We start from the raw sequence: 115,343 nt of genomic DNA, 5'->3' as shown, positions 1-115,343 counted from the left end.
TGTTACGCTGGTCGCTACAATTGTGATATTAATTATCGTTTTCGCGATACAAATTATCGGCGATTCCGTTGCAAAAGCGATCGATAAACGATAACTAAATATAAATATTTTTAAGGAGATATGCAAATGAAAAGAATTTTATTCTTACTTACTTTTGTTTCAGTACTTGTTCTATCGGCGTGTGGCAATAATGAAGATAAGTTAACAGTTGTTGCGACACCAGTCCCTCACGCAGAAATATTAGAGGAGGCTAAACCACTTCTTGAAGAACGCGGTATTAAACTCGATGTTAAAGTGGTAAACGACTATGTTACACCGAATAAATTGCTTGAATCTGAAGATGCGGATGCGACTTTCTTTGCACACATTCCATACTTCAATAACTTAGTAGAGAACGAAGGATTTGACTTCGTTAACCTTGGTGCAGTTCATTTAGAACCAATTGGAGCATACTCTAATGATTATGACTCATTTGATGCTCTACCTGATGGTGCAAAAATCTTCTTATCAAATAACGTCGCAGACGAAGGTCGTATCCTTAAATTCTTTACAGATCGTGATTTAATCACACTTAAAGAAGGCGTAGACCCAATCACAGCACGTGTTGAAGATATTGATGAAAACCCACATAACTTCGATTTCAATAACACAACAGCACCAGAAATCATGGCAAAAGCATATGAAAACAACGAAGCAGATGTATTCTTCATTAACGCTAACTTTGCGATTGATGCAGGTATCACTCCTGCAGAGGACGCAATCGAACTTGAAAGCGCAGACTCAGAGTACGTAAACATCGTTATTGCTCGCACTGCTGATGAAAATAATGAACAACTCAAAGAATTACTAGAAGTGTTACGTAGTGAAGAAATTCAGAAATTCATTGAAGAAAATTACAACGGAGCAGTAATTCCGGCAGAATAATAGTATAGAATAACCAATGATTATGTTCATTCTAAATGGGGTATCATATAATATATATCTATTTGGAGGCAGAATCATGGATTACAATAAAGAAGAATTTGAACCTGTTAATCACTCACGTTTTGATAATCAGATTGTTATGATTTCATACCTATCGACGCTTGTAACTACATTTATTATTCCAATTATTTTATGGGTAATGAAAAAAGATGAGGATCCTGAAACAGGTCAAGCACTTGCTGACGTATTGAACTTCTCGATTTCTTATACGATTTATTTAGTCGCAGCGAGTATTTCAATGATTATTTTAGTTGGCTTTGTGTTAGCACCACTTGTGTCATTACTCGTCATCATCTTTTCAATCGTTGGTGCAGTGAAATCATACAATGGTGAACGTTACACAGCACCATTGACAATTAAATTTATTAAGTAAAAAAATAAGTCCAAATGATTTTCATAATCATTTAGGACTTATTTTTTTACGCTTTTTCCATTAGGTGAAAAGGTGAAGAAAGAGGGAGTATCCTTTTAAATACATAGGAAATACGGTATAATATGAAGAGTTAAAGGATACTCTATTATTTTGACTATTATTTAGAATTATTATAAACTGATAGGGTATGAACTATAAAATCTATTGGAGGATTTAAAGAATGACATCTGTTCTAGAAATTAAAGACTTACATGTCGAAATCGAAGGCAAAGAAATACTTAAAGGTGTAAACCTTACAATAAAACAAGGTGAAATTCACGCTGTAATGGGACCTAACGGTACAGGTAAATCAACACTTGCACAAGCGATTATGGGTCACCCTTCGTATGAAGTTACTAAAGGTGAAGTACTTTTAGATGGTGAAAACGTTCTTGAATTAGAAGTAGATGAGCGTGCGCATGCGGGTCTATTCTTAGCAATGCAATACCCATCTGAAATTTCAGGTGTAACAAACTCTGACTTCCTACGCTCAGCAATCAACGCGAGCCGTGAAGAAGGCGACGAAATTAACTTAATGCAATTCATTAAGAAATTAGATAAAAACATGGACCACCTAGAAATGGACCAAGATATGGCAACGCGTTACTTAAACGAAGGTTTCTCTGGTGGGGAAAAGAAACGTAACGAAATCTTACAGCTTATGATGCTAGAGCCAAAATTCGCTATCTTAGACGAAATTGACTCAGGATTAGACATCGACGCATTAAAGGTTGTTTCTAAAGGAATCAACGCACTTCGTGGACCAGACTTTGGATCACTTATTATTACACACTACCAACGTCTACTGAACTACATCGAACCAGACTTCGTACACGTTATGATGCAAGGTAAAGTTGTAAAATCAGGTGGAAAAGAACTTGCAGAGCGTCTTGAGAACGAAGGTTACGACTGGATTAAAGATGAGTTAGGTATCGAAGACGTAACAGTAGAAGCAGAATAATACAGGAGGATCACAATGGAAAACGAATTTGTTATTAATAAGAATGAAATTCTTGAAGCGAGTAAGTCTCGTGGTGAGAGTGCGTTCTTAACTGAAAAGAGAACAGAAGCACTTGACAAATTAAACAGTCTTGACATGATTAAACCAGACAAGACACGCGTATCTAAGTGGGACTTCTTCACTGTAACAGATCAATTTGTAGAATCAGATGTTTTTGGTTCACTAGAAGAATTACCAGAAGCTGTACGTGAAGTTATCGATATTGAAACTGTTGAAAACGTAATTATTCAACATAACAATACGACTGCGTTCACTAAAGTTAGCGACGACTTAAAGTCACAAGGTGTGATCGTTGAAAGTATCTTTGATGCTGCACATAACCACCCAGAACTTTTAGAAAAATACTTCATGACTGATGCAGTTAAAATTGATGAAAACAAACTTACTGCTTACCATGCAGCACTATTAAACGGTGGGGTATTCATTTATGTTCCTAAGAATGTTCAAGTGAAATCTCCGATCCAAATGGTTGTTTTGCATGATGACGAAAAAGCATCACTCTTCAATCACGTCATTGTAGTAGCTGATACTGGTGCTGAAGTCACATACGTTGAAAACTATGTGACAACTTTAGAATCAGCTCAAGGTAAATTAAACATCGTATCTGAAGTCATTGCGAACGATAACGCAAGAATCAAGTACGGTGCAGTAGACTTCTTAGCAAAAGAAGTCGTTGGATATGTTGTTCGCCGTGGTGTAACTGGAAACGATGCTGTTATAGATTGGGCACTCGGACTCATGAACGATTCTGATGTGATTTATGACAACACAACTTACTTAATGGGCCACGGGTCTTCATCAGACGTAAAAATCGTACACGTTGGACGTGGCAACCAAAAGTCTAACTTCACTACTGAAGTAATCCACTATGGAAAAGAAACAACGGGTAATATCTTAAAACACGGTGTTATGAAAGACAGTGCGTCAAGCGTATTTAACGGAATTGGTTACATTAAGCATGGTGCGACGAATGCAGATGCACAACAAGAATCACGTGTACTCATGCTTTCACCGAACGCGCGTGGAGATGCGAACCCAATCCTATTAATTGACGAAGACGAAGTAGTAGCAGGACATGCAGCTTCTGCTGGTCAAGTAGATGAGATCCAGCTCTTCTACCTAATGAGCCGTGGTTTAAAACGTGAAGAAGCTGAAAGACTTGTGATTCATGGATTCTTAGCACCTGTTGTCGAGAGTATCCCAATTGAATCAGTTAAGAATTTACTTGTATCAGTAATTGAAGAAAAAATTGTGAATTAAAAAAGGAGGCGCCCAATTGGACATTCAAAAAATCCGAAGTGATTTCGATATTCTAAACGAGAAAGTCAATGGGAAAGACCTCAACTATCTAGACACTTCAGCTACGAGTTTAACTCCGAATGTTGTTGTCAATAAACAAGTTGAATATTATAAAAAATACAATGCAAACGTGCACCGAGGCGTTCATACGCTCGGTTCACTTGCTACAGATCACTACGAACAAGCCCGCATGAAGGTCCGTAAGTTTATCGGTGCAAAACGATTTGAAGAAATCGTGTTTACACGTGGTACGACAGCCTCATTAAATATGATTGCGCGCGCTCTAGGCGACCTTGTTATAAATGAAGGCGATGAGATTGTGGTGACGGAGATGGAACACCATGCAAACATCGTTCCATGGCAAGAAGTTGCAAAAAGAAAGAATGCGAAACTCGTCTTTGTTCCGATTGAAGAAGACGGTACGATTGCTGAAGAGAGTGTTCAGTCTGTTATGTCTGAGAAGACGAAAATCTTAGCAATCACTCATGTGTCTAACGTTTTAGGCACGATTAATGACATCAAGACATTTGCAAAAATTGCACACGATCATGGCGCATACATTGTTGTTGATGGTGCGCAGGCTGTGCCACATATGAAAGTGGATGTTGTTGATTTAGATGTAGACTTCTATGCGTTCAGTGCGCATAAGATGCTTGGACCTACAGGTATTGGTGTGTTATACGGTAAGGTGGAACTCTTAGAACAAATGGAACCAACGGAATACGGTGGGGACATGATTGATTATGTGTATAAAGAGACGTCTACTTGGACAGACCTACCTGTCAAGTTTGAAGCAGGGACACCAATGATTGCTGAAGCAATTGCACTTGGTGCAGCAATCGATTATCTTGAAGAAATCGGCATGGATAATATTCATGATTACGAAGAGGAACTTGTAAAATATGCATATAACCGCATGTCCGAGGTTGAAGGTATTCAGATTTATGGTCCATCAAGCGATAAGCGTGCAGGTCTAATCACGTTCAATATGGATGGCGTTCATCCACATGATTTAGCGACAGCTTTAGACTCAGAAGGTATCGCTGTTCGTGCAGGGCATCACTGTGCTCAACCACTCATGAAATGGCTCGGTACAAATTCAACAGCACGTGCAAGTTTCTATATCTATAACACTAAAGAAGACATCGACTCATTAATTAAAGGACTCGAACGCACAAAGGAGTTTTTCTCGTATGAATTTTAATAACTTAGAGAGCCTTTATCGTTCAGTAATTATGGATCACTATAAGCATCCGAGAAATAAAGGCGCATTAGAATCTGGAACACTGACAATCGATATGAATAATCCGACTTGTGGGGACGAGATTCAGTTAAATCTAGAAGTTGAGGAAGGCATCATTAAAGATGTGAAATTTAATGGCCATGGTTGCTCGATTTCTATGGCGAGTGCATCTATGATGACTGAAGCAGTTAAAGGACAAACCGTTGAACGCGCACTCGAGATGGGCGATGAATTTAGTAAGATGATGCTTGGGGAAGACTATGAAATCGCGGAAGACATGGGTGATGCGGAAGCATTATCTGGTGTCAGTCAATTCCCAGCACGTATCAAATGTGCAACTCTATCATGGAAAGCTCTTGAAAAAGGCTTCCCAGAAGCGCACGAATAATTAGGAGTGAACAAAATGGCAGTTAGAAAAGCACCCGATATCGGTGAATATAAATATGGTTTCCGTGACGAAGACGTGTCAATTTTCCGTTCAGAACGCGGACTAACTGAAGAAATCGTAAGAGAAATTTCTAAGATGAAAGAAGAGCCAGAGTGGATGTTAGACTTCCGATTGAAGTCACTTAAACATTTCTACTCTAAGCCTATGCCACTTTGGGGTGGAGATCTTTCAGAGTTAAACTTCGACGAAATTCGATACTACGTGAAACCTTCAGAAGCAACGGAACGTTCATGGGATGAGGTACCTGAAGAAATCAAACGTACGTTTGACCGTCTAGGTATCCCTGAAGCAGAGCAGAAATACCTTGCTGGTGTATCTGCACAATACGAATCAGAAGTTGTGTATCACAACATGGAGAAGGACCTTGAAGACAAGGGCGTAATCTTCAAAGATACAGACACTGCATTAAAAGAAAACGAAGAATTATTCAAGGAATACTTTGGTAAGGTCATTCCTCCAACAGATAATAAATTCGCAGCACTGAACTCGGCAGTATGGTCAGGTGGATCATTTATATACGTACCACCACACGTAAAATTAGACTCACCATTACAAGCATACTTCCGTATTAACTCAGAAAATATGGGTCAGTTCGAACGTACGTTAATCATCTGTGACGAAGGTTCATGGTTACATTACGTTGAAGGGTGTACTGCACCTGTTTATACAACAAACTCACTGCACGCTGCAGTTGTTGAAATCATTGTTAAAGAGAACGCGTATTGTCGTTACACGACAATCCAAAACTGGGCAAACAACGTATACAACTTAGTTACTAAGCGTACATTCGTTGAAGCGAACGGTACAATGGAATGGGTTGACGGAAACATCGGTTCTAAACTTACAATGAAATACCCAGCTATATTCCTAAGAGGAGAAGGCGCTCGTGGTATGACAATGTCGATTGCGTTAGCAGGAAAAGGGCAAGTACAAGATGCTGGAGCGAAGATGATGCACTTAGCACCAAACACGTCATCTTCAATTGTATCTAAGTCGATTGCACAACACGGTGGTAAAGTAACTTACCGTGGTATCGTACACTTCGGTAGAAAAGCAGATGGAGCAAAATCTACAATCGAATGTGATACGTTAATAATGGACAAACAGTCTACTTCAGATACAATTCCATATAACGAAGTGTTCAACTCAAATATCTCACTAGAGCACGAAGCACGTGTATCTAAGGTATCTGAAGAACAATTATTCTACTTAATGAGTAGAGGTATCGGTGAAATCGAAGCGACAGAAATGATCGTAATGGGCTTCATTGAGCCATTTACAAAAGAATTACCAATGGAATACGCAGTAGAAATGAACCGTCTTATCAGCTATGAGATGGAAGGTTCTATCGGTTAATAATTCTAAAATCCTAGGATATAAATTCCTGGGATTTTTTGTTGTATTTTGTAAATTAACCATACTTTCGAATGATTTTGTATATTTATGAGGTAAAACGCTTACAATACCATTTCATAAAGTGCATAATGGTAAGTAGAAGTAGTTGTTAATCGGGATGAAAAAAAGGAGTGGTAGTTATGGGACCAACTTGGATTAAAATTGGTATACTGTATTTAATCTTTGGGTTAGGTGTCGGACACTTTATGTCATACACAATTCAACTCAACTGGGCTTCAGCACATGCGCACACAAACTTACTGGGAATGGTCGTCACGTCGGTGATTGGTCTAGTACTCTGTGTTTATCCACATCTTGCGAAAAATGGACTAGGAAAAGCAACATTTTGGTTGTACCACATCGGTGTACCAATTTTCTTATTTAGTACTTATTGGGTACAAATTGACCCAGCATTCGCACATATTTTTACATTCATTGGTGGACCAATGCTTGCACTTGGAATCATTCTTTTCACAGTCAATTTATTTATGAATTTACCGGCAAACTTCGAACGTGTAAACCATCATCGAGAAATTTAGCACAAATTAATAATATCGTTGACAGGTGTATTTTACGAAGTGTTTTATGTCAAAAAGGTAAAGCATAGCTTAACCTGTAGAACAATTATTAATGATAACGAAATGAACATAAAAAACCAGTGTTGGGTAGACTTCTTAGATGAGTCTCCATGACACTGGTTTTTATATGCTACTTCGTCTGTCCTAATTGTGCAGTAACAACTGTTCGACTATTCGTAGAGCGGTATGCTTTGTATTTTTTGTACAAGAAGTTTTGTACAGGTACTTCTATATATTTTACAATGAGCACGGATAAAGCAATGGATAGACCGAGTGGGATAAGAATCCATAATTCATGGGTCATACCAAATTTCTCCATCTCCTTGATCATTGCGTACCCTATATTTTGGTGAACGAGATATAGCGGATATGAAATGCTTCCTAAAAATAGTAAGATTTTGTTGTTCAGCCACTTCATCTTTTCAGCGAGTACTAAACCAAATATTGCGACGAATAAAATCGTAAACATACCGTTCGATATTCCTTCAAATAAAAAATCGTAGATGATCGAGACAATTAAGAGAGTCATGTATTTTATCTTGGGACCGTGTTGCCATATACAGTAAAACATGATTCCAATTACAAATAATTGTACATAATTAGCGGTTGAGAACCGTTCGATGGTACGCCAAAACTCTCCACCAACCCATCCGTTCATCACTTGAACCAGTAATCCACTGATGAGCATTGTTATTGATACGAGTACCACGTGAGACTTTGCTCCGATATAGAGCACTACTGCCATCATCAGATAGAATGTCATTTCGACGCGTAAGCTCCAATAGACGCCATCAATATTACGGACGCCAAAGAATTCTTGGAACATCGTAAAGTTAATGATTGCTTCAATAAATGTTCGATTAATATCTATTTCACTTTTTCCAAGGACTAAAAATGTTAGTGCAACCGCGACGATGTATGCAGGATACAGCCGAAACGTCCGTTTAATCATAAAGTCTCCAGCACTCTTACCACGAGATACGGACATAAAAATAACGAACCCGCTGATGATAAAAAACAGCTGGACGCCGTAATGTCCAAAATCGAAAAGTGTTGTGTTGTAGTCTGGCTTTACATGCCCAAATCTTTCATTGTAATGAAATGTGTAATGATAGATCACAACGATGACTGCTGCTATACCTCTCAGTGCATCGATCTCAGTGATGCGTTTCCTGTCCATAAAATACCATCCTTTAAGTAATGAAAATAAAGTCTATCGCAGATTTTCCCGAACTTAAAGTTAATCAAACCTATTTAACCAGACTGTAAACTAGTGTAATTCGATTGTTTTCTGATGTAATATTTATTTTGGGAATTTTCTAAAGAAAAAACGTCCACCCAGGAGGATAGACGCTCAAATCTCATCTAATTCAATTTTTTCTTCCCGCGCTTACCGCTCGAGAGAGTGTTAAATATTGTGATAGCTAGGACCATTACTATTCCTACGAACTGATATAACCCTAATACAACGCCAAGCACCAACACCGATGTGATGATTGCTGATACTGGTTCGAGTAATCCTAATATTCCGGCTTCTTTTGATGAAATGTACTTCAAGCTTCCGATATATAAATAGAATGCAAGTGCTGTTCCAAATAATATACTGAATGCGAGTATCGATAGGTCAAACCCTTCCCATTGGTAGCTGAAGTCAAACGACCAAATCGGTGTAAAGAAGTTCAAGAGAATTCCACCAACTAACATCGACCCTCCAACGAGCTGCAACGGATGCAGTCTGACAAGTAAGTACCCAGCATGAATCGTATAGTACGCAAGTGCGATCCCTGATAATAACCCCCAAAATATCGCCAGCGGCGGTACTGCAAACACTGTGAAATCGCCGTTAGTCGCAATCAAACCAACACCGACAATCATTACGACAATGACGAGAGCCTCACGATATGTCCACTGAATATATTTTTTAAACGCATAATATAGAATGATATAAATCGGCCCAGTACACTGAAGTACAGTCGCAATCGCCGCGTTCCCATGACTAATTGCTACAGTATATGTATACTGCACAGCCGTCATACCAAAAATTGAGTAGATTAAAAACATGGTAATGATGTATTTATCCCAAACCATTGCGTGTTTTTTCCTGAAAAAAATAATATAAATTAAAGTCAGAATAACACCACTAATGAGAAGGCGTGTTGTAACGTACCAGTCGACAGTCACTGGTGTGTTTTTAAATATGTAATCAGTCGCAGTACCGCCAACGCCCCAAAGAATTGCCCCGATACACACGAATACGAGACCGCGAATATGTGACTCACTATTTGGCACAAGACCACCTCTTTCGTTTCATCTATTTTATAGGAGTAAAGCATAAAAGACAATATTTGTTTATTTAAATGCAAAATGTGGAATAATAAAGGTAACAATTTAGAGAGTGGGGATAAATAGTGACAAACTTATCAAAATGGTACGACAAAGCATTATCGCCAGAACAATATCGCGCGACACTTACTGATCTAAAAGTAGGATTTGACAAAATTTATGATGAATTTAGTGTATCACGTGATGATGATATTGAAATGTTAAAGGACAAAGATATGAAAGTTTTAGTCATTACGGAACCATGGTGTAGTCATTGCATGTTGAACTTGCCTATCTTGCTTAGAATTTCTGAAGCAGTTGGATTCGATGTACGTTTTTCACTACGCGATGAAAACATGGACTTAATGGAAATGTATCAGACAAATGGTAAAAACGTTATTCCACGAGTGCTCTTGTTAGATTTAGATGGAAATGAAGTTGCAGCTTGGGGACCAATTGCACCGTATACAAAAGAAGTACAAGACAAAGAAAAACACCACTTACCAAAAACAGACTCACCAGACTATGATGAGAAGGTAAAAGATATGCGTTCGAAATTGAAAGACATCTTCAGCACAGACGAAAAAATTTGGATGGGCGTATACGAAGACCTTAAGAAAAGTTTATTAGAAGTTTAATATAAAAAAGCACTCATATGAGTGCTTTTTTATATCTTCGTCATTTCGCATCTTCTCTGATTCCTATAAATTGCATACGTGCGTTGAAGAGGTGTCTGTAAGAGAGATATCCAACAAGGACACTCGCTACTGCTGCTGTATTTAATATTAAGAACAGAATTAATAATTGATACATGACTGCTTCTAATGGGTCACCGCCGCCAATGATCAGACCACTCATCATTCCTGGGAGCTGCACTAGTCCCATAGTTTTCTGTGCTTCTATCGTTGGTATCATACTTGTTTTAATTGCCGATTTTAAGCTATGTTTAATCGCATCCTCTGGAGTTCCACCAAATGACAGGATGAGTTCAATTATTTCATCGTTTTGGTTTACTTCAGACTTAAACTTATTTAAGAATAAAAGTGATAAAACCATCGTATTACCGATGATCATTCCTGAAATTGGAATCACATATTGTGGTGTGAATGGGATAATATTACACACAACGAGTGTCGTCATTGAAAATACCTCAACAACGACAAGCGCTAAGATAATGATCCAAGTGATGTATGGAATACCTTTTCCTTTTTTCACGATATTTTGGCTCGCAGCGCCAATCATAAGCATGATCATCAATATAATATATATTGCGTTTTGACCTTCAAATACAAAGGTCAAGATATACCCAACCGCAATCAACTGGATAATAGATCGGACGGTTGCGATTAAAATATCTTTGGTTAGCCCAAGCTTCAAATATGCAGTTAAAATAAGCGGGATTATAACGAAGACTAATGATAACGCAAGACTTGTAATACTCAATAGTCATCACTCCTTAAGAAAGCGCGTAGCGCTTCAGTTTTTGGGTTTTCTAAGATATCTACTTCTCCTGATTCAATTAATTCACCATCAGATAAAAACCAAATATCATCAGAGACTCGTTTCGCCTGTTCCAAATTGTGCGTCACCCACACAATCGTTAAGTTGTGCCGGTCTTGCAGTTTTACAATCAATCGTTCGATTTCCCTAGATAATCGATAATCTAGGCTTGCCGTGATTTCATCGAGTAATAGAACGTCTGGTTTATTAACGAGTGTACGCGCAAGTGCTACTCGTGAGCGTTCTCCCCCAGAAAGCTTTTTGACCGGATGATCAAGAAATGACTGATTTAAATCGACGTCGGAGAGGAGCGTTACAGCTTCTTCTTTGCTGAGTGATTCATTAAATAAAGCGCGTGGAAGTTTCAAGTTGTCATAAACAGTGCCTTCAATCATTGGGCTTGATTGAAAGGCCATACCGATACCTCGGCGGAGCGTGACGACATCAAAATCGTTTATATTTTTACCTTTAAAATAGATATCACCGGAATCCGCCGACACTAAACCATTGATGTGTTTCAGTGTAGTAGATTTCCCTGCACCGGACGGCCCGACGAGTGCCGTAATTTTATTCTGTTTAAAATCACCACTAATGTGGTTTAAAATATCGTTGTGAGATACATTCTTAAATTCTATGAGAGACACATGAATCCTCCTAAGTGTTGATATATTAATATACCCATTTTCTTATGGTAAAATACATATAGGTGATTATTATGATATATGTTGGGCTCACTGGGTGGGGAGACCATGATTCGATCTATACAGATACAACGAATAAAAATGATAAACTCAAAAAATACGCTTCTTATTTCCCGCTCGTTGAAGTGGATTCAACATATTATGCTATTCTGAGACAGTCTACCATAAAGAAATGGTGCAATGAAACACCGGATACGTTTAAATTTGTTGTAAAAACGCACAGATTTATGACTGGACATGGTGATTTCAGGGAAAATTACAATTCAATACGAGATGTATTTAATGAATTTAAAGAAATGTTAGTGCCAATGGTCGCGTGCGGCAAACTCGCATACGTGTTAATGCAGTTTCCGCCGTGGTACGAATTAAATGAGCGCAACATTAAATATATTCGCATGGCGAAAGAGATGCTCGCACCATTAAAGGTTGCAATCGAATTCAGAAATGAATCCTGGTATAAAGATAAATACAAGGAACAGACTATAGAATTCCTGCATAGTGAAGGGTTGATTCACACAATTGTGGATGAGCCACAAGCAGGTGTTGGATCTGTCCCCTTCGTAAACCGTATCTCTGATCCGACCGCGTTTATTCGACTGCATGGTAGGAACGTACATGGTTGGACACAGAAAGACCGCACGAGTGAAGAGTGGCGCGATGTGCGTTACCTATACGATTATAATAAAGACGAACTCGAGTGGCTAAAAAAACAAGTTCAGATTTTGAAGTTTAAGACAAAAGATGTATTTATCATCTTTAACAACAACTCAGGTGGTCACGCAGCGCCGAATGCTTTAGAGCTCATTGATGCCCTTGGAATTGAGTATCGAGATCTCGCACCGAAGCAACTCAAGTTGTTCTAGAGGAGTGTAAGTTATGATATTGACGATTATCATTCTCATTTTAATAGGTCTTGGCTCTTCCGTATTGGGTGCTTTAGTGGGCATCGGAGGCGGAATTATTATCGTGCCTGCGCTTGTCTTTATAGGTATTAACCTCGGGTTGATTGAGGGGATGACGCCACAGATTGCGATTGGTACGTCGTCTATGATACTCGTTATCACTGGACTCTCTGGGATGATCGCATACGGGAAGAGTAACCAAGTCGACCGTTATAATGGGAGTATCTTTTTAATTGGGCTCGTACCTGGTGCGTTCGTTGGTTCTTATGCCAGCAGTTATTTAACGATTGATAGTTTTAATTTATATTTCGGGATATTTCTTATTTTTATTAGTATATTATTAACGGTTAGAGATAAAATCAAGCCAATAAAGATGTTTCAGAATCCTAAATACATGCGACCACACGTGGATAAGGATGGTAACGTGCACAGCTATGGTGTGCAGCCATCGATTGCGATAATGTTGACGTTTATTGTTGGCTTTATTACAGGACTGTTCGGAATTGGTGGTGGCGCGCTAATGACACCGCTGATGCTGATTGTATTTAGAATGCCAGCGTCTATTGCGATTGGGACGTCAATGATGTTGATTTTCTACTCTAGTTTATCGAGTGCCATAGGGCACGCGTTCCAAGCGCATATTTCTTACTGGAGTTTGCTGTTACTGGCACCAGCTGCATTTTATGGTGCACGATGGGGTGCAAATATTTCGCACAAATTTTCGAACGACAGTTTAGTGAGTTTACTGCGTGGCGCTCTGTTTTTAATCGGAGTGTATTTAATTGTTCAAACCGTTATCTAGGAGGACATTATGGACATTCATATCTTTCACACAAATGACGTTCATAGTCATCTACACAATTATAAAAAGCAAATGCAATACGTAAAAGGCAAGCGAGCGGAGTATGGGCATCGCATGATTTATGTGGATATCGGCGATCACGTGGACCGCGCGCATCCTTACACAGAATCGACGCTTGGGAAAGCGAATGTGGCGCTCCTCGATGAAGCGGGATGTGACGTTGCGACGATTGGTAACAATGAAGGGATTACTTTGCCTAAAGAGACGCTCATTCATCTCTATGATGACGCGGATTTTGATGTCGTATGTGTGAATTTGAGAGATGTCGATACGGGTGAACTCGTCTTTAAGCCATATACGGTTAAGGAAATTGACGGTGTGCGCATTGGTTTTATTGCAGCAACCGTTGAATTTACGCCGTTTTATTTGGCAGAAGGGTTTCTTGTTGAAGGTGCATTTCAGTATTTGGAACACTATCTTGCCGAGCTTGAAAAGATTACGGATTGTATCGTAGTGATGTCGCATCTCGGTATGTATGACGAAGAAAGAATTGCTGAGACGTTCCCGTGTGTAGATGTCATTTTAGGTGCGCACACGCACCACCATTATCTAGATGGCTACGAATATGCGGACACCCTTATTTCGGCTGCGGGTCGTTATGGCGAATACACGGGTCACGTGACTTTATCTTTTGAAGATAAAACCATAAATGCCAAACGTGCGACTCTTATAGAGACGGACATGCTTGTGGGCGTAGAGGAAAACTACTATCAAATTGGTAAGTCGATGCTCGAGAAAACGATAGTAGTGGAAAGAGCGAATCCCATCGTGCGCAATTTATATCGTATTTCGGAGTTTACGTATGTGCTCATGCAAATGTTGAAGCAATTCACGGAGACAGATGTTGCGCTAATAAATTCAGGACTTGTGGCGGATGCGTTTGAAGGTGGTACGTTGACACAGTTTGATTTGCACAGAATTTTGCCGCACTCGATTAATGCGGTATCCGTTGAGATTACGGGACGGGAGTTGAAGGAAATATATAGCGTCGCAAATCAGCATGAGTATAAAGATAGAATTATTAATGGACTTGGATTCCGTGGTGATATATTTGGATGCTTCTTGATGGACGGTCTTGATGTCGTTGAATCTGAACGGAAGTTCTTTGTTGGTGGAGAATTAGTTGAAGACAGTAAAATGTACACGATTGGTACATTAGATATGTATACCTTTGGTCGCATTTTCCCGCAATTCAAAAACGCAAAAAAAGAATATATGATGCCTGAATTCTTGAGAGACATTGTATATAAATATAAGGAAATGCTTTGAAGCGTTATTATTTTTAGCTCAAATGGGGACACCCTTTCTCTACACTTTGACTTCGAAGAATTTTTTACGTATAATAATATGAAATTGAATACAAGTAGAGGTTGCACACAACAATAGTAGTTACCAGTAGCAGACATGCGTGGATCGGTAATGAAAGGGGAGTGTGCCGAAGGGCAGCATCGGTAGAATGCTTCTCTGGGACCTGTCTTAATAGGGCAGGTACTGTCAGTTTTACTGATGCGCTACACGCCAATAACACACAAGTGCGTCGTAACGTACTTGTGTTTTTTTATTATTATTTATTAGGAGTGTCTGATTACTATGGAACAATTTTTAAACTGGGCATACATGCCACTGATTCCACCGTTACTCACGTTACTTCTCGTGCTTCTTACTAAACGGGTGGACCTAAGTCTTGGCATAGGTATTTTAACAAGTGCATTCGTCATCACGAACGGAGATGTTTTAGGGACAATCCAAAAAATCTGGGACGCATTCATTGGTCTCATGATTGAAGGGAATTGGTTAAACACGTGGAGTGCGTATATCTTAATATTCTTAGCACTTCTCGGAATCATGAGTGCATTCATGAGCATGTCGGGTGGTGCGCGCGCGTTCACGAACTGGGCACTCACTAAAATTACGACACGTCGCGGTGCGACATTCCTAACTGGAGTTCTCGGGGTTGTTGTGTTTATCGACGATTACTTCAGTGCAATCATATCAGGTCAAGTTGCAAAGCCGTTAACAGATAAATACAAGGTGTCTCGCGCGAAACTCGCGTACCTTGTAGATACTACAGCGTCACCAGTATCCGTAATCTTCCCGATTTCATCATGGGGAGCGACAATCATGGGACTCACTGCGCCACTACTTATTGCAGCAGGTCTCGAGCATATTTCACCATTCGAGTCGTTCATGTATATGATTCCGTTAAACTTTTATAGTATTGCCGCATTGACATTAATGTTCATCGTAATTTTTACTAATTTCGATATCATGGGCATGCGTCGTGAGGAAGAGCGTGCGTTTAAAACAGGTATACTGCGTGATGAAGGAATGGACCTTACTGAAGACGACGACCTACCTACTGCGAAATACTCGCAAAAAGAGGCGCTTATCGTCCCGCTGATCGGTCTTGCGGTCGGTGTACTTGTTGGTATGACGATTACTGGAATTCAAGAAGGTGGCAGCTTAAATCCACTCACAATTATTGAGAACAACTCGATAACACACGCATTAATTCTCGGTGGTATCACAGGTGTGTTACTTTCAATTTATTATTATTATAAATATACAAAAGACGACAAAGCATTTACTGGGAAATCTACGCTTTTAGGATTCAAAGAAGGGTTCATGGCGATGCTTGGACCAATGACGGTACTCACTCTCGCATGGATGACTGGAGAATTGATCTCAGAGCTTGGAACAGGTTCATTATTAGGTGCGATGGTACAAAATTCAAACATCCCTGCACAACTGATTCCGGCGATTGTGTTTATTGTTGCTTGTATTATGGCAGTTTCAACAGGTACGTCATGGGGTTCTTTCGGTATCCTCGTTCCAATCGCGGGTAACATTATCGTGACGCTAGAAGAGCCAGCGTTACTTCTACCATCACTCGCTGCAGTACTAGCAGGCGGAGTATTTGGTGACCATTGTTCACCAATCTCAGACTCTACGATTCTATCATCAACAGGATCTGGGTCTAACCACATCACACACGTAATGACGCAAATTCCATACGCAATGATTGCAGCAATCATTTCACTAATTTCATTCGTCGTTGTCGGTTATACTGAGTCAACGTGGATTTCACTCATCGTGTTTGCCGCGCTCTTTATCGTACTATTCGTACTGATAAAAACAATATACAACCCGGTAGTTACAGCTGAATCTAAAGAAGAAATTGTAGAAGTGTAAATAAAACGATTTCAAAAAGCCCACAAATTGAAAGATAATTGTGCTATGATGAATTTAAATGACAATGATGGGTAGGGATAGATTTGGCGACTAAGCGTGAAGAAATTCTTAGAAAACCAGAATGGCTTAAAATCAAACTGAATACAAACAAGAACTATACAGATTTAAAGAAAATGATGCGTGCAGAAAACCTGCACACAGTATGTGAAGAGGCGAGATGTCCGAACATTCACGAATGTTGGGCGGATCGTAGGACAGCAACTTTCATGATCTTAGGTTCCGTATGTACACGTGCGTGTCGTTTCTGTGCGATTAAGACAGGACTTCCAAGCGAAGTGGACTGGGACGAGCCACGTCGAATTGCAGAATCAGTTAAGAAGATGAATCTTAAGCACGTTGTAATCACAACAGTTGCGCGTGACGATCTCCGTGACGGCGGAGCATCTGTTTATGCGGAAACAATTAAGCGTGTGCGTGAAGAAAACCCGTATACAACTGTAGAAGTATTACCTTTTGACTTTAACGGCAATAAAGAAAACATCAAATTATTGATGGATGCGAAACCAGACATTCTAAACCATAACATTGAAACGGTTGAGCGTTTAACTCCAAGAGTACGTGCGAAAGCAAAGTATGATAGAAGTTTAGAGATGCTCCGTTACTGTAAAGAACTTTATCCGGACATTCCAACAAAATCGAGCATCATGATTGGTTTAGGTGAGACGGAAGAAGAAATCTTACAGACGATGGACGATCTCCTAGAAAATCAAGTTGACATCTTAACAATCGGCCAATATTTACAACCGACAAGAAAGCATATCAAGGTAGAAAAGTACTACTCTCCACTAGAGTTTGGTAAACTGCGCAAAATCGCAATGGAAAAAGGATTCAAACATTGCCAAGCAGGACCAATGGTACGTTCAAGCTACCACGCAGACGAGCAGGTTAACGCTGCAGCACGTGCGCGTCAAGAACAAGGTGAGGCGTTACTTGAACGTGAATAAATATGTAACTGTAGGTCATATGCATTTCGAACTCATCAAAGAACACCGTGATGCGTTTGACTTAGAGCAATTCGAAGACAAGTATAATGAAATATTAAATAAATACGATTATATTGTTGGAGATATTGGGTATGAGAAGTTAAGACTGAATGGTTTTTTTAGAGATGATAAGAAAAAGACAGATATTGATAAGAAGTTTAGTGCGATAGAGGATTATCTTTTTGAGTACTGTAACTTTGGATGCGCGTATTTTATCTTGCGCAAGCTATCTAAGGCAGAGCAAAAAACACTTGGTTTAAAAGATATAGAACCAACACAGAAAGATGAAATAGAAGCACCTAAATAAAAATAAGCATGTGACCTGTGAAAGGTACACATGCTTATTTTTATTCGCTGAACCAGCCAGGAGAGAGGACTTGGTTTAAAAAGTCCTTAACTTCCGCAGCTTGATTTTCATTTAAATCAAGAGCGAACTCGACATATCCGGGCTCTTCTAAATCGTCTGGTCCCATGATACTAAATTTATTATTTTGCATATTAAGTACGAGCGTTTTACCAAAAAATTTCGTTGTATGAACGACAGTTAAGTCATAACGGCCATAATCTCCGGCGATGCCGACGAATCTCACGGCACTGTTTTCTTCATCGTCATATAAATAAAGATTTTTCACTATAATCCCCCTAAGACGTATCTACTGTACTTATGCTATCATATTATATGAAAAGAATGTATATGGAGGACCAACATGTATTTTGTAGACAAAGACCAGTTACTTAGAAGATTGGATTACATTGAGTATCTAACGACAGAAATTGACACGGATAACGACCTTGCATTGGAGCGCGTATGTCAGATGCTGATTGAAGCGACGGTTGATGTTGGAAACAGCATTATTGATGCGTTTGTACTCAGAGATCCAGGTAACTATTTAGATGTAATGGATATTATGAAGAATGAAAAGGTGATTCCTGAAGCGGATTTCGCGAAATTCGAGACTACATTTAAATGGCGTGCAGTACTTGTACGTGATTACAAACGCATTGACCATGAAGAGATGCGTGCAGAGTTTAAAGAAAATCTTTCTGCGTATCAAGATTTCAAGAAAAATGTAGAACACTTCTTTAAGACAGATCCACAAGCAGTCACGGCTTTTATGAGTGAAAATCAATAATATTGAAGTGGTTTGACCACTGAATGTAAGTTTTGCTATGATAAGCGCATACCGTTTTAAAAGGAGATATAATGAAAACGAAACAATTGATTTTAGTCGCATTATTTGCAGCATTAATTGCGATTGGCGCACAGATTAGCATCCCAATCGGTCCGGTACCGATAACATTACAAGCACCGATGGTTATTTTAGCCGGATGTTTATTAGGCTCTAGATATGGTGTTCTAAGCGTAGTGGTTTACATATTAATCGGGTTAATTGGTATTCCAGTATTCGCAGGCGGAAGTGGCGGATTGGCATCACTAGTGAGCCCAAGTTTCGGGTTCATCATTGGATTCTTACCACTCGCATTTTTTGCAGGACTTGCAGCACGCTCTGAATCTAGTCTTTTTATGAGTGGTATCATCGTAACAATTGGTGTGTTAATTTTATTCGCGATTGGACTTGTGTACTTTATGATTATCATGAACTATGTAATGGTGTCTCCAGTGAGTGTTACAAAGGCAATTATGTATACAGTAACACCATTTATAGTGAAAGATTTAATTGTCGCAGTGTGCACGCTACTATTCTCGCGTGTATTAATACAACGCGGCGTACATGTTTAATATTGAGAGAAGAACATCCACTTCGGTGGATGTTTTATTTATTTAATCGCCATAGTCAATGTAAGCTAAAAGAGGTTAGACGGACAAAATCTTTAAAAACAAGCAATAAAAAATGCTCCTCACATTTCTGCGAAGAGCAACATTCACAAACTTTAAGCATTGATGCCTTTATTTTCAAACCATTTCATAATTGGTTTTAATTGCACATATCCGTCTTGTACAACCTCATCATTGATTGTCACGAGTGGATAGAATAGCTCGTCGTTATCGACTTGTTCGATTAATTCCTGATCATAATCAGAGAGGTTTTCATCTTTATCCATGTCGATGTAATTCACTTTGATATCCTCATTAGGAAATTTTTTTGTGAATAAAGCACCCAGCCAATCATGTGTATCTTTTGAACTTGGTGCATTCACACAAGAAGCACATTGTACGTCACGTCCATAAACATTAACTGTATAACTCATGATATACTCCTTTCAGATGATAGATTTTTGTCAGTAAATCCATTATAATACAAATACAGACATATTTCTTTATAACAGTTTTGGAGTGATATAAATGACAACAACAAAAGACACAATGTATGAACAAGTTGACGCTGTTTTAGATAAATTACGCCCATTCCTCTTACGTGATGGTGGAGACGTTGAGCTCGTAGCCGTTGATGACGGTATCGTAATGCTTCGTTTACTCGGTGCTTGCGGCACTTGCCCAAGCTCAACAATTACGTTAAAAGCAGGAATTGAACGTGCACTTTTAGAAGAAGTGCCTGGGTTCGTAGAGATCGAACAGGTATTCTAAAAACTAGAGATTCATTCTCTAGTTTTTATTTTTAGGTGGTAAACTATGAAACTCGTTGAGTTTTGCAATGCAAATATGCAAAAAGGAACGCAGCAAGTATATGATGTACTGAGTTCCCGCATGGACCTTGACTGCGTCGATTATGAGTGTACGAATAACTGCGGACTGTGCAGTAAGATGGCGTTCGCGCTTGTCGAAGGGCAGATTGTATCGGCAAAAGACAATACCAAATTACTAGAGAAGATTGAGAAAAAACTTGATAAACTAGATGACGCGTTCGATGAACAGTATTTAGATTTTTAGTTTGATATAATAGGTATAACAACTAAGTGGGGTGAAATTATGTCACAAGTTACATTAACAGAAGAAGCAGCGTATGAAGTCAAAGATATGTTGAAAAAAAACGACATGGCAGACGGCTACTTAAGGTTTAAAGTACAAGGTGGCGGTTGTACCGGTCTCACATATGGTATGAGTGCTGAGCACGAAAAAAATGATAACGATATTGAATTCGAATATTACGGCGTAAAGTTAATCATTGATCAGCATGATATACCTGTAGTGGATGGAACAGTGATTGGATTTAAGCAGTCATTGCTCGGTGGTGGATTCACAATAGACAACCCATTAGCAAGCCTATCATGCGGTTGCGGAGCATCGTTCAGAACGAAAACAAAAGAAGGTACTCCAAATAAATGTTAATTTCATCACAAAACCTTGATTAAATAACTAGAAAACGCTAATATTATAGTGATAAATATTAGCGTTTTTTTATGTTCATATTTAGTAAATTATTTATAATATTTGGGAGATGGGCAAATGAGCTATGAAAGAAAAAAAATCGTTGTGCTAGGTGCTGGATATGCAGGATTAGCAACGGTTGTTAGATTACAGAAAGAGCTTGGATTCCAAGATGCGGATATTACATTAATTAACAAGAATGAATATCACTATGAAGCAACGTGGTTACACGAAACGGCTGCCGGTTCAATAAACTGGGAAGACGGTGTTTATCCGATAGCTAAAGCTGTAGACAACATGAAGACGAAATTTATTGTAGCTGAAGTAACTAAAATCAACAAAGACGCGCAGACAGTAGAAACAACACAAGGTGAATTCGAATTCGATTACCTAGTCGTTGCACTTGGTTTCGAATCAGAAACATTTGGAATCACTGGAATGGAAGAGTACGCACAAGCGATGACTAATCCAACAAACGCTTTAGAAGCAAGACAATCAATTGAAGCGAACTTCAAGAATTACTTAACTTCTGGAGATGAAAACGACCTATCAATCGTAGTAGGTGGAGCGGGTTTCACAGGTATCGAGTACCTCGGTGAGTTAGTTGAAACACTACCAGAATTGTGTGCACAGCTTGGAATTGATTACAACAAAGTGAAAATCACTTGTGTTGAAGCAATGCCATCCATGTTACCAATGTTCCCTAAAGAACTCGTTGACTATGCTCAGAAGTTCTTAGAAGATCGCGGTGTGACATTTATGCTCGGAACTGCAATCACTGCAGCAAACGATAAAGGATTCATGGTTAAAGTTGACGAGAAAGAACAACAACTTTACGCTAACAACCGTATCTGGACTGCAGGAGTTCGTGGATCACGCTTAATGGAAGAGTCATTTGATGGTGTTAAACGTGGTCGTATTGTAGTGAACAGTGACCTTTCAGTTGACGGATACGATAACATATTTGTCATTGGAGACGTCGCAGCTGTTATGAACGGTGAAGGTCCAGATGCCCGCCCTTACCCAACAACAGCACAAATCGCTATGCAACTTGGAGACCACTTAGCAAGAAACATCAAACGCAAATTAAACGGCGATAAACTAGAGCCATTTGTTTTCGATGACAAAGGTACGGTTTGTTCACTAGGTTCAAAAGATGGTATCGGAATGGTATTTGGAAAACCAATCAAAGGTAAATCTGCAGCAATCATGAAGAAAGTAATCGACACACGAGCAGTATTCATCCTTGGTGGCCCGATTCTTGCATACTCAAAAGGTAAATTACTTTAATTAATAAATCGCATGAGTATTGTATAATGCTCATGCTTTTTTTGTAGAGGTGACACATTGAATATTGTACAAGTATTTATTTCTATCGTGTTATACTTTGTTTTATTCTTTGGGATTAGTTTCATATTGAATATGATTTTACGGATGACATGGATCATGGCTTTTATCTATCCAATCATCGTAATCTTAATTGTAGACCGCGTAGAAACAATAGATTATATAAAAAAACCAAGTGAAACATTCAGCACTGCGCTGGATAATATCATTAACGTTCAGATGTTTGACGTGATTATCTTGCTTGCTGGGTTCATTGGAATCCTGATTGCAGGATGGTCAATTAAATATCTGAGAAAACTCGGTTATCAAATGTTCTAGGAGGATTTCATGGAAATTAATTTAAATCAAACGATTCAAGAAACAAAAGGCGCGATTGTAGTTGGTATTTCTGAAGACGTAAAAGATTTGAAGATTTTTGATACACTTGATGCATTTTTTAACGGCAATTTACTAGACGCGATAGAGTCTGGTGTTTTATCTACAAAACTTGGTGAAGTGAAAACGACAGGTGCATTATTGCAGACGGAATACCGTAAAATCATCACGGTTGGTTTAGGCGTTTCAGATAAACTCACGCGTCTAGACATGCAGAAAGCGCTTGGAAATGTCTTCCAGTTCATTGCGAAAGACGGTGTGGATGCTGCATTTGAATTAGGATCTTTCATAGTGGACTCAGATGAGTTCTTTTATGATATTGGACTGATGTCAGAAATCAGCACATATGAGGTCTACTCTCACAAAACGCGTGAAGATAAAGAACTGAACGTGTCGTTCATTGGTGAAGTGAACAGCGAGGCGCTGAGCGATGGAATGATCGAAGGTCGCGCGATTAACTTTGCTCGTGACTTCAGTGAAATGCCACCAAACGAATTATATCCGGAAACTTTCGCGGACTTAATTGTTGAAGAGTTCGAGAGAAAGAAGTACGTAAAAGTAGATGTAAAAGACGACAACACGCTTGAAGAAGAGGGCTATGGCTTGATCACTTCAGTGGGTAAAGGTTCAACTAAAGGACCACGTCTCGTGACGCTTGTTTACAAGCACCCTGAGTTCGATGGGAAGCCAGTGGCTCTAGTTGGTAAAGGGATTACTTACGACTCTGGCGGGTATTCATTAAAGCCTCGTACTGGCATGGTTGGAATGAAGTACGATATGAGTGGAGCAGCAAACGTACTGGGTATGTTGAAAGCTATAGTTGACCAAGAAGTTAAGACACATGTTGTAGCGATTGTTGCGCTAGCCGAGAACATGGTGACAGGTGATGCAAACCGACCAGACGACGTATATGTATCTAAAAAAGGTCTAAGTGTAGAAGTGACAAACACAGATGCAGAAGGACGCTTAGTGCTCGCTGACGCAGTGTTTGAAGCGACGCGCTATGATCCAGTGGTGATTATGGACTTCGCAACATTAACGGGTGCAGTAATCGGTGCACTTGGAATGGAGCGTACAGGACTATTCACGAACAAGGACCAAGTATTTACTTTACCAATCTTAGAGTCATCCATTGCAACAGGCGAAAAATTATGGCATTTACCAATGGATGAGTTAGAGGATAAAGCGGTGCGTGAAACGGCATCTGCAGACCTCGTTAATAGTAATTTAAAACCCTACGGGGGCGCGTCATTTGCAGCGTCATTCATCGAGAAATTCGTTGAAGACTATCCGTGGTTACACTTTGATATTGCGGGAACGAGTGGGTTCACTAAAGCGAGCGCATACGGTCCAAAAGGTGCGTCAGGTGTGATGATTCGTACAGTTCTCGATTACATCAAGAACGAGAAAGCTTATGACGAATTTAATTAAATTATTTGGAATTGAAGTCGTCGATCTAAATACAGAATCAGCGACTATAAGGATGGAGATTGATGAGAAGAGCCACCAGCCGTATGGATATGTTCATGGCGGCATGAATGCAGTTCTCGTGGAGACGGCAGCCTCGATTGGTGCAAACCATAATTTGGAAGGCCGCGTCGCGATGGGGCTCGAAGTCAACGTCAATCATCTGCGTGCAAAGAAGACGGGGACTTTGATTGCTAAAGCAACGAAGGTCCATCTCGGCAGAAGCACCGCAGTTTACTCAGTAGACATCTTTGACGAACAAAATAAGCACATCGCTGCAGGTAGATGCACGATGCAAATAATAGAGATGAAGTAAGACATCTTCCCTCTCGGGAAGATGTCTTTTGTTTTTTACGATTCATGTATTCTGGCTAGCGAAAATCTTGTATTTCTATGTTTTGCATCAAAAAAGACTCTCCTTCTCAGGAGAGTCTCTCATTTAATCTTCTAATTCTTGATTTTTCTTTCGTTCTTCTGCTTTAATCTTGTCTTCTTCTGTTAATTCCTCATATCCAATCTCATCTCGACGTAGCTCGTTAAGAATAGTCAGCTTATACGGTTCGACATCTGAGTGGAATGCACTACGCGCAAGCATATGCGCTCCTGCTGGAGCAATTAAGAAGATAAACACAATTGCAAGCAGCAGAGTCATCTCAAAGTTGCTATCGAAGTACCAGAAGTATAGGAATACTCCAAGCAAGACGGATGATACGCCGAGTGTCGAACTGATTGATGCAGCGTGCAGTCTTGAGTACATGTCTGGTAATCTGACGACTCCAATCGACGCAATGATGGAGAAGAATACACCCGATAATACAAGGAGCGCAATAATGCTACTCATCAGAATCTCTATCAATATCGATTACCCATCCTTTCTCGAGGAACTTCGCCATAGCAATAGTTCCGATTGCACCAAGCATCCCAATTAACATGATTACAACAATTAAGTACGAAGTATCAAGCAGAACACTAAATATACCGATTGTCGCCATGAGCATGACACCAAATGCGTCTAAAGCAACAATTTTGTCGTGCAGTGTTGGTCCACGAATAATTCTATACGAGGCAATCCCCATAGCGATTGCCATCCCAACAATTGCGATAATAAATACGATGTTTAAGAATAGATTCATGGCTGACCAACCTCTTTAATGACATTTTCGAATGACGACTTAATGCTTGCAATTTCATCATCTGCATCAGTTAAGTCCACACCGTGAATGTATAATTTCGAATAATCATCACTGATTGCTACAACGACTGTACCTGGTGTCAGTGTAATGAGTGATGATAAAAGTACCACTTCCCAGTCTTCTTCTAAATCACAAGGATAAGCGTAGAAACCAGGGTGTACATTGATTTTTGGCTTAAGTACAATTTTCGTCACCGTAATATTTGCAATGATGAGTTCTTTGATAAACACAACAATCAATTTTATAATTCTGTAAAATCGAACCAAATAGAATGATCCGGGTAGAAAATTACGTATGATGTAGATTGTAATCATACCCATAATATAGCCCATGATTAGGGTAGGCAATTCAAACGTATCATTCATTGCAGCCCAAAGGAAAGCGAGTAAAAAGTTCAGTAAAATTTGTAGTGCCAATTACTCCACCCCCATAATATAGTCCGCATATGTTGACGGTTCCACGATTGACGTTGCAGCCATTTCAAATAATGGATACAGAAGGTCTGCTGTGAAACCAAACACGAGTGATAATAAAATCAGTGCAAATGAACTGAATAGCAACTTGTCGTATTTTATCTGTCTAAGTTCAGATTGAACTGCTGGCTTGCCCCAAAACACTTGAATGAAGATTCTCATAATCGTGTACAAGATGACAAGGCTTGATAAGAGTACAACAATACCAGCAAAATAATATCCGTTATCGAATGCTGATTTTACAATAAATAATTTACCATAAAAACCAGGGAATGGCGGTACACCCACAAGTGACATAGCGCCTAGGAAGAACATCCAACCAGTTACCGGGTGCACACTCATTAGACCATGAATTTTCTTAGCATTCGTCTGCCCCGTCCTATAAATAATGAATCCAATAATTAAGAATAGTCCTGCTTTGATTATCATATCGTGGATGAGGTAATACATTGCCCCAACAAGACCAGTAAGATCCATCATAGTGATTCCAACGAAGATAAACCCAATCGCAATCATGATGTTGTAGATAATCACTTTCTTTAAGTCGTAGTATGCGAGTGCACCTATACAACCGATGATGATCGTTATCAGTGCGAGTGCTAAGATGATCGTGTTTGTAAAGCTCTGGTCAAATGAGAAGAACAAGCTCATCGTACGCATCATTGCATACACACCGACTTTAGTTAACAATGCACCAAAAATAGCTAATATTGGTAGCGGAGGTGCGCTATAAGAATCTGGTAGCCAGAAGTATAACGGGAATACTCCAGCCTTCGTTAAGAATACAAAGAAGAATACGACAGAAATAAGCGTCATGACTTCTTTGTTACCGTCAAAGCTTGCAAGCTTTATGTGAATGTCTGCCATATTCAGTGTACCGGTAATTGAATATAGATAACCGAGACCCAGTACAAAAAAGTTAGACGATACGATATTCACAACAAGGTATTTAAATCCTTCACGCAACTGCTTCTTTGCACTTCCAATGACGATTAAAACGTAAGATGCAATCAGGAATACTTCAAAAAATACGAACATGTTGAAGATATCGCCTGTAGTAAACACGCCATTGATACCTGTAATCATAAAGAGAAGCATTGGATAGTAATAGTATGTTTCTCTTTCAATACCAATTGATTGGTAGCTATAGATGATTACGAAGAACGTGAGAATGGAAGTTGTAAGTACGAGCAGTGCTGCGACCATATCATAAACAACAGTAATTCCAAATGGCGCTGGCCAGTTCCCGACGTTCGTGTGTAGGTTACCGTTTTGGTAAACAGAAATGACAATCATGATTGAAAATACAATCATTGTTAGTCCTGCAAGTGCTGAAACCACACGGTGTACCTTTGGTTTTTTACCGATGAAAAGCATGATGACCGAGAATAAAAATGGAATGATCAGGGGCATCATAAGTAAAAAATTAATTTTCATTTTGTGCTCCTTTCATCGTTTCCGTATCATCAGAACCTAAAACTTTATAATTGCGTAACGCAAGAACTAAACTGAATGCTGTTAACGCGAATGAAATAACAATGGCAGTTAAGATCATAGCCTGAGGTAGTGGGTCCGTGTAGTTTGTTACACTATCTTCTAAAATTGGAACGTTTCCACGCTTCAGTTGTCCCATTGTGAGTAACATCAAATGAATACCATGACTGAGCACGGATAAGCCAATTATGATGCGGAGCACACTTTTTGAGAGAATTAAATATGTCCCAGCACCGATTAAAATACCCGAGAGCACAATCGTTATAAATTCCATTAGTCGTCCGCACCTCCTACAAGGATGATAATTAACAGAGTGGAACCGCATACTGTTAAGAATACGCCCAAATCAAAGAATGTTGCAGAGTGGATTCCAATTTCACCTAATATCGGTAATGTGACATTAGTAAATTCATGTGTGAAAAATGGATATCCAAAAAACATGAGTAGAGTGGGTACTGCAACAGCAAGGAATAATCCACTTGCAATAAGAATTCTAAAGCGTATCGGTAACATTTTTCTTAGTGTTTTAACATCAAAAGCAATCAGTAAAAGTACGATTGCCGCTGACATAAGTAAACCACCAACGAACCCTCCACCAGGAGTGTAGTGTCCTGCAAAAAACAAGTTAAATGCAAATAACAAGATAATGAAGAATGCAACTTTAGAAATGAATTGCAAGTGTACATCATTCATTTGTTTATGAACCTGTTTATAGCCTGCTCTCTTCAGCGCGCTCTTCATTCTTATCATCCTTTCTATTTATACTAAGTCTCATCAGAATGTAGATTCCGATACCCGCAATACCAAATACAAGTGTTTCAAAAACCGTATCGTAGCCACGGAAGTCAACGAGAATAACGTTAACCATGTTTTTACCTGCGGCTAAGTCATAAACGTGATCCACATGGTATTGGCTGATTGATTCGAATAGACGATTCGAGAATGCAGATAGTCCAATAAGTATTGATACTGCACCAACACCAACAGCAACCACAAAGTTCGTTAACTTAAATTTGCGGTGCTCTGGCAATTTGCTCTGTTTTGGTAAGTGATAAAAACAAACTAAGAATAGTGTTGTCGTCACTGTCTCAATCGCAAGTTGCGTCAGTGCTAAGTCTGGCGCTCTAAAGAATACGAAGAACAGAGCCATACTGAATCCGACAGCACCGAGCATGATGATCGAAACCATACGAGATTTAGTTATCATGATGATGAGTAAGGCAGTTAAAATCACCCCTACTAAAATCATGTCTTGTATACCGATAGGAGCTAAGTTTGATAAGTCTAGGTTAAGGCCTGTTTTAATTATTGTAATCAGGCCAAGTACGACGAGGAATCCAAAGATGTATACCATGTACGTTCTTAAGAAACCTGTCATGACCATTTTAGTAAAACGATTTGAGTAAATCGTAGAGTAATTTAACCCTTGGTCGTAAAGATAGTTGATTGTATAGTTGCTCCTAATATATTTATAGATAAAAATCCACGTATCTCTAAAGTAGTAAAGTGTTGCACCAACTAGAATGATGACTACTGTCGCCCATAAGGCTGGTGAGTCAAATCCATGCCAGTGTGAAATCTTAGTGTTTAACGGCTCAACCGCATTGATGATACTCATAGCAGCGGGGTCAATAATTGATTTCGTCAGTAAGTTTGGTACAAGTCCAAATAATACGACGAGAAAGCTGAGAATAGCAGGTGAAATCAGTAATAAAGCCGAAGCCTCTTTTGGCTGTTTAGGCGTTTCTTTTTTATCTTCACCCAAGAAAACTTGCATTACGATTTTCACCGAATACAGTAGCGTAAAGATACTACCGAGAATTGCGAGCAGTGGGAATAAGAAACCAACTGACGCGAGTGAACTAAAGTTTGAGTTTGAAATTTCAAACATTGCTTCTAAGAACATTTCTTTGGATAAAAACCCGTTGAATGGTGGAATACCAGCCATCGATAATGATGTGATGAGTGTCATCGTAAATGTGATTGGCATGATAGTCATTAAACCACCGAGCTTTTTAATGCTTCTTGTACCTGTTTGATGGTCAATGATTCCTGTCACCATGAACAATGCCCCTTTGAAAGTTGCGTGGTTAATGATATGGAATACTGCAGCCACCACAGCGACTGTAAAGATCTGTTCGTTCGCACCGCGCACGATAGCTAGTCCACTGATGCCAAGTAATGACATGATGAGTCCAAGCTGAGACACAGTCGAGAATGCGAGCACTGCCTTAAGATCATCCTTAATGAACGCATTAAAGCTCGCCCAGCAAAGCGTGATTAGACCCACAATTAGTATTGTCCATACCCAAGTCGTAGATAGCATGAATACTGGTGTGAATCTCGCAACAAGGTAAAGTCCAGCTTTAACCATCGTTGCAGAGTGCAGATAAGCACTGACTGGTGTGGGTGCTTCCATCGCGTCTGGTAACCAAACATAGAATGGGAATTGCGCACTCTTAGTGAATGCACCAAGTAATACGAGTACAACTGCGAGTGTACCAGCACCAACGCCAACAACTGAATCGCTTGCTATAATCATCTCCCGAATTGAAAACGTACCTGTTAGGTTCGAAAGTAAGATGAATCCACCGAGCATCATAAATCCACCGAACATTGTGATGATCATAGATTTTTGCGCACCATATGTAGAACGCTCTTTTGTAGTCCAAAATGCAATGAGTAGGAAACTTGAAATAGATGTAAGCTCCCAGAATAAGTAAAGCATTAAGACGTTATCGAGTAATACGACTCCAAGCATTGCAGTCATAAACATGAGAAGGTAAATATAGAAATTTAAAAGCTTCTCCTTGTTGCTTAAATATCCAATTGAATATAGGACAACGAGTGTTCCGATACCAGAAATCAGTATCGCGAAAAGAAGTCCAAGTCCATCTATGTAGACATCAAAGTTCATGCCAATTCTAGGCATGAAATTTAAATTGAGTAAAAGTGTTTCACCGTTTCGTATTGTTGGTATTAAAGTAAACAAATACGATACAATAATGAATGGAATCGGAAGTACGAACCATCCTAAGTGAATACCTTTGACATACTTATTAATAATCGCAATAAGAAACGCTGCGATTAGAGGTAGTATGATTGCAAAATGTATGAAAGTCACAACTTTGCCTCCCTTACGCATTATATTTTTATATTATACATGAAAAATCACGCGTATGAAATGAGAGCCACTATTATATTAAAGGAATTGTCAAAATCTACTTCTGAATAACCATGCACAAACTTTAATGAATGTGCTAATCTATTAAAAGTGAAAAATTTTAGGAGGAATAAAAAATGAGCTTTAACCAACTCGCAAACGAAGTATTAGAAGGTGAAAAGAAAGCAGTTTTCAAAACAAATATGGGAGACATCACTGTACGTCTTTTTGCAGATAAAACACCAAAAACTGTAGAGAATTTCTTAGGACATGCAGCTAACGGTTACTATGATGGACAAATTTTCCACAGAATCATCAAAGATTTCATGATCCAAGGTGGAGACCCATCAGGTACTGGTATGGGTGGTACAAGTATTTGGGAAGATGAATTTGAAGATGAGTTTTCGAATGAATTGTTCAACCTTTACGGAGCGCTATCAATGGCTAACAGAGGTCCTAACACTAATGGTTCTCAGTTTTTTATTGTTCAAGCCAAACATGTTCCAAATGACATGCTAAGCCAACTGGAAGGTGCAGGTTATCCATCAGAAGTAATTGAAGCATATGCAACTAAAGGTGGTACGCCTTGGTTAGATAACCGTCACACTGTATTCGGTCAAGTGATCGAAGGAATGGATATCGTAGAAAAAATCGCCAATGTGAAAACTGGTGCGATGGATAAGCCAGTAGAAGACGTGGTATTAGAAACAGTAGAAGTATTATAATTTAGTCATAAAAACTTCTTAAATTAGACAGTTTTTAAAGTTTTACTCTGTTATAATACTCACTGTAAGGGTGTGTGAGTAACCATGATGGAATTTTTATATTTTCCAGATGATAAAACAGAATATATTCCTGGTTTAATTTCAATCGTAATTTGTATCATTGTTGCGTATATTGTTTTTCGTCTTGTGAAGAAATATTCTAAAAAACAAGAAGAAAAAGCTAAAGCATTTGAACAAGAAGTATACGAAAAAATGAAACACCAAGATAATGACAATAAATAAGTACCGCGAGCACATGCTTGCGGTCTTTTTTTAATCTCTATAAAAATTACATATATATTGGAAAGAACTAAATATGGAAAGCGTCTCGTAAATGTGATATTATATTAAAGCATTGTATTAAAAGTGGGGTAATCATGTGACAAAACAATACCGGGTTGGCCAGTTTGTAAAGGTGAAGGTCACAGGTATTCAGCCGTACGGTGCTTTTGTCAAAACCCACGACGATAGAGAAGGGCTTATTCATATATCAGAAATTATGAACGATTACGTACACAACGTGAATCAGTTCCTGACTAAAGGTCAGATTGTAAAGGCCAAGATTATTGGAATCGAAGACAATGGCAAGATGAGTCTGACTCTTAAAGAAAACGAATATTTCAAAGTTAGAGTAGATAAGAAAAAGAGACGCTCTATTCTAGAAAAAATTAAAGAGACAGAACGCTATGGATTTCAGTCTTTACATGAGATGATGCCAATATGGATTAAAGAAGCAAAAGATCGTATGAATAACGAGTGACCGGAACCTAGGAAGACCTGAGACAAGATGTCTCAGGTCTATTTTTGTGCGCGTTTTATCGTTTTTTATTCGTTATTATGTATTAGTAAACGTTTAAGTCGTAGGGGTTGAAAACTGTTTCAGAAACGTGTTAAATATGGAGTGAAGTTAATTCTTAGGAGGAATTTTTAATGATTGATTACAAACACGAACCATTTACAGATTTTTCTAAACAAGAAAACAAGGATATGGTTGCAGAAGGTATTAAAGTAGTTCAGGAGTATTTTGGTCAAGACTTCCCATTAGTTATTAATGGCGAGCGCATAATGACTAAAGACAAATCAACTGTCTACAACCCTGCTAAAAAAGAAGAAATTATTGGTTATATGTCTCAAGCAACTCAAAAAGAAGCTGACAAAGCGATGGACGTTGCTCTTGAAACTTTCAAATCTTGGAGAAATTATTCATTTGAATTCCGTGCAGACGTACTATTCAAAGCAGCTGCTATTGTGAGAAAAAGAAAAGCTGAATTCACAGCACTTCTTATTAAAGAAGCGGGTAAACCTTGGAATGAAGCAGACGCTGACGTTGCTGAAGGTATCGACTTCTTAGAATACTACGGTCGTTTACACCTTGAATTAAAGAACGGTAAAAAGGTTGAATCCCGTCCAGGCGAATACAACCAGTTCCACTACATCCCACTAGGAGTGGGCATGGTTATTTCACCATGGAACTTCGCATTCGCGATCATGGCTGGTACAACTGCAGCAGCGCTTGTGTCTGGTAATACAGTGTTACTTAAACCATCATCATCAACACCAGTTGTTGCTTACAAGTTCATCGAAGTGCTTGAAGAAGCTGGACTTCCTAACGGTGTTGTTAACTTTATCCCAGGATCATCACGTGAGATTGGTGACTATCTAGTTGACCATAAAGATCTTTCATTCGTATCATTCACTGGATCACGCGACGTAGGTGTACGCATTTACGAACGTGCAGCAGTCGTTCACGAAGGTCAAGTAAACCTTAAACGTGTAATCGCCGAAATGGGTGGTAAAGACACAATTGTTGTAGACAGCGGAGTAGACTTAGACAAAGCAGCAGACGCAGTAGTCGCTTCGGCATTCGGCTTCTCTGGTCAAAAATGTTCAGCGTGTTCACGTGTAATTGCTTTAGAGGATATCCATGATGAATTACTTGAAAAAGTAGTTGAGAAAACTAAAGAATTAACAGTAGGAGATCCAGAAACTGGTGCATACATGGGCCCAGTTATCGACGAAGCTTCTATTAAGAAAATTGGTGAATACATCGAAATCGGTAAAAAAGAAGGTAAGTTAGAAGTTGGTGGAAACATCGACAATGAAACGGGTCACTTTGTTTACCCAACAGTTTTCTCAGGATTAAAACACGATGATAGATTAATGCAAGAAGAAATCTTCGGACCAGTTGTTGGTTTCGCTAAAGCTAAAGACTTCGATCAAGCAATCGAGTTTGCTAATGACACTGACTATGGTTTAACTGGAGCAGTTATCACTACGAGCCGCGAGCGTATGGAACAAGCACGCCGTGATTTCCACGTAGGTAACTTATACTTTAACCGTGGATGTACTGGAGCAATCGTTGGATACCAACCATTTGGTGGATTCAAAATGTCAGGAACAGACTCTAAAGCAGGTGGCCCTGACTACTTATTACTCCACATGCAAGGTAAAACGACTTCAGAAATGTTTTAATCGCATAGATTAAAGGCTTATAAAAGGGGATGCAGTAATGACTCAATCACAAGATATTATAAAACTCGCTGACAGCGTAGCAGCACCAACGTACAAACCGCTTCCAATCGTAATCTCTGAAGCGGAAGGTGCGTTTGTCACTGATCCTGAAGGCAATAAGTATCTAGATATGCTCAGTGCATATTCAGCAGTAAACCAAGGACACCGCCATCCTAAAATCATCGCAGCACTTAAAGAACAAGCAGACAAAGTGACGCTTGCTTCACGTGCATTTTACACAGATAACATGGGTGAATGGTTAAACAAACTGAAAGAAATTTCAGGTAAAGAAATGGCAATTCCAATGAACACTGGTGCTGAAGCAGTAGAAACTGCTATTAAAACAGCACGCCGTTGGGGTTATCAAGTAAAAGGCGTAGAAGAAGGCAAAGCAGAAATTATCGGAATGAACGGTAACTTCCACGGCCGTACTCTAGGTGCAATTTCACTTTCTAGTGAAGAAGAATACAAGAGTGGCTTCCACCCACTAGTGCCAGGATTCCCACTTGTAGACTTCGGTGATATTGATCAACTTAAAGCGGCAATCAATGAAAACACTGTTGCTGTAATATTCGAGCCAATCCAAGGTGAATCAGGAATCAACATTCCACGTGAAGGCTTCTTAAGAGAAGTTCGTGAGTTATGTGATGAGCACAACGTTCTTATGATTGCTGACGAAATCCAATGTGGACTTGCAAGAAGTGGTAAATTATTCGCATGTGACTGGGAAGATGTTAAGCCAGACATGTATATCTTAGGAAAGGCACTTGGTGGTGGGGTATTACCAGTGTCAGTAGTACTAGGTGACAAGGAAGCATTTGAATTAATGACACCAGGTTCACACGGTTCAACATTCGGTGGTAATCCACTAGCTGCAGCAGTATCAATCGCTGCACTTGATGTTTTGATTGATGAAAAACTTGCAGAACGTTCAAACGAGCTTGGCGAATACTTCAAAGCAGAACTACAAAAAATCGATAATCCTGTAATCAAAGAAGTACGTGGTCGCGGATTATTTATCGGAGTAGAACTGACTGAAGCGGCAAGACCATACTGTGAAAAGCTAAAAGAACTCGGTTTACTATGTAAAGAAACACACGACACTGTGATTCGTTTCGCACCACCTCTGGTCATTGAAAAAGAAGACTTAGACTGGGCAATTGAGCAAGTTAAAACTGTGTTCTAATATCTCGGGAAATTATAGAGGCGCACGGCCATTAGGCGGTGCGCTTTTTTTGATGGAATGAATGCGACACCCTTAGTTCGGAATGCCGTGGGTCAATATATTGGCTACTTACCTCGCGTAAATGGATAACTATCCTCATCATTTATTGTTTATTAACTCACAATAAAACCAGAAATTAAATTTTAAGTTAAGAAATACCTTAACCGATTTCCACTCACGACTCTTTTCTTTTGTAATGTTATAATAAACGTACTCATTTAAAAAATAGAGGTTAGTACTATGCAACATATTTTAGAGTTATTATCGACGCCTGAGGGGATCGAGCAACTTTTTGATAAGTTCAGCCAATTCGGCATTTTGGTAGGTTTGTTTCTTGTTGTTGTGGAGTCTTTTCTCCCGATTCTGCCACTCATTGCGATCGTCATACTAAATACAAATTCATATGGTCTAGTGGTAGGATTCTTAGTGAGCTACGCAGGTAGTGTCACTGGGAGTTATTCTGTATTCTTGATTGCTCGTTATCTTTTCAGAGAACGTGCGACGAAGTACATCAATAAGCATAAACGTCTATACAAGATGCGTGAATTTATCGATAGAAGAGGGTTTAGTTTTCTATTCATTCTCTTGAGCTTGCCGTTTACACCGTCGAGTGTTGTAAATATTATTACGGCGATGTCGAACATACGTCGTGACGTGTATTTATATATTTTACTTGCATCGAAGTTCGTCATGATATTATCGATTTCAGTAATCGGTTTTGATATTGCTGGATTTTTAAAATCACCGATACGCATCATTTTATCTATCGGATTTTTAGTCTTATTATATATATTATCGAAAGTGTATCAACGTTATATTGATAAAAAAATGGAAAGTTAAGGTGCTGTTATGTTAAAGGAAATTAGAGACTGGGCAATATCCTTTTTGGTCGCTGTCGTTATCATATTAGTGATTCGATATTTTCTGTTCGCCCAGTATGTGGTCGACGGCTCAAGCATGGAGAATACTTTTCATGACAACGAACGTGTGATTGTAAACAAGTTTTTATATAATTTTGCAGATTTAAAACACTCGGATGTCATCGTTTTTGATGCAGGTCATGAGCAAGCATATATCAAGCGTGTCATCGGGCTGCCGGGTGATACGATTGAGATGAAAGACGGGATAGTCTATGTGAATGGCGAGGCAATTGATGAGCCATATGTTAAAGAGTATGAGAATTCGTATCGCGACAACTTCACATTAGAAACACTAGGTGTGGATGGGGATAAAATTCCGGATGAGCAGTACTTAGTACTCGGCGATAATAGAGCAGTCTCGAAAGACTCTAGAGAGATTGGACTCGTAAGTGAAGATGATATTATAGGAAAAGTGCAACTTAGATTCTGGCCATTTAGCGAATTTACAACTGATTTTAGTGAATAGGGTGAATAGTGAATGATTCATATTTGGACTGGTATTAGTGGTACGGGTAAAACTACCCACATGTTTGAAGAGATTATTAAGAAAACTGAAAAAGAACCACTTGGTAATAAGATTTTTATTATCACACCAACTCAGAACACGCTGACGTATGAAAGCATGTTAATAAATCCGCATGAATCTACTTATAGTGGAAGCTTAAGAACGAGTGTCTTAAGCTTTTCTAGGTTTATGTGGCATATTTTGAATGAAATTGGTGCCGGCAACAGAGATACTCTGACTGAATCAGGGCATATTATGCTCATACATAAACTCATTGAGAGTTTTGATGAAGATGAACTCAAGTACTATCGTGATTCAAAAAATCATGTGAAGTTCTCTGGAAAAGTCCTCGATATGATTGAGGAGTTCGTCAACTATGAAGTCGATATTGAGACGCTCGAATCAATCAAGTGGCCAAATAATCGCATGGCTGAAAAGTACGCCGACTTAGTTAAGATTTATAAGAAGTGGCAATACACAATTTTGGAACACAACATTGAAAAAATGAACGCAATGCCTGATTTCGTAGATCGTCTTGCCAAACTTTCACCAAATGAAGTACCGAGTCTTAGAAACGCGACAATTTACATTGACGGGTTCCACAACTTTAGTGAGGTGGAGTACCGTTTCTTAAAAGTGCTTAATAAATTTACGGATGACATTCACTTAATTTTACTTCAAGACGGAAACAACAAGTCACTTTTCAGAAAGACGAATGCGGTAATTGATAGACTTCAGATGCTGGATATGTTTACTGAATCAGGGACAGAGATTATTAAATTCGATGAACGTAATTTACGTGCGAATAAACAGGGACTCATCGATGTAGAATCGTTCCTTTATGAAGGAAGTTTCATTCGCGATTACGACGGAATCACGATTATTGAAGCGGAGAATCCGCGTGAAGAGATCACGGAAGTCGCGCGTCAAATCGAATCACTCGTTCGTGACAAACATGCAACGTACAATGATATCGGCGTGCTCTATAGAGATGATACGTACGCGCGCCAAATTGAACATACGTTTAATAAGTTCAATATTTATTATCATATTGACGAGAAGTATAAGATGAACCGCCATCCGTTCGCGCAGTTTATCTTAAGCTTATTTAACGCATACTCTAGAAATCTTGAGCGTACTACTGTTATCAATATCATGAAGAGTGGCTACTTAAACGAAATTACCGACAAGAACTCAATGTATCTATTTGAAAACATTGTGCTTGAGCGCGGTATTAACTACACAAGACTCCATGATGATGATGTGTTTAAGACACAGTTTGAAGTCACAGATGACGGTCGTATTCTCGAAATCGATGAAGAAACGAACGAAAACTTAGAAGCCTTGCTCAAATATAAAAACAGAATTTTAAACGTGCTAACATCACTTTTTAAAGGTTGGAATAACGCAACGACTGTAAAAGAGTATCTGGAAATTTTATATTATTTCCTAGAAAATAATGGGGTTTTAGAAAAGATTTCTAACGAAATTAACGAACACGATGAATCGGTTCGTCGCATCAACGAGACTGAGGAAGTTTATAAACATATCATTGCCCTTATGGATCAGTCATACTTAGTTTACAAAGATGAAGAGAAATCATTCGAATCATTCATGTCGACATTCACTGAAGGGTTAAATGAAGCGGAGTTTAGCATGCGACCATCGACTCTAGAAGAAGTCATTGTTGGTAAAATAGAGCTCGCGAAAGTTGAGAACAAAAAGTATGTCTTTATCGTTGGAATGAATCACACGGCAATGCCTATGGATATGAGCACGAACCATATTCTTACAGATGATGAGAAACGTATTTTTGAGGAAAAAAACATCCAGCTCTCGCCAACCTCTGACACGCTTCGTGAAGACGAACGCTTCGTATTCTATCACGGTCTCACTAGACCAACGGATGGGCTGTATATCTCGTTCTCGAATGTATCAATCAGTGGAGAACGAACTACGATTTCTCCTTTTGTTAAAGAGATTTTAGACTCGAATGAGAAACGTACGAACTTAAAATATATTGAAACTACGAAATATCAAACGAAAGATATTTTTAGTCAGCTATCGAGCGAATCTTCTATGCGAGATCTGTTACATATGAATCTCCGCAAAATGATGAAAGAATCTTATGACGATCTAGTAGAGCTCGAGAATGTACCAAATTATCTGCCATTCTTAGAAGCTCTAAGCCTACTTAAAGAAAAAAATAATGAAACTTACTTGAGTTTAAAACGTACATTAAAATATTCGAACCAGGCGAGCAGGCTTTCAAAAGATGTCGCTCAGCAACTTTATGGAGATTCCCTGAAGACGTCTGTTTCAAGATTCCAGACGTTCTATAATTGTCAGTTTAAACACTTTGCTCAGTATGGACTTAAACTGAACCCAAGAAAGCCGTTTGAAGTGAGACCTCTTGAAATAGGGAATCTCTACCACAATGTGTTAGAAGACGTGATTGGTAAGAGACTGAACAAAACGCTTGTTGGCCAAACAGACGAAACTATAAGAAAAGAAGTCGATTTGTCTGTAGAAAAAATAGTTGAAAAGATTTCGTATGGGATTTTTGAAACCAATGCATACTACCAATCTTTAAAAATTCGTGCAGCAAAAACAATTTCTGAAACGATTATCAATTTAAGACGATATCTCGAAAATAGTGATTTTAACATAGAGATAATCGAAGGTACTTTCGGTGAAGAATACAGTGACTTTGGTGAGTTACAATTCGTTAGTGACGCGGGTCACCAAATCAATCTACGTGGTAAAATCGACCGAGTGGATATTAAACGCGATGGGCCATTCTCTTATATTTCACTTATCGACTACAAATCGAACGCAACAAAAGATTTAAACTTAAAAGAAATCTATGTGGGCAAAGAACTTCAGCAATTCACTTATATGAGAGTACTGCTCGAAAATGGGCATAAAAAAATAAGCGGTGAACTCATTCCATTGCTCATGCATTTTTATCCTGTAGTAAATCCAACAGTCACACTTACAGATATCGAAAACCAAAGAGCGCGTGATATGTCAGACGAAGAATTTGCAGAATTTATTCAGAAGAAAAAAGAAGCCCAGCTCCGTCCAAACGGTAAATTTGTTGCTGACCTTCATGATAGTGAAATGGAATCGCTTAATGTGGGGAGTCCTGGACTCGTCGAACTATTGAATGGTGAGCAGAAAATAACCGACTTCTATCGATTACAAGTCAATAAAGAAGGCGGGTTCTATAAAACAGATTTATCCAAGATTATATCTACAGATGGTTATAAGCGCATTGAAGCTTACACAATAAATAAAATCAGAGATGGTGCGGATTTACTATACTCAGGTAAAGTAGATATCAACCCGCTGACAGTGAACGAAATATTATCACCATGTGCGTTCTGCGAATTTAAAGCAGCGTGTAATATTGACTACCTCATGAATAAACGTGATTTCGTTGAAATGAACAGCGTTGAAGTGGAAGAAGAAGCAAGAAATCTGATGGAAGGAGTACAAGAATGAGCATGAAATTTACGCCTGAACAACAGCAAGCAATCGATTACAAAGGCAGTGACTTACTGGTCTCAGCAGCGGCTGGAAGTGGTAAAACTGCGGTTTTAGTTGAGCGTATCATCAATAACATTCGCACAAAATATTATAGTGTCGATGAAATATTTGTTGCAACATTTACTAAAGCGAGTGCGCGTGACATGAAGCAGAAGCTCGAGAATCGTCTAAGAGATATTATTTTGAAGCTAGAACCATACTCTGACGAACGTATGCATCTTGAAGAAGAAGTACTGAAACTTAATGGTGCGCACATTTCAACGCTACATTCTTTCTGTATGTTCCTGATTCAGAACCATTACAATGTGGTTGGACTTTCGCCAGATATGCGTACATTAATGGAGGAAGAAAAAGAATCACGCATTTCAGATGTGCTCGACGATATTTTAGAAGCGTGGTATCGAAGTGGTGATGAAGACTTCTTAAAGCTCGAACGCTTTATCGCAACAGACAAGGTGAACGATCCATTGAAGAGAGAAATAAAGAAACTCTATGAAACAGCAATTGCTACGAGCGATCCGTTTAAGTTTCTAAATGAACTTGTCGATCAGTTTTTAGATGAAAAAAGGATTCACAAGCGATATGAGCAGGGTAAAGATAAATACAAAGTTGAAGTCGAAAGAACTATCGAACGTGTAGATGAGCTAATGACACTCTACACGATGGCTCATGAAAGTGAAGTTCTCGCTAAACAGCATAAGCAATTCGATAAGCTCGGTACTTTAAAAGAGCAACTTCAAGAACTCTACAAAAATATTGAGGCGGATGATTTTGTTTTAGAAAAATTTGAGACGTTACCAACACGTGCAACGAAATTATATAAAGATATCGAAGATTCTTCTATTAAATTTAGAGTAGACGGTGCAATGAACGAAATATCTATGAACTTAAAGTCACTTGCATCTGACTTACCAGTTGGTAAAGCTACGCTTGAAAAAGAGATGTCAGAATTAAACGGCATGAACAATGTGCTTATTTCACTCGCGAAGTCACTTATTGAGGGATATCGCTCAAACAAAGCACGTGACCAAGTAATTGATTTTAGTGACTATGAACATTTTGCGATTCAGATTTTAACAGCAAATGATGGAGAAGTGAGCGACCTTTATAAATCTAAGTTCAAAGAGGTTATGATCGACGAATATCAAGATACGAACTACGTACAAGAAGCGATCGTCTCTCTCATTAAAACTGGCGACGAATCAAACGGAAATTTATTTATGGTCGGAGACGTGAAGCAGTCCATCTACAAATTCCGTCAGGCAGCTCCTGAACTATTCATACGTAAACAAAACAGGTTTAACAATAAAGGGACAGGGAAAGTGATTCCACTCAATATGAACTTCCGTTCAAACATTGGGGTGCTCGAAACAACGAACTTCCTATTCGAACACCTGATGGATGGTGATGTTGGTGAAATTGAGTACACAGATGCTGAGAAGCTTTATGTAGGACTGGATGAAAATAAGGATATTGTGAAGACTGAAATCGTTGGCTTAGTTGGAAACAAAGAACGCAACATAAGACGTACAGAAATCGAACTCGATTATGTTGTTAAAGAAATCAAGGCATTACATAACAATGGTGTGAAATATAAAGACATCGTACTGTTAACGCGTAACAGAAAAGCAATTGACCAGTTCAATGAAATATTCAGGTCACATGACATTCCACTTTCTTATCAAGATACAAAAGGGTATTTCGATACTTTAGAAATTAAGACATGCGTGAGTTTGTTATCCATTATCGACAACCCATTACAAGATGACAAGCTCATCGGAATCATGCGTTTACCATTTTTCGATTTCTCAGAAGACGACCTTGCAAAAATTAGATTGAATTCAAAAGCACATTATTTCTATGATGCACTATTTGATTATATGGCAGACGATGATACTAAAGAAAAGATCGACATTTTACTGGATACTCTGACATTCTTAGTAGAAGAAAGTAGATATCATACAGTTTCAGGACTTTTAAGTACGATATTTGAACACTTTAACATCACTGAATTTTTCGCAGGACTTCCTGGTGGTGACGTCAGACGCGCGAACTTATTTGGTCTCGTGGAACGAGCGATTGAGTTTGAGCGCATGAATCACCATTCGCTGTATCAATTCATTAATCATGTGAATTATTTACGTGATAAAGATATCGATTTCGGCGAAGAGAGTGCGATTAGTGAGCACGAAGACGTTGTGCGCGTCATGACGATACATGCCTCCAAAGGACTTGAGTTTAACTATGTATTTATCTTAAATCAAGACTATTCGATATTAGGACGTGGTCTATCAGACAAGATGCTCGTTCACCCAGACTTTGGGATGGCTTTAAAATCATACGATGAAGGCAAGGGGCTCGTTACAACAAATCTCGACTACGACTTGATGTACGAAAAGCTCGTGAAAGAGAGAATTTCTGAAGAGATGCGACTTCTTTACGTTGCGCTAACGCGTGCAAAGACGAAGCTATTTATGCCATTCGTGAATATATTGCCTGAAGCGGACTTCGAAGAAGCGCGTGCTGACAAGATGACGTACTTAGAAACATTTAAGCAGCCACTTTATCAGTATGATGATGGAAGAAAAGTTCCAGCTGACGTGAGACTTTCAGCAAAGACCATCGAAGCGCTGATCATTCCAATGTTGTTTGGTTCGAAAGAAACGTTCTACACGGCACGCACTGAGTACATCGACGAAATTCGTCACGAAGAAGAAGCCAAAAAACGTATTTCCTTCGATGACTTAATTGAACTGAACGTATCGTATTCACCACAAGTAGAAACGCGTATGAACTATGAATATGTCCCGAACGAAAAAAATAAAGAAACAGTAAAAGAATCCGTATCAGAAATCAAGCGTAAAAACGAAACTGTTCCTGACGAAGCAATTCTAAGGAATGATTTATTTGAACGTAAAGTAGAACTCACTAAGCCAAAATTCTTAGATCAATCTACAGACGCGCCGCTATTTGGTACGCATATGCACGCAGTGATGGTGCAGGTGAGTCGCAGGTTTGATTCTCTAATAAACCTTGAAATCAAGGCGCAAACTGAAGTTGTAAAACGAATCGTTTCACACTACACAGAAGACATTCCACTTGTCACGGATACGATGCGTAAACGCATGAGAGATTATGCTCTAAAATTCATTTCAGATCCAACGATTATATCTATATTTAAGGAATCTAAAGAAGTGCACACAGAATTGCCATTTATTATGAGTCAAAAGACGATCGGCTACAGTGATATTTCTGGTAAGATGGTACAAGGTATCGTCGATTTACTTGTTGAACATAAGGAACACTATGTGTTGATCGACTATAAGACGGACCGAGTAAAGGGTGTACCTGTAGATGAACTTAAAGATAGATATTTCACACAGATGGATATCTACCAAAAGTCACTAATGGCAGCCCTGAATAAACCGGTCGAAGTTTACCTCTATTACTTTAACTATGGAGTGGTAAAAGTTGCTTAATGAGAAGTTAAAGATAAACACGATGCTATCGTTTACGCTTATCATTTTAATGATCGGTGCAAGCATTCAGTTTCTCTTACCGATTCACTTAGTGAATCCATACGAATATTTTTACGGTAAAGAATTAAAGACGTTTCAAGTATTTCATATATTCTTTGGTGGCGCATTACTACCACTTCTGTCACTGACAGTCGGATATATTGCGACCAAGGTAAAATCAATCATGAAGCCATTGATTCTATCAGGACTAGTGTTACTTATGATTTCGCTCATTTTAAATGGTCAAGATGTGCTGTTTTTAGCAGCAATTAGTGGACTCTTTGTTTTACTGTTTAGAAATCGCCCTATGTTAATGACACTTGTAACGCTTGTAGTATTAGTAGTAGCGCATGTATTGTTAAATGTGCTTTTAAAGGCATTAAACGCAATGCAATCGAATAACATTGTGTACAGTGCAATTCAAAAATTTAATGATTACGTATCTGTATTTAGAACGAGTGATATCATAGAATATGCGAATTTGAACTTAGGCACAATTGTAGATTTACCATTACTTATGCTTCTTATATTCATTAGCATTCCGTGTGCATTAATTGGTAGTTTACTTGCGCGAGTGAAATTAGAGGAAATTCTCCCCAAGTACATGCAAGTCGTTCTTATTTTAGTATTCCTATTTGGTGGACTAGTTATCAAACTAATAGAGGTGTTGAGTGTTGGGTCAATGAGTAGCACAATTATCGGTGAATACATCGGTGGTCCAATGGTCGCGATAGGCATGTTTTTATCTATTTGGGTACTCGCATGCTACATGCCAATCGGAGTACAGAATCGTTTTAACCATTTCGGACAATATGCGATTGTTTATTATCTCGTTTTCTCAACGATTATGGGTATCATATTCTATGGAATTGGGTTTAATTTATACGGCGAGGTGCAGGTATTAAATGCGGTGGGTATAGCTATGTTGGTTACGCTTTCCACATTATTATTCAGTCAGTTTTTAACAAAAAGTTAATAAATATAAATAATTCTATACCTTTTTTTGATGAAAGGCTTTATTATTGTTAAGGAAGACAGAAAGTCTTCCTTTTTACATTTCAGGAGGAAAGAAAAGTGTTTAATAGAAAACCAAACAAATTTGCAGTTCAACTCAATACAATGGTAGAAAACTTAGAACGTGCGGCAAAATATTTTGAAAATGTGAATCTTGATTCAAGCTTTAATTTTAAGACTTACTTTGACAATATTAAAGCTTTTGAAACTCATGGGGACAACCTCATGCATCACTTAATTTCAGACTTAAACCAGACATTTATTACACCAATCGAACGCGAAGATATTTTAGCATTAGCGAATGCACTAGATGATGTGTTAGACGGAATGGAAGAAGTTGCAGCGATGTTCATGATGTATAATCAAAAGAAACATACACCACACATCGATGTATTTGTAGAAAATATTTCAAAAGCATGTACCGAAGCTAAATTAGCTGTTGAGCTTGTAAATGAACGTAAATTTGATCATGTTCGTGTTCATGCTATTAAGATTAAAGAACACGAAACGAACTGTGACGTTGTACTTAGAAAATCTATTAAAGAATTATTTGATACTGAAGAAAATCCAATTAAAATCATGCAAATGAAAGATATCTATAATAATTTAGAAAACATTGCAGACAGATGCCAAGTGGTTGCAGTTATCCTTGAATCTATTGTAATGAAAAATAGCTAGGTGTTGTAGATGGATACTTTATTTATAATTACAATATTAATTGTTATAGCGGCGCTCGCGTTTGACTTTATTAACGGATTTCACGATACTGCAAATGCAATCGCAACAGCTGTATCAACACGTGCGTTAAAGCCACGGCATGCAATTTTAATTGCAGCAGGTATGAACTTCGTTGGTGCACTATTATTTACAGGTGTTGCAAAAACAATCACTGGAGATATCGTTGATCCATTCGCGCTTCAAGATGGTTCAATCGTAATTTTATCAGCACTTATTGCAGGTATATTTTGGAACTTATTTACATGGTACTTCGGTATCCCAAGTTCTTCATCACACGCATTAATTGGTGCAATTGCAGGGGCTGCAATCGCATCGAGTGGATTTGGTATTTTAGAGTATAAAGGATTCTCAAAAATTCTAATGGCGTTAATTACGTCACCTCTAATTGCATTCGTTGTAGGTTTTATTATCTATACGATTATTAAAACCGTTATGAAAGATCAAAATTTAGCTAAGACCAATCAAAGATTTCGCTTTGTACAAATCATAACGGCTTCATTGCAAGCCTTATCTCATGGTATGAACGACGCACAAAAAGCAATGGGTGTCATTACGATGGCATTGATAGCAGCAAACTTGCAAACTTCAACAGATATTCAATTTTGGGTGCAATTGTCTTGTGCGACAGCAATGGGACTTGGTACAGCAGTGGGTGGTTGGAAGATCATCAAAACTGTTGGTGGTAATATCATGAAAATTCGTCCAGCAAATGGTGTTGCAGCTGACCTTTCATCTGCATTAATTATCTTTGGTGCGACGTACATCCACTTACCTGTATCAACGACACACGTTGTGTCATCATCAATTCTTGGTGTTGGATCATCACATAGATTAAAAGGTGTAAAATGGACAACAGCACAGCGTATGCTTGTGACATGGGTCATTACATTACCAATCTCAGCACTTTGTGCATCAATCACGTACTTTATAATTAATATTTTTATTTAAGTAGTATATAGAAAGAATTTAACTTCGAAATTTGATATACTTGTTAAAAGAGAAAAAGGAGTCGTCCTATGAAATTCTTAACATTCGAGTACAACAAACAGAAATACTATGGAGTAAAGGTAAAAAGAGAAGATAGTGCATGGATTTTACCGAAGCTTTTTGAAGCATTTGGTGAAGACAAAGACTATCCGAAAACTTTACTTGAGGGTATTACAAGATATCACACATTAGATTTTCAAGAAATTGTGCGTAAACTTGTTGAAAAAGCTGACAAGGAAGATGACCGTCACCTTTACAAAGCACCATTTAGTGAAATTACTTTTCTTGCGCCTGTAGAACCACCAAACAACACAATTAGTTTTGGTCGTAACTATAAGAAACATGCGGAGGAATTGGGAAATGAAGTTGAGATGACGGTGTTTACAAAAGCTAACTCAAGTCTAGTAGGTGACGAGGGAACAATCAGTGACTTCAAGGAAGTGACATCTGAACTCGACTACGAAGGTGAGCTTGGCGTTGTTATCGGTAAGGAAGCACACAATATTGAACCACATATGGCATTTGATTACATTTACGGTTACACAATCGTCAATGATATTTCTGCAAGAGATTTACAAAAGAAGTTTAAACAGTTCTTCATGGCTAAGAGTCTTGCGACACCAATGGGTCCATATATTGTAACTAAAGATGAACTTCCAAATCCTCAAAACACTGCAATTGTTACTAAAGTGAATGATGAGATTAGACAAGACGGCAATACAAGTGACATGGTCTTAAAGATTGAAGATATTGTCTCTGAAGTTTCTAAGTATGTGAAACTTCAACCAGGAGATGTTATTGCAACAGGTACACCTGAAGGAGTTGCAGCAGGATTACCGGATGTAGACTTCCTTAAATCAGGTGACAGTGTACGAGTATCTGTAAATGGTATTGGTACATTAACAACATATATTAAATAAAAAGGGGAACTGTAAGTGATACATTTACACTTAACAGCAATTTTTATTGCTGTCATACTTTATATTATTACTTTAATTTCTTATTCTAAGAATCCTTCTAGCGAGAATAAAAATGGAAAGATCATGCACATGGTTTTACGTGTCGTTTATCTTTTAATATTATTCAGCGGATTAATGATCTATGTTCAAAACATGGATGTAATCAGTGCACTCGGATCACACATGATGTACGGAATTAAAGTGTTATGTGGATTGTTCTCAATCGCACTTATGGAAATGTCACTCGTTAAATTACGCAAGAGTGGTAAAGGTGGCATGTGGTTAGTAATTACAATTGGACTAATTGTTGTTACTTTCTTACTTGGTGCTGTATTACCACTTGGTACTATGGCATTCAATTAATATTAAAAGGAGCAGATGCTCCTTTTTTTTGTGTATAAATTTCGAACTTTAATTTGAATGTAACAAAAAGTTATAAATTCATATATAATTTATGTATAAGAAAGGTGGCAGCAAGATGAAACGAACACTCCTTGCGTTTATATTTACGCTACTGATAGGTGGAATTACAACTGGCTCAATAGATGCTAAAACTGAAAATAACCGCATTTATATGATTCCGGTCGATCGTTTTTTAAATAATGATAAGTCTAATGACGTCGGTGTTCCAAGTGAGGAAAATCCATACCTCTCATATGGTGGAGACTTTAAGGGAATCGAGTCACAGTTAGATTACATAAAAGAAATGGGTTTTGATACGCTTCAGCTCAGTCCAGTTTTTGAGATGGAGGAGTCTGATTATCTCGGATATGCTGTAAACAATTATGATGAAATTGCAACACGTTATGGTGGAAGTGATGAATTCAAGCAATTGATTGAAACGATTCATGAAAACGATATGAAGGTTATCGTAGATTTCCCGACGACAGCAACTAAAGATTTCAAGAGTTTGAAGTCACCTGAAATGACGAAGCCAATGGAAAGTTATTACGCTCATATTGAACGTGATTTTATCGATTTAACACATTCAAAAAACCAGAAAAAATATTTTGAGATTGTGACGGAATTTTTAAAGCATTATGACGTGGATGGTATTAGCATGTATGTTGTGCAAAGTGGACTAAACCGAGAAAAATTCCTTCCAAAAGATGTGACTGCTTATGCAATTAACTTAAGTGGCGGTGAAATTTCAGGATTTGATTATGTAACAGATGAGAACGTTAGAAAAGCTGTGACTAATGGATTTAGTTCTGTAGACAAAGATATCTTAGAATATCCGACTGACAATACCATTTTACTAGCAGATCACTGGTTCAGTGAAAGATTCACAAGTGAATCTACACAGCATAATATGTTCCCTGGAACGAGAATTAAACAATTGTTCGCATATCTGAACGGATATCCGGGTCCGATTATGTTTAACTATGGTACGGAAGTTGCCCAAAATGGGGACGAATTTCCGAAAATTCACCCCCAAATGGATTTTTGGACAGACAAGGAAGTTGTAGATTACATCAAGGAAATCGTTGGTGTGATGGACCGTCATGAAAGTATGTTCATTAGTGACATTGAGACAATTAAGAATGAAAGTGGACAATATGTCCTGAAGTATAGTACGAACGACGTTGATTATATCTACAACATAAATAATACAAGTAAAACACAGAAAGTGTATATGGGGACTGATATTGTTCCTGAAAATAAAGAACTGAGTGGGCTGTTGATTGGTGATGTTGTACGACCACATGGAGATGAATACATTGCAGTCACAGACAGAGAAGAAACAGAATTATATGCGATCATAGAACCAGCGGGATTCAACCACTGGTATCTGATTTCGAGTTTCATAGTTTTTGGTGGATTTGCTGTCTTTATTTTACTAGTAGCAAGACGCTCAAAGCGAAAACAAACAAGTTAAACTAAAAGAGTCCTGACATTTTGTCAGGACTCTTTTAGTTTTTCAATTGCTTTGTAACCAATCATATTCAGCAAATCTTTTGGTGTACCAAATGGTGGCGCGTATCCGACTTCTATATTGATTAGATTTTTAATATTTCCATCTGTTCGCATAAATGTTGCAAGGACGTTGAGCCTCTTGTCAACACCTTCTTTTCCAACAAATACGCCACGTAATATTTTTCCATCGTCATCATAATACAGACGTGCATGTATTTTTTCTGGGTTCTTCATATATCCAGCAATATTTGCTTGTATATGATCGATGTATTTTGTGTCTTTATCTAAATCTTTCCGAGACAATCCGACTTGAGCGATCGTATGTCCGAAAAATTCTAAAATCGAAGTGCTTAAAAATCCATCGTGTTTAAATTCTGTATTTCCTGAAATATGATTAGCAATCACAAATGCGAGTCTGTGAGCTGGCCATGCGAGTGCAACGTTTACTGGTTTTTCAGGAACGTGTGTGTAATGTGTTAGAATTGCATCACCGACAGCATACACATCCTTAATGTTCGTTTGACCAAATTCATTTACAGGTATATAACCTTTTTCAAGCTTAATATCTGTGTCTTCTAGGAATGTAGTATTTGGTTTAATTCCAACTGCTACAATGATGAGTGGTGCATTCAATATTTCGCCTGTGTTGAGTGTAGCTTTATTACCATCCACTTCAAGAATCTCAGAATTTAACTTAAGATCGACACCTTGTTCTTTTAAAGTATCGTACATAAACTCTTTCATATCAGGCTCGATGGGACTGTAAATATCATTATTGTGTTGAATAACAGTAACTTTGAATCCGCGTCGGACAAAGTTTTCTGTAACCTCTATGCCGATAAACCCAGTCCCAACAACGACGACTTCGTTAACGTTGTGCGTCTCAATATAATCTTCAATAGAATCCAGTTGGTGTAGTTGTTGAAGAACAAAAGACTGTGGTACATTTTTGAGAGCGTTTAACATCACAGACCTACCGCCTGGCGACAATACGAGCTTGTTGTAACGGATGTTTTTTATTTCTCCTGTTTCTAATGCTTTAACTGAAATCGTTTTATTTTTCGTATTTACATCTAACACTTCATGCGCTACATGTGCGTGTATGCCACGCTTCTCCATGTCTTCAGGAGTACGTTCAACGAGCATAGTTCTCTTTTCAACTTCCCTTGAAATATAGTAGGGGAGACCGCAATTCGCAAAACTGATATGCGGTCCTTTTTCAAAGACATGAATTTCTGCATCATGATCAATTCGACGAAGTTGTGATGCAGTTGTCATTCCGCCTGCCACGCCTCCAACTACAATTACTTTCATGATTACTCACCTCGTTTAAAGTAGAATAACGCGACAGTACCATTCCCAGTATGTGATAAGATCGTTGGACCAATGTCAGATATTTTAACATCTGTAACTTTTGTATCTTTTAAGATTTGCTTTTTCAAATCCTCTGCAAGATCTAATGCATCTGAATGCGTGATGTGTGCTTCAACATTAGCACCTTCTTCATTCATTAACTCAGTCATGCGCTTATAGATGCGTCTCATTCCCCGATATTTTTCAATAGGAACAAGTTTTCCATCTTCCACATGTAAGAGTGGTTTGATGTTGAGTAGACTTCCTAGGAATGCTTGTCCTTTAGATAGACGTCCGCCTTTAGCAAGGTAATCTAAATCGTTCACCGTGAATAAGTGGCGAATTGTGTTTTTGTCTTGTTCAATATTTTTAAGCACTTGTTCTTTAGATAGTCCCTCGTTGATATATTTTGCAGCGCGCTCTGCAATCATTCCGTAACCGTAACTTGCCGAATGTGAATCAATGACGGTGATATCTGCTTCTGGGAATTCTTCCATAATCATGTCTCTCGCGATTACCGAACTTTGAAATGTGCCAGATAAACCGCTTGAAAACCCAAGATAGATAATCTCATTATCATCTTTGAGTGCTTCGCGGAACACATCGGCAAAGCGTTCAGGGTTGACCTGAGAAGTAAGTGGACGTATGCCTTTAGTGACTGCTTCTGAGACTTCTTTACTTGAAATTTCGAGTTGGTCTAAATAATCTGTGCCATCTATATTTACTTTTAATGCGATTGGATATGCGTTCATTGCTTCTATTTCTTTAAATGGAATGTCTGTACAACTATCAACAATTAGTTTCATGTGTATATCCTCCTAGTAATAATTTAACCCTAAGTTAAAGTATTCATTTAAATAACGACCAACGCCGTCTTCATTATTTGTAAACTCAGTGACTGCAACCGCACGTTCTTTTAATGGATCGACCGCATTTTTAACTGCAACACTGTGATTTACATATTCAATCATTTGGAAATCATTGTCTTCATCACCAAAGGCTATAGTGTTTCTATGATCAACACCAAGGTAATCAAGCACGTACTCAATCCCTGTCGCTTTAGATATACCCTTTTTGATAATTTCTACAACTGGGTAGGCTGCATCCCATTGTCTATGAGCGATTGCTTCAGCATAGACGTCTTCCATTGCTTGACGAATCTTACTGACTTGACCGTGCTTCGCTTTGATTAAGACAGTCGTTGCTTCTTCAGGCATTGTCTTCGTGATGTCTCCTGTTTTGATCATCGGTTCTCCCATGTAGAATTCTTTCATCATAACTTCGTCGTGATAGTGTATATATAAATCATCTTTGACTTCTGCAACGATGTTTTCAATTCCGAAAACTTCAATATTTTTAACGATATCATTTAAGACTTCTTGACTGAGTGTTTCGTGTTTTATTTTAAAATCATTGTCAAGAGGATGATGTACGAATGCACCGTTGAAATTCACAACGGGTGTATTTAGTTTTAATTCTTTATAGTAAGGTACCGTCGCGCGATAAGGGCGGCCCGTTGTGATCATAATTTTATGACCATATTGTTTTAGTGTGTTAATTACATTTTTTGTGTATGTACCAATTTTTTTATCATCTGTTAATAGTGTCCCATCAAGGTCAAGACAGATGAGGTGTTTTTCCATGAACACTCACTCCTTACTTATACATAATAGCATTATTATTTAATAGTTGTCGTTAATTTGGTATATTATATAGAGTATGAGAATTAGGAGTGACATTATGGATAAAGCTATGGAAGAAAGCATGATGGGCGCATTAGAAAACGTGATTGACCCTGAGCTTGGAATAGATATTGTTAACCTCGGTCTTGTTTACGGTGTACATTTAGACGAAGACGGCAATGCAGGTGTTGAAATGACTTTAACTTCGATGGGTTGTCCAATGGGACCACAAATCGTAGCTTCAGTTGAAGAAGCACTCGGAGAATTACCAGAAGTTAAAGATACAAACGTACAAATCGTATGGAGTCCACCATGGGACAAAGAAATGATGAGTCGTTACGCAAAAATCGCATTAGGTGTAAGCTAAAATAGTATTAAACCGTTCTTAATATTAAGAACGGTTTTCTTTTTGTTTGAAATTCGATACAATATATATGCTATGAACCATAAGGGGTGCGTAAAGCTGAGAGTGAAATTTCACAACCCTAGAACCTGATTGAGATAATGCTCGCGAAGGAATATGGTAGTTTCTTGTGGTTCATAAGTAACTAAAAAGGAGTTATTTAGATGACCGCATCGAGACAACGATTAATTGTAATGATGGAGATTGCGATTTTAGCAGCGCTTGCGATGGGGCTTGATTTTATCGATTCAAGTTTCAGAATTGGACCTTACAGCTTTAGCTTTTCGATGGTACCAATTTTAATTTTAGCGATTAGACGAGGCATAGGTGCTGGTATACTTGGAGGACTCATTTGGGCACTATTACAGATGGCGCTTGGTGACGCTGCTGCATGGTTCTTCCATCCAGTTCAAGTTTTGCTTGATTATCCACTAGCGTTTATGGCACTTGGACTTGCAGGTTTTGCAAAAAAGAACCCAACGATGACAAACATCATTATTTATTCAACACTAGCTGTCTTTGTTAGATACATGGTCTTCCATTTTCTATCAGGAATGGTATTCTTTGGAATGTATGCGCCAGAGGGGCAACCCGCTTGGTTGTATTCATTAATCGTCAACGGTTCAACAGGAATTATAAACTTAATTATCTGTGTAATCGTGATGATATTGTTATACAAAGCAGCAAAAATGATATTCATACCAAAAAATTCGACTATATAATAGAAGAAAATATGTTAAAGGCGTGCCTCTATCTTTGGAGACACGCCTTTTTGAATGTAAAAACTCATGCTGGAGTTAAGTCCAACATGAGTGTCATTTTATGCCCAAAAGATTTGGTAAATAATTGAGAATGTTCCGAGTGCAAAACAGTAATAGCTGAAGTATTCAAGTTTACTATTTTCCATAAGGCCTTTAAGGATTTTGAATCCGTAATAAGTCATGATGAGCGAAGATATGAATGCAAGTAGGTAAGGGAACCATAATGTAGCCATATCTGGATCAGTAAATAAATCATTTACTGAAAGTAAAGCTGTACCTAATGATACCGGAATATAAAGTAAGAATACGAAACGCAGTGCGTTTTTCTGATGTAATCCACGAGACATCGCACCAACGAGTGTTGAGCCACTACGGCTGATTCCTGGGATAATTGCAATACTTTGTGCAAGGCCAATGATGATAGAGTCTTTTAACGTGAGTTCGCCATCTTGTTTAATACCTTCTTTACTCTTGATGATCCATAATGCGATTCCTGTTACGAGTAACATTGCACCGATGAACCCAACAGTTACGTTATCTCCAACAACATCTTTAAGAAGTAAACCTGTAACACCAACTGGAATCGTTGCGATCACAAGATACATTACATATTTGAATTCTTCTTTTGCTTTTGCGTCTCTTGCTCCACCAAGAAATCTTAAAAAGTGTGTCGCAATTTCAACAATATCTTTCCAATAGATATACAGGATAGCAATAAGTGAAGCTGTATTTAATAACATTTCAAATGAAAGACCTTTGGCTTCTAGACCTAGCATTTCTCGTGCAATCACTAAGTGACCACTTGATGATACTGGTATAGCTTCTGTAATCCCTTGAAGTAGACCTAAGAATATATACTTTAAAATTTCTATAATATCCATATTAACCCCCTATTTAACAAATTAACTATAAACTAAATGTAAAAAAAAATAAAGGTAATATAATGGTCAAAAAAGGTCAATGATTAAGTCGAATACCTTGATTTATATCCTAGAGGTTGTATAATATAATTATAGTCAAAATTGGTCAAACGAAATTTAATTCGAGGTGATAGACTTGGATATTAATAAAATGACGTATGCAGTTCAAATGGTAATTGAACGTGCACAACAACTTTCGGTAGATTTAAAATTACAGACAATAGAACTTGAAGCAGTAATGAAAGCACTACTCACTGTACCTGACTCAATGGCAGTGGACGTATTGCAACGTGCCAACATCAATGTAGATGCATTACTGGATTCTTTTGATAAAAAACTAAACGCACACAACACAGTAACAGGCGAGAATATTCAGTATGGACAATATATGTCTCAGGGATTTTCAAACCTAATCAATAAAGCCACTTCTGTAATGGAAGAAATGAACGATCAATATATTTCACAAGAACACATGCTTATTGCAGCGATGGATATTGATGAAAGGTTAAAAGAAGCTGTCGGGAATAAAACAGAAGTGATTCTAGAGATCATTAAAAAAATAAGAGGGGGAAATCATGTGACTACACAAAATCCTGAAGTACAATATGAGGTACTTCAAAAATATGGCCGTGACTTAGTAGAAGAAGTACGTAAAGGTAATACGGACCCAGTAATTGGCCGTGACGAGGAAATTCGTAATACGATTCGTATATTAAGTAGAAAACGTAAAAACAACCCTGTACTAATCGGTGAACCAGGGGTAGGTAAAACAGCAATCATTGAAGGACTTGCTCAACGTATCGTACGTCGTGACGTTCCTGATTCATTACTTGATAAAACAATTTTTGAACTCGACTTATCAGCACTAGTTGCTGGTGCGAAGTACCGTGGTGAATTCGAAGAAAGACTTAAAGCAGTATTAAAAGAAGTTGAAGAAGCAGATGGACGTATCCTTCTATTTATCGACGAAGTGCATATGCTCGTAGGTGCAGGTAAAACAGATGGCGCGATGGATGCAGGAAATATGCTAAAACCAATGCTTGCACGTGGAGAACTACACATGATTGGTGCGACAACGCTTAATGAGTATCGTGAATATATCGAAAAAGATTCGGCATTAGAACGTCGTTTCCAAAAAGTTCTGGTGAGTGAGCCAGATGTTGAAGATACGATTTCAATATTACGCGGACTTAAAGAGCGTTACGAAGTACACCATGGTGTACGCATCACAGACAGAGCTTTAGTTGCAGCAGCTGAACTATCAGATCGATATATCACGGATCGCTTTTTACCAGACAAAGCAATTGACTTAGTAGACCAAGCAAGTGCTACAATTAGAACGGAGATGGGATCTAATCCTACTGAACTCGATCAAATCAACAGACGCGTCATGCAAATGGAAATCGAGGAACAAGCACTCTTAAAAGAAGATGACTCTGTATCTAAGAATAGATTGTTAGAACTTCAAAAAGAGTTAGCGGACTTAAGAGAAGAACAAAAAGCATTACAATCACGCGTAGATCGTGAACGTGAACAAATTGAAGGTGTAAGCTCAAAACGTGCTGAAATCGACAAAGCACGCCAAGAATTAGAGGAAGCTGAAAGTAACTATCAGTTAGAACGTGCTGCTGAACTGCAACACGGAATCATTCCAAAACTAGAATCTGAATTAAAAGAACTAGAAGAAGAACTTCAAAAAGAAACAGCGGGCGAAGATCGTATAATTCGTGAAGTTGTAACTGAAGAGGAAATCGGAATGATTGTTTCACAGTGGACAGGAATTCCTGTAACAAAGCTCGTAGAAACTGAAAAGGATAAATTATTGAATTTACCATCATTACTTCATAAAAGAGTCGTTGGGCAGGATGAAGCAGTTGATTTAGTTTCAGATGCAGTGATTCGTGCGCGTGCTGGAATCAAGGATCCAAATAGACCAATTGGTAGCTTCCTATTCCTTGGACCAACTGGTGTAGGTAAAACCGAGCTTGCGAAAGCACTTGCTTCAACACTATTTGATTCTGAAAATAACATGATTCGAATTGATATGAGTGAGTACATGGAGAAACATTCTGTGTCTAGACTGATCGGAGCACCTCCAGGATATGTCGGGTTTGAAGAGGGTGGACAACTGACTGAAGCGGTACGTCGTCATCCGTACTCAGTCATTCTATTAGACGAAGTGGAAAAAGCACACACTGATGTGTTTAACATCTTACTTCAAGTGATGGATGATGGTAGACTAACGGATTCTAAAGGGCGTACAGTTGATTTTAAGAATACGATTCTAATCATGACTTCAAACATCGGTTCACACTATCTCCTTGATACCGTAGTACAAGGCGGAGAAATTACTGATAAGACACGCGAAGTCGTAATGAGTGAAGTACACAATTACTTTAAGCCGGAAATCATCAACCGAATGGATGACATAGTGATGTTCAGCCCATTATCGAAAGAAAACATGACTGGTATTGTTGATAAGTTAATCAAAGAATTAAATGAGAGACTGCAAGATCAACACATGAGCATCGAAGTGACAAATCGAGTTGAAAAATGGATTGCAGACGAAGCATATGAACCACAATTCGGTGCTAGACCATTAAAACGATTCATACAAAGGCAAATCGAAACGCCGCTTGCGCGTAAGATGATTGAAATGGACTTGCAAGAAGGACTTAAAGTGAACATTGATTTAGTAGATGATGAATTAAAGTTCAAAGTACTATAAAAAAAGCCTGCAGTTTGAGAATATCTCATACTGCAGGCTTTTTTCTATATATTCGTTACAATTCATGATAGCGAATGACGGATTCTATCGCACGCTGCCATCTTCCGTATTTTATTGCTCGTTTATCCTCAGACATATTTGGATAGAATTTTTTATCAACATTCTTCATCTTACATAGCGCTTCTTTTGATTTAAAAAACCCAGTTGCAAGTCCTGCTAAGTATGCAGCACCGAGTGCTGTTGATTCTAGGATCATAGGACGTTCGACTTCCGTATTTAAAATATTAGACTGGAACTGCATGAGATAATCATTTGCAGTTGCGCCACCATCTACTTTCAATTTTTTAATTGAAATATCCGCGTCTTTTTCCATCGCATCTAAAACATCTTTCGTTTGGAATGCGAGTGCCTCGAGCGTAGCGCGACTGATGTGTTTATCTGACGTACCACGAGAGAGTCCAAACATGGCACCGCGAACATCAGCTTTCCAGTATGGTGCGCCAAGCCCCGTGAAAGCTGGCACAACAATCACGCCATCGGTCGTATCCACTTCAGTTGCGAGTGTCTCACTTTCACTGGCACTCTCGAAGAAATGTAGGCCGTCACGCAGCCATTGCACCGCACTACCACCAACAAAAATTGAACCCTCAAGCGCATACTTGACTGGTTCGTCTTTAAGTTGGTAAGCAACGGTAGTCACAAGACCATTATGACTAGGTTTTGGTGTATCACCCGTATTTAATAGGAGAAAACATCCAGTTCCGTATGTATTTTTGGCTTCGCCAGGATAAAAACATGTCTGACCAAATAGTGCTGCCTGTTGGTCACCTGCGAGACCTGCAATTGGTACCTTCGAACCAAAGAAGTGATCCGGTTCAGTGAATGCATAGATTTCGCTTGAACTCTTTACTTTCGGTAACATAGATTTCGGGATATCTAGAATATCTAGTAATTCATCATCCCATTTTTGTTCATAAATATTATAGATGAGTGTTCGACTCGCATTTGTAACATCCGTCACGTGCGTCTTCCCATGTGTAAATTTCCAAATGAGCCAAGAATCTATCGTACCAAATAATAGGTCGCCATTTTTAGCACGTTCTGGCGCACCTTCAACATGATCTAATATGTAGCGAATTTTTGTTGCAGAAAAATAAGGATCAATTACAAGACCGGTTTTATTTAGGAAGGTTTCTGCATGACCAGCCACGCGTAGTGCATCACAAATTTTAGAAGTCTGTCTCGATTGCCAAACAATTGCGTTATACACAGGAAGTCCCGTATGTTTATCCCATACAACTGTAGTCTCACGTTGATTCGTAATTCCAATAGCAGAGATTTGATTACTTTCTATATTATTGTCGTTTAGAACTTGTGCGATTACTGAGAGGACTGAACTCCAAATCTCATTCGCGTTTTGTTCGACATATCCCACTTTTGGGAAGTATTGTGTAAACTCCATCTGAGCGGTATGTTCGATTTCGCCATTTTTATTTACAAGAACAGCGCGTGTCGATGTTGTTCCTTGATCGATTGACATTACATATTTTTTCATAAATTCACTCCCAAGATAAAAAAAGACTCTAACGTTAGTTAGAGTCTACCAAATTACTGCTCATCTTCTACAATTTCAACATAATTTTTATCTGGTTTTAACATGATGTCTAAGATAAATACAGTTAAAGTGATGAGAACAGCTAACAACACACCGATGCCAACATAAAGTTGTCCGCCACCGTTCAAGCTGTTTAGGATAAAGTTCACCATTTGTGTGAGCAAGAATGCCCAAAAGAACGTCACTATGTATCTCACAATGCACACTCCTAAATATTTTAATTTCTTATAAATTATTTTACATTAAACTAGACAAATTGTATAGTAGATAGGCTATAATAGATGTTAGCGTTTTCAGCAGAAGTTTGGTATATTTTACAAAGGCAATTAGGTCTTATACTAAAGCGGTTACTATTCTGAAAACATAATTTTTTTTGAATAATCGTATTGCTTTAATAATAGACGAGCATTACAATTGTTACATTGGACGGTTAACTATCGTTAGAAAGTATAGGTGATAAGTATGTCAGACAAATTATTACAAGTAGAAGGATTGACTACATCGTTTAAAATCGATGGTGAGTATTATCCTGCGGTGGAAGATGTGACATTTGATATCGGTCACAACGAAGTGCTCGCACTTGTAGGCGAATCTGGTTCAGGTAAAAGTGTTACAGCATTTTCTTTAATGAAACTACATAAAAAAGCACGAGTCGAAGGTTCAGTTAAATTCGAAGGCAAAAATATACTTGACGCAAAAGAGAGTGAAATGAACAAAATTCGTGGTGGAGAATTCTCAATGATTTTCCAAGACCCGATGACAGCATTGAATCCACTTATGCGTATTAAGCATCAAATTATTGAAACATTAGACATTCACGAGACAAAAAAGAAAAGTGAACGTGAAGCATATGCAATTGAACTCCTAGACAGAGTAGGAATTCCAAATGCACAACGTGTTGGTGATGCATATCCTCATGAACTATCAGGTGGTATGAGACAGCGTGTTGTAATCGCGATTGCGATTGCGAATAGCCCTAAACTACTTATAGCGGATGAACCAACTACAGCACTAGACGTTACGATTCAAGCGCAAATCTTAGATCTTATTCGTGATTTGAAAAATGATTTAGGTTCAGGCGTATTAATGATTACTCATGACCTTGGAGTAGTAGCAGAAATGGCAGACAGAGTAGCAGTAATGTATGCAGGGCAAATCGTAGAACTTGCTACAGTAACTGAACTATTCAAAAACCCATTACACCCATACACGAGAAGTTTATTAAACTCACTGCCAAGTGAAGACATGCTTGGTGGAAAATTACACGTAATTCAAGGTGTAGTTCCTGCATTAAACAAGATGGATAGAACAGGGTGTCGTTTCGCGCCAAGAATTCCTTGGATTAGCGCGGATGAGCACGAACACAACCCACAGCTACGAGAAGTAACACCAGGTCATTTTGTAAGATGTACATGCTATAAAAACTTTTTCTTAGATTCGTCAGATAAAATTACAAAATTAGTAGAAGAAGAACAGTTTGAGATGATTGATGAGGGAGGTAACAACTAGATGAGCGAATTTTTATTAGAAGTGAAAGATTTAAAAGTTCACTATCCTATTAAAGGTGGTTTCTTTAATACCACTAAAGATTACGTTCGTGCAGTTGACGGCGTATCGATCCGAATCCCTAAGGGTAAGACTTATGGTTTAGTTGGAGAATCGGGTTCAGGTAAAACAACAACTGGTAAAGCAGTTATCGGACTTAACCATGTTACAGATGGAGAAATTCTTTATAAAGGTGAAAAGTTGAATACGGGTAAAAAAGTTGATGTAAGTTCTGAAATTCAAATGATATTCCAAGATCCGTACTCATCTTTAAACCCACGTAAACGTGTCTTTGACATCGTTGCAGAACCAATTAGAAACTATCATCGAAAACCAAAAGATGAACTGATTGAAGAAGTGCTTGGCTTACTTAACAAAGTTGGACTTCCAGCAGGATCATTATACAAATATCCCCATGAATTCTCGGGTGGTCAGAGACAGCGTATTGGTGTTGCTCGAGCGATTGCTCTGAATCCTGAACTCATCATTGCCGACGAACCTGTTTCGGCACTAGATGTATCTGTTCAGGCTCAGGTGTTAAATTTTATGCAAGAAATTCAGCAGGACATGGGGCTCACAATGTTATTTATTGCCCATGACCTAGGAGTAGTTAGACACATGTGCGAGTGGATTGGAATTATGTATCATGGTCGACTTGTCGAGGAAGGTCCAGCAGAAGTAATATTTAACAATCCTCAACATATTTATACGAAACGTTTAATTGCAGCGATTCCGGATACTAACGTGGACAACATTGAAAGAAACCTACAAAGACGTGAAGAAGTGAGAATAGAATATGAAAAACACTTCCATGAGTATTTAGATGAAGATGGGAAGCCGTTCCCATTAGTTAGTATCAGTGAAAACCATAAGGTTGCATTACCGCCTAAAGGAGGAGAACACGTAAATGCTTAAGTTTACAATTCGAAGATTACTCGTATCATTTCCACAATTAGTCATCCTGAGTTTACTCATCTTCTTCTTAGCGTCACTAATGCCTGGAGATGCTCTAAGTGGAGTTATCGATCCAAATATCCCGGCAGAAGCAATTGAGAGACAGCGTGAAATGCTTGGTTTAAATAACCCATGGCATATACAGTACAAAGATTGGGTAGTCAATATGTTACAAGGAGACTTTGGTAACTCTTACTTCAAAAAACAACCTGTTCTTGACGTTATTGGAGACCGTTTAACGAACACGATTTGGTTATCATTATTCTCAGCAGTACTTATCTACCTCATTGGATTACCGCTTGGTTTAATCTCTGGTAGATATAACGATACATTCTTAGACTCAGTAATTACTGGTTATACTTATCTTGGTTTCGCAACACCAACATTCATGTTCGGTCTACTTATGTTACTCGTATTTGGTTACAACCTAGGTTGGTTCCCAACTTCAGGTTCAGTAGACGCAAATGTTACACCAGGTACATTTGAATATGTGATTAGTAAGATGTATCACTTAGTATTACCTTCATTCTCCATTGCACTAATCGGTCTCGTTGGTACGGTGCAGTATCTGCGAAGTGGTATTATTGAAACAAAGCAAAAAGATTATGTTACATTAGCGCGTGCAAAAGGTGTATCAGAAAGTAAAGTATATACGAAGCACATTTTCAGAAACTCAATTATCCCAATCGCAGCATTCTTCGGTTATGAAATTACTGGATTACTTGGTGGATCTATCTTTATTGAGCAAATCTATGCGTACCCAGGTATGGGTCGATTATTCTTAGAGTCAATCTCAACACGAGATTTCTCAGTAGCAAACGTGCTTATCCTAATGTATGGATTCCTCGCAATCGTAGGAGCGTTATTATCTGACATTATATTAAGCATCGTAGATCCAAGGATCAGAATTAAATAAGGAGGGTGCATGATGACAAAATTTGAAGATGAAAAAAGAAAATTAGATAAAGAAGATCATAAGAATTTAGATAAAGAAATGCATGAAACGACTCATTCAACTAAAAATGAATCATTCAACAAAGATCGTACAGATGCAACTCCACATGATATTGATACGCACATGCAAGCCAGTCCAACAGCAAGTGGGGAAGGACATGGCGCAATCGACCAACAATCATTACCACGTTCGACACCAGGTTGGAAAATTTTGATCCAAGAAGTTATTCATGACAAACTTGCATTATTCAGTTTCATTATTCTGATTGTAATCACATCATATGTGTTTGGACTTACATTATTCCTAAAACAATCTGAGATTGTATTTGTAGACCTATTTGCAATCAATGAACCACCGGGAGATAGATTCCGTTTAGGTACAGACTACGGTGGACGTGACGTCTTTGGTCAATTAATTATTGGTACAAGAAACTCCCTTGCTATTGGGTTCTTAGTAACAGGTATTTCAGTAGGATTCGGAGTGATTTATGGAGTAGTTGCTGGTTACTTTGGTGGCCACATTGATAACATAATGATGCGTATTGTAGACTTTTTCATGGTATTACCATTCCTAATGGTAATCATTGTTTACGTTACGATTTCACCAGACTATGACATTTATAGTTTCTCATTAATTATGTCTGCATTCCTATGGGTAGGAACTGCTCGTCTAATACGTTCAGTAGCAATTCAAGAAAGAGAACTAGATTACATCAATGCATCAAGAACTCTTGGCAGCTCACATATTAAGATTATCTTTACTCAATTACTACCAAACTTAGTAGGTATTATTATTGTTAACGCAACACTCAACTTAGCTGGTAACATCGGTATTGAGTCAGGTCTATCGTTCATCGGATTCGGTTTCCCTGAAGACACACCATCTCTTGGTACACTTATGAGTTATGCAACTCAAACTCAAACATTACGTAATAGACCATGGATTTGGGCACCAGCTGCTATCCTAATTTTAGTATTAATGTTATGTGTACGTAACGTAGGTGAAGCGATGCGCCGAGCAGGAGATGCTAGACAACGTAATGCATAAATATTTTAAAGAGATCAAATTTGATCTCTTTTTTTATTTTTCAATCTTTTTAAATAATTTAAACATTTATAAGAAAACGATTACATTATTTTTATTTTATAGTATAATGAGTATATAGATATAAGTTTCAACAAAATTTACATCATTGCTTATATCTGTGAGAGTATTTAGAATATTATCAAAATTAAAGCTTGATTAATCAGATAATTATGATAATATTCATATTAAGGTAATTGTTACCTGAAATGTATTCGTACATTGTACGGATACGAGTTATCTTTTTAAATAAAGGAGGAAACAAGATGACAAAAAGTGCCTGGTCACGAATTTTATTCGCGGCAATGCTTTCATTAGTTCTTGTTCTAGCTGCATGTGGTGGCGGAGACAAGAAAGATGATGGCGAGAAAAAAGACGATAAGGATACTTCAGATAAGACTGAAGAAAAGTCTACTGAAGGAGAATTTTCGTATGAAGATTTTGACCAAACAGTTGCTAATACTGGAGACCCATCTGGTACTGGTACACTAAAAGTTGGTTATACTTCAGACACACCTTTTGAAGGGACATTAAACTGGGCGTTCTATCAAGGTTCACCTGATGCTACTATGATCGGTTACTTTGATGAAGCGGTATTCTCAATGGATGCAGACTTCCAATACACACAAGATGGTTTAATTACATACGAAGTGGACGAGGATGCTAAAACAGTTACATTCACTCTTGCTCACGATGCAAAGTGGCATGATGGTACACCTGTAACAATTGAAGACTATGTAGCTTCTTATGAAGTGATTGGTCACCCAGACTACGACGGAGTTCGTGGATCTGATGAAGGTTTCACTTTAATTGAAGGATACGAAGATTACCAAGCTGGTAAAGCGGACAAAATCTCAGGTATTGAGGTTAAAGACGACAAAACAGCAGTATTTACTTACAAGGAGCTTGCACCATCATTAACAGCTGGTGGATTCTGGGCTTATGCATTCCCTAAACATCACTATGAAGGTGTAGAAGTTAAGGATATGGCAGCTTCAGACCAAACGCGTAAGAACCCAATCGGTATTGGACCTTACAAAGTAAAATCTATCACTACTGGTGAAGCAGTTATTTTAGAGAAAAATAAAGACTACTGGAGAGGCGAACCAGGAATGGATGGAATTGAAATCAAAGTTATTCCTTCATCTTCTATCGCTGATGCAGTTGAAAAAGGCGACGTTGACGTTGCACTTTCATTCCCAACAGACCAATATCCTGACGTTTCTGAAATGGAAGGCGTTGAATGGTTAGCGAACATCGATGGTGCATATACTTACATCGGTTTCAAACTTGGTGAGTGGGACGCAGACAAAAAAGAAGTTAACTATAAACCAGAAGAAATGAAAATGGGTGACAAAGAATTACGCCGCGCTATGTGGTACGCAATGGACAACGATGCTGTGGGTAACAAATTCTACCACGGTTTACGTTGGAAAGCGACTTCTTTAATTACTCCTTATCACGCAAACTGGCATTCAGATGTTGAAGTACCAGAATACGATCCAGAAAAAGCTAAGCAAATCTTAGCAGACGCTGGTTACGAAGATGTTGATGGAGACGGTTTCGTTGAAGATCCAGATGGAGAAAAACTTGAAATCAAGTTTGCATCTATGTCAGGTGGAGACATTGCTGAACCATTAACAAACTACTATATCCAATCATGGAAAGAAATTGGCTTAAACGTTGTTAAAACAAATGGACGTTTAATTGAATTCAACTCATTCTATGACATGGTTGGTGAAGATGACCCAGAAATCGACATTTACCAAGCTGCTTGGGGTGTAGGTTCTGACGTTGACCCTTCTGGTCTATACGGTAGAAAAGCTTCATTTAACTACCCACGCTATGCATCAGAAGAGAACGACGATCTTCTTAAGAAAGGTAACTCTACTGAAGCATTTGACGTAGACTACCGTAAAGACATTTACAACCAATGGCAAGAACTTATGGTTGAAGAAATGCCTGTAATTCCAACTTTATACCGTTCTTATGTAATTCCAGTGAACGAAAGAGTTAAAAACTGGAGCGAAGAATACGGATTTAACGAAGATACTCTTCTTTACCGCGTAGGTGTAGATGAATAATCTGTAGTTAGAGAGGGCTGAGTATATGATACTCAGCTCTTTTTTTATTTGAATTTTCGGTTTTTTTGTGATAAATTAGTACCTAGTAATAAAAATGAAATAAGGTGTGAGTATATGTCTAATGTGGGTATCTTAGGTATCGGGAGTTATGTGCCTAATAAAGTATTTACAAATGAAGACTTTGAAAAAATTTTAGATACTTCTGACGAATGGATTACAGAAATGACTGGAATTAAAGAACGTCGTTATGCAGAAGATATGGATACAAGTGATATGGCGATAAAGGCTGCAGAAGCGGCTATAAAAGATTCCGGATTAGATAAATCTGAAATCGACATGGTAATTGTCGCGACAACTACAGCAGACCGTCACTTTCCAACTGTGTCGAATATGGTACAACATGCACTTGGATTAAACCACGTGGCATCAATGGACCAAGCTGCGGCGTGTACTGGTTTTATCTACAGTATGGTGACAGGGATGCAGTTTATAAAAGCAGGTACTTACAAACATGTACTTGTAATCGGTGCAGACAAACTCACAAAGATTACTGACTTTGAAGACAGAAGCACAGCCATATTATTTGGTGATGGTGCGGCAGCGGTTGTACTCGGACCAGTGAGCGAAGAATATGGAATTAAATCATTCGAACTCGGATCTAATGGTGAGGGTGGAAAGTGGTTATATGAAGAAGAAGATACAAAATATATTAAAATGAATGGTAGAGAAGTATTTAAATTTGCGGTTCGTATTATGGGTCAATCCAGTGTGAATGTGACTGAAAAAGCAGGACTATCCTCACATGATATCGATATGTTTATCCCACATCAAGCGAATATACGTATTATGGAATCTGCAAGAAAACGCATGGGTATTTCAGTTGAAAAAATGAGTAAAACAGTAGATATATATGGAAACACATCGGCAGCAAGTATTCCGCTAAGTATGGCCTATGAATATGATAATAACAAAATCAAAAATGGAGACAATATTGTACTTGTAGGATTCGGTGGAGGACTCACTTGGGGTTCAATCTGTCTCACATGGGGAAATAATAAGGAGGATACGAATTAATGACAGAACGTAGAGTAGTAATTACAGGTATTGGTGCATTAACTCCAATTGGTAATTCAGCAAGTGAAACTTGGGAAAATGCCTTAAAAGGAGTTAATGGTATTGCCCCAATTACACGAATTGATACTGAAGAATTTAAAGTAAAAGTTGCTGGGGAACTTAAAGACTTTAATGTTGAAGATTACATCGATCGTAAGGAATCTCGCCGTATGGATAGATTTACACAATATGCGATTATTGCAGCAGATGAAGCAGTTAAGGACTCTGGTATCGAGATTACCGATGAGAACGCTGAACGTATTGGAGTATGGATTGGATCTGGTATAGGTGGAATTCAAACACTAGAAGATGGATTACGCCAACTCGTCGATCGTGGTCCAAACAGAGTGAGTCCTTTCTTTGTACCTATGATGATTCCAGATATGGCAAGTGGACAAGTTTCCATTCGTACTGGTGCCAAAGGACCAAACGGTGCCACTGTCACTGCATGTGCAACAGGTACAAACTCTATTGGTGATGCATATAAAATTATCGCGCGTGGCCAAGCAGACATGATGATTACTGGTGGAACTGAAGCGCCAATTACGAACATGGGTGTTGCAGGATTCCAGGCAGCTCGAGCAGTTTCCTTAAGTGATGACCCTGAAAACGCATCGATACCATTCTCAGCAGATCGCAATGGATTTGTGATGGGTGAGGGCGCTGGAGTTCTATTCATCGAAGAACTTGAACACGCTAAAGCACGTGGTGCTAAAATCTATGCAGAAATTGTGGGTTATGGTACAACAGGAGACGCGTTCCATGTCACTGCACCAGCACCTGAAGGTGAAGGTGGACAACGTGCAATGAAAGAAGCAATGAAAGATGCAGGTATAGATGTCACACAGGTACAGTACATTAATGCTCACGGCACGTCTACTCCATTTAATGATGAATTTGAGACGAAAGCAATTAAAGCTGTATTTGGAGAACATTCTTACAATTTAAAAATAAACTCTACAAAATCCATGATGGGACATCTACTTGGTGGAACGGGTGGTGTAGAAGCGATTATCGCAGCGAAGTCTATTGAAGAGGGGAGAATCCACCCAACAATTAACCTTCGTAATCAAGATCCGGAACTTGATTTAGATTTTGTCAAAGATGGTCCAGAGGACCTAGATATAAATTATGCATTATCTAATTCACTTGGATTTGGTGGTCACAACGCAACATTAGTTTTTGCAAAATATACAGAATAATGGTATTCCAACACTAAAGTTGTAATTTTAGTGTTGGAATATTTTTATGCCTATTTTAAAACGCTTCCACACTATGTACAATGTAATTATGTTTTAAAATAAAGGGGTAGAAAGATTATGTATTTACTTAATGTTACTACGATGTCAGATATTGTAAACTTATCTTGGCATACGTACATTATGATTGTGTTATACTTCATTATCCTTCTGGGTATTGGGTATTACGCATACAAAACTTCGACAGGCAATCTGGATGAGTATATGCTTGGTGGGAGAAATATTGGACCTTATGTAACTGCTTTATCGGCTGGTGCAGCAGATATGAGTGGTTGGATGATTATGGGTCTACCGGGAGAAGTCTACTCTATTGGACTTTCAGCATCATGGATTGCAATCGGTTTAACGATCGGTGCATACATAAACTACCATGTTGTTGCTCCGAGATTACGTGTCTACACGGAGAAGGCAAACAACTCAATTACACTTCCAGAATTCTTCAAAAATCGTTTAGACGATCAGTCTAACACGATTAAAATTTTAGCTGGACTCATTATTGTCGTGTTTTTCACACTATATGTAAACTCAGGTATGGTTGCAGGTGGAACACTATTCGAGAGTGCTTTCGGTCTTAATTATCATTATGGATTAATCTTAATAACAGCAATTGTAATTTTCTATACATTCATTGGTGGGTATCTTGCTGTATCACTTACAGACTTCTTCCAAGGTGTAATCATGTTAATTGCAATGGTTATGGTGCCAATTGTAGCGATGATGCAATTAAATGGTCTTGATACTTTAGGAGATGCAGCAAGACTTAAGCCGACTAACTTAGATTGGTTCAAGGGAACTACTGTAATTGGTATCATTTCATTTATAGCTTGGGGACTTGGGTATTTTGGTCAACCGCATATTATTGTACGTTTTATGTCAATTAAGAGTGTAAAACAATTGCCAACAGCACGTCGTTTTGGAATTAGCTGGATGGCAATCAGCCTACTAGGTGCAGTACTTGTTGGTTTAACTGGTATTTCATTTGTAGCCGAAAGAGGCGTTGTATTAGAAGACCCAGAAACAATTTTCATTTTAATGGGACAAGTTTTATTCCATCCATTAGTTGGTGGGTTCTTACTTGCAGCTATTTTAGCAGCTATCATGAGTACGATTTCTTCACAATTAATTGTAACTTCAAGTTCATTAACTGAAGACTTTTACAAGCTGATTCGTAAGAAAACACCTACCAATGATCGTCGCAAAGAATTCTTACTCGTTGGACGTCTTTCAGTATTAGTAGTAGCAATCGTTGCGATCGTGATTGCATGGAGTCCAAACGACACAATCTTAAATTTAGTTGGTAATGCATGGGCAGGATTCGGTGCTGCTTTCGGACCAATAGTAATTCTTTCGTTATATTGGAAGAATCTTACAAGAACCGGAGCAATAAGTGGTATGGTTGCAGGTGCGGCTACAGTTATCATTTGGATTGTTTGGGTTAAACCACTTGGTGAAATTAATGACTTTTTTAACTTATACGAGATCCTTCCTGGATTTATCATTAACTTAGTTGTAGCTTATCTAGTAAGTTTATTCACTAAGAAACCAGAAATCGATGTAGAAAAAGAATTAGAAGAAGTTAAAGCAGAAATTAAAAATGCGATGCAATAAATAAAAGAAATCTCATTCAATAAGAATGAGATTTCTTTTTGTTTATCTTCTTTGTTTACGACCTAAACCCATTGCGCGATGCATTTTTTCTAAATTGCGTGATGTTACTCTAATTGCTCTGTCGCGCCCATCGTCCAAAATGGCGTCAAGTTTTTCTGAATTGAGGTAATGATTTACTTTTTCCTGGAAATCGATTAAGAACGCCTCGATGACTTCTCCTAAGTCCTTTTTAAAGTCTCCATATGTCTTTCCTTCATACATTGTTTCAAGCTCAGAAATCGATTTATTCGCAAAGATAGAATAGATATCGAGTAAGTTAGTAATACCCGGTTTATTTTCTCTATCGTATTTTACAATCATATCTGAGTCTGTTACTGCACTTCTAATCTTCTTAGCAGCTACTTTTGGATCGTCCATTAAAGAGATAAATCCACGCTGGTTTTCATCGCTTTTACTCATCTTTTTAGTTGGATCTTGTAGGCTCATGATACGTCCGCCATATTCTGGGAGCTTCGTCTCAGGTAGAGTAAATATTTCATTGTAATGATGGTTAAAACGCTGAGCTAATGTTCTTGTAAGTTCTAGATGTTGAGACTGATCATCACCGACTGGAACAATATCTGCATTATAGAGTAGAATATCTGCCGCCATTAGAGTAGGATAAGTAAATAATCCAACAGGGATTCCTTCCTTCTTAGAAGCTTTTTGGGATTTATCTTTGAATTGAGTCATACGTTCTAACTCACCCATGTAGCTAATTGTCTGAAGCATCCAAGTCGCTTCGGCGTGGGCAGGTACTTCACTCTGAATGAATAGGGTCGCTTTGTTAGGATCAAGACCAGATGCAAGGTAGATTGCAGCTAGCAGTTTTGTATGCTCTCTTAGTTTTAGACGGTCTTGTGGTGACGTAATTGCATGTAAATCTACAATACAGAAATATGATTCATAGTCATGTTGCATTTCAACGAATTGGCTGATAGCACCAACATAGTTACCGATTGTTGGTACGCCGCTTGGCTGAATTCCTGAAAATAATTTTTTCATTTTATTCTCCTTAAATTCTTATTATATTAAGTTTAATATGAATAGTCGTTACAATCAATGATACATAATTAACATAAAGACATAATGTTTTCAAACTTTTTAACTAATTCTCATACTATTTTAATGTTCAGATAGTATAATAATAAGTAATCAGAGATAGATATTTGAAATTTCTTGATTAATACATCCGAATATTGGGTATAAGTATACAGTATTCGAAGAAATGGGAGTGTAAGCGTATGGTAACATTATTTACTTCACCTAGCTGTACATCGTGTCGTAAAGCAAAAGCTTGGCTAGAGGAACATAACATTCCATATACTGAAAGAAATATTTTTTCAGAACCCCTAAAATTAGATGAGGTTAAAGCAATTTTAAGAATGACAGAAGACGGAACAGATGAAATTATCTCTACTCGCTCAAAGGCATTCCAAAAGTTGAATGTGGATATTGATAGCCTTCCAATGAATAAACTATATAATTTAATCATGGATAACCCAGGCATGTTAAGACGTCCAATCATACTGGACCATAAACGACTACAAGTTGGGTATAACGAAGACGAAATTCGTCGTTTCTTACCACGTACAGTAAGAACATTACACCTAGAAGAAGCTAAAAGACTAGCAGAATAATAATAGTATAATAATATGATATAGAAATGCGCCTGTAGAACTATGTTTGCAGACGCTTTTTTTATGGGTATAGAACGATAACTCGTTATTGTGGTATTTTAGTTAATTTCACGTATAATAAATATTACTAGATGAGAGTAGGGAGTGAGTCAAAATGAGAATAGAGCGTATAGATGACTCGACACTCAAATTCTATATTACCTATCAAGATATAGAATCTCGTGGCTTCGATAAAGAAGAGTTATGGATGAACAAGAGGCGCGGAGAAGAGTTTTTCTGGCAAATCATGGATGAAGTTAAAGATGAACACACAGTAGAATTCATTAATGAAGGTCCATTATGGATTCAAGTACAAGCGTTCGACAAAGGACTTGAAGTGACTGTTTCAAAATCGCAGCAGAACTCTGAATCGATTGGTATTCAAAAAGGGCAAATTGGTCTCGACCATGACGAAATAAAGAACTTTCTAGAAGATACTTTACAAGAAGAGCAAACAGGTCAAATTGACCATGCAGATCTTGAGCGCGTAAAAAGTATGCTAAATAAAGAACTGAGGTCACACAACCTCTATAGAAAGCCACTTATTGTTGAGTTTGACGAAATAGATGACTTGATTGATTATGCATATCATCAAGAACAAGACGAAACATTATATGACGATTTATTCATCACGTTTGAAGGAAAATATTATTTCTTAATTTATTTTGGGAAACAAATTACTGACATTAAACGTGAACAAACACGAGTAAACTTATTAGAGTATGCGAATTTAACACATATGACTGAAGAGTTACTCATGGAATACGGTAAAACAATCATGTCTAACAACGTTAGACGCATGGTACGAAATAAATTTTCAGCATAAAAAAGAAAACCCTCCTTTTACATGTATATATGTATGAGGAGGGTGTTTTTATGTTTATTGCGATTGATGAAGTTGGAAATGAAATAGAAGCCATTTATGCGACGAGATCCAAAAAATATTATTGCCCTGTATGCCAGAGCGAAGTGATTGTAAAGCGTGGTGACTTCAAAATTGCACACTTTTCGCATCAAAATATTAATATGTGTGAACGATATCTTTATCGTAGAGAATCACCGTTGCACCTGAAGTTGAAGAATGATTTATATGTGATGCTGAAACCCCATTATGATGTTAGGCTAGAATATTATCTTCATGAGATAGAACAAATTCCGGATTGTCTTGTCGAATACAGTGTTGCACTAGAAATACAGCTCTCTAAAATTTCACCGTCATTGATTTTAGAACGCACGAACGGCTATAAAAAATTAGGTATAGATGTGCGTTGGATTCATGATGATTCAACGATTGTAACAAAAGCAGACACAATTTTTTTAAATCATTTTCAGATATCTACAATGAATGAGTTTCATTTGTTTACAGTGAATAGTGATACGCAGACATTTTTCGCATATAGAGTAAAAGGCAATGTAGGTGGAATGAGATGGTTATATGAAAAAGAAATGATCTCTCATCACGATTTGGTGCGTCCTATAAATGATATTGATGAGTTTATTCAGATGGAAACTGATTTTATCAGCAATGAAATAAAACGAGCTCGCATGATGCGCAGTGTTCGGAATAAGACACTTACTTATCTCTATTTGTTACAGGTATCTGCTGATGAACTTCCAGTATTCTTCAGATATTTAACCCCCTTCGAGAGGTATATACAGGAATCGCCACTAGAGTGGAAACTGTATCTCTATTATCACATTAAGAATAAATCATTCAATTACCATGCGTTTTTGGATTATATAACCATTCGAAAAATTAATACGAACCTGACATCAAGAGATATTGCAAATGGTTTGCTATATGATTTTAAATCATTACTTCGAATTTCGAATGAATAACTTGCCATTCACATATTATATTGAGAAAATTAAGATATAAGAAAAATATTTGGAGGATTTAGAATGGCAGAATTAATGAAGCGAGAAGAACAGCAATTAGAAAACACTTGGGATCTCACTACAATTTTTGAGTCTGATGATGCTTGGGAGAAAGCTCTAAAAGATGTCGAAGCAAGAATTGGTGAAGAGGAGAAATTCAAATCTGGTATCAAAACTAAAGAAGAATTAGTTGAAGCATTAGAACTTGAGCGTGAAATAGATGTAGATTTCGGAAAAGTCTACGTATATGCGCACCTTAAGCATGACCAGGATACATCAAATGATTTATATAGTGGCATGGAATCACGTGCCCGTACACTTGCCGTTAAGATATCATCTGCATGGAGTTTCTTCCTACCAGCTTTAATGGAAATTGACGCAGATACTTTAACAGAGTGGGCTGATGACGAGTCATTAAAAGAATTTAAATTGGATATTGAAAAAATCAATAAGCGTCGTCCTCATGTCCTAAGTGATAAAGAAGAAAAATTACTTGCAGAAGCAGGTGAGGTTTTATCTACACCAACATCTACATACATGATGTTCAACAACGCAGATTTAACTTTCGACAAGGCTAAAGATAAAGAAGGAAAAGAGTACTCAGTGACTCAAGGTACGTTCGTTGACTTACTAAAATCAAACGACCGTGTATTACGTAAATCTGCTTATGAAAGCTTGTATTCATCTTACCAAGGCTTTGAAAATACAATGAGTAAAACACTAGAAGGTGTTGTAAATTCACACATCTTCAGCAGTAAAGTTCGTGGATATAAATCTTCACGTGAACAAGCGCTCGCGAACAACCATATTCCTGAAGCGGTATACGATCAATTAGTAGAGACCGTAAACAACAATTTACACTTACTGCATAGATATACTGAATTACGTAAAGAATTATTAGGACTAGATGAACTAAAAATGTACGATATATACACACCACTTGTAAATGAAGACTTTAAAATGTCTTATGAAGAAGCACAAGAATGGATGTTAAACGCATTAGAACCACTTGGTGATGAGTACGTATCGATTGTTAAAGAAGGCCTAGACAACCGCTGGGTAGATGTATATGAGAACAAAGGAAAGCGTTCTGGAGCATACTCATCGGGTACTTATGGTACAAATCCATATATATTAATGAACTGGCAAGATAATGTAGATAACCTATTTACACTTGCTCATGAATTTGGACACTCAGTACACAGCTATTACAGCCGTAAAAACCAACCTGCGAATATTTCTGGTTACTCAATATTTGTAGCAGAAGTAGCAAGCACATTTAATGAAGCACTACTTGCAGACTATATGTACAACAAGCTAGATGACAAGAAGAAACAACTTTACTTACTGAACGAACAACTTGAAGGATTTCGTGGAACAGTATTCCGTCAAACAATGTTTGCAGAATTTGAACACAAAATTCACAGCTTGAAAGAAAGTGGAGAGCCACTAACTGCAGGTAAGCTAAATGAAGTATATGGTGAATTAAATAAAAAGTATTACGGAGATGCAGTTTCATATGATGAGTTTATTTCGCGCGAATGGGCAAGAATTCCTCACTTCTACATGAACTACTATGTTTACCAATACGCAACAGGTTACTCAGCTGCTGCAACCCTTTCTAAACAAGTTTTAGAAGGTGGGAGCCAAGTAGCAGAGCGCTATATTAATGAATTCCTAAAAAAAGGATCTTCAAACTATCCAATAGAAATTCTTAAAAATGCTGGAGTAGACATGACAACTTCAGAGCCTATTGAGAAAGCAATGAAATTCTTTGAAGAAAAACTCGACCAGTTTGAAAAATTAATTAAAGAATAGATTAGAAAAGAACCGACAAACGTTGGTTCTTATTTATTTTAAAAGTTTTTGGTTAAAGTATCTAAAAATATTTATAAATTGTATCATCTTACAAATATGTGAAATGATTATCAAAATGATTGAGCAACCGTTGATAACATGGTATATTTAATACACAGAAATTACTTCACTGATTAAACATTCCCCTTTTGTTTACAGTGAAGTAAAGTTTCTCCCATCCCCTTTGTAAGAAGCACACTATAGAAGGTGTGCTTCTTTTTTGTGAACAATTACGTGGAGAAAGTTGATTCGAGGATTAACCATAAGATTCAAGAGGAAGTTGTAGAATACGGATGTAATGATTCATTAAATTTTCTCATCTTTAAAGATTTTATAGTCAAAAACACTCATTCCAAGATATAAAAATCCAACAAACTGGTAAGTATTTGCTGTACCAATTTGTTGGATCTAAATATTTCTCATTCTGTTTTTGCAATCTTATAATACTCTGTGCCGACGAGCTTGACTCGATTTATAACGTGTTCGAATTCAAGTCTTCTGAGTTCATTTATTAGGACGCCTTCGCGCCAGTCATATATTGTTTTCAACTCTCTGAAGCTTACGAGTTCATTTTTCATGATGTAATCATAAATATTTGGTAATGCTTTTTTCTTAACGTCAATTCCAAGCATCTCGTGTATGATATGTGCATATACATAATAGTCGTAAATGCCTTCAATCTTTAGTCCATCTTCGTTCACATCTCCACTAAAAAACACGAAAGTAGGGTGTTCTTCAATATCGAGTTCTCTATAAAGTGCCAGGTCACGCTTTAGTAGTATGTGTAAATTCTCGCTGTTGATTTCCTCTTTGAATGCGTGCATGTCGAGTCCTGATAACTCTGCGCATTCTTCAATCATTTCACTTGTACAAATGCCATTCACTGGAGTGATGCGATTGAACAGATATCTCATGAATTTACGTGCTTTCAAGCGACCTTGTACTTCTGCTGCTTTATATGCAAGTGCCACGTTATCTTGATTAGATGTCGATTGTGCCTGGCATTTTGTCAGAACATTTAAGGAGGGTGCGAGTACCTTAGTGACATGTAAATGTCCTTTATACTCAAGTAATAATTTATTGATTATTGCTTCCATCTCAAGTGATGTTTCTGAGAATGGATCGAAAAAATAGAATGCCTCTACTCTATAATCTACTGGATCTATAAATAGAGGAATAATATTTGATTTACTCAATGTATGTCACCTCATGTAAATTAACCATTATTGTTCAAATGTGTTGACCATATGATTAGCTGTTAAAGTATATCTAGCGAGAAGATGTTCACTTAGATCACTGTCTAGTCCAACATCATTCATTGCTTTTCTCATATTATCCAGCCATGCATCCCTTGATTTCTCCGTAATTTTAAACGGCATATGCCTAGCACGCATCATCGGATGACCAAACGTTTCATTGTAAAGGTTTGGTCCGCCTAAAAACTGTGTCTGAAATAATTTTTGTTTATATGCTGTGTCTTCCCAATCTCCAGGAAATAAAAAATTAATGCGATCATCTTTTTCTACATATTGATAAAAAACATCAATCATCTCGTAAAGTTTTTCCTGTCCAATTGTTTCGTAAACTGAAACCAAATTATCCATGCTTCCTTTCTACTAACTTCCTATAGAAGCGCTCGCTCTTAACAACTTCTTCAGTTCTTGTGATATCAAAATGGTCTAGAATTTCATTAAAGACAACCTTACCATCACTTACGTTTTTTGCCTCATATTCAAGTTCATAATCTATTTCATCAAAGTAATGACTTTCATCGAGTACAAGTAGACCATTCTTGTAAGTACGTTCGTATCGGATTGTCTCTAGTTGACCTTGGATTTTTAAGGCAGTCGTATCGATGTCTCTTTCCTTTAGAACATTAATTATATCAGCTCCGAGTTCAAACTCAGCTATATTTGCTTGCTTTAGAATCTCTTCATCTATTATTTGATGATATTCTGTGATTACATGCGTATCGTTAGGTACCTTTAATGTAAGTACAAAACGGTCTTCTACTTCTCGAATGCGCAGCATCAGGATATGATTTCTAATTTGTAAGTCATCAGTATCTATATAGAAATTTGTCTGGTAGAAAGGCGCGATATCTATAAAAAAGGAATCTCTAATTTGTTTGAATTCATTATTAGTAATTAGGTTTTTAAATTCTATTTCAGTCTCTATCATAACTTACACCTCAACATTATTATGCGTATTTAGTGTTTACCTGTAAAGCATTCAGATTTAATATGGGATACTGATAAATATATGGTAAAATATATGCTGGTAGGAGTGAAGAAAATGGATATTTATGTGACTGAAATGAAATTTGAAAATGAAACATTAAATGTATTTACAGATGCAGATGTTTCAAAATGTACTTCGGTGAGTCAAATGATTGTTGACTCAGATGATTTCTCATTTATTTATCTTCTAGATAACGGTGTCGATTATGTGAGACTCCATTTTGTAAGTGAGACTTGGGAAATGCTTGAAAGATATAGAAATCGTAAAATCATCTTAAACGAGACGTTAGAACTCACTGAATTTTATGATGAACTCAATTATTTAATTAGTAATATCGAAGGCAACAACAACTATGGAAAAGAGTTTGAAGCGAAAGTCGTCGAAACGTTTAAAGCATAGGAGGCGTTAATATGGATGAGTGGGATGTGTTTTTATCACCATATAGACAAGCCGTCGAAGAGTTAAAGATAAAATTAAAAGGTATTCGTAAAGATTACCAAATTAACCGTATGTCCTCGCCCATTGAATTCGTCACTGCGCGTGTCAAACCTGTGCAAAGTATTATCGAGAAGGCGAGTAAAAACAATATCTCATATGATAACTTACGTGAAGGAATGTATGACATTGCTGGTGTACGAATTGTGTGTCAATTCGTTGATGACATTGAAATCATAAGAAATCAAATCAGCAAGAGAAAAGATATGCGTATTGTTGAAGAACGTGATTATATTACGAACACTAAAGAAAGTGGATACCGTTCTTATCACATTATTATCGAGTATCCCGTTGAAAGTATTGAGGGACAGGTAAATATCTTAGCTGAAATTCAGGTACGTACTTTAGCTATGAACTTTTGGGCAACAATTGAACACACACTAAATTATAAATATTCTGGTGAATACCCGGAAGAAATTAAAGAGAGATTACAGACTGCTGCTGAAGCAGCGAACAAACTCGATCAAGAAATGTCATTAATTAGAGAAGAAGTACAAGAAGCACAAAAATTCTTCTCGAAGCAGCGTAATCTTTAGAGGAGGTACAGTATGCACTTTCAAATCATATCTAGAAGTGATGAAATTTCGTCAGAATTACAAAGAAAGATGATCGAACGACTCACAGGTGCAGGTATGACATTGAATGAGGAAAGTCCTGAACTGGTGATATCAATAGGTGGAGATGGAACGCTGCTCAGTGCATTCCACAAGTATCAGCATCGCTTAAAAGAGACGTGTTTTGTTGGGGTACATACTGGGCACCTTGGATTCTATGCAGATTGGAATCCTGAAGAAACAGATGAATTGATTGATTTGATTATTGAACAAGACTTTGAGGTGATCGAGTATCCACTCGTTAAAACGAAAGTAATGTGTGCAGATGAAACACATGAATTTCTTTCTCTAAATGAATCGACACTAAAGATGCCTCGTGGCACAACACTTGTTATCGACGTCAGTTTAAGAAAGGGATTATTTGAACGATTCCGTGGAGATGGTATTTGTATGTCAACGCCATCAGGTTCTACAGCTTATAATAAATCTCTTGGTGGTGCGATTATTCACCCATCCTTCAGAGCGATGCAAATGACAGAAATTGCGTCGCTAAACAATCGTGTGTTTAGAACTGTTGGTTCACCAATGGTTTTCCCAGATACTCACTTTGTACGGATTTCTACGACCACAGAATTACCACATGCGGTTGCTATTGATCATTTGCATTTTGAAATTGGTAGTATCGAACAAATAGAATATCGCGTTGCAAAAGAATCGATTCGATTTGCACGCTTTAGACCATTTCCGTTTTGGCAACGCGTCAGAGAATCATTTATATCTAACTAATAAGGAGGGAAGTCATGGAAACTAAAAATAATAAAGAAATCAAATCACATCAAGAAATTGACTTTGAAGCGGTGTTTCTCGATATGAGAAACTTATTAAATAATAATGAATATGACCAGTTTAGAGAAGCGTTTCTTGACCTCCATACTTATGAGCAAAGTGAATTCTTCTTGACATTAAATATAGGCGAGAGAGAAAGTTTATATCATTTCTTGTCACCTAAGGAAGTCTCGGATTTCTTTGATAGTTTTGAACTAGAACCAGATGAATATGAAGAACTCTTCAGTGAAATGGATGCACGTTATGCCGCTCACGTTGTTGGACTCATGCAGTACGACAACGCTGTAGACATTTTAAATGAGCTACCAAAAGAAATGGCTGCGACATATTTACCTCTGATGAACCGTGAGGACCGCGAAGAGATTCGTACGCTTATGAATTACGAAGAAGATACCGCTGGTGGTATCATGACTACAGAATTCGTATCTATTGACAATGAAATGACAGTTCGTCAAGCTATGGAACATTTAAAGAAAGTTGCGCCAAACTCTGAGACTATTTACTATTTATTTGTCACAGATCCAACCAATAAACTTGCGGGGATTATATCACTTCGTGATTTAATCGTTGCAGAAGATGATGCCTATATTGGTGACATCATGAAAGAACGGGTAATTTCAGTACGTGCTTCTGACGACCAAGAAGAAGTCGCAAATATCGTGCGTGATTATGACTTCTTGGCAGTACCTGTAGTGGATTATCAAAATCATCTTGTCGGTATTATTACTGCGGATGATATCATGGATGTTATTCATGAAGAAGCGGAAGAGGATTATTATAAGCTTGCGGGTATGAGTGAGGAAGGTTCTCCGCAAGCTGCGACAGCACTGCAAAGTGCAAAGAAGCGATTACCTTGGCTTATAGGGCTTACATTCATGGGAATGATCACTGCTACGATGCTTTCAACTTTTGAAGAAACATTACAAAAAGTGGCGATACTTGGAGCGTTTATTCCAATAATTGGTGGAATGGCAGGTAACGCAGGTACACAGAGTCTTGCAGTAGCAGTTCGTGGACTTTCTACTGGTGAGATTAAAAATCAGAGTCTAGTTAAGCTCGCGGTAAAAGATATTTCAACAGGAATGATCACGGGTCTCGTATGTGGGGTGTTATTATTTGGTATTATCTCAATTTTATTTGGACAACCAATGCTTGGTGTCATCGTTAGCATCTCTCTATTTGTGGCAATGACTGTTGCAACATTATCTGGGACATTTATTCCAATGGGTATGCAAAGGATTGGTATTGACCCAGCTGTAGCAAGTGGTCCTTTCATCACGACGAGTAATGACATCATCAGTTTAGTTATTTATTTCTCATTAGCAAATGCATTAATGAGTGCACTTATTTAAATTAAGAATGATTTTAATTGATTTTTGTGAGTAGAAACCTTAAAATTAGTAGTAGGTACTAAAAAATAGGAGGTCTACCATGAATTTAGAAGGTAAAACGTATGTTATTATGGGTGTTGCGAACAAACGCTCACTCGCATGGGGTGCTGCACAAGCATTAGATAAAGCAGGAGCGAAGATTGTTTTCACATCACTTTCTGAGAGATTCTCAAAAGAGATTGAAAAGCTTGCATCTGAACTAGAAGGGGATCACGATTTAATCGTGGAATGTGACGTTTCAAACGACGAAGACGTTGAGCGTGCATTTAAAGAAATCAATGAAAAAACTGGCGGATTCGACGGAGTGCTACATGCAATCGCATTTGCTAATAAAGATGAGTTAAAAGGTGGATACTCGGAAACATCTCGTGATGGATTCAAACTTGCGTTAGATATTTCTGCTTACTCTTTAGCAATTGTTACTAGAGAAGCTAAGAAATATATGAACGAAGGTGGATCTGTTGTAACATTAACTTACTTAGGTGCAGAACGTGCTATGCCTAACTACAACGTTATGGGTGTAGCGAAAGCAGCACTTGAAGCATCAGTTAGGTACTTAGCATTCGAATTAGGTGAAGAAGGTATGCGTGTAAACGCAGTATCAGCTGGTCCAATCCGTACACTAAGTTCTTCAGCTGTCGGTGAATTTAAAACGATCCTTAGAGAAATTGAAGAGCGTGCGCCATTACGCAGAAACGTGGACCAAGTAGAGGTAGGTAATGCAGTTGCATTCTTATTATCTGATTTCGCATCTGGAATTACAGGTGAAGTATTACACGTGGATAGTGGTTATAATATTATGGCATAAAAAAATTTTCCCGAGCATTCGGGAAAATTTTTATTTTTCTAAAAAATATTTTAAAGCGTACTCAAGTTCTGGTTTCCAAGTTTTCCAGATATGACCACCATCTAACTCTTTATATGTGTATAGATATGGCGTATGCTCTATTTCTTCGTGTAGATTTCTGTTCGGAGTTAAGAAATCCGCTTCTTTGCCCATGATTGTGGTAAAGTTTTCTTCCTCTAATCCAATTGTATGATAGAAGTCTATTTTTTCAATACCAGGACTTTCTAAAATAAAATCTTTAAATGTGTCGGATATCATTGGTGAAAAAGCGAGTACTTTGTGGAAGGTATTCGGATAGCTAATTGCAGTTTTTAGTGCAAAGCTTCCTGCAAGACTTTCTCCCATTAGGATTCTGGAGTGGCCCATTTTAAAAGTAGGGAAGTTTTTATCTACGAAAGGTGTAAATTCCTTCGTTATAAATCTCATAAAGTCTGTGGATTTTTTACCTTCCGGGTGGAAAAAAAGGTTACGCCATTCCACTGAAGGGTATGGAATACCTATGATGATTGCACGTTCTATTTTATTATCCTTGTATAGACGCTCATAGATTCGATCGATTTGTCCATATTTAAAAAAATCTTGAGAATCGAATGTGAAAATGGTGTGGTATTTGTAAAGATCTGTGTAATTTTTAGGTATATAATACTGAAATTTTATGTCTTCACCGAGTATTTCGGATTGGATTATACTTTCATGAATACCATGTGTTTTATCCATAAAAAATCACCTCTTAGCTATCATTATATCTATCTATTATACCTATGTGAATAAAAATTATAATGGTATAATAAACTTAAGAAAAAAAGGAGGCAATAGAATGACGAATAAAGTTTGGTTTCAAAGTGGCGTCGCAATAATAATGACGCTCGTAATCATATTTATGGCGACAAAAGTTGATTACGTATTTAAACCGTTTATAACTATATTTGCAACTATCGCTTTGCCGCTCTTGTTGGCAGCTGTCTTATACTATATAACAATTCCAATACAAGAATTTTTAGAGCGACGAAAATGCCCACGTTGGCTATCGATAATTGCATCCCTATTAATTATTGTGATTGTTATCACTGTACTTTCAATTTCGGTCATTCCAATTGTATCTGAACAGGTACATAACTTAGTTACGCGTGCGCCTCTATTACAACGTGAAGCAACTAGCGTTGTGAATCAACTGATCGCGCAAAGAGATCGACTGCCATTTGAAGTCAACATTGAAGAAATTACGAATAAAGTCGTAAACTTCACTTCGACGATATTTACGGGAATCATTTCAAATGCATTTAAAATTATAATGAGCACAGTGTCTGTCGCAATTTCATTAGTACTAATTCCGTTCTTTTATATTTTTATGCTCAAAGATCATGAACGTCTTGTTCCAATGATTACTCTACCATTCACAGGAAGACTTAGACTATTTATTATTGATACATTGAAGGACATTGACTTAACTTTACGCGCATTTATTCAAGGCCAAATGCTCGTATCATCAATATTATGTATTATATTGTTCGTTGGGTATTTAATCATCGGATTAGATTATGCATTATTACTTGCTATTTTTGCACTGTTTATGAACGTTGTACCGTTTGTTGGTCCGTGGGTCGCGTTTTTACCAGCGGGGATCTTAGCACTTATACAAGATCCAATGATGTTTGTATGGGTTTCACTCATCACCTTAGCTGCACAACAATTAGAATCTCATGTAATTACTCCTAACGTAATGGGGAATAGATTGCAAATGCATCCACTTACTGTCATTACAATCGTCTTAGCGGCAGGAAATATCGCTGGATTCATTGGAATCTTAGTTGCTATTCCAACATATGCTGTTATTAAAACAATTGTGCAAAACATATGGAGATATCGCCGTGACCTGTCAAGCACGCTCACTGCAGATATATCAGAAAAATAAATATTTAAGCAAGAAGAGTAGGAATTTTCCCTGCTCTTTTTTTGTCTTTATCTCTAAACTAATCGATATATAGATTGGAGGGGATAATATGAATCCAATTGAATATCTAAAACATCAAGGCTTTAAAGTGACAAGTGATCCTAATCAATATGCGTCTGGGATATTTGGCTTGAGAAATTACACTGTAAATGGCTATAACTTTGATTACTATTGTGGTGGATTTCATCGTGCATATGATCTTGTAAAGTTTGATGGCGCGAAAGTGCCGGCTGTGATGAGTGGCGAGATTGTTACAGGAACACGCACGAAGGGTAACTTTGGAGCAACGGTTGTTGTTGCGAATAGAGAGTTCGATCGACAGATAATATATGGTCATTTGAAAGAAAATTTATGTGTGAAGATTGGCGATCAGGTTCATGTCGGTGACACCATAGGTTATCAAGGAAATACGAATTATTATGGGGTGAATATGGCAAGTCATCTTCATATACAGTTTCAGAAGTATGGGTATTTGAAAGAACAAGATTTCGTTTGTTCTGGTATAGACTGCAAGGACATCAATATTTTAAAAGATAAAATTAAAGGAATATTTGTGTCTGCTGCGCCAATTAATATGAGAAAAGGGATGAGTGTGAAGAGTACTCGTATCGGCAGTGTTCATGTGGGCTTTCAAATAAGATTTAAGAATATTGAATTTAAAGAAGGACACTACTGGATAGAAGGTAAACGTGGTAAGGATGTGTTTTACATTGCTATCGGTGATGTTCATAAAATTTGGGGAAAAATAAAAATGTTGTGATACTGGTGTATCACAACATTTTACTATGAGTGTTTATTTTGTAAACCATTATCTATTTTTTGTAACATCTGATTTATTGTCACCTGGTTAAACATTTCAACGAAAAAGACAACAATTACTGCATAAAGAACACCAACGCCGATAATGTAAATATTACCTGTTAATACGGTCATTACAATTGCCGGAATTAATACAAGTGCAACATAGAGAACGAGCATGATCACTCTATTTGAGTCGATTGTACGTTGTGCGCTTTTAATGTCGTCACCGAACTCACGTGTTGCATAATCTAAATCAACGTTGTCATCTTTAGCATAAACACTCGTAATTCTTGGCTTGTGGTAAAGCTTGTCTTCCACATACTTAAGATCCATGTGTTTGTTATTCCAAGTCAAATCCTTAAAAAATCCCATCGTTCGTGCCCCCCTTGAAGTTTACTTATATATAAGTATAGCTCTATTATAACTCTATTTCAAAGGTGGAATTTTATAGTATTTGTCTTTTTTAGTTAAAAAGTTCAATTAATCGGAATATATAATTATAATTAGGGTACAATTTATAATAAGCCAAAATTATTTTGGTAATTTTTTTGGGGGTGTAAAAAATGTCAGATGAAAAACAGTTTTCAAGACGTGACTTCTTGAAGACGACAGGTGCAGCAACTGGAGGCATTATCGGTGGTTCACTTCTAGGTGGTTTTATTGGTTTTAATCTTAACGATGGTCAAAGTGAACAAGCAGAACAGAACAAAACAGACGGACATTCAGAGGGAGATAAAAGTACGGGCGGAAGTTTGTCAGACAAGACACGCGTGTTCTTTATGACTGATGAAGATTTTAACGTTGTAGAGGCGGCAATGGAACGAATCTTCCCAGAATCGAAAGTAGGACCTGGGGCAAAAGAGTTAGGTGCAGCGTATTATTTAGACGGCCAACTCGCTGGACAATGGGGTTCAAACGCAAAAGAATACATGGTTGGTCCATTTTATGAAGGTCTTCCAACACAAGGATATCAATCTAACTTAACACGAGCAGAATACTTCATGATTGGTATTAATAAGTTAAAGAGCGAAGCAAAAGATAAATTCGACAAGGCATTCGACGAATTAGATGAAAAAGACATGGATGCAATTTTACAGGACTTTCAAGATGGAAAAGTAGACATGGGAGTGCCAAAGAAAACAGCGACGAGCTCGTATTTCTTTACTATGTTACGTGCAGCGACACTAGAAGGCGTGTATTCAGATCCAGTGTATAGAGGAAACAGAAATATGGGTGGCTGGAAAATGAAGCAATTCCCAGGACACCAACATTCTTACTTAGAATTAATTGAGTCAGATGAGTTCCAAGAAATTGATCCAATGCCAAACTTTGGAATGTAAAGAAGGGTGAAATAATATGGTTAAAGAATTAGAAAAAGTAGACGTTGTAACCGTTGGGGCCGGATGGACTGGTGGAATTATTGCAGCTGAAGCGGCAAAAGAAGGACTCAAAGTTTTAAGTTTAGAGCGTGGTAAAAGACGTGGTACAAAAAACTATCAACATGTTCATGATGAATTAAAATATGCGCTTAGATATGAACTGATGCAAGACGTAACGAAAGAAACCGTTACGTTTAGAAACCGACCAAATGAGAAGGCATTACCAATGCGACAGATGGGAAGTTTTTTACTTGGAGAACACGTTGGTGGCGCTGGAACTCACTGGAATGGTTGGACATATCGTTTCATGCCATACGACTTTGAAATTAAGTCGATGACAGAAGAGCGTTATGGAAAAGCGAAGTTAATGGAAGACAAAGGATACAGATTCCAAGACTGGGGCATTACATACGATGAACTTGAGCCGTATTTCGATAAGTTTGAGAAAACGGCAGGTATAAGTGGTGAAGATAATCCACTCGGACCAGAACGAAGTGATAAATACCCAAACCCGCCAATGGTTAAAACAAAATCACTAAAAATGTTTGAAAAAGCAGCTAAAGAATTAAAGTATAATCCTTACATGTTGCCTTCGGCGAATATGTCTCAGGAATATACGAACCCAGATGGTGAGAAGATGGGAGCATGCCAGTACTGTGCTTTCTGTGAAAGATTCGCATGTGAATATGGTGCGAAGGCAACACCAGAAGTGACAGTAATTCCGACTGCTGAAAAAACAGGAAACTACGAAATCCGAACGGATGCTAATGTTGTCGAAATCATCAAAGATGGGAACGACAAAGTTAAAGGTGTTAAATTTGTTGATACGGTTACGAAGGAAGAATTCATTCAACCTGCTGACGTAGTTGTGTTAACAAGCTATATGTTAAATAACTATAAGCTTCTTAGAGTCTCTGATATCGGTGAGCAGTATGATCCGAAAACTGAAAAAGGAACGCTTGGACGTAACTACTGTTACCAAACTTCTGGTGGAGCAACAGGATTCTTCGATGAACAATTCAATACATTTATGGGAGCGGGAGCTCTAGGTATGACACTCGATGACTTCAACGGCGACAACTTTGACCATACAGATTTAGACTTCTTGCATGGTGGAAGTATGGCGACTACACAAACTGGTGCAAGACCAATTCTCTCAAACCCTGTTAAAGCTGGCACAAAATCTTGGGGTGAAGATTTTAAAGAAGAGTCTATTAAAAACTTTACACGTACAATTAGTGTTGCAGGGCAATGTGCAACAAGCCCACATAAAGATAACTATTTAGATATCGATGATGAGTATAAAGACGCATACGGATTACCACTCGTTAAATTAACATATAACTTTACTGATCAAGACAGAAAACGTACGAAGTACCTCGCAGAAAAATCAGGTGAAGTGTTAGAAAAAATGGGCGCGAAACATGTAGATGTGTTTGGCGATTTGAAAGATTATGACATCGTACCTTATCAATCTACGCATAACACAGGTGGAACAGTGATGGGTGATGACCCAAAAACTTCAGTTGTAAATAGCTGGTTACAACATTGGGATGCAGACAACCTATTTGTAGTTGGTGCTGGAAACTTCGCACACAACTCAGGTTACAACCCAACAGGAACAGTGGGCGCACTCGCATATCGCTGTGCCGAAGGTGTTATTAAATATCATAAGAAACCAGGAAGACTGGAGAAATAAAATTTTACCCCCTAACTTTTTAGGGGGTAATTTTTTTATTGGCAATGTTTAATAAATGACCAATACCGATTTCTAAGTTTTGTTGTATTTTATCACCGAATAATTATTTTTGTAGGAAATATTCATAAATAGCAATTCGCTTTTAGATTTAAAATATGGTTCACTCAAGATAAAAACAGAGGTGACCGTTTTGAATAAATTAGAAATCTTGAAGAAACGTATGCCGCTCAATGCAACAGAGTCGAGATTATTGCTTGTGAGGAATTTAGGTATTGAAGGTGAGGCATTTATATCACGGATTTTGTCTGAGAAGTTAAACGTTCAGCCATTGGTTTTAGAAGACTTCTTGTTTGAAATTGATGGTAGCGAGTGTCAAATTGACTTTTTGCTTATATTTGAGTACGAGTGCCTGATAATTGAAGTCAAGCATTATGATGGGGATTATATTTATGGAGATGAATTTATTACGAAGCTGAACACAAAAAAATCCTATCCCAATCCCACCTTACAACTTGTGCGTGCGACTGATCGACTGGCGAAGCTTTTTGTTAAAGAAAATATTCGCATGAAGATTATTACTTCACTTTTATATACGCATCCAGGTTTTTATCTATATCATGCACCGGTAGATTCACGGGTAGTATTTCTACCTCAAATAAAAAAATTTATGGAAACACTCAATAAAAAACCGTGCGGAATACAGGAAAGACATGAGAGAGTTTTTGAAAGATTAAAATCGTTGCGACTCGAATCTTCTTCCTATGAGAGAAAAATTACATACGATTTTGATGAGTTAAAAAAATGTGTCACTTGTGCAAAATGTGATGGAGAGATGGTAAGAAAAAATGCTGGCGACAGAAAATATGTATATTGCACACTATGTGACACACAGGAAAACTTTCAAGAAGCGATGCTTCGGAACTCTGCCGAACTCGAATACCTATTCCCAGAAAAGAGATTAACATTGTCATTAGTGTTGGAGTGGGTTGGAGATTGTATTTCACGTCAATTTTTACGGAATATATTAGCAACAAGATATAAATTGGTTAGATCTGGTCGAACTACTCATTATGTTAGAAGAAATTTAGATAGAAAATTATAATTTTATATTCTTATGAAAACAGTAGTTCATCGTACAGTTCTAGAAATAGAATTTAGTAATCAATTCAAACTAATTTAGTTAGTGAAACACGCCATGAAAATCTTTTAATTGTGACGACTAATTGTTCGGGACTTAAATTCACGTGATGTAAACCACTTAATTATCGTGTCTAATGGTCAATGAATTAAATCCACGTGATGAAAACCACTTAATTATCGTGTCTAATGGTCAATGAATTAAATCCACGTGATGATTACCTCTGTTCACCATGTAAATATTAATAATTCATCGTTATCTAACAAAATACTCCTAGAGCTGCCGATATTGTGATAAATCATCCCATTTCTCCATTTGTTTTAAACGATAATGAATAGTATTATTAAAGCATAGTAAATAATAGGGCTTTACTACTGTTTAATCACAAAGATGATTAATTCACAGTGATAAATGGAATAAAATTGCAATTATAGAATTGCTCACGCACAATGTCACGTGCGATCATCAAAACACAATTCAGGTGAATTTTATGGAAGAAAAAGAGACAGAGATTGTTAAACGTAAGCGCAAGAAGCTGACGCAAGATGATAATATGGCGAGCTTGACTGAGCATCTTATGGATTTACGTGCGGTGGTCATGAAAAGTGCTATCGCCATAGCTATTTGGTTTGTCATCATATTTGCATCTGTAACTTGGTGGTTTCCAGTTGTTTCTAAGGGAGCCGATATTGTCGTACTCGGTCCTTTTGAGGTCATTCGTTTCTACATTCAAACATCTGGGGCAATCAGCCTTGGACTATCCATCCCTTTTATCTGTTATTTCATATGGCAATTTATGAAGCCGGGACTTGTAGAACGTGAAACGCTATTCATTAAAAGTAGTTTACCAGGCATGTTGTTTTTATTTATTGCTGGTGTGTTATTTGGATATTTCATTGTCCATCCACTCAGCTATTTCTTCTTAATATCTATGGGTGAACGTAACTTTGACGTACTTGTTACTGCAGATGAATACATGAGCTTCCTACTGATGACGACGATCCCTTTTGGACTGATATTCCAGTTGCCAGTCGTGATCCTATTCTTAAATTATATCGGATTACTTGATGCTCAGATTATGCAAAACATGAGAAAGTATGCGTATTTTATTTTACTAGTGGTGACGGCCCTCATTGCACCGCCCGACTTATTTACGCATCTAATTACACTTTCTCCGATGATTGTATTATATGAAGTCAGTATTATTCTGATAAAAAGACGAGATAAGAAAAAAGCTATAAAAGCCGAAAAAGAGGCAAACCAATAATTCACTCTTACATCATGTAAGAGTGTTTTTTCATGAATGTTTATAAATTCAATAAATAAAGGTATAATTGTTACAGTGATGAGGTGGAAAAATGAAAACAGAACAATTATTATCGTTATTAAAAATAAAGAAAGTATATGGCACATTGCCAGAGTCAGTCACAGATATTACGATTGACTCTAGAGAGACGAACGCGACGAGCATTTTTGTTGCGGTTAGGGGCACGACTGTTGATGGATTTGACTTTATAGATGATGCCATCAATAAGGGGTGTAAGTTCATCCTTTCAGACAGAACGAGAGAGTTGCCAGAAAATGTTGGACTAGTACAAGTAAAGGATCCAGAAAGAGTTGCAGCATTATTTAGTGAATATATCTACGAATTTCCACACGAATCGATGACGATGATTGGTGTTACTGGTACGAATGGTAAGACAACTGTGTCAACGATGATTCATAACTTGAGTCTTGCGATGGGGAAGGAAACAGCGTATCTTGGTACGAATGGCTTCATGCTTTCAGAAGAGCATTATCCATCAGCGAACACGACACCTGAAACGACACGTTTACACAGAAATCTAAAAGAAGCTGAAGATGAAAAGATGGATGTGTTCACGATGGAAGTGTCCTCACACGCATTGAAGCTTGGCCGTACATACGGACTAAACTTCGACATCACAATTTTCACCAACCTTTCTCAAGACCATCTTGATTTCCACAATACGATGACGGAGTATGGATTTACGAAAGGCCTTCTCTTTAGTCAACTCGGACAGGATCTCCGCAAGCGTAGATATGTCATTTTAAATAACGATGACGAGTGGTCAGATGAGTATAAAACAATGACACCGTACGAAGTAATTACTTTCGGGAATACTAGCGAAGCGGATTTTTATCCTACAAATGTTAATGGTACGCTTGAATACACAGAATTTACACTCAATACGCCTGAAGGCGAGTTCTTCATTCATTCTCCATTTGTTGGAGAATATAACATTTCTAACCTAATTTGTGCGATTATATCAGAATGGTTGCAAGGATATGAGCTCGAAGAAATCATAAATACGGTTAAAGATATGAAACCAGTGTCCGGCCGCCTAGAAGTATTAGACAAGACTCTTCCAATCGACCTGATTATTGACTTTGCACATTCACCTGATGCACTTCAAAAGGTGCTTGAAACAGTCATTCCTTTCAAGAAACAAAAACTTATCTTACTTCTTGGTATGACTGGTGAGCGTGATTACTCCAAAGCAGAAGAGATGGGACGTATTGCATCGATGGCAGATTATGTATTTATTACGGTAGACAATCCGGGTAACGATGATAAACAAATGCTCATCGATATTTTAGAGCGCGGTATGATGCACAAAAATTACGAAACGTTTATTGACCGTGAAGAGGCTATTAAAAGAATGGTAGAATTTGCTGACGATGGCGACACCTTACTGCTCGTAGGTAAAGGACGCGAGCCGTATCAGATTATGGAAGGACACGTGAAAGTGCCACATAGAGACGATTTAATCGTACTAGATGCTGCTTACAGAAGGTATAAAAGTGATGAATACGAAGAAATTTAAAACAGTTTATAACGGTATCGAAACAGAAATTTATATAATTGAAGATGAAGATACGGTTATCGCGATACCGGAATTGTTTCTATCATTCACACTGGAGGAAAGAGACGAAATGGAGATCGTCTCTTTCTTATTTAGCGTGATGGATGAAAGTGACGCAGAAACTTTTGCAGTTCGAATTTTAAAAGAATTAGGAGAACATAATGGGATTTAAAGAAGAAATAGAAAAAAGAAAGACGTTCGCAATCATCTCGCACCCGGACGCAGGTAAAACGACACTAACAGAAAACTTACTACTCTTTGGTGGAGCAATCCGTGAAGCGGGTGTAGTTAAAGGGCGTAAGACAGGTAAATTTGCAACTTCTGACTGGATGAAGGTAGAACAAGAGCGTGGTATTTCCGTGACGAGTTCGGTGATGCAATTTGACTTTGATGGATATAAAATCAACATCTTAGACACGCCAGGACACGAAGACTTCTCTGAAGACACGTATCGTACACTAATGGCAGTGGACAGTGCAGTTATGGTAATTGACGCAGCTGAAGGTATCGAGCCTCAGACGTTAAAGCTATTTAAAGTCGCTAAGATGCGTGGAATTCCAGTATTTACGTTTATTAATAAACTGGACCGCATGGGGAAAGAGCCTTTTGAGCTACTTGAAGAGATCGAAGAAACGCTTGATATTGAAACGTATCCGATGACATGGCCAGTTGGTATGGGACCAAGTTTCTTTGGTGTTATCAACAGACGTAAGCGTGAAATCAACCCATATCGCGAAGACGAACCACTAAAATTCAACGAATTTTATGAATTAGAAACGCCTCATAAAATAGAAGAAGACGTTGCATATCAAACAGCAATGGAAGAGTTTATGTTAGTAGAAGAAGCAGGCGATCAGTTCGATGAAGAAAAGATCGCACGTGGTGATTTAACTCCGGTATTTTTCGGATCAGCCCTTGCATCATTTGGTATTGCAGAGTTCTTAGATACATTCGTAGACTTTGCACCATCTCCAAAAGCGAATGAAACGAAAAATGGAGGAATCGTAGAACCAACTGACAAAGAGTTTTCTGGATTTATCTTTAAAATTCAAGCAAATATGGACCCGAGACACAGAGATAGAATTGCATTTATGCGTATCGTGTCTGGTGAGTTCGAACGTGGCATGGACTTAACGTTACAGCGTACAGGTAAGAAGTCTAAGATTTCGCGTGCGACAATGTTCATGGCAGATTCGACTAAAACTTTAGACCATGCTTATGCGGGTGATATTATTGGTCTGTACGATACCGGAACGTATCAAATTGGTGATACATTGACATCAAGCAAGCATATTGAATACGTGGACTTACCACAATTCACGCCTGAGTTATTCGTAAAAGTTTCTGCTAAAAACGTAATGAAGCAGAAACACTTCTATAAAGGTATTGAACAACTCGTTCAAGAGGGTGCAATTCAGTATTATAAAACGATTCATACAAACCAACCAATCTTAGGTGCGGTGGGGCAGTTACAGTTTGAAGTATTCGAACACAGAATGAAAAATGAATATAATACGGATGTCATCATGGAGCCTATCGGTAAGAAAATTGCGCGATGGATTGAGAATGAAGATGTGATTACCGATGCAATGAGCACAACGCGCTCCACTCTAGTGGATGACCGTTATGGCAACAAAGTATTCCTATTTGAAAATGAGTTTGCTTTAAGATGGTTTCAAGACAAGTATCCGGTGGTAAAACTATATAGTCTACTTTAAATCTTTACATGTCTCAAAAATTTCAGTATAGTATTGTTAACAAGCAAATATATACCCTATGGGGAGTAACGAATAGAAATTCTATCAACACATCGTCATGACGGAAAAAATCCCGGTGTGTTGAGCAAATTAATTTTGTACAGTGAGACCATAGCAAGTAGACGCATGTCTATTTGACTATGGTCTCTTTTTGTTTGTAAATGTAAAGGAGAGAAAAAATGGATACAACAATTTTATTAGAATATGGCTGGGTCTTAATTGTACTCGTTGTATTAGAAGGATTACTTGCAGCAGATAACGCAGTCGTTCTTGCCGTAATGGTTAAACACTTAGAACCTAAACAAAGGCAAAAAGCATTGTTCTACGGATTACTCGGGGCTTTCATATTCCGTATGATAGCTGTATTAATGCTTGTATGGCTTGTTCAGTGGTGGTGGGTACAAGCAATTGGTGCACTCTACTTACTGTACGTATCAATCAGTCACATACTTGCCTTCATGAAGAAAGACAACCATTCAGCAGAGGAATTGCTTGAAAAGGAGAAGAATAAAAAACATTCTGGTTTCTGGATGACGGTATTGAAAGTAGAAATTGCCGATATCGCATTTGCGATTGACTCAATTTTAGCAGCAGCAGCGATCGCACTTGCATTACCACACATAGGTGGTGACTTCTTTGGTATTAACGTCGGCCAATATTCAGTTATGGTTGTCGGTGGACTCATGGGTGTAATCATCATGAGATTCTTTGCGAACTGGTTCGTAAAGATTTTAGATCAAAAACCAGGACTCGAAGTTGCAGCATTTACAATTGTTGGATGGGTAGGTATTAAGCTTGCAGTATTAACATTAGCGCATCCGGATCTCGGTGTACTACCTGAAGACTTCCCTCATTCTACTGTTTGGAAATTGACATTCTGGTCAGTAATGGTAATCATTATACTTGTTGGTTGGTTTAGTGATCGATTTAAAACAAACAAAGCTGCTTAAAATAATTAAGGAGTGTGCATATGTCGAATGAAAACAGACCTGAATCTTTTGATGAAAGATTCAGACGTAAATCCCATTCATTTTTAAATGAAGATGAAGACAAAGACAATAACGAAGAAATGAAAGAGAATAGTGGCGTAGAGAAGGAAACTTATGCGCCTAAAGAGACAAATGATTTTTATGAGGAACCCCGTACGGATAAACGAGGTGGGTGTTTTTCATCATTACTCATACCACTTCTCGCAGGTATTGTTGGCGCTGTGCTTGTAGTAGTGCTCTATCATAATTTTTTTAATGGAGATACTCCAGTAACAGATAATAATAGGAATCAAACAGAATCCAAAGAACTAAGTGAAGTAAAAAAAGACTTAGAGAAAGAACATAGAGACAAGGTGATCACGGATACCACTGCAGCAGTTAAAAAAGCAAGTCCAGCGGTAGTTTCTGTAATTAACTTGCAAGAAACTCAGTCACTATATGGATTGGATGCAGGTAAAATCGAGGAGGCTGGAAGTGGCTCAGGTGTCATTTATAAGATCGATGAAAACAATGCATACATTGTGACAAATAATCATGTGATTGAGGGTGCGTCTGAGTTAAAGGTAAACTTAGAGTCTGGTCAATCGATTCCAGCTGAACTCATTGGTGCAGACATTTGGACTGACTTAGCTGTCCTTCGCATTGAACGTGGTAATATCGACGTTGCAATCGAGTTTGCAGATAGTGATAAGATTTTAGTAGGTGAAGATGCGATTGCAATCGGTTCACCACTCGGTGCGATGTTTTCTGGATCAGTATCACGTGGCATTGTGTCAGCTTTAGACCGTGCAATTCCTGTTGATTTTGATAATGATGGTAGTATCGATTGGGAGGCAAGTGTACTCCAAACAGATGCAGCGATTAATCCAGGAAATTCTGGTGGGGCACTAATAAACAGCAGTGGTGATTTAATTGGTATTAACTCAATGAAGATTGGAACGGACAACGTAGAAGGTATTGGATTTGCGATACCTTCTAATGAAGTTGCAAGAATTATTAAAGACCTAGAAGAATTTGGAGAAGTGAAGCGTCCATTTTTAGGGGTAAGTATGATGGATATATATACAATTTCTAGTGAGATTTTGCAAGGTCAATTAAACTTACCTGAAGAAGTAACAATGGGTGCATTAGTAACTGGAGTTCAGGAGAATTCTCCTGCAAACCAAGCTGAACTTAGAGCGTATGATTTGATAGTGTCTCTAGACGGTGAAGCAATTGAAAACTCTCTGAAACTACGTCGTTATCTCTATGAAAAGAAAGAAATTGGAGATGACATCACAATTGAATTCTACAGAGATGGTAAAAAACAAACCACAAAAGCAACTTTAGAATAATATCGATTTAAGATTAGGGACTCCCTAATCTTATTTTTTTGGTCTAGTCGTCTCGAATTGTATTGAAAGAGGGTATAATAGAGCGTATGATAAATGATATTAAAGGGGTGAGATAATTTGCAATCAATCATGAGTTTGTTTAGGAGTACAAGTCCTCAGAGATTAATTTTATTTTATTATGCAATGAGTCTTTTTATTGCGACACTACTCATGCAAATTCCATTCTTATATCGTGATGGTGCAGCTGTATCATTTATGGACACTGTGTTTGTCGCTGCATCAGGAATTTCAGTTACGGGGCTCACTACGGTCAATATTGCAGAGACTTTTTCATTACCTGGATATATTGTACTGATGTTTATATTAAACCTTGGTGGTATTGGGATAATGGCAGTATCTACTTTTGTTTGGGTCGTACTTGGCGTAAAGGTCGGTCTCAAAGAGCGTGCAGCAATCATGGTAGATAACAACCAAGTAAAGATGAGTGGCGGGGTTAGGCTCGTTCTAAACATTGTACAATTACTTTTTGTGATTGAATTGATTGGTGCAATCATCTACACTACAATATTTTACATACAAACGGGCGATTTTGGGAAATCGTTACTCGATGGTGTATTTTTATCGATTTCGGCAACGACCAATTGTGGTTTTGACTTATATGAGCAATCACTAATTGGGTATAGTAACAACTACTTCGTACAAGTGCCAGTGATGATGCAGATTGTTTTAGGTGCAATTGGGTATCCTGTATTAATTGAAATAAAGGAATACTTTAGCAAGAAAAATTCGAGATTCAAGTTTAGTTTATTCACAAAAGTGACTGTAACGATGTACTCAATACTATTCTTACTTGGTGCATTCCTGTATACACTATTAGAGTGGAATGGGAATAGTGTTGATGAATCGGTGTTCTCAAAAATTATGAATGGCGTGTTTATGTCGATTTCTGCAAGAAGTGGTGGAATTGTCGTTGAGGATCCATCGACACTGAATGAAGTCACGCAGTTGATTCTCTCGATGCTCATGTTTATTGGGTCATCTCCATCATCTGCTGGTGGGGGAATCAGAACGACGACACTGCTTATTATCATCGTCACAGTTGTAGCGTTCTCAAAGGGACGTAAACATGTGAGTGTGTTTAAGCGTACGATTGCGCGACAGGATATCTATAGAGCATTTGTAGTGCTTGCGATTGCGATATTCTTAGTATTTATTGGCGTGTGTATTATTGATTTTGTAGACGGCTCAAGATTTGGACTCGCTGCAATTATCTTTGAAGTGACGAGTGCATTCGGGACGTGTGGAATGTCTATGGGTATTACGAGCGATTTATCAACAATAAGTGAATGTGTTATTATTCTATTTATGTTTATTGGGCGTGTTGGATTCGTGTCATTCTTGCTCTCAATCGGTGGAAAACAAACGAAAGAAGTATTTAAATACCCAGAAGAAAGACTGATGGTTGGGTAAAATTTAACCAAGATTTCGTAAAGTAATCTTGGTTTCTTTTTTATGGATAAACAACAAAATGAAATAATGGTAGTACTTTGGTACCATGGTAACTAACTAGAAATATGTGAGAGGTATTTAATGAAATTACGGGAGTAACCCAAGACAGCTTGTATGTGAATGGGAGATACTTAGAAGACGCTTATGGTAGATCCAGATGTACTTGAAATGATCAGAGATCATCGAGTTATTTCATATAATCGTTTCTTTGATAAGAAGGGGTTAGACAGTGACTTCTTTGAAACGCAATATGAATAGAAAAAAGGTGTACTCTAAAGATAAGAGTACACCTTTTTAAATTATTTAAGAATTTTGTAGCGTTTATGATTGACGACTGTTTTTTCGAAATCTTCATTTTCGTCCCAGTCCTCATTTATTGTAATATCTACAATGACAGAGTTTTCATTTACTTTTTCAACTCTACCCAGTCGACCGTCATTGAACTCAACAAAATCTCCGACTTCAGCTGGGATGATTTCGATTTCTTCTTCTTTCTTACTCAAAGGAACCCCTCCAAACGCATAGTCAAATTATTATACTAAAAAATCATATGGTTTTCAAGTGTTCAAACTTTGCTTAGCTTCTCTCGTATACTCTTCCTTATATTTTTTGCGGTTGAATTTGATACACCAAGCATTACTGAAATTTCTGATATGCTATAGCCATTTAACAGATAAGTAAAAACATATTGTTCACGTTCATTCAAGTTTGTTTTGAGATCTTCAAAATAGATATAATCATATTGATCTCTATACGAATGCGTAGTCATGAGGGTGTCTTCAGTAGTTGTGTGATATTTTTGGTAGTTTGATTCCTTTCTAATTGTGTCTATAAGACGCTGGTAGATTCTCGTATATATATATTGGTCTTGTGTACATTTTGCCTTTTCTTCATCGAATGTATTTTGTGCAGTGAAGACTGTAATACGTCCAATTTGCATATACTCATCAATGTGATACTTTATGCCAAGTTTTTTAATGATGCTCATAATCATAGGTTCATAAGTCTTAATATCTTTCATTTATTTTCTCAATCTGATCGATCGTTTCATTTCCGGATAAATAAATTATATGAATGTCTTTAACAAAACGCCAAACGCATAACGAACTAAAGTTAACTTTAAGTTAACTTTTGTTAATGAATTTTAAGCGATAATGTCATATAATTTATATATAACTAAAAGTTATGGTAGATATACGAAGTGAACGCTCAGTGACAGAAAGGAAAATACATGCATATCGAACTTACAAACCATTGTATTTACATAGAGCCAATTATGGATGTAAAGTACACATCACGTGCAGTATTTACGAACCAAGTGGCATATAGTACAAAAACAACGACAAAATGGGTCGATGATACCTTGAAAAGATATTACGCGACCAATATAGAGGCAAGAAAATATCATGCAAAAATACACTTCAACGTCCACAGGCTTACTCCCATTATCTTTACTACAAATAATGGATTTTTATTATTTCCACTTCCTGAAAAACAGTTTAAATTAAATAACTACTGGATTAATTTAAGTAAATGCTACGCATTTAAAGAGAGTGATACAGGGGTAATTGTTGAATTCACTAATGGTTCTAAACTGGATATCCCTATATCGATCACAGCGTTTGAAAGACAATATACAAGAGCTTTGTTTTTAAATGATCAATATGGAAAGTTTGTTATAGCAAGAGACAACCGCAATCACATGAATTATAATGATACAATTATATATAATATGAGTAATTCAAATGAATAAACTTGTAAAAACGGATAGATGTATCTTAAAATTAGTATCATGAGAAGGGGCTGAAACGTTTGAAATTAACTGTTAAAGTAAAGAGCGAACAACTTGGTTCAAATCAGTTTACTTACCAAATTTCTGCGGAAGAAAAACTAGATAAATTGATTCAATTAATTATTCTAGATCAAGAATTTTTAACACACGAAGCGGGCAAATTAAATTATGGAGAATATCCATTCCAAGAATTTCAATCACTTACTATAGGTAATCTATTTCATGGCACAGATCGCATTGTGATTGAGGGGAGTACTGCTCAAATTGAAATATTTAATAATGGAATAGAAAAAAGAGAGACGGACTTACTGCTTTTTGATTATACTCAATTTATAAAAGCATGTGATACCTACAATGATTTACTAACAGAAATCGATGTCCACGATGGTACCGTGTTTTATATTCAACAAGATAGAGAGCAATATCTTGTTAGAAAAGAAACAAATCATCTTGAATTCTATCATTTTAAGCGTCAATTTAATCAAGCATTTAAGGACTACTCACGCACACCGTTTTTTATTGTAGAGTTTAAGTCACGATCAGAACTGACTTTATCAGAATCACATTTCATTAAAAAATATCGTTATCCAAAGAGTGCACACTTAAATCCTATTATTCATCTTGAACTCGCACGAATTTCACAATCCATCATACAAGAAATGACTCTCCTAATCCATAGATTATTCACAATATTAGGCAGGTTTGTGAATGCAAATGTGCAAATTGAAGGCGAAGAAAAAGTGCCGTCATATATTCAATCAGATGAAAAAGAAACTATTGGATTTGTGAAGTACCAAGACTTAGAGAGTCTCATCCAAAAAGATAATTAGATGGTATATAATTAAAGTAGAATGGAAGAAGTCGTATGATAAATCAAAATGAATATGTGGATATTTCTGGTATCTCATTTATCAATATTGAGAAAACACAATTTCTTAATTCTATATTAATACCTAGAATTAAAAATGATGAAAAAACGTTTATTGTTACTGCGAATCCTGAAATTGTAAACCGTACGACTTATGATGATGCTTACAAAGAAGCGGTAATAAGTAGTGATTATACAATTGCAGATGGTGTTGGCATCCTCATTGCAGCCAAGATGAATAAAAAACTCATTAAAGAAAGAATTGCCGGTTATGATTTACTTGTTGACCTTTTAAACGTTGGCAATAAAGATGGTCTCAAAGTTTATTTACTGGGTGCAGAAGAAAGTGTAAACAAAAAAGCGAGTGAACACATCATAGTGAACTTTCCAAATGTTGAAATTGTCGGCCGTCATCATGGCTATTTCGATATGAACGATGATCGAATCGCGAAAGAAATCAGAGAGCTCGAACCGGATTTAGTCTTTGTTGCTTTAGGCGTACCAAGACAAGAGACGTGGATACATCAAAATTTAGACCAGTTCGAAAAAGGCCTGTTTATGGGTGTAGGTGGAAGTTTCGACGTATTGGCAGGCACAGTAAAACGCGCGCCTGAAATGTGGATTAAGCTAAATTTAGAGTGGCTTTATAGAATGATCAAACAACCAGAGCGCATTGGAAGAAACTTAAACATATTAAAATTTATGGTCAAACAGTTACCATTATTTAAAAGAAAATGATTATAGGAATGAAACGATGAATAACAGTAAATTGATGAATGTGATTTTATGGGCATTGATAGTAGGTATCGTAGCAGCATCACTTATGTATTTTTTTGTTAATGATAAATATGATGCAGTGAGCCAAGTGACTTTTGAAGATAATGGTGTAGAAATACCGTTAACTAAAGAATTTAAATCAGAAAAAATATTGAATGATTTAATTAAGGAAAATAATTGGAATGTATCTATGCTTGAATTGGAAAAAGCTGTAGATATTAAACAAAAAGATAATACTTATTCAATACATGTTTCATTTAATAACAAAGAAGACGCGCTGGAAATTGCAAATCGTTACGCACAAAACGTTGAAAACATATTTACTGATTCTGAAGTGATGGTTAACAAGTTGAGTAAAGCTTCAGAAATTAAAAACGTGTCTACATTACCGAAAGTGTTGTATATCACTGCAGGCGTATTGATTGGCGTACTGATTGGAGTGCTAATTAACGTAATAAAAAATCCGAAAAATATAAGAATTTCTGAAGATAGACCAGATTCTCTTAAAAAATATCCGGTACTAGGTACAATAAAAGTATATTAGGTGAGTGAAGAAATGAACGTATTTAATAGAAATAGAATCGTGATTGATTCACCGAATGATGAAACATCAAGTGCATATTTAAAAATGTCAGAAAAACTGAAATTTTATGCGGGTGATGATAAAAAGGTCATTCTATTTATGTCTACGAAAAATGGAGACGGTAAATCAACAGTGGCAACAAATGTTGCAATCAGCTTAGCAAAGCTAGGCGGTAGAGTAGTATACCTAGACGCAGATTTCGAAAATCCATCAATTAACGAGACATTCGATATGCAAATGCGTAAAGGTGTTTCAGATGCTGTTCTACATGACGAGAATATTTCATACATGATTTACGATACGTCCGTTTATGGGTTAAGCATCATCTTTGCAGGACTAGAAAAAGATGAAACGGGTATGGTGTTACTATCTAATAAATTTAGATATTTGACTAAGACACTTAAACACTCTTTTGACTTTTGCATTTTAGATATCAATTCAAGTAAAAATGAAGACGTATACCTAGAAGCATTAAAAGATTTTGTTGATGGTGTCGTACTTGTTGATAACCGTAGCAGGGACAACGATGAGTTAGATGGACTCGTGCAATTAATTGAGAAACATGAAATTAAAATTATTGGTATTGTCAATAATTTAGAAAAATCGTAATAAATAGGAGTAGAGATGAGCACATTTACTAATTATTTTTCAAAACATGTGAGAGAAAAGTTTACTAAGTTTATAGAGCTTATCGATATTAATGAAGAATGGGATCACTTTACATTTACATATGAAGTGCTCCCATTTATTAATTTAAGAGTAATATCGAATTATACTGCAAAGGTGTTTATAAAAGATCGCAGTTATCCACTTGATTGTACGTACCAAGAACGAATTATCAAAGTGAAACTTCCACGACACTTTTTTGATAACACACCTGATAACTTAATGATTCAGTTGTATTCATTTGATGTGCCAATGCGCATTAAACTGGAAAGAGAGCCAGATGACGAGACAATTAAAACTCAGTATATTATTAATGAAAAACTATATAATATCAAAGCAAAAAGAGATACGTATCTTTCAAAGAGATTCATGACATTAAATTTTAAAGAGTCCCCAGTTGAAATCAGGGACTTAAACGTAGATAGAGATTCCTTTAATATAACGTTTGAGGATTTTAAAGTATCTAATAAAACACAGTTATTCTTATCATATCCGCATAAATTTGTTGAGCTTATAAAGCATGTCAACGATGAAAGAACACTAACGGTATTTAATATTGATGATTTAACTCATGGTAGAGCTCAGCTTTATATTGGGAATAACAATGAAATATATCCAGTATCAAATACAAAGAACTTATCATTAAAATTGTTTTCTAAACTCTACTTATTTGATTTTAAATCCGTAGAGGATAGATTTACGATCGATATTAATGAACACATAGTCTATCCTAAATCCTTTACTGTAAATGAAGTAGAAGATGAGAAAGTAAAAGTTCAATTTGATATCGATTCTATAGGTGTTATTGAACGACCCCAGTTTGGTATTTATGACTTTACACTGGATGTATTAGAACGATTTGATATGTCAGATGATTTAAGTGTTGAATTACCGATTGAAGCGCTTATTAATGATTACACGCGTAAGAAAATCAATATTATCAATGATGATATCAAATATCAGGTAGATATCAGTCAGTCATATATTAAAGATTATATGTCTGGAGAAGTTACATTTATGGACGAGGTCTTAACGGCACACTTCTATAAACGCCGTGATGATTATCTTGGATTTAGTGTGAAGAGACCGAAACTGTTGAGACGAATAACAGATGTAAAAGACTTTACATTCACTGGCTTTGTAAAAGAAAAAGGACAATTTAACTCAGAGACAACAGTGATGATCTTTGAAGATCGTTATAGTGGAGAGCAGTACGTTGAACCAATAAACAAGAAATTTAACCTTGAATTAAATACAAATAAACTACTAGAGATAATGAGTCGTGATAAAACAGTCATTGATGTATTTGTTGGTATGCTTGATGATAATTTAGAAATTATTACTAAAGCAAAAATAACGTATAAACATTCGAATTATAAAAAAGATAATTACTACGAACAAAAGGTAATTACTAAAGAAAATGGAGATCACGTACACTTCTTAGTGACAACGACCCCATTCAATAACTTAAAGATAGAGACATTCGTGGTTCCTAAAGCGTTAGATACTAGAGTTGTAAGAAACAAAAACGTGTGGCTTATCGGAGAACGATCAGACACTGCTCAAGAAAATGGAATCACATTATTCAACTATCTAAGAGAACATACGTCAGTTGATGCATATTATGTTATTGAAAAAGATAGTCTTGATTATGAGAAAATTAAACACTTAGATAATGTGCTGACGTTCGGTAGTTTAGAACATTTTAAAAAATCACTTGAAGCGGGAGTATTGCTGTGTACGCACGATTTTGAAAATATTCTGCCATACAAGCCAGCAGGTGGGTTCTTCAATTATGAGGATACTTTAAAAGTCTTCTTGCAGCATGGAGTACTTGGACGTAAACCAGCAGAGTATCATAAAAAATATTATAATGACCCCTTTGATTTATTTATTGTGTCTTCAGATGAGGAAAAATTCGATGTTGTGATGAAAGAAATGGGATATAGCAGTGATGAAGTTGTTGTCACAGGACTTGCACGTTTTGACCAATTACCACTAGACCAAAAAGCGAGTCATATTCTACTCATGCCAACGTGGAGAGATTGGATTAATACAGATGATGCATTCTTAGAAAGTGAATATTATCTTAGATATAAATCTCTGATTGAAAATGAGAGACTTCATGAGATTCTTGATGAAAATAATGTGTATTTAAATTTCTATCCGCACTATAGAGCACAGCCATTCTTTAATACAGAGTTACTTGAGACGAATGATCGTGTGAACTTTATTGAACTTGGTGAGAGAACAGTCCAAGATTTACTAATCGCTCATGCATTATTGATTACAGATTATAGCAGTGTAAGCTTTGATTTCACGATGATGAAAAAGCCGGTATTGTACTATCATTTCGATGAATCAAGTTTCTTTAATAGAGGAATACTGAGACCAGTAAATGAAACGTTCTTAGGAGATATTGCAGAAACCGAAGAACAACTCATAAGTGATATTGAAAAGATCATTAAAGACGAATTTAAGGCCAATGTTGACGACCTGTCAGGCATATTCAAGTTTATCGACCATGATAATTGTAAGAGAATATACGAGGTTGTTTCAGGGGTGAATCGTATTATGTAAGGGTATATCAAATTTATTATATACAAATAGATAAAGAGGTTTCTCAAATGAAAAAGATGCTCCATAAATTTGCGAAGTATTTAAGTTCAAACTTTGCTGGATACTTTCCTAAGTCATTTAGGAAAAAATTTAGAAGAAGTATTTCAGTAGTACATCTTGAAAAGATAGAAGAAAGCATTTATGTAACTTATGAAATAGAACCACATATAAATGTCCGTTTTTATTCAGATTATCATGCGTTTTTAATAACAAAGGATAATTCATATAAATTATCTACAAAGAAAAATGACTTGCTTATAACTGTTAAGATTCCATTAAATTACTTGGAAGAATATACTGATGGATTTACGATTCAACTTAAGTCAAACGATGAAAAAATGAATGTAAAAAGACAAATAAACAATGAGAACAATATAACAAGATTTATTTTTAATGAAAAGTTATACAAAGTCTTCACTTCAAGAGCAGTACAAATATCATCTGTATATCAAAAGTTACGATTTCCAGATGAATATGAAGTGAAGGATCGAACTGTTTATTGTAACTACGTTAAACATAAGAATCAAACACTATATTTGAATATTGAAGATACACATATTAATGACATAGACAATATTTATGCATTATATGCACATAAATTCGTAAAGGTATTTGATGTAAAAAAAATCGATAATGATATATCTATTTCTAATTTAGACCAGTTTACAAAAGGAAAATTTAAATTATATGCACAAAAAGGTGAGTGTATGTATAACATCATCGCAAACACTGACATTAAACAAATTTTTGAGACTAAAGAACATAGATTTGAACTAAATAACGAAATTAAATACCTAGAATTTACTGTAATTGAACACATTATTCATTTAGATGAATTAATAATAGAATATATTGGGAATAATAAAGCATGTATGGTTTTAAAGCACCAAAACATAGAAGATATGTTAGGCAAAAACTTATTAATTACAGATGTAGTTTCTAATCATATAAAAGAAGTATTACCAATCTCTTCAGGTGAATATATGATAGAAATAGATGATTTGATTGAGAGGTTTTCTAGAAAGAAATTAATGTTACAGGACGAAGAAAAGATTTATCAAATCAAACTTGATAGAACTGAGCTTGATAATTCTTTAGATGAAGAATACAACTATCTTGGTGAAATATTAAGAGTGAAGTTTTATAAAAGAATTGATGGCTATCTAGGCTTTACCATGAAGCGTCCTAAAATAAAAAGGTTAATTAAAAACATTGATGGTTTAATTCTTGAGGGATATATAAATGGAAATCAAAAGTTCAAAAATTTGCAACAATCTATGATTCTAATTGATAGAAATAGTGAACAAGAATATATACTTCCAATCGAAGATGAATTTAAACTGAGTTTAGATCCACATGAATTAATCAATATAATGAGTCAAGATAAAACCATTATCGATATTTATATAGGGTATGTAAATGACATTGGAGAAGTGATTCGCAAAACAAAAATCGAATACCAACATTCAGACTATAAGAAGGACACTTATTACAGTCATGTTTCTATAGAAAATATGGATGGTGATTATGTTAACTTTTTAGTAACAACAACTCCATTTAATAACCTGAAAATCGAAACATTTGTAGTGCCAAAAGAAATCGATGCTGATAAATTTAAAAGAAATCCGAATATATGGTTAGTGGGAGAACGTAGAGATACAGCTCAAGAAAATGGTCTTGCTATGTTTGAGTTTCTACGGAATCAAACGAATGAATCAGTATATTATGTGATAGATGAATTTTCAAAGGATTATGAAAAGATTAAGCATGGTGAGAATGTGTTGAAATTTGGCAGCTTAGAACATTATGAGATTTCTTTACAAGCAGGAGTTTTATTATGTACACATGATTTTGAAAATATTCTACCGTATAAACCAGCAAAAGGCTTCTTTGACTATGAGAATACTTTTAAAGTGTTTTTACAACATGGTGTATTAGGAAGAAAGCCTGTAGAGTATCATAAATTTTACTACGAAGACCCGTTTGACTTATTTATTGTTTCAAGTGATTCAGAGAAGAAAGATATCGTCATGGATATCATGCAATATGAATCTGAGGACATAGTTGTGACAGGATTAGCTCGATTTGACTATCTACCATTTGATAACTTAACGAAAGATATCCTTTTAATGCCTACTTGGAGAGATTGGTTAAACAATGAAGAAGTATTTGAAGCGAGCGACTATTTCCATAGGTATAAAAGTTTATTAACAAATGAACGTTTAAATAATATTCTTGAAGTCAATGATATTAGGTTAAACTTTTATCCGCATTATCGTGCGCAGTCATTGTTCAATTCAAAGAACTTAAAAACTGGACCTAATATTGATTTTATAGAGCTAGGGGAAGAAAGCGTACAGGAATTACTGATTAATCATTCGCTTTTAGTAACTGATTTTAGTAGTGTGAGCTTTGATTTTTTACTTATGAATAAACCAGTAATTTATTATCATTTTGATGATGATAAATTTTTCAGAAAAGGTTTATTAAGACCAATTGAAGAAACTTTTGTTGGAGATATCGCTGGAAGTGAAGAAGAGTTAGTCGATTTAATTCATGAGGCTATCCAAAATAAATTTGTAAACTCTGTCGAAAATCTAGATAGAATATTAAAATATAGAGATCATAATAACAGAAAAAGAATTTATGAAAGTATTAAAAGTATGATGTAAAAAAGCGAACTCTTTTGAGTTCGCTTTTTATTTATAAACTACATATCATATTAACGTGGGGTATTCCTGCATCGTCAAATTCATCAGAGGATACTTGATATCCAATTTTTTCATAGAAAGGAATCGCATGTGTTTGCGCACCAAGCTTTGCCCATTTGAATCCTTTTGATTTTGCATGTAAGTGTACGAAATACATGAGATTCATTCCGAAATGCATACCTCTGTATTCTTTCAATACAGCCATTCGTTCAATTTTAACAGTTGTTTCATCAAAAATTCTATACCTTACTGTACCTGCTGGTTCATTATCTAACAAGAGCAATACGTGGACACATTCATCTTCGTATTCGTCAAGTTCCAGTTCTACTGGAACGTTTTGCTCATGAACAAAAACTGTTTTTCTAATCTTTACGCAATCGGGATAATATTTACTATTATCTGATATGAGAATCTCCATGTAATTCGCCTCTTTATCTCCACAAATGACCAAATCGTACGGATCATTTGGCCATATATGTGTCTATTTAAAATATAATGATGCTACCAATCATTATTTTGACTGTCTTGTTCGTCATACTCAGTACCATCATCATAATATTCATTATTCATCCCGTCAACATCGTCTATGTTAGTGTCACCTTCTGTTTCGTGTTGTTGGAGTGTTTCTCTTGTTACGTCAAAACCAGTTCCATATGGACTGTCGTAACCTTCTTGTGCATAAAATGGCTCTTCTTCTAGATGGTAATTCTCAATTACATCCGTTGGAAGAATTTGCTGCGGGTTCATCCAATAATCATAACGAATATTTTCAAAATCATCAGCGATAGGTGGATTGAGATTTAAAATTTCTCGCAATGTTTTTGAAATAACAAATAGGTGTTCATTCGCAGGCTTATAGTAGTAAGCACCATTGAAAGCCCAATAATCATCACCCAGAATCATTGAAGATTCAAAACTAATTTCATTTTTACTGAAGTACGTTGCAATGCTTCCGAGCTCGTTCATAGTAAAGTTGTGGTTTACGTTTCGTGCAACTACGTTTACAAGATCGTCGTATTTGGCAATTGCACCAGTTGATTTTGCTTTTTGCATAATAGCTTTAATCATTTGCATTTGGCGTTCGCCGCGCCCAAAGTCTGAGTCGTATTGTCTACTTCTAACAACAGCAAGTGCTTCTTCACCTGTTAACGTTTGTTTACCTTTACTTACTCTTGTTTTACCATCGTCATAAGGGTTTGGTTCTACCATATCAAAGGGTACATCAAATTCAACGCCGTCAAGTGTATCTACCATTTCTACTAAAGCATCAAAATTTAAACGGATGTAGTAGTCGACAGGTACATTGACTAGATTTTCAACTGCATCAACTGCACTAGGAACCCCGCCAAGTGCGTGCGCATGGTTTACTTTGTCAAAAGTTTGTTCATTTGTCATATACGTTAAGCTATCACGAGGGATGCTTAGCATTTTAACAGAGTTAGAATGCTTATCGAAAGTAGCGAGTATCATTGAGTCAGTACGGAACTGATCTCTAGAAATGTTCTCTTTTTTTGAACGTTTTTCATTTTCATCGATTCCCATAATTAAAACTGTAAAACTATCTTCAACAGACGCTTTTTTATCACGTAACTCTGATTTATTTCTATCTTCGGCAATATCTTCGTATGAATCCGATACACCTTTATTTATTGTGTAAAATAAATAACCGATCCATACAACAGCTACAATAGCAGCTAGTAGTAATAGTACAACTAATGCTTTTAAAAATTTGTTCATAATATGCTCCAATTAATTAATTTACAATAGACAAATATAAACGTATTAATAAATTTTTTCAATCAATAACTGTGTGTTATTTCCTTTAGAAAATTCATTCCATTTATTTTTGAAAGATCCTATATCGCTTATATCAAAGTTATTTTTGATTATAAAATCGACGATTTCTATTGTATTATAAGCAATTTTTCCAGTTACAAGATTTGTGTATTCCCCAGTGAGACCACGTGAATGTTCGTAGTCTTTTAAATCATATGGGTAAAAAATTATCGGTTTGTTAAAATTTGCAAAATCAAATGCAACCGATGAATAATCTGTAATTAGTATATCAGTTATTGATAGTACGTTCTCTATAGATTCTACATTTGATAGATTTAATACCCTTTTGTTTTTAATTCTTTGGTCATTGAAATTAACAGCTGGATGTAATCTTAAGATAATTGAGTATGACTCTGGTAAAGTGTCGAGCATGTATTTGATATCAAGCTCTAAATGATGTACTTCAAAAATTTTGTCGCGATATGTTGGAGCATATGTGATAACGGTTTGTCCTTTAAGGGTAGGATAAGTCGTTGTCATATAACTTTTTGCATCTAAGACTTTTGCCTGATTAGAATAGAAATCACTAGATGGCATACCAAAATTTAGCAAACAATCATTTTTGAGACCAAAAGATTTCTTAAAGATATTTCCCATGATGGTTGAACCATTTAGCACATAATCTATGTTTCGATAAGACTTTTTAAAGCGTCTATAGGATAGAATACTTCTCTTATCTAATGAATGATCTTCAAGTGCAAACTTTTTAAACGCACCAACAGCATGCCAAGTTTGAATGATTGTTCCTCTAATCAAACGAGCTGCTCCAAGAAAAGGATAAAAATTATCAATGATAATTTCAGAAGCAGTAGCAATATCTCTTAACATCTTAATATGTGTTTTATAATCGTGTTTATTATGAGTTGTTAATTTGGTGTGATGATAGTCGAAAGGTCGTTTGCTGAAATTATAAAAAACGACTTCTTTTTTAGTTTCTACCATTAATTTAGGTATTGTCACTGATGCATTTTCTATAAAAGAAGAAACGAAAACAATTTTATTTTGAGGATGCTTTTTTCTGTTAATTAAGAAAAACCACTTTACGAATAATACATAAAGTTGCAATGCGAGTTCTTTAATCATTTTGACCTAAATCATTTTTGATTTTAGATGTTGAAATGCCTTCAGTTCTTGGAAGATATACGACTTCACAGTATTCTTTTAAAAAGTCGAATTTACCTTCCCAGTCGTGGCCCATAACAAATGTATGAATACCATATTTTTGAACATCGGAAATTTTTTGGTCCCAAGACTCTTCAGGAATAACCTCATCTACATATTTAATTGCTTCTAAAATTAATTTGCGATCCTCAAAAGAATGGTATGAATGCTTGTGTTTGATTGAGTTGAATTCATCAGTAGATGTTGCAACGATAAGATAGTCACCCATTTCTTTAGCGCGTCTCAAGATATTAATATGGCCTGTATGCAAAAGATCAAACGTACCGTACGTAATAACTTTTTTCATTTCTTCACCTTAATCTTTTATTAATTTTGTTATATAATCTATTCTAATCAATATTAGGTATAATATAAACTATAGATAGTTATATTATAATACAAACAATAAGGATGTTACGAGTTAATGAAAAATATAAAAGCGATATTGCTAAAAATTTACAAAATCATTTTTATTCTAGCAGGTAAAGTACTGCCTAAAAATGAGAAACTGATTGTTCTTGAGAGTTTCCTCGGAAAACAATTTAGTGACAATCCAAGAGCACTTTATGAATATATGAAAAATCGATATGGCAATGAATATGAACTTGTATGGAGTGTGGACAGAAGATATGTAGATGTGTTTGAAGAAAACAACGTTAGATACCTAAAGAGATTCTCTTTAAAATGGCTACTTACTTTAAATAGGGCTAAATTATGGATTTCTAATAGTAGAATGCCTTTATGGATACCAAAACCTCGGAAAACAAAATATTTACAAACTTGGCATGGTACTCCTTTAAAACGACTCGCACTCGATATGGATGCAGTTTTGATGCCAGGAACAGATACGGAAAGCTATAAGAAAAACTTTACAACTGAGTCTAGTAAATGGGATTATTTAATTTCGCCAAATCCCTATTCTACAGAAATATTTAGACGAGCATTTAATTTCAATAAAACAATGCTTGAAACAGGATATCCAAGGAATGATATCTTAGTAAATAGTAATAATGAAGAATACATCAACAAATTAAAGATTGATATGGGTATCAGAAGAGATAAGAAGATAATTCTATATGCTCCGACATGGAGGGATAATGAGTATTACCAAAGAGGTAAGTACAAGTTAGATATTAAATTAGATTTAGAACGTATGAGAGAATCACTTTCTGATGATTATGTGATTCTTCTTAGAATGCATTATCTCATTGCTGAGAATATTGATACATCAAAGTATGATGGTTTTGTAATTGACATGTCTAAATATGAAGATATTAGAGATTTATATCTCATTTCTGATATACTACTTACAGACTATTCATCGGTATTCTTTGATTATGCGATATTAAACAGACCTGTTTTATTCTTCACATACGATCTTGAAAGTTATAGAGATAATCTAAGAGGGTTTTATTTTGACTTTGAAAAAGAAGCGCCAGGTCCGTTACTTTATGATACAGCAGAAATTATTGAGCAGGTACATTTGATTGAAAATGGCGAATTTGAATTCAGTGAGCGACTTGCTGAGTTTAGAAAGGTATATTGTAGTCTCGAAGATGGCGCAGCATCAAAACGTGTCATGAATAGAGTGCTATAAAATTGAAGGGATATTATTAATGAAATCATTTTTTAAATTAATTCAAGAACAAATTGATAACTTCTATCTTGTTAGAAGATTATCTATGTATGATCTTGTCAGTAGTAATAAAAATAATTATCTCGGTATATTATGGGAGCTTTTAAACCCCATGACACAGATTGTAATATACTGGTTTGTATTCGGTACATTAAGAAGCAGAGCACCAGTAGAAGTTGCAGGAGAAGAAATACCGTTTATTATTTGGCTAATTGTCGGATTCCTTGTTTGGGTATTTTTCTACCAAGCGTCAATTGGGGCATCGAAGTCAATTTACTCAAGACTTAGAATGTTATCAAAAATGAATTTTCCACTTAGTGTAATTCCAAACGTTGCAATTTTCTCTAAGTTATACATTCATCTTGGAATGCTAGGTATTGCGTTTATTATCTATCAATTTGCTGGATATTACGTTTCGATTTATTTTGTTCAGATTATATACTTTATTTTCTGTCTATACGCATTTACATTTGCGTTTGGTCTTATCATGTCAACACTATCTACAATAGTAAGAGACGTGCATTTATTCTTAAACTCAATATTAAGAATGGGATTATACGTATCAGGAGTTTTATGGCCATTAAGTATATTAGCAGATTTCCCTAAAATTCATGCATTTCTTAAATTTAACCCTTTAATCTATGTGATTGACGGATATCGATATTCATTCTTAGGATCAGGTTGGTATATTGTTGAGCATTGGAAATATGGATTATATTTCTGGGGAGTAGTATTAATTATGTTATTAATTGGATCAGTTTTACACATGAAATTTAGACGTAATTTTATTGATTATTTATAGAGGTGGAGTTTATGAGTAAAGTAATTGAGGTAAAAAATGTCTCTAAACGATATAAGCTCTATCGAAATACAAAAGAACGATTATTGAGTATTTTTAATAGGGACAAATATGGTGAGGAATTTTATGCATTAGATAATGTAAATTTTTCAGCTGAAGAAGGAGACGTAGTTGGTTTTATTGGAACAAACGGTTCAGGTAAATCAACGCTTTCAAATATAATTTCAGGTATTGTACCTGAAACTTCAGGTGAAGTGCATACACGTGGTAATGTTATGCTGATTGCAGTCGCTGCAGGATTAAACAATGATTTAACTGGAAGAGAAAATATTGAACTTAAGTGCTTAATGCTTGGATTTAGTAAACAAGAAATTAAAGAACTAGAACCTGAAATTATTGAATTTTCGGAATTAGGTACCTTTATAGATCAGCCAGTAAAATCTTATTCTAGCGGAATGAAATCAAGATTAGGTTTTGCAATCTCAGTGAGTGTTAATCCTGACATTTTAATTATTGATGAGGCTCTATCTGTAGGGGATAAAGCATTTGCAGAAAAGTCTCTTGCTAAAATGAAAGAATTTAAAGAACAAGGTAAAACAATGATTTTTGTTTCCCATTCAATTAGTCAAATGAAACAATTTTGCGATAAAATATTATGGTTAGAATTTGGTAAAGTTAAAGCATATGGGGAAAAAGATGAAGTACTGAGACTTTATGAATCTTTTCTTAACAAATGGAGTAATATGAAAAAAAGTGAAAGAGATGAATATAGAGAGCAACTATCTAAGACTAGAGCAACGTACGAAGTTCAATTAGAAAATGAAGCGTTAACTGTATATAAAACTGGTAAAATAGATATTAGTCATACGTCAGAACTGGAAATAAAACCTGTTAGTCGTATTGCTCATATTAAAGCAGGTAATTCTAAAATTTATGAGAGTCCTGGGAATGTTCAAAGTTCATTTTCAAGCGCTTCTTATAAAAATAAGTCTTATTTTATTACTCGGACGGCAAATTATAATTATGAAGATTTTTATTTATTGAGTGATGAAAAAAGTTCGACTGAAAAAGTGATAGGGTGGATGAAAGCAAGCGAAATTCAACATAGAGGGTATGCAGAAGTAGAATCCACAAATAAGATATTTATATTAAATGGAAAAGGAAATGGGTATAGTCGCCCATGGGGTGGAAAAAAACAACTGTTTCCTGGATCTATGAAAAAATATAAAAATCAAGAATTTAAAGTTAAAAAAATTGTTATGATAGCAAAAACTCCATGGTACTTTGGTGAAATAGATGGTATAGAGTTTTGGGTACATAATAATATTATAATAAATACAGAAGGAGATTAATTATGAAGACAGATGTTATAATCACTAATTTTTATTTAGAAAGAGTTCAATTATATATTGAAGGTTATGTAAATAATATTGATCTCAAATCCAGTTCATTTTACATTCAAAATCCAACAGAAAAAATTTCGTTACAACCCAATCAGGTATATATAGAAAATTCTAAATTTAAAATAAGAATTAACACTGTAAATATTAATGAAGGTGATTTTCTACCTGCTAGCAGGTATTTACTTATTGTTCAAGATACAAAAAAAAATATAGCCCAATTAGATTCTAAATATTTAAATCCACAATTTTATGATTTAGAAGAAAATGAAATAGAAAGTTATAATAAATTAGAGTCTGAAAATCAAAAAAATAACTTTTTATTAAAGAAATTAGAAGTAAAATTTAGACACGGAGGTGTATCTAAAAACTATATTTACACAATTACTCCTCAAATAGCTAGAGATTTAAATGAGTTTATCATCAATATTTCATTTAAAAAACCAAAACCCAAACTAAATTATGTACAATCTAAAAAACAAAATATCAGAAAAAGATACAATAAAAACTCATTTTTCATAAGGGATTTTATTTTTAAGTCTTTGTTCACTATTTCTAAAATATTGAATAAAAAACGTAGAAATACTGTGCTATTTACATCTGATTCAAGAGCCCAGTTATCTGGAAATTTAAAGTTCGTTTTTGACAAAATGATTGAAAAAAACTTAGATCGAAAATATAATATACACTTTATATTTAAAAGACATGTTTCAGAACGAAGAAGTTTTATCAATAAAATAAAATTTCCAATATTATTAGGCAAAGCAAACTATATATTTTTAGATGATTATCATCCAATGCTTATAAATTTAAAATTTAGAAAAGATCAAGAAATTATTCAAGTTTGGCATGCTGTGGGAGCCTTTAAAACAGTAGGATATAGTAGAATTGGTAAAAAAGGCGGGCATTTTTATCATTATAAAAATCATAGATATTATACTAAGACTTTTGTAGCTTCTGAACATGATGTACCTATTTATGGTGAAGCTTTTGGAATAAAAGATAAAAATGTGATTCCGACAGGAGTTCCAAGAACGGATGCTTTTTTTGATGAAAATTATAGAGAAAAAGGCAAGAATAGAGTTTATTCTAAATACCCTAATATAAAAAATAAAAAAGTGATTTTATTTGCTCCGACATTCAGAGGAAATGGACATCGTACTGCTTTCTATCCTTTCTTTAAAATTGATTTAGATAGATTAGCTAAGTATGCATTGGAAAACAATGCTGTAATTCTATTTAAAATGCATCCGTTAATTCAAAATAAAATACAAATACCACAGAAGTATGAGAAATATTTAATTGATGTACATGATTATTCTGATATAAATGATTTATTATTTATCACCGATTTATTAATAAGTGATTATTCGTCTGTAGTTTATGAATACGCGTTACTTCAAAAACCAATGATATTTTATGCATTTGATTTAGAAGATTATGTTGCAACAAGAGATTTTTACGTAAATTATACTGATTTTGTTCCTGGAAAAATTGTAAATAATTTTACTGAATTAATGGACGCAATTGAAAATGAAGATTATGAAACATATAAAATTGATACGTTTTTAAATAAATATTTTAAATTCTTAGATGGAAAAGCATCTGAAAGACTTGTTGATAATGTTTTTAATTTACCCAATTAAACTTAAAATCTAAATACAATAGCTTTAAAAACAAGGGGAATAATATGCTTAAAAACTCTAAAAAAATTTTAAAAGATAAATTGTCTTCTTATTTTTATAAAATTAATAAGAAAAGTTAAATAAAGAATTTAAATAGATTAAATAAGAAATTTCGACTTCTGAAATTAAATTTTTACAATTAAATTTAGAATACCAAACTAAAGA

The 115,343-nt window shown here is 36.7% G+C and carries 114 protein-coding genes and 2 riboswitches (1 of these 116 running past the window's edge); of the genes, 83 read left to right on the top strand and 31 right to left on the bottom strand.

Annotated features, from left to right (window positions below):
* The 9 genes from H9D55_RS03480 to H9D55_RS03440 form a co-directional block, all read left to right on the top strand.
* Window positions 1-94 carry the end of a methionine ABC transporter permease gene (locus H9D55_RS03480; RefSeq protein ID WP_280899834.1) on the top strand. Its footprint begins 590 nt before the window's first position, so the window shows 94 of its 684 coding nt (coding positions 591-684); the start codon falls outside the window, past its left edge; its stop codon occupies window positions 92-94.
* 32 nt (window positions 95-126) lie between these two features.
* On the top strand, window positions 127-924 hold the full coding sequence (locus H9D55_RS03475; protein WP_186076901.1) for a MetQ/NlpA family ABC transporter substrate-binding protein: 798 nt from the start codon (window positions 127-129) through the stop codon (window positions 922-924).
* A 76-nt stretch (window positions 925-1,000) separates the two neighbouring features.
* The gene (locus H9D55_RS03470) at window positions 1,001-1,357 is read left to right on the top strand and encodes a DUF4870 domain-containing protein (protein WP_186076899.1); all 357 of its coding nucleotides are present in this window, start codon (window positions 1,001-1,003) and stop codon (window positions 1,355-1,357) included.
* Between the two features lie 220 nt (window positions 1,358-1,577).
* Window positions 1,578-2,357 carry a Fe-S cluster assembly ATPase SufC gene (gene sufC, locus H9D55_RS03465; RefSeq protein WP_186076897.1) on the top strand — a complete coding sequence of 260 codons (780 nt, stop codon included), beginning with the start codon at window positions 1,578-1,580 and terminating at the stop codon, window positions 2,355-2,357.
* 15 nt (window positions 2,358-2,372) lie between these two features.
* The gene (sufD, locus tag H9D55_RS03460; protein WP_186076895.1) at window positions 2,373-3,677 is read left to right on the top strand and encodes a Fe-S cluster assembly protein SufD; all 1,305 of its coding nucleotides are present in this window, start codon (window positions 2,373-2,375) and stop codon (window positions 3,675-3,677) included.
* A 16-nt stretch (window positions 3,678-3,693) separates the two neighbouring features.
* Window positions 3,694-4,920 carry a cysteine desulfurase gene (locus tag H9D55_RS03455; protein ID WP_186076893.1) on the top strand — a complete coding sequence of 409 codons (1,227 nt, stop codon included), beginning with the start codon at window positions 3,694-3,696 and terminating at the stop codon, window positions 4,918-4,920.
* Complete coding sequence (gene sufU, locus H9D55_RS03450) at window positions 4,910-5,347, top strand: Fe-S cluster assembly sulfur transfer protein SufU (RefSeq protein WP_186076891.1); 438 nt, start codon at window positions 4,910-4,912, stop codon at window positions 5,345-5,347. The genes H9D55_RS03455 and sufU overlap by 11 nt, the downstream gene beginning before the upstream one ends.
* A 15-nt stretch (window positions 5,348-5,362) precedes the next feature.
* Complete coding sequence (gene sufB / locus H9D55_RS03445; RefSeq protein ID WP_186076889.1) at window positions 5,363-6,763, top strand: Fe-S cluster assembly protein SufB; 1,401 nt, start codon at window positions 5,363-5,365, stop codon at window positions 6,761-6,763.
* Between the two features lie 179 nt (window positions 6,764-6,942).
* Window positions 6,943-7,341 (top strand): hypothetical protein, encoded by a 399-nt coding sequence (locus tag H9D55_RS03440; protein ID WP_186076887.1) that lies wholly within the window; start codon window positions 6,943-6,945, stop codon window positions 7,339-7,341.
* A 169-nt stretch (window positions 7,342-7,510) separates the two neighbouring features.
* On the opposite strand, the gene H9D55_RS03435 is transcribed toward H9D55_RS03440, so the two are convergent.
* Both H9D55_RS03435 and H9D55_RS03430 read right to left on the bottom strand, forming a co-directional pair.
* Window positions 7,511-8,560, bottom strand: coding sequence for an acyltransferase family protein (locus H9D55_RS03435; RefSeq protein ID WP_186076885.1), 1,050 nt, complete (start codon window positions 8,558-8,560; stop codon window positions 7,511-7,513).
* A gap of 185 nt (window positions 8,561-8,745) precedes the next feature.
* Entirely contained in the window at window positions 8,746-9,669 is a 924-nt protein-coding gene (locus H9D55_RS03430; protein WP_186076883.1) for a DMT family transporter, read from the bottom strand.
* A gap of 119 nt (window positions 9,670-9,788) precedes the next feature.
* Here H9D55_RS03430 and H9D55_RS03425 point away from each other — a divergent pair, with 119 nt between their 5' ends.
* The gene (locus H9D55_RS03425) at window positions 9,789-10,340 is read left to right on the top strand and encodes a thioredoxin family protein (protein WP_186076882.1); all 552 of its coding nucleotides are present in this window, start codon (window positions 9,789-9,791) and stop codon (window positions 10,338-10,340) included.
* A 40-nt stretch (window positions 10,341-10,380) separates the two neighbouring features.
* Here H9D55_RS03425 and H9D55_RS03420 read toward each other — a convergent pair whose 3' ends face one another.
* Together H9D55_RS03420 and H9D55_RS03415 are read right to left on the bottom strand one after the other, a co-directional pair.
* On the bottom strand, window positions 10,381-11,145 hold the full coding sequence (locus H9D55_RS03420; protein WP_186076880.1) for an ABC transporter permease: 765 nt from the start codon (window positions 11,143-11,145) through the stop codon (window positions 10,381-10,383).
* A complete protein-coding gene (locus tag H9D55_RS03415) occupies window positions 11,142-11,846 on the bottom strand; it encodes an ABC transporter ATP-binding protein (RefSeq protein ID WP_186076878.1) in 705 nt (234 codons plus the stop codon). Before H9D55_RS03415 ends, H9D55_RS03420 begins: the two co-directional genes overlap by 4 nt.
* 71 nt (window positions 11,847-11,917) lie before the next feature.
* Between H9D55_RS03415 and H9D55_RS03410 the strand changes: the two genes are divergently transcribed.
* The 6 genes from H9D55_RS03410 (at window position 11,918) to H9D55_RS03385 (ending at window position 18,209) form a co-directional block, all read left to right on the top strand.
* Window positions 11,918-12,766, top strand: a complete 849-nt coding sequence (locus H9D55_RS03410; RefSeq protein ID WP_186076937.1) for a DUF72 domain-containing protein — start codon at window positions 11,918-11,920, stop codon at window positions 12,764-12,766.
* 13 nt (window positions 12,767-12,779) lie between these two features.
* Entirely contained in the window at window positions 12,780-13,607 is an 828-nt protein-coding gene (locus H9D55_RS03405) for a sulfite exporter TauE/SafE family protein (protein WP_186076876.1), read from the top strand.
* Window positions 13,608-13,616: 9 nt separating this feature from the next.
* The gene (locus tag H9D55_RS03400; RefSeq protein WP_186076875.1) at window positions 13,617-14,936 is read left to right on the top strand and encodes a bifunctional metallophosphatase/5'-nucleotidase; all 1,320 of its coding nucleotides are present in this window, start codon (window positions 13,617-13,619) and stop codon (window positions 14,934-14,936) included.
* An 87-nt stretch (window positions 14,937-15,023) separates the two neighbouring features.
* A riboswitch (Lysine riboswitch) is annotated at window positions 15,024-15,189 on the top strand.
* Between the two features lie 68 nt (window positions 15,190-15,257).
* Window positions 15,258-16,859, top strand: coding sequence for a Na+/H+ antiporter NhaC family protein (locus tag H9D55_RS03395; protein WP_186076873.1), 1,602 nt, complete (start codon window positions 15,258-15,260; stop codon window positions 16,857-16,859).
* A gap of 83 nt (window positions 16,860-16,942) precedes the next feature.
* A complete protein-coding gene (gene lipA / locus H9D55_RS03390; protein WP_186076870.1) occupies window positions 16,943-17,863 on the top strand; it encodes a lipoyl synthase in 921 nt (306 codons plus the stop codon).
* Entirely contained in the window at window positions 17,856-18,209 is a 354-nt protein-coding gene (locus H9D55_RS03385) for a YutD family protein (RefSeq protein WP_235963097.1), read from the top strand. The genes lipA and H9D55_RS03385 overlap by 8 nt, the downstream gene beginning before the upstream one ends.
* 40 nt (window positions 18,210-18,249) lie before the next feature.
* Here the strand turns inward: H9D55_RS03385 and H9D55_RS03380 are convergent, their stop codons facing one another.
* Window positions 18,250-18,534 carry a DUF3055 domain-containing protein gene (locus H9D55_RS03380; protein ID WP_186076869.1) on the bottom strand — a complete coding sequence of 95 codons (285 nt, stop codon included), beginning with the start codon at window positions 18,532-18,534 and terminating at the stop codon, window positions 18,250-18,252.
* A gap of 75 nt (window positions 18,535-18,609) precedes the next feature.
* Here H9D55_RS03380 and H9D55_RS03375 point away from each other — a divergent pair, with 75 nt between their 5' ends.
* Window positions 18,610-19,035, top strand: a complete 426-nt coding sequence (locus H9D55_RS03375; protein ID WP_186076867.1) for a DUF86 domain-containing protein — start codon at window positions 18,610-18,612, stop codon at window positions 19,033-19,035.
* A gap of 71 nt (window positions 19,036-19,106) precedes the next feature.
* Window positions 19,107-19,643, top strand: coding sequence for a biotin transporter BioY (locus tag H9D55_RS03370; protein ID WP_186076865.1), 537 nt, complete (start codon window positions 19,107-19,109; stop codon window positions 19,641-19,643).
* A 152-nt stretch (window positions 19,644-19,795) separates the two neighbouring features.
* Here H9D55_RS03370 and H9D55_RS03365 read toward each other — a convergent pair whose 3' ends face one another.
* Window positions 19,796-20,113 carry a YuzD family protein gene (locus H9D55_RS03365; protein WP_186076863.1) on the bottom strand — a complete coding sequence of 106 codons (318 nt, stop codon included), beginning with the start codon at window positions 20,111-20,113 and terminating at the stop codon, window positions 19,796-19,798.
* 94 nt (window positions 20,114-20,207) lie between these two features.
* Between H9D55_RS03365 and H9D55_RS03360 the strand changes: the two genes are divergently transcribed.
* The 7 genes from H9D55_RS03360 to H9D55_RS03330 all read left to right on the top strand — a co-directional run bounded on the left by H9D55_RS03360 (window position 20,208) and on the right by H9D55_RS03330 (window position 24,696).
* Window positions 20,208-20,450, top strand: a complete 243-nt coding sequence (locus H9D55_RS03360; protein ID WP_186076861.1) for a NifU family protein — start codon at window positions 20,208-20,210, stop codon at window positions 20,448-20,450.
* Between the two features lie 45 nt (window positions 20,451-20,495).
* Window positions 20,496-20,753: a DUF1450 domain-containing protein gene (locus tag H9D55_RS03355; protein WP_186076859.1), complete on the top strand. Its 258-nt coding sequence runs from the start codon at window positions 20,496-20,498 to the stop codon at window positions 20,751-20,753.
* A gap of 39 nt (window positions 20,754-20,792) precedes the next feature.
* Entirely contained in the window at window positions 20,793-21,152 is a 360-nt protein-coding gene (locus H9D55_RS03350; RefSeq protein WP_186076857.1) for a HesB/IscA family protein, read from the top strand.
* A 117-nt stretch (window positions 21,153-21,269) separates the two neighbouring features.
* Window positions 21,270-22,481, top strand: coding sequence for an NAD(P)/FAD-dependent oxidoreductase (locus tag H9D55_RS03345; RefSeq protein ID WP_186076855.1), 1,212 nt, complete (start codon window positions 21,270-21,272; stop codon window positions 22,479-22,481).
* Window positions 22,482-22,538: 57 nt separating this feature from the next.
* Window positions 22,539-22,856, top strand: coding sequence for a YuiB family protein (locus H9D55_RS03340; RefSeq protein WP_245202333.1), 318 nt, complete (start codon window positions 22,539-22,541; stop codon window positions 22,854-22,856).
* Between the two features lie 9 nt (window positions 22,857-22,865).
* Window positions 22,866-24,344, top strand: a complete 1,479-nt coding sequence (locus H9D55_RS03335) for a leucyl aminopeptidase family protein (protein ID WP_186076853.1) — start codon at window positions 22,866-22,868, stop codon at window positions 24,342-24,344.
* Window positions 24,328-24,696, top strand: coding sequence for a PaaI family thioesterase (locus H9D55_RS03330; protein ID WP_186076851.1), 369 nt, complete (start codon window positions 24,328-24,330; stop codon window positions 24,694-24,696). The genes H9D55_RS03335 and H9D55_RS03330 overlap by 17 nt, the downstream gene beginning before the upstream one ends.
* A 123-nt stretch (window positions 24,697-24,819) precedes the next feature.
* Here H9D55_RS03330 and mnhG read toward each other — a convergent pair whose 3' ends face one another.
* The 7 genes from mnhG to H9D55_RS03295 are packed head-to-tail and all read right to left on the bottom strand — an operon-like array spanning window position 24,820 to window position 30,664.
* A complete protein-coding gene (gene mnhG / locus H9D55_RS03325) occupies window positions 24,820-25,221 on the bottom strand; it encodes a monovalent cation/H(+) antiporter subunit G (protein ID WP_235963091.1) in 402 nt (133 codons plus the stop codon).
* Window positions 25,214-25,513: a Na(+)/H(+) antiporter subunit F1 gene (locus H9D55_RS03320; RefSeq protein ID WP_186076848.1), complete on the bottom strand. Its 300-nt coding sequence runs from the start codon at window positions 25,511-25,513 to the stop codon at window positions 25,214-25,216. Before H9D55_RS03320 ends, mnhG begins: the two co-directional genes overlap by 8 nt.
* Window positions 25,510-25,989: a Na+/H+ antiporter subunit E gene (locus tag H9D55_RS03315; protein WP_186076847.1), complete on the bottom strand. Its 480-nt coding sequence runs from the start codon at window positions 25,987-25,989 to the stop codon at window positions 25,510-25,512. Before H9D55_RS03315 ends, H9D55_RS03320 begins: the two co-directional genes overlap by 4 nt.
* Window positions 25,990-27,483, bottom strand: a complete 1,494-nt coding sequence (locus tag H9D55_RS03310; protein WP_186076845.1) for a Na+/H+ antiporter subunit D — start codon at window positions 27,481-27,483, stop codon at window positions 25,990-25,992. It abuts the gene before it with no gap.
* Window positions 27,473-27,814 carry a Na(+)/H(+) antiporter subunit C gene (locus H9D55_RS03305; RefSeq protein WP_186076843.1) on the bottom strand — a complete coding sequence of 114 codons (342 nt, stop codon included), beginning with the start codon at window positions 27,812-27,814 and terminating at the stop codon, window positions 27,473-27,475. Before H9D55_RS03305 ends, H9D55_RS03310 begins: the two co-directional genes overlap by 11 nt.
* Window positions 27,814-28,281 (bottom strand): Na(+)/H(+) antiporter subunit B, encoded by a 468-nt coding sequence (locus H9D55_RS03300; protein WP_186076841.1) that lies wholly within the window; start codon window positions 28,279-28,281, stop codon window positions 27,814-27,816. The genes H9D55_RS03305 and H9D55_RS03300 overlap by 1 nt, the downstream gene beginning before the upstream one ends.
* Entirely contained in the window at window positions 28,250-30,664 is a 2,415-nt protein-coding gene (locus H9D55_RS03295; protein WP_186076839.1) for a Na+/H+ antiporter subunit A, read from the bottom strand. The genes H9D55_RS03300 and H9D55_RS03295 overlap by 32 nt, the downstream gene beginning before the upstream one ends.
* 176 nt (window positions 30,665-30,840) lie before the next feature.
* On the opposite strand from H9D55_RS03295, the gene H9D55_RS03290 reads away from it, so the two are divergent.
* From H9D55_RS03290 to H9D55_RS03220, 15 genes are all read left to right on the top strand, one after another.
* On the top strand, window positions 30,841-31,428 hold the full coding sequence (locus H9D55_RS03290) for a peptidylprolyl isomerase (RefSeq protein ID WP_186076837.1): 588 nt from the start codon (window positions 30,841-30,843) through the stop codon (window positions 31,426-31,428).
* An 84-nt stretch (window positions 31,429-31,512) separates the two neighbouring features.
* Window positions 31,513-31,710, top strand: coding sequence for a hypothetical protein (locus H9D55_RS03285; RefSeq protein ID WP_186076836.1), 198 nt, complete (start codon window positions 31,513-31,515; stop codon window positions 31,708-31,710).
* Window positions 31,711-31,846: 136 nt separating this feature from the next.
* The gene (gene ygs, locus H9D55_RS03280; protein WP_186076835.1) at window positions 31,847-32,227 is read left to right on the top strand and encodes a S1 domain-containing post-transcriptional regulator Ygs; all 381 of its coding nucleotides are present in this window, start codon (window positions 31,847-31,849) and stop codon (window positions 32,225-32,227) included.
* A gap of 170 nt (window positions 32,228-32,397) precedes the next feature.
* Entirely contained in the window at window positions 32,398-33,939 is a 1,542-nt protein-coding gene (gene pruA / locus H9D55_RS03275) for an L-glutamate gamma-semialdehyde dehydrogenase (RefSeq protein WP_186076834.1), read from the top strand.
* A 37-nt stretch (window positions 33,940-33,976) separates the two neighbouring features.
* Window positions 33,977-35,164, top strand: coding sequence for an ornithine--oxo-acid transaminase (locus H9D55_RS03270; protein WP_186076833.1), 1,188 nt, complete (start codon window positions 33,977-33,979; stop codon window positions 35,162-35,164).
* Between the two features lie 279 nt (window positions 35,165-35,443).
* Entirely contained in the window at window positions 35,444-36,043 is a 600-nt protein-coding gene (locus H9D55_RS03265; RefSeq protein WP_186076832.1) for a TVP38/TMEM64 family protein, read from the top strand.
* A gap of 9 nt (window positions 36,044-36,052) precedes the next feature.
* A complete protein-coding gene (lepB, locus tag H9D55_RS03260) occupies window positions 36,053-36,589 on the top strand; it encodes a signal peptidase I (protein WP_186076831.1) in 537 nt (178 codons plus the stop codon).
* A gap of 12 nt (window positions 36,590-36,601) precedes the next feature.
* The gene (locus H9D55_RS03255) at window positions 36,602-40,135 is read left to right on the top strand and encodes a PD-(D/E)XK nuclease family protein (RefSeq protein WP_186076830.1); all 3,534 of its coding nucleotides are present in this window, start codon (window positions 36,602-36,604) and stop codon (window positions 40,133-40,135) included.
* Window positions 40,132-43,659 (top strand): helicase-exonuclease AddAB subunit AddA, encoded by a 3,528-nt coding sequence (gene addA, locus H9D55_RS03250; RefSeq protein WP_186076829.1) that lies wholly within the window; start codon window positions 40,132-40,134, stop codon window positions 43,657-43,659. The genes H9D55_RS03255 and addA overlap by 4 nt, the downstream gene beginning before the upstream one ends.
* On the top strand, window positions 43,652-44,674 hold the full coding sequence (locus tag H9D55_RS03245) for a DUF418 domain-containing protein (RefSeq protein WP_186076828.1): 1,023 nt from the start codon (window positions 43,652-43,654) through the stop codon (window positions 44,672-44,674). The genes addA and H9D55_RS03245 overlap by 8 nt, the downstream gene beginning before the upstream one ends.
* Before the next feature lie 98 nt (window positions 44,675-44,772).
* The gene (locus tag H9D55_RS03240) at window positions 44,773-45,390 is read left to right on the top strand and encodes a DUF47 domain-containing protein (RefSeq protein WP_186076826.1); all 618 of its coding nucleotides are present in this window, start codon (window positions 44,773-44,775) and stop codon (window positions 45,388-45,390) included.
* A 9-nt stretch (window positions 45,391-45,399) separates the two neighbouring features.
* Entirely contained in the window at window positions 45,400-46,398 is a 999-nt protein-coding gene (locus H9D55_RS03235; protein WP_186076824.1) for an inorganic phosphate transporter, read from the top strand.
* Window positions 46,399-46,466: 68 nt separating this feature from the next.
* The gene (locus H9D55_RS03230) at window positions 46,467-47,357 is read left to right on the top strand and encodes a fumarylacetoacetate hydrolase family protein (RefSeq protein ID WP_186076822.1); all 891 of its coding nucleotides are present in this window, start codon (window positions 46,467-46,469) and stop codon (window positions 47,355-47,357) included.
* A gap of 15 nt (window positions 47,358-47,372) precedes the next feature.
* Window positions 47,373-47,759: a DUF1516 family protein gene (locus tag H9D55_RS03225; RefSeq protein ID WP_186076820.1), complete on the top strand. Its 387-nt coding sequence runs from the start codon at window positions 47,373-47,375 to the stop codon at window positions 47,757-47,759.
* Between the two features lie 115 nt (window positions 47,760-47,874).
* Window positions 47,875-49,275, top strand: coding sequence for an alpha-amylase family protein (locus H9D55_RS03220; protein WP_186076818.1), 1,401 nt, complete (start codon window positions 47,875-47,877; stop codon window positions 49,273-49,275).
* Between the two features lie 23 nt (window positions 49,276-49,298).
* Here the strand turns inward: H9D55_RS03220 and H9D55_RS03215 are convergent, their stop codons facing one another.
* Genes H9D55_RS03215 through H9D55_RS03205 form a run of 3 tightly spaced genes read right to left on the bottom strand, consistent with a single transcriptional unit; the run spans window position 49,299 to window position 52,309 of the window.
* Window positions 49,299-50,627: a CoA-disulfide reductase gene (locus tag H9D55_RS03215; RefSeq protein ID WP_186076816.1), complete on the bottom strand. Its 1,329-nt coding sequence runs from the start codon at window positions 50,625-50,627 to the stop codon at window positions 49,299-49,301.
* A gap of 2 nt (window positions 50,628-50,629) precedes the next feature.
* The gene (locus H9D55_RS03210) at window positions 50,630-51,472 is read right to left on the bottom strand and encodes a DegV family protein (protein WP_186076814.1); all 843 of its coding nucleotides are present in this window, start codon (window positions 51,470-51,472) and stop codon (window positions 50,630-50,632) included.
* Window positions 51,473-51,484: 12 nt separating this feature from the next.
* The gene (locus H9D55_RS03205; RefSeq protein ID WP_186076812.1) at window positions 51,485-52,309 is read right to left on the bottom strand and encodes a Cof-type HAD-IIB family hydrolase; all 825 of its coding nucleotides are present in this window, start codon (window positions 52,307-52,309) and stop codon (window positions 51,485-51,487) included.
* Between the two features lie 97 nt (window positions 52,310-52,406).
* Here H9D55_RS03205 and H9D55_RS03200 point away from each other — a divergent pair, with 97 nt between their 5' ends.
* Window positions 52,407-52,715, top strand: coding sequence for a metal-sulfur cluster assembly factor (locus tag H9D55_RS03200; protein WP_186076810.1), 309 nt, complete (start codon window positions 52,407-52,409; stop codon window positions 52,713-52,715).
* Between the two features lie 72 nt (window positions 52,716-52,787).
* Window positions 52,788-52,884: riboswitch (TPP riboswitch) on the top strand.
* A gap of 31 nt (window positions 52,885-52,915) precedes the next feature.
* The gene (gene thiT / locus H9D55_RS03195) at window positions 52,916-53,473 is read left to right on the top strand and encodes an energy-coupled thiamine transporter ThiT (protein WP_186076808.1); all 558 of its coding nucleotides are present in this window, start codon (window positions 52,916-52,918) and stop codon (window positions 53,471-53,473) included.
* Between the two features lie 98 nt (window positions 53,474-53,571).
* Here thiT and H9D55_RS03190 read toward each other — a convergent pair whose 3' ends face one another.
* Complete coding sequence (locus H9D55_RS03190; protein WP_186076806.1) at window positions 53,572-54,393, bottom strand: undecaprenyl-diphosphate phosphatase; 822 nt, start codon at window positions 54,391-54,393, stop codon at window positions 53,572-53,574.
* Between the two features lie 175 nt (window positions 54,394-54,568).
* Between H9D55_RS03190 and clpB the strand changes: the two genes are divergently transcribed.
* Entirely contained in the window at window positions 54,569-57,160 is a 2,592-nt protein-coding gene (gene clpB, locus H9D55_RS03185; RefSeq protein ID WP_235963090.1) for an ATP-dependent chaperone ClpB, read from the top strand.
* 55 nt (window positions 57,161-57,215) lie between these two features.
* On the opposite strand, the gene glpK is transcribed toward clpB, so the two are convergent.
* The gene (gene glpK, locus H9D55_RS03180; RefSeq protein WP_186076804.1) at window positions 57,216-58,715 is read right to left on the bottom strand and encodes a glycerol kinase GlpK; all 1,500 of its coding nucleotides are present in this window, start codon (window positions 58,713-58,715) and stop codon (window positions 57,216-57,218) included.
* 53 nt (window positions 58,716-58,768) lie between these two features.
* The gene (locus tag H9D55_RS03175; protein ID WP_186076802.1) at window positions 58,769-58,972 is read right to left on the bottom strand and encodes a YjzD family protein; all 204 of its coding nucleotides are present in this window, start codon (window positions 58,970-58,972) and stop codon (window positions 58,769-58,771) included.
* Between the two features lie 265 nt (window positions 58,973-59,237).
* Between H9D55_RS03175 and H9D55_RS03170 the strand changes: the two genes are divergently transcribed.
* The 8 genes from H9D55_RS03170 (at window position 59,238) to putP (ending at window position 69,376) form a co-directional block, all read left to right on the top strand.
* Window positions 59,238-60,284 (top strand): ABC transporter ATP-binding protein, encoded by a 1,047-nt coding sequence (locus H9D55_RS03170; protein WP_186076800.1) that lies wholly within the window; start codon window positions 59,238-59,240, stop codon window positions 60,282-60,284.
* Window positions 60,285-61,235 carry an ATP-binding cassette domain-containing protein gene (locus H9D55_RS03165; protein ID WP_186076799.1) on the top strand — a complete coding sequence of 317 codons (951 nt, stop codon included), beginning with the start codon at window positions 60,285-60,287 and terminating at the stop codon, window positions 61,233-61,235. It abuts the gene before it with no gap.
* The gene (gene opp4B, locus H9D55_RS03160) at window positions 61,228-62,190 is read left to right on the top strand and encodes an oligopeptide ABC transporter permease (RefSeq protein ID WP_186076798.1); all 963 of its coding nucleotides are present in this window, start codon (window positions 61,228-61,230) and stop codon (window positions 62,188-62,190) included. The genes H9D55_RS03165 and opp4B overlap by 8 nt, the downstream gene beginning before the upstream one ends.
* A gap of 162 nt (window positions 62,191-62,352) precedes the next feature.
* A complete protein-coding gene (locus H9D55_RS03155; RefSeq protein ID WP_186076931.1) occupies window positions 62,353-63,276 on the top strand; it encodes an ABC transporter permease in 924 nt (307 codons plus the stop codon).
* Window positions 63,277-63,578: 302 nt separating this feature from the next.
* Window positions 63,579-65,396, top strand: a complete 1,818-nt coding sequence (locus H9D55_RS03150; protein ID WP_186076797.1) for an oligopeptide ABC transporter substrate-binding protein — start codon at window positions 63,579-63,581, stop codon at window positions 65,394-65,396.
* Between the two features lie 114 nt (window positions 65,397-65,510).
* Window positions 65,511-66,470 carry a beta-ketoacyl-ACP synthase III gene (locus H9D55_RS03145; protein ID WP_186076796.1) on the top strand — a complete coding sequence of 320 codons (960 nt, stop codon included), beginning with the start codon at window positions 65,511-65,513 and terminating at the stop codon, window positions 66,468-66,470.
* The gene (gene fabF / locus H9D55_RS03140) at window positions 66,470-67,711 is read left to right on the top strand and encodes a beta-ketoacyl-ACP synthase II (RefSeq protein ID WP_186076795.1); all 1,242 of its coding nucleotides are present in this window, start codon (window positions 66,470-66,472) and stop codon (window positions 67,709-67,711) included. The genes H9D55_RS03145 and fabF overlap by 1 nt, the downstream gene beginning before the upstream one ends.
* A 117-nt stretch (window positions 67,712-67,828) precedes the next feature.
* Window positions 67,829-69,376, top strand: a complete 1,548-nt coding sequence (gene putP, locus H9D55_RS03135) for a sodium/proline symporter PutP (RefSeq protein ID WP_186076794.1) — start codon at window positions 67,829-67,831, stop codon at window positions 69,374-69,376.
* A gap of 42 nt (window positions 69,377-69,418) precedes the next feature.
* On the opposite strand, the gene trpS is transcribed toward putP, so the two are convergent.
* Complete coding sequence (trpS, locus tag H9D55_RS03130) at window positions 69,419-70,420, bottom strand: tryptophan--tRNA ligase (protein ID WP_186076793.1); 1,002 nt, start codon at window positions 70,418-70,420, stop codon at window positions 69,419-69,421.
* A gap of 239 nt (window positions 70,421-70,659) precedes the next feature.
* On the opposite strand from trpS, the gene spxA reads away from it, so the two are divergent.
* The 4 genes from spxA to pepF all read left to right on the top strand — a co-directional run bounded on the left by spxA (window position 70,660) and on the right by pepF (window position 74,790).
* Window positions 70,660-71,055 (top strand): transcriptional regulator SpxA, encoded by a 396-nt coding sequence (spxA, locus tag H9D55_RS03125; RefSeq protein ID WP_186076792.1) that lies wholly within the window; start codon window positions 70,660-70,662, stop codon window positions 71,053-71,055.
* 154 nt (window positions 71,056-71,209) lie between these two features.
* Window positions 71,210-71,920, top strand: coding sequence for an adaptor protein MecA (locus tag H9D55_RS03120; RefSeq protein ID WP_186076791.1), 711 nt, complete (start codon window positions 71,210-71,212; stop codon window positions 71,918-71,920).
* A 50-nt stretch (window positions 71,921-71,970) separates the two neighbouring features.
* Complete coding sequence (locus H9D55_RS03115) at window positions 71,971-72,933, top strand: competence protein CoiA (RefSeq protein ID WP_186076790.1); 963 nt, start codon at window positions 71,971-71,973, stop codon at window positions 72,931-72,933.
* Window positions 72,934-72,996: 63 nt separating this feature from the next.
* A complete protein-coding gene (gene pepF / locus H9D55_RS03110; RefSeq protein ID WP_186076788.1) occupies window positions 72,997-74,790 on the top strand; it encodes an oligoendopeptidase F in 1,794 nt (597 codons plus the stop codon).
* Window positions 74,791-75,248: 458 nt separating this feature from the next.
* Here the strand turns inward: pepF and H9D55_RS03105 are convergent, their stop codons facing one another.
* From H9D55_RS03105 to H9D55_RS03095, 3 genes are read right to left on the bottom strand one after another with little or no spacing between them, the layout of a single operon-like run.
* Window positions 75,249-76,025 carry a DsbA family protein gene (locus tag H9D55_RS03105; protein WP_186076786.1) on the bottom strand — a complete coding sequence of 259 codons (777 nt, stop codon included), beginning with the start codon at window positions 76,023-76,025 and terminating at the stop codon, window positions 75,249-75,251.
* Between the two features lie 27 nt (window positions 76,026-76,052).
* Complete coding sequence (locus H9D55_RS03100; protein ID WP_186076784.1) at window positions 76,053-76,433, bottom strand: globin domain-containing protein; 381 nt, start codon at window positions 76,431-76,433, stop codon at window positions 76,053-76,055.
* Window positions 76,426-77,010 carry a CYTH domain-containing protein gene (locus H9D55_RS03095; RefSeq protein ID WP_186076782.1) on the bottom strand — a complete coding sequence of 195 codons (585 nt, stop codon included), beginning with the start codon at window positions 77,008-77,010 and terminating at the stop codon, window positions 76,426-76,428. Before H9D55_RS03095 ends, H9D55_RS03100 begins: the two co-directional genes overlap by 8 nt.
* A 114-nt stretch (window positions 77,011-77,124) precedes the next feature.
* Between H9D55_RS03095 and H9D55_RS03090 the strand changes: the two genes are divergently transcribed.
* From H9D55_RS03090 to fabI, 5 genes are all read left to right on the top strand, one after another.
* Window positions 77,125-77,469, top strand: a complete 345-nt coding sequence (locus H9D55_RS03090; RefSeq protein WP_186076780.1) for a UPF0738 family protein — start codon at window positions 77,125-77,127, stop codon at window positions 77,467-77,469.
* An 11-nt stretch (window positions 77,470-77,480) separates the two neighbouring features.
* Window positions 77,481-78,101 (top strand): GTP pyrophosphokinase, encoded by a 621-nt coding sequence (locus H9D55_RS03085; protein WP_186076778.1) that lies wholly within the window; start codon window positions 77,481-77,483, stop codon window positions 78,099-78,101.
* Between the two features lie 12 nt (window positions 78,102-78,113).
* A complete protein-coding gene (locus H9D55_RS03080) occupies window positions 78,114-78,905 on the top strand; it encodes an NAD kinase (RefSeq protein WP_186076776.1) in 792 nt (263 codons plus the stop codon).
* Window positions 78,906-78,919: 14 nt separating this feature from the next.
* Window positions 78,920-80,317 (top strand): magnesium transporter, encoded by a 1,398-nt coding sequence (mgtE, locus tag H9D55_RS03075; protein ID WP_186076774.1) that lies wholly within the window; start codon window positions 78,920-78,922, stop codon window positions 80,315-80,317.
* Between the two features lie 79 nt (window positions 80,318-80,396).
* Window positions 80,397-81,164, top strand: coding sequence for an enoyl-ACP reductase FabI (fabI, locus tag H9D55_RS03070; RefSeq protein ID WP_186076772.1), 768 nt, complete (start codon window positions 80,397-80,399; stop codon window positions 81,162-81,164).
* 30 nt (window positions 81,165-81,194) lie between these two features.
* Here the strand turns inward: fabI and H9D55_RS03065 are convergent, their stop codons facing one another.
* On the bottom strand, window positions 81,195-81,920 hold the full coding sequence (locus H9D55_RS03065; RefSeq protein ID WP_186076770.1) for an alpha/beta hydrolase: 726 nt from the start codon (window positions 81,918-81,920) through the stop codon (window positions 81,195-81,197).
* A 100-nt stretch (window positions 81,921-82,020) separates the two neighbouring features.
* Here H9D55_RS03065 and H9D55_RS03060 point away from each other — a divergent pair, with 100 nt between their 5' ends.
* Together H9D55_RS03060 and H9D55_RS03055 are read left to right on the top strand one after the other, a co-directional pair.
* The gene (locus H9D55_RS03060; protein WP_186076769.1) at window positions 82,021-83,115 is read left to right on the top strand and encodes an AI-2E family transporter; all 1,095 of its coding nucleotides are present in this window, start codon (window positions 82,021-82,023) and stop codon (window positions 83,113-83,115) included.
* Between the two features lie 88 nt (window positions 83,116-83,203).
* The gene (locus H9D55_RS03055; RefSeq protein WP_186076767.1) at window positions 83,204-83,914 is read left to right on the top strand and encodes a M23 family metallopeptidase; all 711 of its coding nucleotides are present in this window, start codon (window positions 83,204-83,206) and stop codon (window positions 83,912-83,914) included.
* A gap of 23 nt (window positions 83,915-83,937) precedes the next feature.
* On the opposite strand, the gene H9D55_RS03050 is transcribed toward H9D55_RS03055, so the two are convergent.
* On the bottom strand, window positions 83,938-84,327 hold the full coding sequence (locus H9D55_RS03050; protein ID WP_186076765.1) for a hypothetical protein: 390 nt from the start codon (window positions 84,325-84,327) through the stop codon (window positions 83,938-83,940).
* A 191-nt stretch (window positions 84,328-84,518) separates the two neighbouring features.
* On the opposite strand from H9D55_RS03050, the gene H9D55_RS03045 reads away from it, so the two are divergent.
* The 10 genes from H9D55_RS03045 (at window position 84,519) to H9D55_RS03000 (ending at window position 96,606) form a co-directional block, all read left to right on the top strand.
* Window positions 84,519-85,295 (top strand): gluconate 2-dehydrogenase subunit 3 family protein, encoded by a 777-nt coding sequence (locus tag H9D55_RS03045; RefSeq protein WP_186076763.1) that lies wholly within the window; start codon window positions 84,519-84,521, stop codon window positions 85,293-85,295.
* 16 nt (window positions 85,296-85,311) lie between these two features.
* Entirely contained in the window at window positions 85,312-87,033 is a 1,722-nt protein-coding gene (locus H9D55_RS03040) for a GMC family oxidoreductase (RefSeq protein ID WP_186076761.1), read from the top strand.
* A 190-nt stretch (window positions 87,034-87,223) separates the two neighbouring features.
* A complete protein-coding gene (locus tag H9D55_RS03035; RefSeq protein ID WP_186076759.1) occupies window positions 87,224-88,135 on the top strand; it encodes a nuclease-related domain-containing protein in 912 nt (303 codons plus the stop codon).
* A 526-nt stretch (window positions 88,136-88,661) separates the two neighbouring features.
* The gene (gene tatC, locus H9D55_RS03030; RefSeq protein ID WP_186076757.1) at window positions 88,662-89,438 is read left to right on the top strand and encodes a twin-arginine translocase subunit TatC; all 777 of its coding nucleotides are present in this window, start codon (window positions 88,662-88,664) and stop codon (window positions 89,436-89,438) included.
* A gap of 91 nt (window positions 89,439-89,529) precedes the next feature.
* Window positions 89,530-91,017, top strand: a complete 1,488-nt coding sequence (locus tag H9D55_RS03025; protein ID WP_186076756.1) for a UDP-N-acetylmuramoyl-L-alanyl-D-glutamate--2,6-diaminopimelate ligase — start codon at window positions 89,530-89,532, stop codon at window positions 91,015-91,017.
* Window positions 90,998-91,228, top strand: a complete 231-nt coding sequence (locus H9D55_RS03020; protein ID WP_186076754.1) for a YueH family protein — start codon at window positions 90,998-91,000, stop codon at window positions 91,226-91,228. The genes H9D55_RS03025 and H9D55_RS03020 overlap by 20 nt, the downstream gene beginning before the upstream one ends.
* Window positions 91,218-92,774: a peptide chain release factor 3 gene (locus H9D55_RS03015; protein WP_186076752.1), complete on the top strand. Its 1,557-nt coding sequence runs from the start codon at window positions 91,218-91,220 to the stop codon at window positions 92,772-92,774. The genes H9D55_RS03020 and H9D55_RS03015 overlap by 11 nt, the downstream gene beginning before the upstream one ends.
* Before the next feature lie 218 nt (window positions 92,775-92,992).
* A complete protein-coding gene (locus H9D55_RS03010) occupies window positions 92,993-93,763 on the top strand; it encodes a TerC family protein (protein ID WP_186076750.1) in 771 nt (256 codons plus the stop codon).
* 20 nt (window positions 93,764-93,783) lie between these two features.
* A complete protein-coding gene (locus H9D55_RS03005) occupies window positions 93,784-95,136 on the top strand; it encodes a S1C family serine protease (RefSeq protein ID WP_235963089.1) in 1,353 nt (450 codons plus the stop codon).
* A 183-nt stretch (window positions 95,137-95,319) separates the two neighbouring features.
* Entirely contained in the window at window positions 95,320-96,606 is a 1,287-nt protein-coding gene (locus H9D55_RS03000) for a TrkH family potassium uptake protein (protein WP_235963088.1), read from the top strand.
* A 338-nt stretch (window positions 96,607-96,944) separates the two neighbouring features.
* Here the strand turns inward: H9D55_RS03000 and H9D55_RS02995 are convergent, their stop codons facing one another.
* Together H9D55_RS02995 and H9D55_RS02990 are read right to left on the bottom strand one after the other, a co-directional pair.
* Window positions 96,945-97,121, bottom strand: a complete 177-nt coding sequence (locus tag H9D55_RS02995; RefSeq protein ID WP_186076928.1) for a YkvS family protein — start codon at window positions 97,119-97,121, stop codon at window positions 96,945-96,947.
* Between the two features lie 89 nt (window positions 97,122-97,210).
* Window positions 97,211-97,666, bottom strand: coding sequence for a sigma-70 family RNA polymerase sigma factor (locus H9D55_RS02990; RefSeq protein WP_186076748.1), 456 nt, complete (start codon window positions 97,664-97,666; stop codon window positions 97,211-97,213).
* Between the two features lie 210 nt (window positions 97,667-97,876).
* On the opposite strand from H9D55_RS02990, the gene H9D55_RS02985 reads away from it, so the two are divergent.
* From H9D55_RS02985 to H9D55_RS02955, 7 genes are read left to right on the top strand one after another with little or no spacing between them, the layout of a single operon-like run.
* On the top strand, window positions 97,877-98,398 hold the full coding sequence (locus H9D55_RS02985; RefSeq protein WP_209579875.1) for a competence protein ComK: 522 nt from the start codon (window positions 97,877-97,879) through the stop codon (window positions 98,396-98,398).
* Between the two features lie 59 nt (window positions 98,399-98,457).
* A complete protein-coding gene (locus H9D55_RS02980) occupies window positions 98,458-99,267 on the top strand; it encodes a hypothetical protein (RefSeq protein ID WP_186076744.1) in 810 nt (269 codons plus the stop codon).
* Between the two features lie 35 nt (window positions 99,268-99,302).
* Entirely contained in the window at window positions 99,303-100,043 is a 741-nt protein-coding gene (locus H9D55_RS02975; protein WP_186076742.1) for a WecB/TagA/CpsF family glycosyltransferase, read from the top strand.
* A 16-nt stretch (window positions 100,044-100,059) separates the two neighbouring features.
* Window positions 100,060-100,626 carry a YveK family protein gene (locus H9D55_RS02970; protein WP_186076740.1) on the top strand — a complete coding sequence of 189 codons (567 nt, stop codon included), beginning with the start codon at window positions 100,060-100,062 and terminating at the stop codon, window positions 100,624-100,626.
* A gap of 12 nt (window positions 100,627-100,638) precedes the next feature.
* A complete protein-coding gene (locus H9D55_RS02965; protein ID WP_186076738.1) occupies window positions 100,639-101,274 on the top strand; it encodes a CpsD/CapB family tyrosine-protein kinase in 636 nt (211 codons plus the stop codon).
* A gap of 15 nt (window positions 101,275-101,289) precedes the next feature.
* Window positions 101,290-103,911: a CDP-glycerol glycerophosphotransferase family protein gene (locus H9D55_RS02960; RefSeq protein WP_186076736.1), complete on the top strand. Its 2,622-nt coding sequence runs from the start codon at window positions 101,290-101,292 to the stop codon at window positions 103,909-103,911.
* Window positions 103,912-103,958: 47 nt separating this feature from the next.
* Window positions 103,959-106,622: a CDP-glycerol glycerophosphotransferase family protein gene (locus H9D55_RS02955; protein WP_186076734.1), complete on the top strand. Its 2,664-nt coding sequence runs from the start codon at window positions 103,959-103,961 to the stop codon at window positions 106,620-106,622.
* 31 nt (window positions 106,623-106,653) lie between these two features.
* Here H9D55_RS02955 and H9D55_RS02950 read toward each other — a convergent pair whose 3' ends face one another.
* The 4 genes from H9D55_RS02950 to tagD form a co-directional block, all read right to left on the bottom strand.
* Entirely contained in the window at window positions 106,654-107,079 is a 426-nt protein-coding gene (locus H9D55_RS02950; protein ID WP_186076732.1) for a GNAT family N-acetyltransferase, read from the bottom strand.
* An 83-nt stretch (window positions 107,080-107,162) separates the two neighbouring features.
* Window positions 107,163-108,398 (bottom strand): LCP family protein, encoded by a 1,236-nt coding sequence (locus H9D55_RS02945; protein ID WP_186076730.1) that lies wholly within the window; start codon window positions 108,396-108,398, stop codon window positions 107,163-107,165.
* Between the two features lie 45 nt (window positions 108,399-108,443).
* Window positions 108,444-109,580 carry a CDP-glycerol glycerophosphotransferase family protein gene (locus H9D55_RS02940; RefSeq protein WP_186076728.1) on the bottom strand — a complete coding sequence of 379 codons (1,137 nt, stop codon included), beginning with the start codon at window positions 109,578-109,580 and terminating at the stop codon, window positions 108,444-108,446.
* Window positions 109,573-109,965: a glycerol-3-phosphate cytidylyltransferase gene (tagD, locus tag H9D55_RS02935; RefSeq protein ID WP_186076726.1), complete on the bottom strand. Its 393-nt coding sequence runs from the start codon at window positions 109,963-109,965 to the stop codon at window positions 109,573-109,575. The genes H9D55_RS02940 and tagD overlap by 8 nt, the downstream gene beginning before the upstream one ends.
* 117 nt (window positions 109,966-110,082) lie before the next feature.
* Here tagD and H9D55_RS02930 point away from each other — a divergent pair, with 117 nt between their 5' ends.
* The 4 genes from H9D55_RS02930 to H9D55_RS02915 are packed head-to-tail and all read left to right on the top strand — an operon-like array spanning window position 110,083 to window position 115,139.
* Complete coding sequence (locus H9D55_RS02930; RefSeq protein ID WP_186076724.1) at window positions 110,083-111,255, top strand: CDP-glycerol glycerophosphotransferase family protein; 1,173 nt, start codon at window positions 110,083-110,085, stop codon at window positions 111,253-111,255.
* A 19-nt stretch (window positions 111,256-111,274) separates the two neighbouring features.
* Window positions 111,275-112,096, top strand: a complete 822-nt coding sequence (locus H9D55_RS02925) for an ABC transporter permease (protein ID WP_186076722.1) — start codon at window positions 111,275-111,277, stop codon at window positions 112,094-112,096.
* Between the two features lie 11 nt (window positions 112,097-112,107).
* On the top strand, window positions 112,108-113,445 hold the full coding sequence (tagH, locus tag H9D55_RS08235) for a teichoic acids export ABC transporter ATP-binding subunit TagH (protein WP_186076720.1): 1,338 nt from the start codon (window positions 112,108-112,110) through the stop codon (window positions 113,443-113,445).
* A complete protein-coding gene (locus tag H9D55_RS02915; RefSeq protein ID WP_186076927.1) occupies window positions 113,445-115,139 on the top strand; it encodes a CDP-glycerol glycerophosphotransferase family protein in 1,695 nt (564 codons plus the stop codon). The genes tagH and H9D55_RS02915 overlap by 1 nt, the downstream gene beginning before the upstream one ends.
* Window positions 115,140-115,343 lie beyond the last annotated feature (204 nt).

This window comes from Phocicoccus pinnipedialis (assembly GCF_903994035.1).
GTDB lineage: Bacteria > Bacillota > Bacilli > Staphylococcales > Salinicoccaceae > Phocicoccus > Phocicoccus pinnipedialis.
Note: the sequence above shows the minus strand (reverse complement) of the source record. Positions and strands in the feature narration are given on the sequence as shown.

Excerpts from the sequence above, each read along its gene's own strand:
- H9D55_RS03475 (WP_186076901.1), top strand. The coding sequence starts at position 127 with ATGAAAAGAATTTTATTCTTACTTACTTTTGTTTCAGTACTTGTTCTA.
- H9D55_RS03470 (WP_186076899.1), top strand. The coding sequence starts at position 1,001 with ATGGATTACAATAAAGAAGAATTTGAACCTGTTAATCACTCACGTTTT.
- sufC (WP_186076897.1), top strand. The coding sequence starts at position 1,578 with ATGACATCTGTTCTAGAAATTAAAGACTTACATGTCGAAATCGAAGGC.
- sufD (WP_186076895.1), top strand. The coding sequence starts at position 2,373 with ATGGAAAACGAATTTGTTATTAATAAGAATGAAATTCTTGAAGCGAGT.
- sufU (WP_186076891.1), top strand. The coding sequence starts at position 4,910 with ATGAATTTTAATAACTTAGAGAGCCTTTATCGTTCAGTAATTATGGAT.
- sufB (WP_186076889.1), top strand. The coding sequence starts at position 5,363 with ATGGCAGTTAGAAAAGCACCCGATATCGGTGAATATAAATATGGTTTC.
- H9D55_RS03440 (WP_186076887.1), top strand. The coding sequence starts at position 6,943 with ATGGGACCAACTTGGATTAAAATTGGTATACTGTATTTAATCTTTGGG.
- H9D55_RS03435 (WP_186076885.1), bottom strand. The coding sequence starts at position 8,560 with ATGGACAGGAAACGCATCACTGAGATCGATGCACTGAGAGGTATAGCA.
- H9D55_RS03410 (WP_186076937.1), top strand. The coding sequence starts at position 11,918 with ATGATATATGTTGGGCTCACTGGGTGGGGAGACCATGATTCGATCTAT.
- H9D55_RS03405 (WP_186076876.1), top strand. The coding sequence starts at position 12,780 with ATGATATTGACGATTATCATTCTCATTTTAATAGGTCTTGGCTCTTCC.
- H9D55_RS03400 (WP_186076875.1), top strand. The coding sequence starts at position 13,617 with ATGGACATTCATATCTTTCACACAAATGACGTTCATAGTCATCTACAC.
- H9D55_RS03395 (WP_186076873.1), top strand. The coding sequence starts at position 15,258 with ATGGAACAATTTTTAAACTGGGCATACATGCCACTGATTCCACCGTTA.
- H9D55_RS03375 (WP_186076867.1), top strand. The coding sequence starts at position 18,610 with ATGTATTTTGTAGACAAAGACCAGTTACTTAGAAGATTGGATTACATT.
- H9D55_RS03370 (WP_186076865.1), top strand. The coding sequence starts at position 19,107 with ATGAAAACGAAACAATTGATTTTAGTCGCATTATTTGCAGCATTAATT.
- H9D55_RS03365 (WP_186076863.1), bottom strand. The coding sequence starts at position 20,113 with ATGAGTTATACAGTTAATGTTTATGGACGTGACGTACAATGTGCTTCT.
- H9D55_RS03360 (WP_186076861.1), top strand. The coding sequence starts at position 20,208 with ATGACAACAACAAAAGACACAATGTATGAACAAGTTGACGCTGTTTTA.
- H9D55_RS03355 (WP_186076859.1), top strand. The coding sequence starts at position 20,496 with ATGAAACTCGTTGAGTTTTGCAATGCAAATATGCAAAAAGGAACGCAG.
- H9D55_RS03350 (WP_186076857.1), top strand. The coding sequence starts at position 20,793 with ATGTCACAAGTTACATTAACAGAAGAAGCAGCGTATGAAGTCAAAGAT.
- H9D55_RS03345 (WP_186076855.1), top strand. The coding sequence starts at position 21,270 with ATGAGCTATGAAAGAAAAAAAATCGTTGTGCTAGGTGCTGGATATGCA.
- H9D55_RS03335 (WP_186076853.1), top strand. The coding sequence starts at position 22,866 with ATGGAAATTAATTTAAATCAAACGATTCAAGAAACAAAAGGCGCGATT.
- H9D55_RS03330 (WP_186076851.1), top strand. The coding sequence starts at position 24,328 with ATGACGAATTTAATTAAATTATTTGGAATTGAAGTCGTCGATCTAAAT.
- mnhG (WP_235963091.1), bottom strand. The coding sequence starts at position 25,221 with ATGAGTAGCATTATTGCGCTCCTTGTATTATCGGGTGTATTCTTCTCC.
- H9D55_RS03320 (WP_186076848.1), bottom strand. The coding sequence starts at position 25,513 with ATGAATCTATTCTTAAACATCGTATTTATTATCGCAATTGTTGGGATG.
- H9D55_RS03310 (WP_186076845.1), bottom strand. The coding sequence starts at position 27,483 with ATGAAAATTAATTTTTTACTTATGATGCCCCTGATCATTCCATTTTTA.
- H9D55_RS03305 (WP_186076843.1), bottom strand. The coding sequence starts at position 27,814 with ATGGAATTTATAACGATTGTGCTCTCGGGTATTTTAATCGGTGCTGGG.
- H9D55_RS03300 (WP_186076841.1), bottom strand. The coding sequence starts at position 28,281 with ATGAAGAGCGCGCTGAAGAGAGCAGGCTATAAACAGGTTCATAAACAA.
- H9D55_RS03290 (WP_186076837.1), top strand. The coding sequence starts at position 30,841 with ATGAGCTTTAACCAACTCGCAAACGAAGTATTAGAAGGTGAAAAGAAA.
- H9D55_RS03285 (WP_186076836.1), top strand. The coding sequence starts at position 31,513 with ATGATGGAATTTTTATATTTTCCAGATGATAAAACAGAATATATTCCT.
- pruA (WP_186076834.1), top strand. The coding sequence starts at position 32,398 with ATGATTGATTACAAACACGAACCATTTACAGATTTTTCTAAACAAGAA.
- H9D55_RS03270 (WP_186076833.1), top strand. The coding sequence starts at position 33,977 with ATGACTCAATCACAAGATATTATAAAACTCGCTGACAGCGTAGCAGCA.
- H9D55_RS03265 (WP_186076832.1), top strand. The coding sequence starts at position 35,444 with ATGCAACATATTTTAGAGTTATTATCGACGCCTGAGGGGATCGAGCAA.
- lepB (WP_186076831.1), top strand. The coding sequence starts at position 36,053 with ATGTTAAAGGAAATTAGAGACTGGGCAATATCCTTTTTGGTCGCTGTC.
- H9D55_RS03255 (WP_186076830.1), top strand. The coding sequence starts at position 36,602 with ATGATTCATATTTGGACTGGTATTAGTGGTACGGGTAAAACTACCCAC.
- addA (WP_186076829.1), top strand. The coding sequence starts at position 40,132 with ATGAGCATGAAATTTACGCCTGAACAACAGCAAGCAATCGATTACAAA.
- H9D55_RS03235 (WP_186076824.1), top strand. The coding sequence starts at position 45,400 with ATGGATACTTTATTTATAATTACAATATTAATTGTTATAGCGGCGCTC.
- H9D55_RS03230 (WP_186076822.1), top strand. The coding sequence starts at position 46,467 with ATGAAATTCTTAACATTCGAGTACAACAAACAGAAATACTATGGAGTA.
- H9D55_RS03220 (WP_186076818.1), top strand. The coding sequence starts at position 47,875 with ATGAAACGAACACTCCTTGCGTTTATATTTACGCTACTGATAGGTGGA.
- H9D55_RS03215 (WP_186076816.1), bottom strand. The coding sequence starts at position 50,627 with ATGAAAGTAATTGTAGTTGGAGGCGTGGCAGGCGGAATGACAACTGCA.
- H9D55_RS03210 (WP_186076814.1), bottom strand. The coding sequence starts at position 51,472 with ATGAAACTAATTGTTGATAGTTGTACAGACATTCCATTTAAAGAAATA.
- H9D55_RS03205 (WP_186076812.1), bottom strand. The coding sequence starts at position 52,309 with ATGGAAAAACACCTCATCTGTCTTGACCTTGATGGGACACTATTAACA.
- H9D55_RS03200 (WP_186076810.1), top strand. The coding sequence starts at position 52,407 with ATGGATAAAGCTATGGAAGAAAGCATGATGGGCGCATTAGAAAACGTG.
- thiT (WP_186076808.1), top strand. The coding sequence starts at position 52,916 with ATGACCGCATCGAGACAACGATTAATTGTAATGATGGAGATTGCGATT.
- H9D55_RS03190 (WP_186076806.1), bottom strand. The coding sequence starts at position 54,393 with ATGGATATTATAGAAATTTTAAAGTATATATTCTTAGGTCTACTTCAA.
- glpK (WP_186076804.1), bottom strand. The coding sequence starts at position 58,715 with ATGAAAAAATATGTAATGTCAATCGATCAAGGAACAACATCGACACGC.
- H9D55_RS03170 (WP_186076800.1), top strand. The coding sequence starts at position 59,238 with ATGTCAGACAAATTATTACAAGTAGAAGGATTGACTACATCGTTTAAA.
- H9D55_RS03165 (WP_186076799.1), top strand. The coding sequence starts at position 60,285 with ATGAGCGAATTTTTATTAGAAGTGAAAGATTTAAAAGTTCACTATCCT.
- opp4B (WP_186076798.1), top strand. The coding sequence starts at position 61,228 with ATGCTTAAGTTTACAATTCGAAGATTACTCGTATCATTTCCACAATTA.
- H9D55_RS03155 (WP_186076931.1), top strand. The coding sequence starts at position 62,353 with ATGCAAGCCAGTCCAACAGCAAGTGGGGAAGGACATGGCGCAATCGAC.
- H9D55_RS03150 (WP_186076797.1), top strand. The coding sequence starts at position 63,579 with ATGACAAAAAGTGCCTGGTCACGAATTTTATTCGCGGCAATGCTTTCA.
- H9D55_RS03145 (WP_186076796.1), top strand. The coding sequence starts at position 65,511 with ATGTCTAATGTGGGTATCTTAGGTATCGGGAGTTATGTGCCTAATAAA.
- fabF (WP_186076795.1), top strand. The coding sequence starts at position 66,470 with ATGACAGAACGTAGAGTAGTAATTACAGGTATTGGTGCATTAACTCCA.
- putP (WP_186076794.1), top strand. The coding sequence starts at position 67,829 with ATGTATTTACTTAATGTTACTACGATGTCAGATATTGTAAACTTATCT.
- trpS (WP_186076793.1), bottom strand. The coding sequence starts at position 70,420 with ATGAAAAAATTATTTTCAGGAATTCAGCCAAGCGGCGTACCAACAATC.
- spxA (WP_186076792.1), top strand. The coding sequence starts at position 70,660 with ATGGTAACATTATTTACTTCACCTAGCTGTACATCGTGTCGTAAAGCA.
- H9D55_RS03120 (WP_186076791.1), top strand. The coding sequence starts at position 71,210 with ATGAGAATAGAGCGTATAGATGACTCGACACTCAAATTCTATATTACC.
- H9D55_RS03115 (WP_186076790.1), top strand. The coding sequence starts at position 71,971 with ATGTTTATTGCGATTGATGAAGTTGGAAATGAAATAGAAGCCATTTAT.
- pepF (WP_186076788.1), top strand. The coding sequence starts at position 72,997 with ATGGCAGAATTAATGAAGCGAGAAGAACAGCAATTAGAAAACACTTGG.
- H9D55_RS03100 (WP_186076784.1), bottom strand. The coding sequence starts at position 76,433 with ATGGATAATTTGGTTTCAGTTTACGAAACAATTGGACAGGAAAAACTT.
- H9D55_RS03095 (WP_186076782.1), bottom strand. The coding sequence starts at position 77,010 with ATGATAGAGACTGAAATAGAATTTAAAAACCTAATTACTAATAATGAA.
- H9D55_RS03090 (WP_186076780.1), top strand. The coding sequence starts at position 77,125 with ATGGATATTTATGTGACTGAAATGAAATTTGAAAATGAAACATTAAAT.
- H9D55_RS03085 (WP_186076778.1), top strand. The coding sequence starts at position 77,481 with ATGGATGAGTGGGATGTGTTTTTATCACCATATAGACAAGCCGTCGAA.
- H9D55_RS03080 (WP_186076776.1), top strand. The coding sequence starts at position 78,114 with ATGCACTTTCAAATCATATCTAGAAGTGATGAAATTTCGTCAGAATTA.
- mgtE (WP_186076774.1), top strand. The coding sequence starts at position 78,920 with ATGGAAACTAAAAATAATAAAGAAATCAAATCACATCAAGAAATTGAC.
- fabI (WP_186076772.1), top strand. The coding sequence starts at position 80,397 with ATGAATTTAGAAGGTAAAACGTATGTTATTATGGGTGTTGCGAACAAA.
- H9D55_RS03065 (WP_186076770.1), bottom strand. The coding sequence starts at position 81,920 with ATGGATAAAACACATGGTATTCATGAAAGTATAATCCAATCCGAAATA.
- H9D55_RS03060 (WP_186076769.1), top strand. The coding sequence starts at position 82,021 with ATGACGAATAAAGTTTGGTTTCAAAGTGGCGTCGCAATAATAATGACG.
- H9D55_RS03055 (WP_186076767.1), top strand. The coding sequence starts at position 83,204 with ATGAATCCAATTGAATATCTAAAACATCAAGGCTTTAAAGTGACAAGT.
- H9D55_RS03050 (WP_186076765.1), bottom strand. The coding sequence starts at position 84,327 with ATGGGATTTTTTAAGGATTTGACTTGGAATAACAAACACATGGATCTT.
- H9D55_RS03045 (WP_186076763.1), top strand. The coding sequence starts at position 84,519 with ATGTCAGATGAAAAACAGTTTTCAAGACGTGACTTCTTGAAGACGACA.
- H9D55_RS03040 (WP_186076761.1), top strand. The coding sequence starts at position 85,312 with ATGGTTAAAGAATTAGAAAAAGTAGACGTTGTAACCGTTGGGGCCGGA.
- tatC (WP_186076757.1), top strand. The coding sequence starts at position 88,662 with ATGGAAGAAAAAGAGACAGAGATTGTTAAACGTAAGCGCAAGAAGCTG.
- H9D55_RS03025 (WP_186076756.1), top strand. The coding sequence starts at position 89,530 with ATGAAAACAGAACAATTATTATCGTTATTAAAAATAAAGAAAGTATAT.
- H9D55_RS03020 (WP_186076754.1), top strand. The coding sequence starts at position 90,998 with ATGAATACGAAGAAATTTAAAACAGTTTATAACGGTATCGAAACAGAA.
- H9D55_RS03015 (WP_186076752.1), top strand. The coding sequence starts at position 91,218 with ATGGGATTTAAAGAAGAAATAGAAAAAAGAAAGACGTTCGCAATCATC.
- H9D55_RS03010 (WP_186076750.1), top strand. The coding sequence starts at position 92,993 with ATGGATACAACAATTTTATTAGAATATGGCTGGGTCTTAATTGTACTC.
- H9D55_RS03005 (WP_235963089.1), top strand. The coding sequence starts at position 93,784 with ATGTCGAATGAAAACAGACCTGAATCTTTTGATGAAAGATTCAGACGT.
- H9D55_RS03000 (WP_235963088.1), top strand. The coding sequence starts at position 95,320 with ATGAGTCTTTTTATTGCGACACTACTCATGCAAATTCCATTCTTATAT.
- H9D55_RS02990 (WP_186076748.1), bottom strand. The coding sequence starts at position 97,666 with ATGAAAGATATTAAGACTTATGAACCTATGATTATGAGCATCATTAAA.
- H9D55_RS02985 (WP_209579875.1), top strand. The coding sequence starts at position 97,877 with ATGCATATCGAACTTACAAACCATTGTATTTACATAGAGCCAATTATG.
- H9D55_RS02975 (WP_186076742.1), top strand. The coding sequence starts at position 99,303 with ATGATAAATCAAAATGAATATGTGGATATTTCTGGTATCTCATTTATC.
- H9D55_RS02970 (WP_186076740.1), top strand. The coding sequence starts at position 100,060 with ATGAATAACAGTAAATTGATGAATGTGATTTTATGGGCATTGATAGTA.
- H9D55_RS02965 (WP_186076738.1), top strand. The coding sequence starts at position 100,639 with ATGAACGTATTTAATAGAAATAGAATCGTGATTGATTCACCGAATGAT.
- H9D55_RS02960 (WP_186076736.1), top strand. The coding sequence starts at position 101,290 with ATGAGCACATTTACTAATTATTTTTCAAAACATGTGAGAGAAAAGTTT.
- H9D55_RS02955 (WP_186076734.1), top strand. The coding sequence starts at position 103,959 with ATGAAAAAGATGCTCCATAAATTTGCGAAGTATTTAAGTTCAAACTTT.
- H9D55_RS02950 (WP_186076732.1), bottom strand. The coding sequence starts at position 107,079 with ATGGAGATTCTCATATCAGATAATAGTAAATATTATCCCGATTGCGTA.
- H9D55_RS02945 (WP_186076730.1), bottom strand. The coding sequence starts at position 108,398 with ATGAACAAATTTTTAAAAGCATTAGTTGTACTATTACTACTAGCTGCT.
- H9D55_RS02940 (WP_186076728.1), bottom strand. The coding sequence starts at position 109,580 with ATGATTAAAGAACTCGCATTGCAACTTTATGTATTATTCGTAAAGTGG.
- tagD (WP_186076726.1), bottom strand. The coding sequence starts at position 109,965 with ATGAAAAAAGTTATTACGTACGGTACGTTTGATCTTTTGCATACAGGC.
- H9D55_RS02930 (WP_186076724.1), top strand. The coding sequence starts at position 110,083 with ATGAAAAATATAAAAGCGATATTGCTAAAAATTTACAAAATCATTTTT.
- H9D55_RS02925 (WP_186076722.1), top strand. The coding sequence starts at position 111,275 with ATGAAATCATTTTTTAAATTAATTCAAGAACAAATTGATAACTTCTAT.
- tagH (WP_186076720.1), top strand. The coding sequence starts at position 112,108 with ATGAGTAAAGTAATTGAGGTAAAAAATGTCTCTAAACGATATAAGCTC.